Source organism: Klebsiella sp. ME-303 (genome assembly GCF_007910085.1).
In the GTDB taxonomy this organism is placed as follows: Bacteria; Pseudomonadota; Gammaproteobacteria; order Enterobacterales; family Enterobacteriaceae; genus Klebsiella; species Klebsiella michiganensis.
Window position 1 is genome coordinate 1 of record NZ_VOJB01000080.1, and the last position, 112,221, is coordinate 112,221.

Genomic DNA, 112,221 nt, shown 5'->3' on the forward strand with positions numbered 1-112,221 from the left:
TAAACCGGACTCACGAAACGCTTGGTTGATGTCTGAATGGTGTTCCCCGCGCCAGCAGGGATAAACCGCCCGGAGGAAACGTGGCAACAGTTCAATACACGTGTTCCCCGCGCCGCCATCCTTATTATCCTGTACTTTATTTTTTCCAGCATTCTTTAGTGTGGCAAAGTCCGCTTCCAGGTAATACTTGCCAAATTTTGGGCTCATGGGAACAGTGCGCCGTTTTTAACATAGCGCTTATACCGATGTTTTACCGATGCTGGGTTCCGAGCCCAAATCCAACCCGTCCTGCCAGACGCGCTGCCAGATATAAACCTGGCTGTCGGCGATGGATCGCGTGCTGGCAGCCAGTAGCAACAATGGTATTAAAAAATGAAAACGCATCATGGCGACAGTCCTTGTTGCCTGATTTTATCGTTAGTCTATTTTGAGGCGGGTCTCTTCTCCGCCTTCGCCAGCTCTTTCACCAGCGGCAGCATCACTTTCATTACATCGCGTCCGCGATGCTCAATACGCCCCGGCAGCGCTTTATCAATATACTGCAGGTTATCCAGCTGTACGTCATGCCAGCTCGTGCCCTGTGGGAAGCTGCGTGATTTGCTCCGCTGCTGATAACCGTCTTTCTTACCCAATGACCAGTTGGTCGCTTCCACCGACAGTACCGGGATCCCGGCGCTATCAAAAACGCTGGCGTCGTTGCAGCAGCCGGTGCCTTTCGGGAAGTCCCGGTTCATCCCAGGATTGGTGAAGGCCGCGATGCCGTGGCTACGGGCGATAGCCAGCGCCCGGTCGCGGGTGAGCTTGCGCACCGATGCTGGCGTGCTGCGGCCGCTATTAAAGTACAGCTTATCGCCCACGACCAGGTTATCGAGATTAATCACCAGCAGGGTGTTTTTCTTTTCCGCGTCGCTCATGCGCTTAAGCAGATTCTGCGCACCCAGCCGGCCTTCTTCTTCGCCGCTGGTGGCAACGAAGCGAATACCGTAACGGGTAGGAACGTTCTTTAACTGTTCAGCAAGTTCCAGCATGACGCCGAGACCCATCGCGTTGTCGTCTATCCCTTGCAGGGTCAGGCCGCCGAGGTTGTTTTCAACATCTTTATTGCTCTGCGGCGCGTAGGTATCCAGGTGCGCCATGATAATAATCTGCTGGCGAGATTGGCCTTCATGAGCGGCGATCACCGTACTGCCGGTGGCGTTATGCCAGTTTTTACGCTGATTGCTATCGGTATAGACGTAGCGGGTATTGAAGCTGCGCACATCGCTCTGGTAGCCCATCTGGGCGAACTGCTGGCGGAGATAATCGGCCGACAGCATCTCGGCCGGCGTGCCGGTCATTCTTCCGGGATAAAAGGTGGCGATATGACGAGCCTGGGCATTGGCGGTTTCGCCCGGGGCGCTGAATGCCGGGGCGGCGGAGAAGACAAAACCTGCGCCCAACGCCAGGGGGAGCAGGCGACGGCACAATGCGGAAAACATAGGGGGTCCTTTAGCACTTAAAACAATTTCACCCGCGTAGTATGAAACTGTGACCGGGGTTAAACAATTTCAATCGCTCTTAAATGGTGGAAAAACCGCGTGTTAAGCACTTTTTGATATTTGCTTTCCCAGGTCGTTATTCTTTTGAGTAACAACTCATTCCATTTCGTAATTTCATTTGCTCTAAACCGCACCCTATAGTCGCTCTATTGCTGATTGTAAGAGAGTTGTTGCGCAGTGGAATACTTGCCGATATTTGCCGAAGTGAAAGACAGACCCGTGCTGGTGATCGGCGGCGGCGAGATAGCCGCGCGTAAGATTACGTTTTTGCTGCGCGCTGAAGCGAAGGTGCAAATTGTCGCCGAAACGCTGATGCCGGAACTTGCCGAAAAGGTCGAGCGCGAGGAAATTCAGTGGCGGGCAACCGTATTCGAAGAGCAGCAGCTTGACGACGTATTCCTGGTGATTGCCGCCACGGAAGATGACGAGCTGAACCAACGCGTTTATGTCGCGGCTAACGCGCGCTATCGGCTGGTCAACGTCGTGGATAATCAGGCGCTGTGCTCGTTTGTCTTTCCATCCATTGTCGATCGCTCTCCGCTGCTGGTGGCTATCTCTTCCAGCGGAAAAGCGCCGGTGCTGTCGCGGATTTTGCGCGAAAAAATCGAAGCGCTGCTGCCCACCAACCTTGGGCGGCTGGCTGAAACGGCGAGCTACTGGCGTCACCATATTAAAACCCATCTGAAAACCACCGCCGAACGCCGCCGCTTTTGGGAGCGCGTGTTTACAGGTCGCTTTGCCAGCCTGATGCTGGCGGGCAATAAAGATGAAGCGGAAAAAGCGCTGGAAGATGAACTTCGGCAGCCGGAAAAACGCCCTGGTGAAATTATTCTCGTCGGGGCAGGGCCAGGCGATGCCGGATTGCTGACCCTGCGCGGCCTGCAGGCCCTTCAGCAGGCGGACGTGGTGTTTTACGACAACCTGGTCACCCCGGAAGTACGTGAACTGGTGCGCCGGGACGCGGAGACAATCTGCGTCGGCAAAAGCGCCGCCGGCGTATCTGTACCGCAGCAGGAGATCAACCGCCTGCTGCTGGAAGCGGCGAAAGCGGGCAAGACGGTGATTCGCCTGAAGGGCGGCGACCCGTTTATTTTTGGCCGCGGCGGTGAAGAGCTGCAGGCCGCAGCCGAAGAGGGCATTCCATTTCAGGTCGTTCCGGGCGTCACGGCGGCGGCGGGCGCAACGGCCTATGCCGGTATTCCGCTGACGCATCGTGATTATGCCCAGAGCGTAACCTTCATTACCGGGCACTTTGGCGCTGAAAATTCACCGCTCGACTGGGCGCGGCTGGCGCAAAGCGGCCAGACCCTGGCGATTTATATGGGCAGTCTGAAAGCGGCGGAAATCAGCGCTCAGCTGATCGCCAACGGTCGCGGAGGCGATACCCCGGTGGCGGTAATCTCGCGCGGCACCCGCGCCGATCAGCAAACGAAGACCGGCACATTACAACAGCTTGAAAACCTGGCGAAAGACGCCCCGATGCCCGCGCTGCTGGTGGTGGGTGAAGTGGTGCAATTACATCAACAGCTCGCCTGGTTTCAACACACCTCATCCTCAGACGCCTTCAAGGCTTCTGTAGTAAATCTGGCTTAAGGAACGGTTATGGACCAAAAACGACTTACTCACCTGCGGCAACTGGAGGCGGAAAGCATCCATATCATTCGTGAGGTGGCCGCCGAATTCTCTAACCCGGTGATGATGTACTCCATCGGCAAAGACTCCAGCGTGATGCTGCATCTGGCGCGTAAAGCGTTTTATCCAGGCACCCTGCCGTTCCCGCTGCTGCACGTCGATACCGGCTGGAAATTCCGCGAAATGTACGAGTTCCGTGACCGTACCGCTAAAGCCTACGGCTGTGAGCTGCTGGTGCACAAAAACCCGGAAGGGGTGGCGATGGGGATTAACCCGTTCGTGCACGGCAGCGCCAAGCATACTGATATCATGAAAACCGAAGGCCTCAAGCAGGCGCTGAACAAATACGGCTTCGATGCCGCGTTCGGCGGCGCCCGTCGCGATGAAGAGAAATCCCGCGCTAAAGAGCGTATTTACTCCTTCCGCGACCGCTTCCACCGCTGGGATCCGAAAAACCAGCGCCCGGAGCTGTGGCACAACTATAACGGCCAGATTAACAAGGGCGAAAGTATCCGCGTATTCCCGCTCTCCAACTGGACCGAGCTGGACATCTGGCAGTACATCTATCTGGAAAATATTGAAATTGTTCCGCTGTACCTGGCGGCGGAGCGTCCGGTGCTGGAGCGCGACGGGATGCTGATGATGATCGATGACGATCGCATCAATTTACAGCCCGGCGAGATGATCAAAAAACAGATGGTACGCTTCCGCACCCTCGGCTGCTGGCCGCTGACCGGCGCGGTGGAGTCCAATGCGCAAACGCTGCCGGAGATCATCGAAGAGATGCTGGTCTCGACCACCAGCGAACGACAGGGGCGCGTGATTGACCGCGACCAGGCAGGCTCCATGGAGCTGAAGAAACGTCAGGGTTATTTCTAAGGAGCCGCCATGAATACGACTATTGCACAACAAATTGCCAACGAAGGCGGCGTTGAAGCCTACCTGCATGCCCAGCAGCACAAAAGCCTGCTGCGCTTTTTGACCTGCGGCAGCGTCGACGACGGCAAAAGTACGCTGATTGGCCGCCTGCTGCACGATACCCGTCAGATTTACGAAGATCAGCTCTCTTCGCTGCATAACGACAGCAAACGTCACGGTACCCAGGGCGAAAAACTCGATCTGGCGCTGCTGGTGGACGGTCTGCAGGCCGAGCGTGAGCAGGGCATCACCATCGACGTCGCCTATCGTTACTTCTCTACCGAGAAGCGCAAATTTATTATCGCCGACACCCCGGGACACGAACAGTATACCCGCAACATGGCGACCGGCGCGTCAACCTGCGACCTGGCGATCCTGCTGATCGACGCCCGCAAAGGCGTACTCGATCAAACCCGTCGTCACAGCTTTATCTCCACGCTGCTGGGGATCAAACACCTGGTGGTGGCGGTGAACAAAATGGACCTCGTCGATTTTAGCGAAGAGACCTTTAACACCATCCGTGAAGCGTATCTGACCTTTGCTGAACAGCTGCCAGGCGATCTCGACATTCGCTTTGTCCCGCTTTCCGCGCTTGAAGGGGACAACGTCGCCAGCCAGAGCGATAAAATGCCGTGGTACAGCGGCCCGACGCTGCTGGAAGTGCTGGAAACCGTTGAGATTCAGCGCGTGGTGGAAAGCCAGCCGCTGCGCTTCCCGGTGCAGTACGTCAACCGCCCGAACCTCGACTTCCGCGGGTTCTCCGGTACGGTTGCCGCCGGCAGCGTGAGCGTAGGACAGCGCCTGAAAGTGCTGCCGTCGGGGGTGGAATCCACCGTGGCGCGCATCGTCACCTTTGACGGCGATCTGCCGGAAGCGGCGGCCGGGGAAGCGATCACTCTCGTGCTGAAGGATGAAATTGATATCAGCCGCGGTGACCTGCTGGTGGACGCGACTGTCTCTCTGCCTGCGGTACAAAGCGCCAGCGTTGATGTGGTATGGATGGCGGAGCAGGCCCTAACGCCTGGCCAGAGCTATGACATTAAAATCGCCGGTAAGAAAACCCGCGCCCGCGTGGATGGCGTACGCTACCAGGTCGATATTAACAACCTGACCCAGCGTGAAGTGGAATCGCTGCCGCTCAACGGCATTGGGCTGGTGGATCTGACTTTCGACGAGCCGCTGGTACTCGATAAATACCAGGATAACCCGGTCACCGGGGGCCTGATTTTTATCGATCGTTTGACTAACGTGACCGTTGGCGCAGGGATGGTACGCGAACCGAACGAGCAGGCTCAGGCAGGCGCTTCGCAATACAGCGCGTTTGAGCTTGAGCTGAACCAGCTTATTCGCAAGCACTTCCCGCACTGGGACGCCCGCGACCTGCTGGGAGGCAAGTAATGGCCCGGCATGACGAAAACGTCGTCTGGCACGCGCATCCTGTCACGCAGGCGCAGCGCGAGCAGCATCATGGCCATCGCGGCGTGGTGCTGTGGTTCACCGGGCTTTCGGGCTCGGGGAAATCCACCGTTGCCGGCGCGCTGGAAGAGGCGCTGCATCGGCTCGGCGTGAGCACCTATTTACTGGATGGCGATAACGTGCGTCACGGCCTGTGCAGCGATCTTGGCTTCAGCGACGACGACCGCAAAGAAAACATTCGCCGGGTGGGTGAAGTGGCGAAGCTGATGGTGGATGCCGGGCTGGTAGTATTGACTGCGTTTATATCACCGCATCGCGCAGAGCGGCAGATGGTGCGCGAACGTTTGGGCGAAGGGCGCTTTATTGAAGTCTTTGTCGATACACCGCTGGCGATCTGCGAAGCGCGGGATCCGAAAGGGCTGTACAAGAAGGCACGGGCCGGGGAGCTGCGCAACTTTACCGGAATTGATTCAGTGTATGAATCCCCGGAGCGCGCCGAAATTCACCTCGACGGTGAACAATTGGTAACAAATTTGGTGCACCAATTATTAGACCTGCTACGACAGAGCGATATTATCAGATCCTGAAACGGCAGCGGCATCATCACAGGATGCCGATCGCCAGGTCAACAGGATTCGATATGCGCAATACCCAGAACATCAGTATTATTCGTTCAGAACCGCCGCCGGCAGTCAGCGACGAGACCACCTGGTCTCTGTCGGGCGCTGCCGTTGGCTTTATTTCATGGCTGCTGGCGCTGGGTATTCCCTTCCTGATCTATGGCAGTAACACGCTATTTGTCCTCCTCTACACCTGGCCGTTCTTCCTGGCATTAATGCCGGTTGCCGTCGTGGTTGGCATCGCGCTGCATTCGCTGATGGACGGCAAACTTCAGTACAGCGTCTGCGCGACGATTTTAACCGTCGGACTGATGTTCGGTCTGCTGTTCCTCTGGCTACTGGGGTAGTCCTTTCTACGAATGAATCTAGCCTGGGTATCAACGGTAAAAATGTGGTACAGTCCCCGCGTTACGCGGCGTCGTCCGCGCGCCAGAGTAGAGAACTCGGGCGAGTTATGGGATGATGATGCCGTTTTTCAGGGGGCAGGATGGGTAAACTAACGCTGCTGTTATTGGCTTTGCTGGTCTGGCTGCAGTACTCGCTATGGTTCGGCAAAAATGGTCTGCACGACTATAGCCGGGTTAACGACGATGTCTCCGCGCAGCAGGCAACGAACGCTAAATTAAAAGCACGCAACGATCAGCTGTTCGCCGAAATTGACGACCTCAACGGCGGTCAGGAAGCTATCGAAGAGCGCGCGCGCAATGAACTCAGTATGACCCGCCCGGGCGAAACGTTTTATCGTCTGGTGCCGGATGCGTCAAAACGCAACCAGGCCGCGGGGCAACAGCAGAATAATCGATAAACAGGCCCAGGATTACAACATGGCAGCCACTTTTCCGGGCGTTTGCGCCGTGGTGCCGGCAGCCGGTTTTGGCCGCCGCATGCAAACGGAATGCCCTAAACAATATCTCTCAATCGGTAACAAAACGATTCTCGAGCACGCGGTCGCCGCGCTGCTGGCAAACCCCCTTATACAGCGGGTAGTGATTGCCGTCAGCCCGGGCGACGTTCGCTTCAGCCAACTGCCGTTGGCGAACCACTCCCAAATCACCGTCGTTGATGGCGGCACGGAACGCGCGGACTCCGTTCTCGCTGGCCTGAAGGTTCTTGGCGAAGCCGACTGGGTGCTGGTGCACGATGCCGCGCGCCCCTGCCTGCACCAGGACGATCTCAGCCGCCTGCTTCAGCTATGCCAAACCAGCCGTACGGGCGGCATTCTGGCCGCTCCGGTTCGCGACACGATGAAGCGCGCGGAGCCGGGCAGGGCAGCCATCGCCCATACCGTTGAACGTAACGATTTATGGCACGCGCTGACGCCGCAATTTTTCCCTCGCGAACTGCTTGTTGATTGCCTGACGCGGGCGCTTAATGAAGGGGCGACCATCACCGACGAAGCCTCGGCGCTGGAGTACTGCGGCTTTCATCCTGAACTGGTCGCCGGACGAGCTGATAATATTAAAGTGACGCGCCCGGAAGACCTGGCGCTGGCCGAATTTTACCTTACCCGTTCCCGACACCAGGAGAAGGCTTAATGCGAATTGGACACGGTTTTGACGTACACGCTTTTGGCGGTGAAGGCCCAATCATCATCGGCGGCGTGCGCGTACCCTACGAGAAAGGGCTGCTGGCCCACTCCGACGGCGACGTCGCGCTGCACGCGCTGACCGATGCGCTGCTCGGCGCGGCGGCGCTGGGCGACATCGGCAAGCTGTTCCCGGATACCGACCCGGCCTTTAAGGGCGCCGACAGCCGCGAACTGCTGCGCGAAGCGTGGCGGCGGATTCAGGCGAAAGGCTATACCCTTGGCAACGTTGACGTCACCATTATCGCCCAGGCGCCAAAAATGCTGCCGCATATTCCCCAGATGCGCATCTTTATTGCCGAAGATCTCGGTTGCCATATGGACGATGTTAACGTCAAAGCCACCACCACGGAAAAGCTGGGCTTTACCGGTCGCGGCGAAGGCATTGCCTGTGAAGCGGTGGCGCTGCTGCGTAAGGCGGAGAAATGATCGCTTTTGACGAACTCACTTATCTGCATGGAAAACCGCTGAGCCAGGGGCTGCTAAAAGCCAACCCGGAGGACTTCGTGGTGGTTGAGGATCTGGGCTTTGCGCCTGACGGCGAAGGCGAGCATGTGCTGGTGCGTATTCTGAAAAACGGCTGCAATACCCGTTTTGTTGCTGACGCGCTGGCAAAATTCCTTAAAATTCATGCGCGTGAAGTGAGCTTTGCCGGGCAGAAGGACAAACACGCGGTCACTGAACAGTGGCTGTGCGCCCGAGTGCCGGGCAAAGAGATGCCCGACCTGAGCAAATTTCAGCTTGAAGGCTGTCAGGTACTGGAGTACGCGCGCCATAAGCGCAAGCTGCGCCTCGGGGCGCTGAAGGGGAACCAGTTTACGCTGGTGCTGCGCGAAATCAGCGATCGCGACGATGTCGAAACGCGTTTACAGGCGATTGCTGAGCATGGCGTACCTAACTATTTTGGCGCCCAGCGCTTCGGTATCGGCGGCAGTAACCTGCTGGGGGCGCTGCGCTGGGCCGAGAGCGGCGCGCCGGTGCGCGATCGCAATAAACGCAGTTTTTGGTTGTCGGCGGCCCGCAGCGCATTGTTTAATCAACAGGTTGGTATTAGATTAAAAAAACCGGAATTTAATCAGGTTGTTGATGGCGATGCGCTACAATTAGCGGGGCGCGGAAGCTGGTTCGTTGCGGCCTCTGAAGAACTGACGGAACTCCAGGCGCGGGTAGATAACCGCGAGCTGATGATTACCGCTGCGCTTGTGGGCAGCGGCGATTGGGGAAGCCAACGGGATGCGCTGGCCGCCGAGCAGGCGGCAGTGGTCGAAGAGACGCAGCTACAGGCGCTGCTGGTGCGTGAAAAAGTAGAGGCCGCCCGCCGGGCGATGCTGCTTTATCCCCAGCAGATGAGCTGGAACTGGTGGGATGACGTTACCGTTGAACTGCGTTTCTGGCTGCCCGCGGGCAGCTTCGCCACCAGCGTAGTAAGGGAGCTTATCAATACAACGGGTGACTATGCGAATATTGCTGAGTAACGATGATGGGATTCATGCGCCGGGCATTCAGACCCTGGCAAAGGCCTTACGGGAATTCGCTGAGGTTCAGATAGTTGCACCCGATCGTAACCGCAGCGGAGCGTCGAACTCCCTGACGCTGGAATCTTCGCTTCGCACTTTCACTTTTGATAACGGCGATATCGCCGTACAGATGGGCACGCCGACGGACTGTGTTTATCTCGGGGTCAACGCCCTGATGCGGCCGCGTCCGGATATCGTGGTTTCAGGCATTAACGCCGGACCCAACCTCGGTGACGACGTCATCTATTCCGGCACCGTTGCCGCCGCGATGGAAGGCCGTCATCTGGGCTTTCCGGCGCTGGCCGTCTCGCTAAACGGCTATCAGCATTACGATACCGCCGCTGCGGTCACCTGCTCTATTCTGCGCGCTTTAAGCCGCGAGCCGCTGCGCACCGGGCGCATTCTCAATATCAACGTGCCGGATCTGCCTCTTGAGCAGATCAAAGGTATCCGCGTGACCCGCTGCGGCAGTCGCCATCCTTCCGACCAGGTGATCCCGCAAAAAGATCCGCGCGGCAATACGCTGTACTGGATCGGACCGCCGGGCGAAAAGTACGACGCCGGGCCGGATACCGACTTTGCCGCCGTGGATGAAGGCTATGTGTCGGTCACGCCGCTACACGTCGATTTAACCGCCCACGGCGCGCATGAGGTGGTTAGCGGTTGGCTGGATCGCGTTGGAGTTGATACGCAATGGTAAGTAAACGTGTTGAAAGTCTTCTCAATCAGCTCCGCACGCAGGGCATTATTGACGAGCGCGTGCTGAACGCGATCGCCATGGTGCCGCGAGAAAAGTTTGTTGATGAAGCCTTTGAACATAAGGCGTGGGAAAACACGGCGCTGCCGATTGGTCAGGGGCAAACCATCTCGCAACCCTACATGGTGGCGCGGATGACCGAGCTTCTGACGCTAACGCCGGAGTCCCGGGTGCTGGAAATCGGCACCGGCTCTGGCTATCAGACGGCGATTCTGGCGCATCTGGTGCATCACGTTTGCTCGGTTGAGCGAATTAAGAGTTTGCAGTGGCACGCGCGCCGTCGTCTTAAACAACTTGATTTACATAATGTTTCAACCCGTCACGGCGATGGATGGCAGGGTTGGCAGGCGCGTGCGCCGTTCGACGCGATTATCGTTACCGCCGCGCCGCCGGAAATTCCGGCCGCTCTGCTGGCGCAGCTGGACGATGGCGGCGTACTGGTGCTGCCGGTTGGCGAAGAGCATCAGTTCCTGAAGCGGATCCGTCGGCGCGGCAACGAGTTTGTCATTGATACTGTCGAAGCCGTGCGCTTTGTTCCCCTCGTGAAGGGGGAGTTAGCCTGAACCCGGATTATTCCAGGTTTTTTTGCCTGCATTTAGGCATAGGGTGGACACATTTTTCGTGTCCTGGCCGGGCGCCGTCCGGTGAGCAAGATATTGGTAGTTAACATATTCCTGGGGGATAAATGAGCGCGGGAAGCCCAAATTTTACCTTAAGCCGCATTGCGGCTTTATCACTGGTGTCACTGTGGCTGGCAGGCTGCAGCAGCTCCAACAATCCGCCTGCGCCGGTCAGCTCGGCTGGCGGGACTTCGTCTTCCAGCACGAATTCCGGAATGCTGATCACGCCTCCATCCAATAACGTTCCGCAGGCGCGCCCGGTACAAACGCAGCCGGTGCAGACGCAGCCCGCTCAGGTCCAGCCGATGGCTCAGGAGCCGGTACAAACGGTGAACGGCAAAATTGTCTACAATCGTAAGTATGGGGATATTCCGAAAGGTAGCTATACCGGCGGCAGTACCTATACTGTTAAACGCGGCGACACGCTATTCTATATTGCGTGGGTCACCGGGAACGACTTCCGCGACCTGGCGCAGCGTAATAATATCCCGGCGCCGTACGGACTGAACGTGGGTCAGACGCTGCAGGTTGGCAACGCATCCGGTCAGCCAATCACCGGAGATAACCCTGTCGCCCAGGCCAGCGTGAAGGCCAGCAGCGGCGGGATGTTAACCGCAAATTCTGCACAAAAATCCACCGCGGTGGTTGCGTCCCAACCAACTATTACGTATTCTGAATCTTCAGGTGAACAGAGTGCTAATAAGATGTTGCCGAATAACAAGCCTGCGACGACAACAACCGTCGCGCCTGTTACGGCCCCGGCTGTCAGCACAACCCAATCGACTGCAAGCAGTACGTCAACCAGTTCGCCGATCTCTTCATGGCGCTGGCCGACTGATGGCAAGGTTATCGAGAACTTTAGTGGTGCCGAAGGTGGCAATAAAGGTATTGATATTGCAGGCAGTAAAGGACAGGCTATTGTCGCGACCGCAGATGGGCGCGTCGTCTATGCCGGTAACGCACTGCGCGGTTACGGTAATCTTATTATCATCAAACACAACGATGATTACCTGAGCGCCTACGCACATAACGATACGATGCTGGTAAAAGAGCAACAAGATATCAAGGCGGGGCAGAAAATCGCTACCATGGGTAGCACAGGTACAAGTTCTACACGTTTGCATTTTGAAATTCGTTACAAGGGGAAATCCGTCAACCCGCTGCAGTATTTACCGCAGCGATAATTTGGCAAAGTACGGATAAGCTCAGTATCGCTAAAAGAGGCGCCAGGGCGGCCAGAATGCCTGCTTTACCGGGGCAGAAAAGGTTCTCGTCCGGGCGTCTTTTAAGTGATGTTTAGCGGAAGGTGCTTTGCTCAGGGATCACGGGTAGGAGCCATCTTTATGAGTCAGAATACGCTGAAAGTTCATGATTTAAATGAAGACGCGGAATTTGATGAGAACGGAGTCGAGGTTTTTGATGAGAAAGCCTTAGTTGAAGAGGAACCCAGTGATAGCGATCTGGCTGAGGAAGAGCTTCTTTCGCAGGGAGCAACCCAACGGGTGCTCGATGCGACGCAGCTTTATCTTGGAGAGATTGGTTATTCCCCACTGCTGACGGCCGAAGAAGAGGTTTATTTTGCGCGTCGCGCGCTGCGTGGTGACGTTGCGTCACGCCGCCGGATGATCGAAAGTAACCTGCGTCTGGTCGTCAAGATAGCCCGCCGTTACGGCAATCGCGGTCTGGCTCTGCTGGATCTGATTGAAGAAGGTAACCTGGGGCTGATTCGCGCAGTTGAGAAGTTTGACCCGGAACGTGGGTTCCGTTTTTCGACTTACGCGACCTGGTGGATTCGCCAAACGATTGAACGGGCGATCATGAACCAAACCCGTACCATTCGTTTACCTATCCATATCGTCAAAGAGCTGAACGTTTATCTGCGTACCGCACGCGAGTTGTCCCATAAGCTGGACCACGAGCCAAGCGCGGAAGAGATAGCCGAACAGCTGGATAAGCCAGTTGATGACGTGAGCCGCATGCTGCGTCTGAACGAGCGCATTACCTCGGTGGATACACCGCTGGGCGGCGACTCGGAAAAAGCGCTGCTGGATATTCTGGCCGATGAAAAAGACAACGGCCCGGAAGACACCACGCAGGACGATGACATGAAACAAAGCATCGTCAAATGGCTGTTCGAACTGAACGCCAAGCAGCGTGAAGTGCTGGCTCGTCGCTTTGGTCTGCTCGGCTATGAAGCCGCGACGCTTGAGGATGTGGGCCGCGAAATTGGCCTGACCCGCGAACGCGTGCGTCAGATCCAGGTAGAAGGTCTCCGCCGTCTGCGGGAGATCCTGCAAAGCCAGGGGCTGAACATCGAAGCGCTGTTCCGCGAGTAAGACACCTTTCTTAAAAAAGGCTCAATCGTTTGATTGGGCCTTTTTCTTTTTTGGGCCTCCGTCGCTTACGCGATCGCCGTCTCGTGGAGGTGCCACCAGATGATTTTCTCTTCCTGCAGACGGAAAAGAACCGTCGACCAGCGCGCGGTTTCCGCTTTGCCGGGGAGCGCGTGTATTTCCCGGTAGCTCACCGCTGCGCCATCGCACCATTCGGCAAGTATGACGGCACTATCGACGACAATCTTTAAGCCCGGACGGCTGGCGCGAGCCCCGTGAAAAAAGGCGCTGACCGCCTGATGATCCATGCGCATACCGTTTATCGGGATCATGGTAAAGTCCGGGCTAAAGCGACGCATCAGCGCGTCGGCGCTCCCTTCACCCTGATTCAGCCAGTTTTCTATAGCCACGTGGGCCGCAATAACTTCCGCAATATAGCGATTCATTTGTTCTCCATTTTACCGTGCAGGCGCATGATTATCGCCCGGTTATCGAAGGTAAGGCAGCCCAGCAGCGGCGCCAGGGTCAACGCGGCGGCGGCGATAAATACGCCACGCCACGCCTGCGGCGTTGGCCAGTAAAGCAAAAAGGCGCTCAGTAAGGCTGCCAGTAGCGCAGATCCCATCAGGAAACTGAGCTGGCGGTTAAGATTCCACAGCGCGCTGGCGTCCGGCATATCGCCGTTCGCCACATTCAGAAACGCGCTGCTCTGGGCCGTACTGCTGCACAGGCTGCCGCCTGCGCCCATGAATATAAATGCCGCGATTAACATACTGCTGGCGGTATGGGCATTGACGCCAGCCAGGGTGACGATCCCGACTGCCTGGAGAAGGCAGCCTACCGCGATAAGCGGGCGAGGGCCGAGACGATTGAAATAGCGGCCGGTCGTCGCGATCGCCACAAACGAGGCCAGCGACCACGGAAGCATCAGGGCGCCGATGGCGGAGGGCGACATTCCCGTCACGCTTTGTAAATAAAACATCCCGACGACATTGATGCCAATAAAAGTCCCCGGCACGCAGAGATAGACCAGCATTGAAAAGCGCAGCAGCGGATCGCGCAGTAGCGAGAGACGCAGGAGTCCCCCCGGCCGCGCGACGCGTCTCTCATCCTTAATCCACAGCGCTGCCAGTCCGAACGTCAGCAGCGCGATCGGCAGGCTGGCAAAGAAAACCCAGCGCCAACTGAGCGATTGCACCAGCACCCCGCCGATCGCCGGCGAGCACGCCGGCGCCAGCAGCCCGACCAGCATCACCGCGGCGGAAAGTTTCGCCCGCTCGTGAGGCCTGAACTGTTGCCAGGTTAGCGACTGGCCTGGCGGAATCAATAGTCCGCCGCCCATCCCCTGCAGGGCGCGCCACATGACAAGGCTGGTCAACGAGTCGGCCATTCCTGCGGCCAGAGCCCCAAAGCTAAATATGCTGAGCGAAAGCAGGAATACCCGCCGGGTACCAAACTGCTGGCTGAGCCAGGCGCTAAACGGCAGTACCAGCGTGAGCCCGGCAATATAGCCATTGCTGACCCACGCCAGTTCGCCCACCGACGCGTGCAGCGTCCGGCCCATCGCCGGAAAGGCGACGCTGGCGATGAACATATTGATTAAGTCGAGAAAGAAACCCAGCAGAAAAACGGTTGCGACCTTGCTGCGATACGTCATTGATTAAACCCCCCGTGAAGGCCGCTACTGTAAACCTCAGCATCAGGGCGAATAAACACGACATTCGGAGATATACTGTCTGAAATTTTTTGACAATTGGCGGCGCGATGCTGAACCTGCAGCGGATGAACATATTTGTAGCGGTGGTCGATAGCGGAAGTTTTACCGCGGCGGCGACGGCGCTGGGGCAGACCAAGGCGGTGGTGAGTTTCAACATTCGCCAGCTGGAGAGCGAGCTGGGGGTTACGCTGCTGTTGCGATCGACCCGTCGACTGACGCTGACGGAAGCCGGTTCGCTCTTCTATCATCGCGGGGTCGCGCTGCTGAAAGCGGCGGAAAACCTGCAGGACGACGTCCGGGGTAGCCACGTGGGGTTGAGCGGTGAACTGCGGATCACAACGACGCCAGAATATGGCGCGCAGGTGATTATCCCGGCGCTGGCGGAGTTCAGCCAGCGGCATCCAGCGCTCCGCGTGCGCCATGTTTCTTCTTCTCACCACGCGGATTTAATCTCCGAACGGTTTGACGTGGCGATTCGCCTCGGGACGCTGGCGGATTCGCGCTACCGCGCGGCGCTGATATCGCGTTTTGCCATCGTCCCGGTTGCTGCCCCATCATGGCTGGCGCAGCATCCTGTAAAGACGCTTGAGGAGCTGGCCCACGCGGCGTGGATTATTCATGAACGTCTGACCGCGCCGCTCCGCTGGCCGCTTACCGGGCCCGATGAGGAGAGCATCGCCTTCGAGATTAAACAGGCGCCGCGGCTGTCGGCAGATAGCGCCAGCGCGCTGATGGCCTTTGCGCTAGCGGGCAGCGGCATCGCGCTGCTGCCCGAATGGCTGGTGGCCGCTGCGCTGGCAGACAGCGCGCTGGTGAAGGTGATGCCGGCGTTTAGCTTTCCGCGCCAGGGGGTGTACGCGGTTTACCCGGACGCGCAGCACGTTCCCGTCAGGGTCCGGGCGTTTATTGATTTTCTCCGCGAGCGCCTGGGTTAATTGGGTTCTCGCGCTATCAGCTTGTGGATGATTTGCGAAAACTGCTGGCGCTCTTCATCGTTCAGCCGACCTAAAAATTCTTCATCAACGGCGTTACCCAGCGGCATTGAGCTTGCCAGTAGCGCTTCGCCTTCTGCGGTTAAATAGACAAACCGACGGCGTTTGTCCGCCGGATCGTGTTCGCGACGAACCAGACCGCGGCTCTCCATTCGGCTCAGCATCTCCGCCAGCGTCGCTTTCGTGCTGACCGCCGCTTCCGTTAGCGTCACCTGTTCAATGCCGGGATGTTCGGCAATGGAACGCATCACCGCATACTGCGGTTTGGTGAGGTCCGGCAGTTCAAGCTGCCAGCGGGCGGTGTGCTGCTGAAAAAGCTGGCGTAGCAGGTGAAACGCCTCGTTTTTTAACTCCATGACAACTCCGTAATCAAACCGTCGGTTCTATGATAGCCGTTCGGGAGGCGTTTTAGCATTTTTCCTGTTTTGATGAAAAATGCGGCCGTGTACGAACGCACTTGCACGAAAAGCTCATCAAGCGTAGTTTTAATAAAAATGTTCGTATACGAACAATTATGAGGCGATGATGAAGCTAATTGTAGGGATGACCGGAGCGACGGGTGCTCCGCTGGGCGTGGCGCTGCTCAAAGCGCTTCGAGAGATGCCGGAAGTGGAAACGCATCTGGTGATGTCAAAGTGGGCCAAAACCACCATTGAGCTGGAAACGCCTTACAGCGCCCGTGAAGTGGCTGCGCTGGCCGATTTCTCGCACAGTCCGGCGGACCAGGCCGCCGTCATCTCATCGGGTTCGTTTCGTACCGACGGCATGATCGTTATCCCCTGCAGTATGAAAACGCTGGCGGGTATCCGTGCCGGTTATGCCGAGGGGCTGGTGGGGCGGGCCGCGGACGTGGTGCTGAAAGAGGGGCGTAAGCTGGTGCTGGTGCCGCGTGAAATGCCGTTGAGCACGATCCATCTGGAAAACATGCTGGCCCTGTCACGCATGGGGGTGGCGATGGTGCCGCCCATGCCCGCTTATTACAACCATCCCAAAACCATTGAGGACGTCACTGACCACGTTGTCACGCGGGTGCTGGATCAGTTCGGTCTGGAGTATCACAAAGCGCGCCGCTGGAGCGGGTTGCGGGCGGTAGAGAATGTATCACAGGAGAATGAATAATGGCTTTTGATGATTTGCGCAGCTTTTTGCAGGCGCTGGACGACCAGGGGCAACTGCTGAAAATTAGCGAAGAAGTGAACGCGGAGCCGGATCTGGCCGCGGCGGCAAACGCGACCGGGCGCATCGGCGATGGCGCTCCCGCGCTGTGGTTTGACAATATTCGCGGTTTTACCGATGCGCGCGTGGCAATGAACACCATCGGTTCCTGGCAGAACCACGCTATCTCGCTGGGGCTGCCGCCGAATACGCCGGTGAAAAATCAGATCGACGAATTTATTCGTCGTTGGGATAAATTTCCGGTGACGCCGGAGCGGCGGGCAAACCCGGCGTGGGCGGAAAATACCGTCGACGGCGAGGCGATTAATCTGTTCGATATTCTGCCCCTGTTCCGTCTCAATGACGGCGACGGCGGCTTTTATCTCGACAAAGCCTGCGTGGTTTCTCGCGATCCTCTCGACCCGGACAATTTTGGTAAGCAAAACGTCGGCATTTACCGTATGGAGGTGAAGGGCAAACGTAAACTCGGCCTGCAGCCGGTACCTATGCACGATATCGCTCTGCATCTGCACAAAGCGGAAGAGCGCGGTGAAGACCTGCCGATCGCCATTACCCTGGGTAACGATCCGATTATCACCCTGATGGGCGCCACGCCGCTGAAATACGATCAGTCGGAATATGAGATGGCCGGCGCGCTGCGTGAAAGCCCGTACCCAATCGCCACCGCGCCGCTGACCGGCTTCGACGTACCGTGGGGGTCAGAGGTGATCCTCGAAGGGGTGATTGAAAGCCGCAAGCGCGAAATTGAAGGCCCGTTCGGCGAATTTACCGGCCACTACTCGGGCGGCCGTAATATGACGGTGGTGCGTATCGATAAGGTTTCCTACCGCAGCAAGCCGATTTTCGAGTCCCTCTATCTCGGTATGCCGTGGACCGAGATCGACTACCTGATGGGCCCGGCCACCTGCGTACCGCTGTATCAGCAGCTGAAGGCCGAGTTCCCGGAGGTGCAGGCCGTCAACGCGATGTACACCCACGGCCTGCTGGCGATTATCTCCACCAAAAAACGCTACGGCGGCTTTGCACGCGCGGTGGGTCTGCGGGCGATGACCACGCCGCACGGCCTGGGCTACGTGAAGATGGTGATCATGGTTGATGAAGACGTCGACCCGTTCAACCTGCCGCAGGTGATGTGGGCGCTGTCGTCGAAGGTCAACCCGGCGGGTGACCTGGTGCAGCTGCCGAATATGTCGGTCCTGGAGCTTGATCCAGGCTCCAGCCCGGCGGGGATCACCGACAAACTGATTATCGACGCCACCACGCCGGTTGCGCCCGATCTGCGCGGCCACTACAGCCAGCCGGTACAGGATCTTCCTGAAACCAAAGCCTGGGCTGAAAAACTGACCGCCATGCTGGCCAACCGTAAATAAGGAGAAGAAGATGATTTGTCCACGCTGCGCCGATGAACATATTGAAGTGCTGGCAACATCGCCGGTAAAAGATGTCTGGACGGTATTTCAGTGCCAGCACTGTTTCTACACCTGGCGGAATACTGAACCGCTACGCCGCACCAGCCGGGAACATTATCCGGAAGCGTTCCGCATGACCCAAAAGGATATCGATGACGCGCCAATGGTGCCGCATATTCCGCCGCTGCTGGCGGAAGATAAACGCTAAAATCAACGGGGTCCGCTTAGTCGGGCCTTTTTATATTTAGTTAATCAATGCAAAATATTTATTAATTAAATTTTCAAATTGCATAAAAGGTTAATAGAGCAGATACGTTTGCGAGCCATCTTCCAGTTTATAATAAAATCAACGGGTTTGATAAATTACCGATAAGCTTCGCGGCCGGGAAAATATAGAATAGCGGCGGGTGCTTGAGGCTATCTGGCTTTGAGCATTGACAAGGATTCAGATAGACGAAAGCCCCAGGAGATATTTCTATCAACTGAGGCTGACGAATGAACCTGAACAATTCAGATGTTAGTCTCTTCTTTGCAGGGAGGCAAGACATGCTAACAAAATATGCCCTTGTGGCAATCGTCGTACTGTGTATTACGGTACTGGGATTTACGCTTTTGGTGCGCAGCTCGCTGTGCGAACTCAGTACTAAAGAGCGTAGTATGGAGTTTAAAGCTGTTCTCGCTTACGAATCGAAGAAATAGCATCAGCGCGGGGGCAACCCCGCGTATTGGTTGTCAGGATGCATCCTCTCGCACCCAGTTTGCATTTGTTAAAACGGCAGCACCGCAGGGCGCTGCCGTTTTTTCACGTTAAACGAGAACTACATCAGGCTCTTCAGGCGATAGATCCACTCCAGCGCCTGGCGCGGAGTCAGCGAATCCGGGTCAAGATTCTCCAGCGCTTCAACCGCGGGCGAGGTCTCTTCCGGAGCGGAAAGCAGCGACATCTGGGTACCGTCCACCTGCGTGGCGGCAGCGCTCGGCGCAATGCTTTCCAGCTCGCGCAGCTTCTGCCGCGCGCGTTTAATCACCTCTTTCGGCACACCGGCCAGCGCGGCTACCGCCAGACCGTAGCTCTTACTGGCCGCGCCATCCTGCACGCTGTGCATGAAGGCGATGGTGTCGCCGTGCTCCAGAGCATCAAGATGGACGTTGGCCACGCCTGCCATTTTCTCCGGCAGCTGGGTCAGCTCGAAGTAGTGGGTGGCAAACAGGGTCAGGGCCTTAATCTTGTTCGCCAGATTTTCCGCGCAGGCCCACGCCAGCGACAGGCCATCGTAGGTCGAGGTGCCACGACCGATTTCATCCATCAGCACCAGGCTATGCTCGGTGGCGTTATGCAGAATATTGGCGGTTTCGGTCATCTCTACCATAAAGGTTGAGCGGCCGCTGGCCAGGTCATCCGCCGCGCCGACGCGGGTGAAAATACGATCGATGGGGCCGATGTCGACTTTTTCCGCCGGAACGTAGCTGCCGATATACGCCAGCAGGGCGATCAGCGCGGTCTGACGCATATAGGTACTTTTACCGCCCATATTCGGACCGGTGATAATCAGCATTCTCCGCTGCGGGGCGAGGTGCAGCGGGTTAGCGATGAACGGCTCTTTCAGAACCTGCTCAACCACCGGATGGCGGCCTTCGCTGATACGAATACCCGGCTTATCGCTAAAGGTCGGGCAGCAGTAGTTGAGGGTCTCCGCGCGCTCGGCGAGGTTCACCAGCACATCGAGCTCCGCCAGCGCGCTGGCGCTCTGCTGCAGGTCGCCAAGATGCGGCAGCAGCATATCGAAAAGTTCATCGTACAGCTGCTTTTCCAGCGCCAGCGCCTTCCCTTTGGAGGTCAGCACTTTGTCTTCATACTCCTTCAGCTCAGGAATAATATAGCGCTCGGCGTTCTTGAGGGTCTGGCGACGGACGTAGTGGATCGGCGCATGCTGGCTCTGACCGCGGCTAATCTGGATGTAGTAGCCGTGGACGGCATTGTAGCCTACCTTCAGCGTGTCCAGCCCCAGGCGCTCGCGCTCGCGAACTTCCAGTCTGTCGAGGTAATCGGTCGCGCCATCGGCCAGGCCGCGCCACTCATCGAGTTCCGCGTTATAGCCGGGGGCGATAACGCCGCCGTCGCGAACCAGTACCGGCGGCGCATCGATAATCGCCCGTTCCAGCAGTTCGCGCAGCTCGCTAAATTCCCCCATCTTTTCCCGGAGCCGCTGTACTGGCGCACAGTCGACGTCCCCCAGCATCGCGCGCAGTGCCGGCAGCTGCTGGAAAGCGTGACGCATACGCGCTAAATCGCGAGGACGGGCGGTGCGAAGCGCCAGGCGCGCCAGAATACGTTCGAGGTCGCCGACCTGGCGCAGTACCGGCTGCAGCTCGGTGTAATGTTCCTGCAGCGCGCCGATGGTCTGCTGGCGCTCTACCAGCACGGCGGTGTCGCGCGCCGGCATATGCAGCCAGCGCTTAAGCATACGGCTGCCCATGGGGGTCACGGTGCAGTCGAGCACCGAGGCCAGCGTATTATCAAAGCAGCCGGCCAGGTTCTGGGTGATCTCCAGATTGCGGCGGGTGGCCGCATCCATAATGATGCTGTCCTGCTGGCGCTCCATCGTGATGGAGCGGATATGCGGCAATGACGTGCGCTGGGTGTCTTTGACGTACTGCAGCAGGCAGCCGGCGGCGCACAGGCCGCGCGGGGCGTTTTCAACGCCGAAACCAACCAGATCGCGCGTACCGAACTGGAGATTGAGCTGCTGGCGCGCGGTGTCGATTTCAAATTCCCACAGCGGACGGCGGCGCAGGCCGCGGCGGCCCTCAATCAGCGACGACTCGGCAAAATCCTCCGCGTACAGCAGCTCGGCGGGGTTGGTGCGCTGGAGCTCCGCCGCCATCGTTTCGCGGTCAGCGGGTTCGCTCAGGCGAAAACGTCCGGAGCTGATATCGAGGGTGGCGTAGCCAAAACCTTTACTATCCTGCCAGATGGCGGCCAGCAGATTGTCCTGGCGTTCCTGCAGCAGCGCTTCATCGCTGATGGTACCCGGGGTCACAATGCGGACGACTTTGCGTTCAACCGGCCCTTTGGTCGTTGCCGGATCGCCAATCTGTTCGCAAATGGCCACCGACTCGCCCTGATTAACCAGCTTAGCCAGATAGTTCTCAACCGCGTGATGGGGGATCCCGGCCATCGGAATCGGTTCGCCCGCGGAAGCGCCGCGCTTCGTCAGCGAGATATCCAGCAGCTGCGATGCGCGTTTTGCATCGTCATAGAACAGTTCGTAAAAATCACCCATCCGGTAAAACAGCAGAATCTCCGGGTGCTGGGCTTTCAGCTTGAGATACTGCTGCATCATCGGGGTGTGGGCGTCAAGATTCTCTAGTGTACTCATCAGTTTTTGCTGTCCATTTTCTGAAGTTTTAATGAGTTAGCGGAGTTTATTGTTTTCATGACGTCGCGCTATCGCTCATCGGTTCCCGTGAAACTGTGCATTTCTGTTTATTGACTCATGAGCCGCATGATAACGGAGTCTTCAGGTCAGGAAAACAAGAAGCAGCGGCGGTATGCCGGAGGAGGAGGTCGCAGCGGAAAAAGGCTATACTGGCGAATGCAGGTCGATGGTATAGACGGGGAGACATCCGTTTTCACCGGCGTCGTACGCCTCGCGTTATTTCCCTTATTCCGTCTACTTTTCACCGTTGCGTGTAGCAGAAAAGGGGCTTTGTTAATAAAATGTGATCTGTGTTACAATTCTCTTACCATCAACATCTTTCGTTTATCCTCTATTAATTACCTTTCGTAATTTGTTTTTAGGATATATCTCAGCATTCTGCGAGTTAATTTCCTATGGTGGCATTGTTCGCGAGGTTAAATCTTTTTTTAATTCCTTTGTAAATGTATCTCTTTTTACCTAAAAAATGATTTGTTAGTATTTTTGTCGACCAGGGGATCTGGCTTTAATTAAATTATTAATATTAATTAATAGTCTAATTATTGAAACGGATTTTTCGGTGATGCGGAGGGCTGCAAATTGTTATGAGAGTATAACTCAGCAATTTTATAGCTCCTTACTCTTTAGGATAAAAATTTATAACGCAGGAATTTTCTATGAAACTGAATAAAGTTGCTATGGCTGTGGCATTAACTGCTGCTCTCGGCTCAATGTCTGCACTGGCTGATACCACTAATGGTCAGATTGAGCTTCAGGGTGAGCTGGTGAATACCGCGTGTGGTTTAGCGCCGTCGTCCAGCCCGGTAACCGTTGATTTTGGTCAGGTTCCAGTTTCCCTGCTGCAAGGCGGTGGTCAGGCAACTGAAACCAAAAACATCGAGCTGCAGTATTGCGATACCACCATCGCCAGCAGCGCCGTTGTTTCCTATACCCCGACTTCGGTTAACCCGAACGATCCTACTCTGGCTGCCTTTACTTCTGGTACCGCATCTGGTGCAGGTATCGGCCTGAAAGATAGCGCTAGCCAGACTGTGACCTGGGGCGCGCAGACCACGCCGGTCACCCTGGTCGATGGTACTAACACCATTCCTTTCGTGGCCTTCCTGAAAGCGGAAGCGGCAGCGAGCGGTTCTACCACTACCGTAACCGCGGGTGCATTCCAGTCAACGATCAATTTCACTATCGATTATCAATAATCGATTTTGAGTTATCGCTCGCGGGGAGGTTTCTCCCCGCGATATTGGATGGTGTACCCGATAATATGGAATTCTGAGTATGGTTAAGGATACAGAGAAAAAGAGACTGATGGCGCTATTCGTATCGGTATTACTCTTTTCCGGACATGCTTCGAGTACTAATTTTACGCCCGGACAGCTGGCGCTTTCGGGGGAGCTGGTTGCTGCCGCCTGCGATATTGATCCCAGCTCGCGGGAGCTATGGGTGGATTTCGGCAACATATCCGCTCGCGATATTAATATGGATCAAGAAGGTAAGCTCGTCCGGCCTTTTCTGGTGCGCTTAGTGGGCTGCGCGTCTTACGGCAGTGAAAATCAATCAACGCCCGGTGCTTATGCCACGATTACTTTTACCGGCAATGCGTCATCGCAGGACCCGACCGTATTAATTCCGGATGGGGAAGGAAAGGGGTTTGGTATACAGATTCGCGATCGCCGTGGGGAAGTTTTAACTTTTGGAGAACCCTCTTCGGGATATCTGCTAAGTGATGAGAATAATACGCTGAAATTCACCGCTTCGCTGGTTCCGGTTCAGCAACATATTAAGGCTGGGGATTTTTACGCCGTCACTCGTTTTTATATGGATTACAACTAGACGCAAGCCAGCTATTGCTGTTGTAGCTTGTTTACCGCGCACGATATTTTACTGAATGATTCGGGATGAATAGTCATGTCAGCAGAACTAAAAATAAAAATAATCCTCTCTCAGATGCTTTTTTTCTGCTGTGCTTCTATGGCTTGTGCCTCAACCGACGTGGAATTCAATACCGACGTACTGGATGCCGCCGATCGCGACAATATCGATTTAACCCGTTTCGCCACCGACAACTATGTCCCGCCGGGCGAGTACTTATTAGATATTAAAATAAATGGCCAGGCGGTGGGGCAGCAAAAGGTTCGCTATCTGGCTTCTAAGGACCAGAAGCATACCCAGGCCTGCATTAACGGCGAAATTCTTGCCAGATTGGCGTTGAAAGAAGAAGCGCAGAAAAAGGTCGCACAGCCGTTTGCCGATTGCTATGACCTGCTGAGCCTTCCTGGCGCTACGCTCAGCAACTACGCCGGGGTGCTGGACATCACGGTCCCGCAGGCGTGGATGAAATACAACGATCCGAACTGGACGCCGCCGGAGCGCTGGGACCAGGGCATAGGTGGGTTTTTGCTCGACTACAGTCTGACCGGGCAATATACCCGCCAGCTTGATATGCATGAAGATTACACCACCCTGAGCGGATACGGCCAGACCGGGTTTAACCTCGGCGGCTGGCGTTTGCGCGGCGAATATCAGACCAGCTATTACAGCGCGACGCATCAATTTGATTTCGACATGAATCAGATCTACGCCTACCGTCCGCTGCCGATGATGGCGGCAAAGCTGACGGCGGGGGAGATCTACCTTGATTCTCAGGTCTTCGACACCGTGCGCTTTACCGGGCTTAATCTCGCCAGCGATGAGCGTCAGCTGCCGCCAAACCTGCAGGGCTACGCGCCGGAAATTCGCGGCCTGGCCAAGACCAACGCCAAAGTGACGGTGAAGCAGAGCGGGCGCATTATTTATGAAACGACGGTTCCCGCCGGGCCGTTTAACATTCAGGATTTACGCAGTTCGGTGCGCGGTACGCTGGATGTTCAGGTGGAGGAGCAGGACGGTTCCATTTCGACGTTCCAGGTTAACACCGCCAACATTCCTTACCTTACGCGTCCCGGCTACGTGCGTTACAACGTGGCTGTCGGCGCGCCGTCCCGCTATAACCATAAAATTCAGGGGCCAGGTTTCGCTTCCGGTGATTTCTCCTGGGGGATAACCAACGCCTGGTCGCTGTACGGTGGTTTACAAAGCGCAGGGGCGGAATATACCGCGGTCTCCGCCGGTATTGGCCGCGATCTCAGCGTACTGGGCGCGCTCTCGCTGGACGCCACCGAATCCTACAGCCAGCAGTCAAACCAGAAGCGGCTTAAAGGCACCTCGTTTAAGCTGAGCTATGCGAAAACGTTCGACGAATATAACAGTTCAATTACCTTCGCCGGCTATCGCTTCTCTCAGGAAGATTTCCGCTCTTTCTCGCAATATCTCAACGAGCGTTACGAGGGTTACGACAGCCTTGGCCGTGAAAAAGAAGTCTATACCATCACCGGGAATAAAACGTTCTGGGCCGATGAGCCAGGCAAAGCGACCACCGTCTTTCTGACCTATACCCACCAGAATTACTGGAATCGAAGCAGCCAGGATCGCTACGGCATCTCGTTAGGGCGCTCGTTTAACGTCGGTAATATTCGCGGGATCACCACCAATATTTCGGCCTACCGTTCCGATTACGAAGGGCGTAAAGACGACTCTATTGCTTTCTCGCTTTCCATTCCCGTTGGCGATAGCAAATGGAGCGGTCTCGACGTACAGACCAATAACGGCAAAACCAGCCCGATGCTCTCGTACACCGACAGCAGCGACTACAACAACCTGTGGCGACTGCGTGCCGGGGCGAGCCAGAGCGGCTATGCCAACGTCGACGGCTACTATCAGCGCCGCTCGCAGTATGCCGAAATCAACAGCAACGCCAGCTATCAGCAGGATCACTACGTTTCCCTGAGCAGCACCCTGCGCGGCGGCTTTACCGCTACCCGGCACGGGGCGGCGATCCACAACAGCGGCGCGACGCTTAACACGGCGCGCGTGATGGTGAATACCAACGGTATCGGCGACGTTCCGCTCAATGACGGTAAATCAAGAACCAACAATTTCGGTATTGCCGTTATTCCGGACATCGTGAGCTACAACAGCTTTGATACCCGCGTTGATGTCGATGCGATGTCGGAATCCATCGAACCGGCAAAGGCCATCAGCACTGCCACGCTGACCGAAGGCGCCATTGGCTATCAGACCTTTGGCATGGCGAAGGGCGAAAAAATGATGGGGATTATTCGCCTGGCTGACGGTACCTATCCACCGTTCGGCGCGGAGGTTATCAACGGCGATGGCGTGAGCGTCTCCATGATTATGGAAGGTGGCCAGGGATGGCTGGCGGGGGTTAATCCTCAGGAGCTGCTAAGCGTAGTGTGGAGCGGGAAAAAGCAGTGCCAGATTGCCATCCCGCCGACCATCGTGCGTCGTTCGACAGCCGCGCTATTGCCGTGTAAATGACAGTGACAGTAATAAAAGGCCAAAAATGAGCATAACAAGCAACAAATTCTGCTGGATGGGCGTTGTGATGCTGGCGGCGGTAAGCGGTACCGCTCAGGCAGGGGTTTCGCTGGATCGCACGCGTCTTATCATAACCGGTAAAGACAGCTCGGCGAGCGCGAATTTAACCAACACCAGCCCGGATATTCCTTTCCTCGCGCAATCGTGGGTTGAGGACAGCAAGGGCAACAAGATTACCTCTCCGCTGGTGGTGCTGCCGCCTTTACAGCGGATTAACGGCGGGCAAAAAGGGGTGGCGCGGGTCACCAAAACTGATGGTATTAACCAGCTGCCGCAGGATCGGGAAAGCCTGTTTTATTTAAGCGTGCGCGAAATCCCGCCCAAGCCGGATAAAGCGAATGTCCTGCAGTTAGCCATGCAGTCGCGGATTAAATTATTTTACCGCCCGACGGCCATTATTCCCAAAAGCAAAAGCGAGATTTGGCAGGACCAGGTCGTCTTTCAAAAGAGCGGCAATAAGATGACCGCGCAAAACCCGACGCCCTATTACATCACCATTATTAGCTTGTCCCGCGTTAAGGGTGAAAAAATCACTAAGTTTCCGGGGATTATGATTGCGCCGAAGTCCAGCATGGAGTTCAGCGTAACCGACGGCGGCGTGCGAGATTTCGCCATGATGTATGTGAACGATTATGGCGGTCATCCGGAGCTGAAATATCGCTGTGAAGGAAATACCTGTAAAGCGCTGCCGCCATAGCAGCAAGGGTAATTAAAGAGGAACCTGATGATGAAAACGCGTCTATCGCTATTAGCACTGTTTGTATTCGGTATCAGTATGCCAGCGCTGGCCGACGCTGATATTCCGCTACAGCCACAGCACTATAACCGGGATCATCAGGGGGAAGATGGCGGTAACGTGATATTCAATGGCTCCGTTTATGCCTCGCCTTGCGTGCTGGCGCCGCAGAGCCGCCTGCAGATTATTGAGATGGGTGAAATCAGCGCCCGCCGTTTTCATCAGGCCGGCGACCGGAGCCAGCCGGTGCTGGTTCGCGTCGAACTCAGAGATTGCCTGAAAGGCGCCTCGCAGGCGCGCGACAGCATCGCCTCACGGACGACGGGCAGCAGCAAGCATCTCTACACCACCGGCGAGCAGGCGGTTCAGCTCACTTTTATCGGCGAATCGGATGAACATAATCGCCAGCTGCTGCGCCTGACCGGCAGCATCTCAGGAGCCGGTATTCGCCTGCTGGATGTCAAAGAGCGGGCGCTGGATATTAATCAAACGCAGCCGCCGTTTATTGTGAAAACCGGCGATAGCAGCCTGACGTTTATTGCAGTGCTGGAGTCAACCGGACGAAACGTGACCGCGGGCAACTTTAGCGGACTGCTACGTTTAAAAATGGAGTATCTCTGATGACGACGATGGTTATCGGGCGAAAATCTTACGTCACGCTTTTACTCTGCGGCGGCTTATTATCCCTTGACGCCAGCGCGGCGATTGAAGGGGAAATTACGCCGGTCGGCGGACCTAAAATGTATAATATTGACGTGGTCAATCAGGATATTACCAATAACAGCATTGGGGCAACGATTCCTTATGAATTTTCATTGGGTGGGCAATATTCTGGTATAGCCAGCTGTACCATTCCTATGGAAAATCAGGCGATTTATTACTCTGCGACCGCCTCGCTGATGCAGCAGGGAAGCGCGCCGGGCTATTTAAAGCTCAATGATTATATGGATGTAAAAATTGAAATTTATATCCGTGGTAAGCGCATGGATTATTTTGCGGTGCCTTTTTATAATGAATCGAATAACGCTTTTCAGAATAAATGCGTTCCGCCAACCACCCAATTTAATAACTTTGAGTCCGGCGCCAAGGGGCGGGTAACGTTTATGATTACTAAGCCTATTGTCAACGGCGTTAACCTGTTGGGTACAGAAATCGCCAAGCTTTACGGCCGCCTGGGGAACTATAGCTCAGGAATGGGCAGCACTCCAATGTCGATTGTCTCGATTAATTCCGGGGTCATTACCGTTCCGGATAAATGTATTGTTAACTCAGGCTCACCGATCGTCGTTGATTTTGATACCATCCCCAGTTCGGGTTCGCTGCTAAATGGCAATAATTACAGCCGGTCCGTGCCTATTCAGGTGAAATGCGAAGGGGGAAGTTTCGCGAACGGTAATTTAAATATTCGCCTGGGTATTCAGCAGGCCAATACTGCCAGTTTTAATAGCGATTATTTAGGGACCACCGGCGCCGTCGATCGATCCAATCTTGGCATTATTCTGAAAGATTCAGGCGGCAGTTTAGTGGCCGCGAATAGATTTTATGACGTGCCGGGTTTTAATAATAATCAGGGAACCTGGAATCTCACCGCCGCGCCGATTGCCAATGCCGGGACCAACGTTCTCGAAGGGGATTTCCAGGCATCGGCCACCGTGGTCGCTGAGTTTCAGTAAGGGGGCAGCATGCGTCAATTTATCGCATCTATGGTACTTCTGGGCTTACTGTCGGCGGCCACGCCGGCGTACGCCAGTGGGGAACTGATCGGCGGCGACTTAACCTTCAAAGGCACCGTCGCGGCCCATGGCTGCAGTATCGTTCCTTCATCCAAAAATATCGCCGTGGATTTTGGCCAGATTTCAACCCGTACGCTCTATGCGGAGAGCAAATCACAGCCCAAAGCGTTTGTGATTGAGCTTAAGGATTGCAGTACCGATGTTTTTAATTCCGTTACCGTAACCTTTAGCGGGACGGAAAATGCCAATATGAGCGACCGTCTGGCGATTACGCCGGTAGCGCCAAATTCCGCCAGCGGTATTGGCATTGGTTTTGAAGAGAGTAACGGCACGGCGATTTCACTCAATACGCCAACAACCGCGGTCGCCATTTCCGATGCCACCATGCAGTTAAATTTTAAAGCTTTTGTTGAAGGGGAACCGGACGCCTTGAGTAACAAAACCTTGCAGACCGGTGCCTTCCAGGCAACAGCGTATTACACCCTTAATTACCAGTAGAATAGATCAAGGATGATGATAAATGAGCCGCCGTTTCTTTCTCTACGATAAAAATATCTTTTTCTCAGAAGGCGTACGTTCTTTGGTTGACGATCTTGCCGCGCATGACGGCGACTGCGCTTTCTCAAGGCTCGACCAGTTCTCTCAGCTGATTAATACGCTGCGTCTGCCGAAGCAGAAAGAGGAGCTGCGCTGGGTGCTCTGCGATGTCGACAGTTTGCCGGACGAACGCTTTAATGCGCTATACACCATTAAAGAGTACTACTGCCGGGAAAATCAGCAGCTGGTGATTTTATTAGGAGAAAATAATATTTCTCTGTTTTTTGCGCTGCATTCGCTGCTCCCGGAGGCGAGCTGGTTATTAAAAAATGAGTCGCTGGAGAACTTTTTTAAATTCATTGAAGGCGCTGATTCGATGGTGGCAAAAAAAATATTTTATAGCCGCTCGCTGATTAATTATACCCGACAGAAGTGGTTAGCCCGGGATTTTAATAACAGTATCTCCAGCGATGACTGGTGGTTAATGGAAGAAATATTCAAAGGGAAGTCATTGTCGCAAATTTCCTCTGAGCAAAAAATTGATGTTCGTCGACTGAGCCGCTGCAAACGGGGCCTGATGAAAAAGTTAAACGCTAAAAATAACGTAGAGCTGTTTAATATTTTCAAATGTATCGTCGCCACCCCCTGCGTATAACAGCATACAAAGTCTAACATCGACAGAATTACTGGCAGATAGCTAAGCCAGTAGGTAAGTGTAAGAAAAATACATTTCAATATAAATAGTTAAGGATCTAACAAATGCAAAAATTAAGTATGATTGAAGCGTCAACTATTATTGGCGGCTGCTGCAAGGAAACTTGCACAAGCTCTTACGAGACAGTGGTCGTTGGCGGTGTTTCTACCTGTAAACAAGTGACCACCTGTACGGATAAGCACGGTTCAACCGTTAGCATGAAAGATGCGCCGGACAGCATGTGCGTCGTGCCAAATAGCGCCCGTTATTAATCACTGATGTGATACATGGAGGGGGAACCCTCCATGTATTTCTCCGCTATTTTCGCGAGCCTGGTATCAAATGAAGATAAAACCTATTACCGCCGTTGGCTATACGTTTCTGGTGGCGTTAATTTCGTCGCTAATTACCGTGCTGTGCTATCACATATTTGTGTTTAATACATTTTCACTGGATAGCAGTCAGCCTTCCGCCCTGCGGGAAATTGACAGCGCAACCGTTGCCAGTAGCCCAATAAAACATGAGAAAAGCATTATTGAAGTGATGTCCTATGGCTGTCACTACTGCGCATCGAACGAGGAAGAGATCGAAAAATTCGCCGCCACGCTACCCGCGGATAGCACCTTTGAAGTTATCCATATTACTGGCGAGAATAACGGCCTGGCGGTCTTTGCGCCGGTTTTTGCGACCCTTGAAGTCATGGGTATTGAGCGCCAGACGCGCGACCAGGCATTTAACGCGGTAATGACCCGCGGGATTAATTTAGCCGATGAGGAAGCGCTTAATGGCTGGCTGAAAAAGAATAGTATTGATGTCGATAAATACCATCAGCTACGCCAAAGTCAGGCCGTCGCCGAGCGTCTGGAATATATGGCGAAAATCACCGAACTTTATGACATTAACGCGACGCCGCTGTTTATTGTCAATAAAAAATACGTAGTGGCGAAGGATCGTCAGTTTCCTGAATTTGCCGACTATTTGCGCCAGCTGTTAACCCAGGATAAGGAGTAAGCGTGGCGCGCTTTCTCATCGTCTGGAGCGTCTTCAGCGTAAGAAAATGGTCCGCGCAGCTGAGCTGGCGCTACCGGCCTCTTACCGGCTACGGCCAAAAAGCGGTGCGTAGAGTCATGCGTTTTACCCCGATGCCGCTGCTGCTGCTGGCGGTTCGCGCGCTGTGTCGGCTGCGGCTGCTGGGCAGACAGTACCGTGGCCGCAGCGCCGTGGCGACGCAAAACTACCGCTGCCTGACGGGCGTCGAGGGCCGAATTGATGCCGGATGGATAGCCATGCGTCGCCAGCTGCTGGAGACAGGGGCGACCTGGGGACAGCACCCGGCCATCCTGGCCCAGATGCAGGCATGCACGCGAGAGCTTGACGCCGTTGTCGCTCCCCTGGCGGCGCAAAAGACGCCGGTCGTCCTTGCGCCGCTGCACTGCGTTTCCGATATCTTAGCGGCGATGGTCGGGGCTGGCGTGACGCCGGGCAAAGCCAGCGTAGTGGTCTCTTCCAGCGCGGAAAGCTACACCGTCGCCAGCCGAAAAATGGGCGGCGTCGCGCTCTCTTATTGCTCAATCCACCAGGATAATACATCGCTGGCTAGCGAGCTTATGGCGTTAATGACCAATGTATCGGCAGGGCGGGAAAATATGATTATTTTCCCCGACATTCCTGCCGATTACACCGTGCAGACCCCGGAAGCGCAGTCCGGGAAAATAAGCTGCCGGATATTTGGCCGCCCGGCAAAATTACATAGCGGGGTACAGCGGTTTTCTCGCATCGTATCGGCGCAGGTGGTTTTTTATCACCTCTATTATCAGCACGGGATAAAAATAAAGATCTATTCTCCGCTGAGGCCAAAAGAGGTCGCGGCAAAGCTACCGACGATGATTGAAAACACCCTGCGTGACTATCCGCAGGATTGGCTTTTGTGGCACAGCCATTCGCTCTATTTTATTAATCACTGATGCATCATCATGAAAAAGATTATTCCTGATATGGTTTTCCAGGAAGAGACCAATGAATGCGGCCTCTCCTGTATTGCGATGCTGGCGCAAACCCAGAATATTCCGTGCTCGCTGCCGGCTTTGCGGGAAATTTTCCCGGCATCCGATCATGGGACATCGTTGAGCGATTTATCCGTTATTCTGCAGCAGCTCGGCATTGCCACCGCGCCGGTATTGTTCGATCACGCTGAGCTTCATGCGCTGCCGTTCCCGTCCATTTTGCACTACGGCGCCAGCCACTATGTTCTGCTGGCCTGGCGAAAAGGGGATTACGTCTGCGTCATGAATCCGGCGATTGGCCAGCAGTGGCTGCCTTTCTCGGCATTAAAAAAAGAGATTAGCGGCTATGCGCTGATCCTTGAAGAGTCGCCCGGCGCGATTGCCGGCCCGGACCCGGTTATTGCCGGCGCGCAGCAGGAGATGCCGCGGACGATGAGCCTGAAGGAGACCGCGGCGGTTCCGGGCATTTATAAGCTGATGCTCTTGACCTTCCTGGTGTCGCTCACCCTGTTTTTAATGCCGACGATGGTCAGCCGGGCGATCAACCAGGCCTTCTCTGACGTTCAGAATACGCAGTTTCCTTATTTATGGTTCATCCTCGCCTTTGTTGTATCCACGCTGCTGGCGCTGGGCGTCAGGGTGATTAGCGAGCGATTTATTCGCCGCTTTGTCCTGCTTAAAAGCGATATCGGTTTTTCCCGCCTGCTGAATAATCCGCTGCGTTTTTTTGAAAAACGCGCGCCGGGGGACGTTTTCAGCCGTTTTATCGCCTGGCAGGGCGGGATGCTGCAAAAAATCGAACTGGATAACGGGCTCCGCTCGGACTGGATCATCTGCGTTATCGCGATCGGCATTATGTTCTGGATCTCCCCGGTGCTGGCGCTGATTTCCGCCGTGGGTATTGTGGCGATGGGGCTGATTAGCGTCTGGGCCATTTTTCGCGACCGCTGGTATACGCAGCAGCTGCAGCTGAAAAGCGCGACGCTGAATGACTTTTTTATGGAAACGCTTCAGGGCGTGTTAACCATCAAGACCGCCGGGCTGGAAACGCAGCGTAAAGCGCAGTTTGCCCGTCTGTCTCATGACCTTTTCACCTGCCTCCAGCGGCAGAAAGTTTATCAGCAGGTCAAAGAGGGACTGTACCAGCTGACCGGCAGCCTTGAGATGGTGGTTTTTATGCTGGTGGTGCTGCCGCTGGTGCACGCAAAGCTTATCTCGCTGGGCGACTTTTTTGCCTACAGCTTTTTACGACAGATTTTTACCTCCTACGTCACGCGGATATTTTATGCCGTGATCCGTAAATCACAGCTGCACGTGATCGATACCCGCGCGCAGGGCCTGTTCACCCGCCATGAGCCTGCTGCGCCCCAGTTTGCTCCGCTCAGCGGTGAAGCGGTTCCGCGGCTGACGTTCGAGCAGGTGAGCTTTCATTACAACCCGCAGCGTCCGGTACTCAATGCCGTTGATCTCATCCTGGAGCCCGGCGATCGGCTGGCGATCGTGGGTGATTCCGGCGCCGGAAAAAGCACCCTGCTGCGGCTGATGGCAGGGCTTTTTTCCGCGCAGCATGGGCGAATTTTGCTGAACAACGACGAGGTGAGCGCGCAGCAGCTGGCGTCGCAGGTATGGCTACAGAGTCAGGAAGACATCCTGTTCAACGCCTCGGTGCTGCAAAACATCACCCTGTTTGACCCGTGGTACAGCGACAGCGATCGCGGGCGAGTGGAGGCGCTGGTCGAAAAAATGGCGCTGGGGCCGGTGGTTCAGGCGCTGCCGGGAGGAATGGAAGCGCTGATCCGCGAGAGCCACTCGGCGCTCTCTTTAGGCCAGCGTCAGCGGCTGATGCTGGCGCGGGCGCTCTACAGCACCCGGCCCATACTGCTGTTCGACGAACCGACCGCCAATCTTGATGATGAAACCGCGGAAACGGCGATCCTCGCGCTGTGCCAGTACTGCCGCGAACAGGGCAAGACGCTGATCGTCGTGACCCACAGCGAGCAGATCCTGCATCACTTCACGCGGGTTTATCGCCTGAAGGAAGGCAAGCTGCGCGATATCACACAGGGAGAGGTGGAGCAATGAGAAGAGCATTTTTACGCCGCCGTAAAACGTGGCTGTTTGCGCTGGTCGCTATGCTGGCCATTGTTGCCGCCGTCTATTATCAGCGCTCATTTCCGGCACAGGCCGAGTCGATTGATACCGTTACGCTCGATCGCGGGGATATCGAAAAGGTCGTGCTGGCGAGCGGGATTATCAAACCTGCCGTCCAGGTGAGCGTCGGCGCGCAGGTCAGCGGCCAGCTGCGTAAGCTGTACGTGCGCCAGGGCGAGCGGGTGCGCAAAGGGCAGCTGTTAGCCGAAATCGACCCGACGCTGCAGCTTTCCGACTTACGCAACGCTACCGCGCAGCTGGCCAGCGCCAGAGCGCAAAAGCAGGCCTCTGAGGCCACGCTGGTGCAGTACCGTAAAGCGCTGGCGCGCGAGCAGGCCATGAGCCGCGACGGCTCCGGCGTGAGCAGCGACCTCGAACAGGCGCAGGCGCAGTATGCCGCGCAGGTTCAGCAGATAGCGGTGAATGAGGCGCAGATTGTGCAGGCGGAAATGAGCGTGCAGACCGCCAACGCCAACCTCGGCTATACCCGCATTCTCGCGCCTATGGATGGCGAAGTGCTGGGCATCGTGACCCGTGAAGGGCAAACCATCGTCTCCTCGCAAATTGCGCCTACGATTCTGGTGCTCGCCGATCTCGATAAAGTCCAGGTCCAAACCCGTATTTCCGAAGCCGATATCCAGAAAATCCATCCGGGACAGCCGCTATGGTTTTACGTCATTGCCGACCCGCAAACCCGTTATGAAGGGGAGCTTGGCTATGTCCAGCCCGCGCCGCAGGAGGCGCTGGAGGAACAAAACGCCGGCGCGTCTGCCGGTAACCAGCAGAGCAGCGCCATTTACTATAACGGCACCTTCGAGGTGGATAATCGCCAGCGATTGCTGAAAACCTCGATGACCGCCCAGGTGTTTATCCGCATCGCGCAGGTGAAAGATGCGCTGCGCGTGCCGGTTGCCGCGCTGGGGCGTTCGCTCGGGGATGAGCGCTACCTGGTCGTGGTGCAAAAGGAGAACGGCAGCGAGGAGCGCACCATCCGCATCGGGATTAACGACCGCCAGTATGCGCAGGTTCTTGAAGGATTACAGCCCGGTGAGCGGGTGGTGATCCCGCAGGATGCGGGGTCCGTCTGATGGCTGAGCCGTTAATCTTGCTGAACAACGTCACGCGTCATTTTGTTGCCGGGACGCAACTGATTCCGGTGCTGAAATCCATCTCTCTGACCATTATGCCCGGCGAGATGGTGGCGATTATGGGCGCTTCCGGCTCGGGTAAATCGACGCTGATGAATATTATCGGTTGTCTGGATAAACCCAGCAGCGGTGAAGTGTATATCAACGGCATCGCCACCCATCAGGCCGACAGCGCGGCGCTGGCGGAGCTGCGCAGCCGCTGGCTGGGATTTATTTTTCAGCGCTATCACCTGATGCCTTATTTGACGGCGGAAGAGAATATTGCCATCCCTGCGCTCTATACCGCGATGCCCGCCGCTGAGCGCCAGGCGCGCATTGCGCTGCTGGCGGAAAAGCTGGGCATTGACGCGCGCCTGGCGCATAAACCCGCGCAGCTTTCCGGCGGCCAGCAGCAGCGGGTCAGCGTCTGTCGGGCGCTGATCAACGGCGCGCAGATTATTCTCGCCGATGAACCCACCGGGGCGCTGGATAGCGTCAGCGGCCGGGCGCTGATGGATGTTCTGCACCAGCTGAACGCTGACGGGCATACGGTGATTATCGTGACCCACGATCGCGAGGTAGCGCAGCAGGCCCAGAGGATCGTCGAGATCAGCGATGGGCAGGTGGTCGCCGACAGCACCCACGGCGCGCGTGATAATCGCGGCATTCCGCGGCTGCCCGCGGTACAGGATAACGGCCGGGCCTCGCTGTCGCGCAGTATCGGAGAGTCGGTACGGATGGCATGGCGGTCGCTGCTGGGGCATCGTATGCGCGCCTTTTTGTCGATGCTGGGGATTATCATCGGCATTTCGTCCGTGGTTTCCTCCATGGCGGTGGGAGAAGGCGCCCGGCAGAGCATCATGAACGAGATTGGCAAGCTGGGTAATACCACGCTCGAAATCCGCCCCGGCACCGGCTGGGGCAGCAAGCGTCCGGATATGGAGCGGGCGCTGTCGCTGGATGATATCGCCAGCCTCGGCAAACAGTCGTGGGTGCTTGGGGTGTCGCCGATCGTCTCCAGCATGACGACCGCGGTGCGCCAGGGGTTTGATTCCTCGATTATTCTTTCCGGGGTTTCCGCCGACTATTTCTCGCTGCAGGGCATTCGTTTTCTTCACGGCAACGGTTTTACCCACCGCGATGTCGACGATCGTGAACCGGTGCTGGTGCTGGATGAAACCAGCAAAGAGACGCTGTTTCCCGGTAATGAAGATCCGCTGGGTAAAATTGTGCAAATCGCCGGCGCGCCGTGGCGGGTGATCGGCATCGCCAGCAAGCCGGGACCGAAGGTGGTCAGCGGGTTTATGTCGGCCTGGATCCCCTATACCTCTTTGTTGCAGCGGATTTCCGGGGACAAACCGCTGGAGGCGCTCACGCTGCGCTTTCAGGAAACGCTGTCGCCGCAGGACGCGGCGCGGCGGGCGGAAAGGCATCTTATCCGCGAGCACGGCAAAAAAGATTTCTTTGTCCAGACCGACGAACAGCTCGCCAACGCGCTGCAAAAAACCTCTGACTCCATGTCGCTGCTGATCACCGCGATTGCCGCCATCTCGCTTCTGGTTGGCGGCGTTGGCGTCATGAACATCATGCTGGTTTCCGTTACCGAACGCACCCATGAGATTGGCATCCGGCTTTCGGTCGGCGCTCGCCCCAGCGACATCATGCATCAATTCTTAATTGAGGCGGTGATGATCTGCGCGCTCGGCGGGCTGACGGGGGTATTGGGCTCCTGGGCCGCCGGTAACCTGTTTGCCCTGCTGACGCAGGAGTTTTCCATGGTCTTCACCTGGCTGCCGGTAGCGATGGCCTGCGGTTTTTCCGCCCTGATTGGCCTGACGTTTGGCTATTTTCCAGCGCGCCGCGCGGCGCGACTGAACCCGACGGAGGCGCTGGCCCGCGAATGAGACCGCTGACTTTATTACCGTTAATTGTATTGCTGACGGGCTGCGGGAATTTAACCCGCAGCGATTATCAGCGCCCGCTGCTGTCGGTGCCGGAGAACTGGCAGCGGACGGAGGGAGACAGCATCGCGCGCTCGCAGGAGAAAACGCAGCGCTGGTGGGACCGTTTCGGCGACGAACGTCTGTCGCGGGTGGTGGGGCAGGTGCTGGAAAGCAATAACGATCTTGCCGCTGCCGCCTTAACCCTTAAGCAGGCGCGTATTTCCGCTGGGCTCACCCGGACCAATATCAGCCCCGACGCGAGCCTCAACGGCTCCGGCAGTAACTCAAAACCGCTCAACAGCGGCGGTTCGCAGGAGAGCTACAGCGCCTCACTGTCCCTGAGCTATGAACTGGATCTGTGGGGCAAGCTGGCGCGGATCCGGGAGCAGAGCGAATGGGAGGCGATAGCCAGCGAGCAGGACTACCGGGCGACGATCCTGTCGACGATTGACACCACCGCGCAGCTGTACTGGAACATCGCTCTGCTGAACCAGCAAATGACGTATCAGGCGGCGAGTCTGGATATCGCCAGGCAGACGCTGGCGCAGATTGAGTCCTGGCAGCGAGCGGGGAAAGTGGGACTGCTTGATGTGCTGCAGGCGCGACAGACGGTCATCAGCCGGCAGAATCAGCTGCTGAGCCTGAAGCAGCAACGGGCGATTTCCCGTAACGCGCTGGCGCTGCTGCTCAACAGACCGCCGGCCCAGCACACCGATGAGTCCTCCGCGCTGGATGTGCGTCAGCATATCGCCATTGCCAACGCCACGCCGCTGGCCGCGCTCGCCAGCCGGCCGGACCTGCAGGCGGCGGAATCCCGCCTGCGGGCGGCGCTGGCGGGCTCAGACGCCGCGCGGCTGAGTTTCTATCCCACGCTCTCGCTGCAGGGAACGCTAAGCGCCGGAAGCCAGCTCTTTCACCAGTGGTTTAACGACCCGCTGCGCACCGTGGGCAGCAGCGTTTCCGCGCCCTTTATCCAGTGGAACACGGTACAGCTCACCGTGGAGCAGGCCAGCGTGAAGGTACAGCAGGAGGCGGTGAACTTTCGCCGCACCGCCTATACCGCGCTGTCGGAGGTGGACAACGCGATGGAGAAGCGGCTTAACGCCGACGAGCAGCGCGATCGTCTGCTGCAAACGCTGCAGCTGGGCGAGCAGCGTCTGGCGCTCACCGGGAGCCGCTACCGCTCAGGAGCTGTGGATTATCAGACTCTGCTGAACGCCCAGGACGCGCTGCTTGATGTGCAGAACAGCCTGGCGCAGAACCAGTACGACTATCTTTATGCCACTTTGCAGCTTTGGCTGGCGCAGGGAGGCATTAACCCGCAACAGAGGACTTCCCAGAATGAGTCACAGTAACTCCCCTTATCGCGTGGTGATAACCGGCTATGGCGCGGTGACTCCCCTCGGCGATAGCGCCGCCGAAAGCTGGCAGGCCATCATGGATTATCGACGCGGCTACCGCTATGTGGATCTCTCCGCGAACGGTATTCACACGCATTTTATCGGTCAGGTGGCGAATGAACCCAGCCTTAAGGGGGTTCCCGCCGCGATTCGTCGGCGTCTGCCACGTCACGCGCGCCTGGCGCTGGCCGCCGCGCGGGAAGCGGTGGCGATGGCCTTTGCGGGTGAAGCTCCCACGGCGTTTTATGACCCGCTAATGTGCGGCGCCATCATCGGCTCCGGCTGGGCAGGGCTGGATGAAAGCTATCTGGCGGTACCCGAGTTTGAGAAAACCGGCGTCTCCTCGCCCTTTAGCTGCTTTTTTTCCATGCCCAACGTGAGCACCGCCGCCTGTAGCCAGCTGTGGAATTTGCGCGGCTATCAAAATACCCCGGTCGCGGCCTGCGCCACCGGCACTATTGCTGTCGGCGAGGCCTATGATGCGATTCGCTTTGGCCGCGCCAGCATGCTGCTCGCCGGCGCCGGGGAATCGCTAAACAGCGTTTGCGCGATCTGGAATATCGATGTGCTCGGCGCGCTGAGCCGGGAAACGGAGTCGCCGGAGCGGGCCAGCTGTCCGTTCAGCCTGCAGCGCAGCGGGTTCGTGCTTTCGGAAGGCGGGGCGGTGCTGTGCCTGGAGGAGCGCGAGAGCGCCCTCGCGCGCGGGGCGACGATCCTGGCGGAGGTCACCGGCTATGCTAATTTCTCCGACGCGGTGGATTTTACCTCCCCGGCGGAGGACTGCGTAGCCCGCGAGCAGACCATCCGTTGGGCGCTGCGCGGCGCAGATCTCCAGCCTGCCGACCTCGATTACATCAACGCCCACGGCACCTCCACGCCGCTCAACGATCTCAACGAAACGCAGTCGCTGAAAAAGGCGCTGGGCGACGAGGCGTACCGCATCCCGATTTCCAGCACCAAAGCCTACTCCGGGCATCTGATTGCCGCCGCAGGGAGCTTCGAGACCATTGTTTGCCTGCAGGCGATGGCGGCGGGGATCCTGCCCGCGACGGCCCATTTAACCCAGCCTGACCCGCAGTGCGATCTTGACTATATCGCCGAAGGGCACCGTCAGGGGGAGATACATCGGGCGCTGAATCTGAGCTTTGGTTTCGGCGGCGCGAACGCCGCGCTGGTGCTGGAGAAACACGCGTGACGCTGCTGCACTACACCCTTGCCGACGCGCGGCAGTGGGCGGCGTTTTCCGGCGACGAAAACCCGATTCACTTCGACCTCGCGGCAGCGCGCGAGATGGGCGCGGGACAGCTGAGCGTCCACGGAATGCGCGCGCTGCTCGACGTGAAGCGCGATGCCCACTCCCGGCTGTACCGCCCTGAGCGTTACGTAAAATGCCAGGTTCGCCTGCGCAGGCCAATATGGTGCGATACCGACTGGCTGTTAACGCCCGGGGTAGCCAAAAATCGCCTTTTGTCCGCCACTTCGGTCAGCAATCCGCACAATGGCGAACTCTGCCTCTCCTGCCAGATGAGCACGGCGGCCGGGCCGGAATCGCTGGTGGGTAAACAGCCCTGCACGATTGCGCCAAAGACGCTGCGCGAGCTGCAGTCGTGCTTCCATGCCGCCTGGCCCGACCTGGCGCAGTGGCAGTTTCTTGACGCCTTGCTGTTCCGCCAGCTGATTGGCGATCCCGCGCTGCTGCGCCAGGAGAACATCGCCTCCCTGCTCGGGCCGGGGGAAACCTCGTTGCAGCAAATATTTACCCGCTATCCGGTGCTGCAAACCCACCAGGAGGTGGTGTTTGATGCTCGTCTCGCGGGCAAAGCGACGCCGATTTGGCCCGAATCTCTGGCGCTCTGGCTGCTGCCCTCGCTGGTGGTGGGCCAGGTCGAACAGGGGGCGCTGGTGCGCATCGCCGCGGCGGCGCAGCTGGATAACCTGATAATAACCAACGTGGTCACGCTAAAAGTTGGCCCCGTGCCTAATTGATAATTAAGGATAATTTATGACTGCCTATGATGAAGTTCTGCAAAAAGTATGTGAAATGATTTGCGATGCGAAAGACCTGGAACCGGATGAGATTGATGAGAATACGCCGCTGGTTCGACTGAAATTAGATAGCCTGGACTACGTCGAGCTCATGGTGCTGGCAAAACGTGAATTCAATATCACCCTGGAGGCGGACTGGTTTATTCACAATCCGGGGATCACCCTGGGCGAACTGTGTCAGCACATCAGCAAAGAGTCAGGTAACTGATATGACGCAACAATGGATATTAGTGACCGGCGGCAGCCGCGGTATCGGCCGGGCGCTGGTCACCGGCCTGGCGCAAAGCCGGAACGTGGTCTTTACCGGCCGCGATGAGGCTGCGATTAACGCCACCCGGGCGGCGAGCGAAAACTCCGCCCACCGGGTGCAGGGATACGTCTGCGACGGCAACGACGCGTCGCGGGTTGAACGGCTTGCGCAGGCGCTACTGGCCGAGCGGGGGGCACCGGAAGCGATTATTCACAATGCCGGGATAGCTCGCGATGGCCTGCATATTCATCAGGACGCCGCGCTCTGGCGCGAAGTGTTGGACACCAATGTGATCGCGATGATGAACTGGAACCGGGTGCTGCTGCCGGCGATGCTTACGCAGCGGCGGGGCTCCATCGTGATGATGTCGTCGGTCAGCGCGTTAAAGGGCAACGTGGGGCAGACGGCGTACGCCGCGAGTAAAGCGGCGATGAGCGGTATTGCGCGCTCGCTGGCGCTGGAGGTCGGGCGTTTCGGCATTCGGGTTAACTGCCTGGCGCCGGGCCTGATCCGTACGGAGATGCTGGAAGAGATACCCGCGCAAAAATTAAAAGAGATGCGCCAGGCGATACCGCTACGCCGATTGGGCGAAACGGATGATGTGCTGCAGGCGGTGGCGTTTTTAATCGGTGAGGGGAGCCAGTATATGACCGGGCAAACCCTGGTTCTGGACGGCGGATTGAGCGCCTGAGTCTGTGATTAGGCCGGGTTAGCCTCTAAAGGGAATGTGTGAGTTGCGCAATGCGATTCATTAACGCCTGTATTTCGCCAGCGGTTGCACGATAGACCTGGATAATTTGTGGGGAATATTGGGCAATCAGGGATAACATAAACGGGGGAATTTCCTCTCCCGGGTTATTTTTTATTAACTGCGCCAGCGACTTCTCTTCCGCTTTCGGTCTATTTAGCGCATGGACCACCCGTCGGCTCACCGCGATAAGCACGGCTTCTGGCGTAAGGATTTCCTCGGGTAATTGAAGCGGCGCGGGGCCATTTTGCATGGCCATCCACTCAGAAATATCATCAATACCTTCAATAGGATAAAGCGTGTGCCGGGCGTTGTCTGACGCACCAACGCGTTTTGACGGCGGGCTATGATCCAGACAGGAAATATTATGCAGTAACCCGCCAATTTCTACTTTCAGCGCTTGCGTCGCGCTCATTTCTATTTTTGTCGCCAGATAACCGGCAATGTGCCCGACGGCGGCGGAGTGCCAGGGCGTCTGCTGACTGAATTGATCGATAATAAAAGAGACCAGCTCAGCAATATCGCGGAGGTTGTGTAAAGAGAGGGTGTCGTTATGAACGCCGGAGATCGCGTTAATGTAATCGCGATAGTCGGTGGATGCCATGACAGACCAGAAATGGTCATCGGCGGAGAGCGTTCTGAAGGCCTGAATATACTCCTGTTTATAAAAAATATTAGCTCCGGCAGCAACGATGTCGACCAGCTTGTTGCTTAAAAAGGCGCTATGGTCGGTACGGTGCTCGCAATAAAGTACATCCAGCCGGTCAGCGAAGAAGAGCAGATGGCTCTCTTCGGGTACCCGCTCACCTTCAATATAACGCCCCAGACCGTTGCGCCAGCGGGTGTGATGATAGCGAACGATTCTGTTGAGCGGGCGAAACAGCGGAATTCGGCTAAGCAACTCGCTGCCGATTAGCGCGTGATTATTATGTTCATTATCGATGTAGTTGAGCGGCTCAAGGCGCGACTTTTCATTTAATCCGCCGACATCATGAATAAGAGCGGCGAGAATGGTTTTACGCCGCTGGGCCGCAGAAAAATTGACTAAATTTGCCAGATGCGATGCGATAAACGCCGTTCTGACATGGTGCAGATTTAGCCGTGGGTTAATCATATCAATGATATTAGCGATGCTGGCTAACGTCGGTAGTAAATGTATCGTCATGATATCTTTGTAATTAAAATTAATGAGATGAATCTCAATCAATGATTGTTTTTTTGACGCTGGCAACCATATTGTGGGAACGTTTGGTTACCGAATAAAATAGTATCATCATTAACGCGATTGATATAGATGATTCTATCATTAGTTTGGTTGTCAAAGAGGATTTTTTGCGCGATGTTATCAGGCGTATTATCACCGTTGTGGCGAGTGGTTTGCGAATCAGCAATATAAAAAAGATGCTCTGCAGCGGCGCTTTTTTTTAATGTGATGGAGAGGGTGCGCGAGACAATGTATTTATCTCCCGCGCTGGTGAGCAATCCCTCAAGGTTGATTATAAGATGATGGTTGGAAAACTCAGCGGATAGCAAGCCCTGGGAGCGGAGAACATTCTCATTTATTTCCTCTGTAAGATCGTATTGTGATTTACAGGAGAAAGCGTCATGGCTGTTGAAACAAATGTACAGGATGGAAGCTAATGCCAGCGTTAGCGTACAGGCCAGCGCGATAAAAGCGTATTTACGCATTTTTTATTTCCTTATAGTAGTAACTGTGGCACTGCTGGTACTTCATATCGCATTTGAGTATGAATATATCCATATAAATACCTAAGTCCTGTTCCTGATTTAATTGTCGGTTGAAAAGATAAATTTTCTTGGGTGTAGAACAATCGAGCCCCGAGGGGAACAGCTTTTTATTTCTTAGTATTTCCCCCGCGCGTAGCGCTCCTGCGCCATAAAAAATACATTTATCCTGAGTAAAAATCGCTGTAGGGGACTGTTTTTGATGGGTAAAAAACTGTGAAAGCAGCATCAAAGCTATCACCAACGGGATAAATAAAATGGCGACTTTGCGGTGTTGCCACAGCAAACTACGTCTGGGAAGTTCTGGGGCCAGCGTCGGGAGAGTGAAAGAGGAGGAGTAATCATTGTCGCTGGTGATAATGACTTCCTCAGAAATTTTAAAGCCAATTCGCGGTACCGTAATAATCACATTTTTCTCAACGCCCAGATCCGCAAGGCTGCGACGCAGCGTTGAGATGTATTGATTCAGGTTGCTATTAGAAGGTCTGGCGCCATATTTTTCAAACACCGACTGAAAAATGTCAACGCGAGAGATAATATCCCCACGGTATTGTAACAGATTGGTCAGGAGGCGAGTGGAAGTAGCAGAGAGTTCAATACAATCACCAGTCAACAGATTGACCAGGGATGCTTCCTCAGTATCAAATGTAATAAATCCCTCTATATCGAACCGCATTTTTATCTCCGCACGGAATTAAAAATTCACTCTTTATATCAGGGTTTTTATCATAAAAAAAAGTGAATTTCAGATAAATGTACTGTTTAAGTTGAAATTTAAAGCTAATGTTGCCGTTTTCGTAGGGTCAATCCATACTGCCGTGTACTTAATGACAGAAGGAGCTGACTCATGAAGATTTCATTTTCGTCCTGTACACCGCATTCGCATCAAAATTCTGTAACCGCAGTTGAGAATTTACGAGTGTTGATGAATTCAATGGGCATCAATAAATTCGCCGGGGTAATCGTACCAGAGCAGGAGTATATTCTTTATGTATTAAAAGAACATGAACCTGAAGGGTTACTTACTCGTGAGTTAGCGGACAAGTGCGAAATGTCAATTTATAAAGTCAGACATTTACTGCTGCCGTTGGAGAAGTATGGTCAGGTGATTAGAATAAAAATTAATAAGCATCATAAATGGTATTTTTATAATAAATAATATATGTCAAGGGCCATATTAACAAGAGGTAATGTTGTTTGCAATAAAGATAGAGATCTTGACTGTTTTTTTTATGTTTTTAGATTTTTAACAATTAATATCTCGCAAATGATAGAGAATATTCTTAATAATGAGAGCTCGCGACTCTTAAGAAAAAGATGTTTTGCTATCGACAGGCCGATAAGCAATTATGAATAATGACAGATAATTCTTATTAGAGGTTTTTAATCGATAGCCAACGGCCTGGGATGGCCGCTTTGTTGAGGAAATGATGCTTTTGTTTCTAAAGTGTTAAGTCGACGATATGACCATCTGATGCACTTGATGTTGGCGGGCGGCGAGATAAGGAGACGGATAAGAAAGAGGTATAGAGAATAATCGAAGGCAGTTTCTAACGTGCGCCGGCTTAAGCGTCATGAGTCCCTCCTGTTTCTGTTGTGCTTCTGCAGAGATACCTTTTTGGCTATACGAATGCGTATCGGCAGTAAAAGATAAAATAATGTGATCCAGTTCAATAATATCCATCATGAGATAATATCTTTCTCAGGTCTATACCCTAAATAATTCGAGTTGCTTAAAGGCGGCAAGGGAGTGAGTCCCCAGGAGCATAGATAACTATGTGACTGGGGGGAATGAGCGTAGCCAGCACATAAGCAACTTGAAGTATGACGGGTATATATTACTGTTGGTGTCCCTGGGCGTCATTAAAGTTGATGCTCGCTGATGTCCAGTATGCTGGACAGATCTCATGACTAATGTGCGATGGGTTAATTAACTGCAACAGCGTGCCGGGCAATTAGGGTGTTAATTGATATGAATTAATAAAATGGCTGCGCCAGTCACGTTACTGTAGGGCTAAATATTATGGTTATCAAACACTCGAATTGAGGGAGCACAAATGGCTTACAGAATGATTTTAAACGAAACCTCGTATTTTGGCCCAGGTTCGATTCGCTGTATCGTTGATGAAGTTAAAAAACGCGGCTTCAAAAAAGCGCTGGTGGTCACGGATAAGGATCTGATTCGTTTTAACGTCGCCACAAAAGTTTTTGCTATTCTCGACGAAGCCGGGCTGCCTTACAGCATTTTTGATGAAGTGGTCCCGAACCCCACGATTGAGGTTGTGCAGCAGGGCGTAGAGACGTTTAAACAGTCGGGCGCCGACTACCTGATCGCTATCGGCGGCGGCTCACCGCAGGATACCTGTAAGGCGATAGGCATCATCATTAATAACCCGGAGTTCGCCGACGTCCGCAGTCTTGAAGGCGGGGCGGAGACGAAAAACGCCGCCGTGCCGATGATTGCCATCCCAACCACCGCCGGTACGGCAGCCGAAGTCACCATCAACTACGTGATTACCGACGTACAGAATCGGCGCAAATTTGTTTGCTACGACCCGCACGATATCCCGGTAGTGGCGATCATCGATGCCGACATGATGAGCAGCATGCCGGCCAGCCTGAAGGCGGCGACCGGCGTCGACGCGCTAACCCATGCGATTGAAGGCTACATCACCAAAGGCGCATGGGAACTCACCGACATGCTGCATCTGAAGGCTATCGAGGTGATTGGCCGGTCGCTGCGTGCTTCCGTTCAGGGCGAGGCGCAGGGCGCGGAAGGGATGGCGCTGGGGCAGTATATTGCCGGAATGGGCTTCTCAAACGTTGGTCTGGGGCTGGTCCACGGTATGGCCCACCCGCTGGGCGCATTCTACGGTACGCCGCACGGCGTGGCTAACGCGGTGCTGCTGCCGCATATCATGGCCTACAACGCCGAATATACTGGCGAAAAATATCGCGACATCGCGGTGGCCCTCGGCAACAAGCAGGCGTCAACCCTGCCGATTGCCGAAGCGCGTCAGGCAGCCATTGAGGCGGTGGCGCAGCTGAATCGCGACGTCAATATCCCGGCGCGCCTGCGCGATGTCGGTATGAAAGAAGAGGATATTGATGCCCTTGCGGCGGCGGCTCTGGCGGATGTGTGCACCGGCGGCAACCCGCGTGACACTAATCTGGAAGAGATTAAAGCGCTGTATCGGGCAATTTTCTAACGCACTATAAAACCGCCGTTGTCGGTAGCGATACCGGCAACGGAAAGTTGTAATAAGAGGGGAGGGCGATTAATCAATTGTTGCTGCTGGTTGAAGACTTAATTTTATCAATGGCGGTAACGTTCTCCGACATGGCTTCGTTAAGTACTTTCACTGCTGTACTGGCATCGCGATTTTTTATCGACATGTAGACTTTGATATGGGCTTCTACGCTCTCAAGGGTGATACCGAGCGCGCGATTCAGCTCCTCAAGATAATAGTAATAAATATCTTTTATTGAATTCATTACGTTATAAAAGACGCTGTTGTGTGAGGCCCTGACGATAGCCAGATGGAAAGCGTAGTCTGCCTCCGAATACTTTTTGTAGTCGCCTTTGTTAATCAGCATATTGTTGAGCGCCTGTTCGAGCTCAAGAATGTCCTCTTCCGTGGCATGAGTAACGGCCAGCTCCACGCATTTGAACTCCACGGTCTGGCGGAAGATCATCATATCGTGAAACTCTTCGCGGCTAAGATGCATGATGGGACGAGGATCGTTGCTCAGCATCTGCGGCGTAAAGTGATCGCTTACGTAGCTACCGCTCCCCTGACGAGTGACGACGATGCCGAGATCGCGAAAGCGCTGGACAGCGCTGCGCACGCTGACCCTGCTAACGTTAAAGGAAGCGGTCAGCTCCGCTTCAGACGGAAGGCGGCTACCCGGCGGCCAGCTCCCATCCAGCAGCTTTGCGCTGATCTGATCATAAATTTCATTTACAACGTTCTGTTTTTGAATGGATTTTATGCTCAAGATCGCTGTCCGGTAGAGTGCTGAGAATTGCAGCATTGTATAACATTCACTTTTAAGAACAAAGCGCCCGACCGGGCGCTTGTCGCGGTTATTCAAAGCGAATGAGGACCTTAGCTGAGATATTTTTGTCCGCCGCGGTTATCAATGCCTGTTCAATGCTGGCAGGGGAGAATTCGGCGCTAATTAGCGGGCGCGGATTAATGCGGCCATCTTCAAGCCAGCGCACTGCGATAGTAAATTCGTCAATAAACCGGAACGAGCCTACCAGATTAATTTCTTTGACCAGCATGGCAGAGACCGGCCAGGTTATCGGGCTTACGCCCATACCCACTTGTACAATCGTTCCGGTTGGGCGGGTGAAATCCACCGTTGATGCTATCGCCGCAGGTGCGCCGGAGGCTTCGAAGACTATGTCGAAGTAGCCTCTGTTTTGCTGATAATACGCGCTGCGCTTTTCATCCCGAGGATCCATCACTGCAGTGGCGCCCATCTGTTGCGCCAGTTCCAGACACCGCGGGCTTAAATCGCAGGCCACCACATCAGAGGCGCCTGCGCTTTTGGCCGCTGCCAGAATCAGGCAGCCGATAGGGCCTGCCCCAATCACCAGTACACGTTTTCCAATTAACTGGCCTGCCATTTTCACCGCGTGAATGGCAACGGCCAGAGGTTCGGAAAAAGCCATGACGTTGGCCGGCACCCGACTATCGTATGCAATACATTGTTCCGGCTTAACCGCTACGTATTCAGAAAAGCCGCCATTCACGTGCGGGTTAAACTGCGCGCTTCCCATAAAGCGCATTGAGCTACACATGTTTTGTTTGCCCGAAAGACACATCTCACATTGGTTACACGGGCAAGAGGGGTTGATAGCAACGGTTTGACCAACCTTTAAACCGCTCTCTGCCGGACATTTTTCCACCACGCCAACAAATTCATGGCCGATGACCATGGGGTGTTTCAAAATCGACATACCCGCGCGACCATGTTGATAATAGTGAATGTCTGAACCGCAGATCCCGCCGTAGGCCACTTTAACCAACACATCATGCTTGCCGTATTCAATATCGCGTGTTGCAAACCGCACGTCTTTTTCAGCATGTGCCAGACAGGCGTTACAGGTTATTTTCTCAGTGTTCATAATTACCTCAGGATTTATTATTTGTTGCCGGGTGCAATGCGTTATTATCGCGGCTATCTGGATTAGCCTCTCCGGGTAAAATAACTTCTATTTTACCTACCAGAAAGATATAGGCCAGCAGACCCAGTCCGGCGACGGCGGCGATATACCACATGGCATATTGGAAATTTTGAGTGCGCTCAAGAATGATCCCGATAACAATCGGGCTGACGATCCCGGAAAGATTTCCGCATATATTTAAAAAACCGCCCATGGTTCCGAGGAAATTTCGCGGAATGACATCGCTCCACACTACCCAGCCTAAATTTGAAAAGGCATTGGCGAAAAAAGCAATGGAAAGTATCACAATAGCAATAATCGGCTGGTCTTCAAAAAAGTTAACTAAAGCAATAATCATTGTAACTAATAAACCAGCCATTACTGGTAATTTACGGGCAAAAGTTCTGGATTTTCCTTTTTTCAGCAGTAAATCACTGAGTGTGCCACCGCATAGCACTCCAAACATTGCCATAATATAAGGTAGCATGGCACCAACCCCTGCTTTTGATATGGAAAGGTGCAGCCCTTTTTCCAGATAAACAATAAACCAGGTGAGAAAAAAATAGAGCGTTGAGGAACAGGCAAACTGCGTAATGAACAGGCCCCAGACGGTCTTCCGGCAGAGGAAGAATTTAATATCCTGCCAGCCAATTTTTGTACTGACGGCGGATTGGTTCTCTGAGCCATAGCCGCCTCCAGCCTTGATGTAATCAAGCTCTGCCTGATTCACCGTAGTGCTGTGCTGCGGGTCGCGATAATATATCAGCCAGTATATGCCAAACAGTATTCCCGCGCCGCCGGATAAATAGAATGACATTTCCCAACCATAATTGGCGACGATAAAAGACAACGCTGGAGTCAGTAGAGCCAGACCAATATATTGTGCGCTGGAGTATATGGCGGTAGCTCTTGCTCGTTCATGATCCGGAAACCAGGTAGCAATAATTTTTGTATTAGAGGGGAATGACGGTGCTTCGGCGACACCAATTAACGCCCGGCAAGCTAATAGCATGACGAAGGATGCCGTCGCTGTCGAGAAAAGATGGTGGGACGAAAAGCCCATCATAAAAGTAAATACGCTCCATAAAATAATAGCGCCACCGTACAGAATGCGGGAGCCTATTCTGTCAAGAATATAGCCTACGGGGATCTGGCTAGCTGCATATGCCCAGGTGAACATAGAAAAAAGTAAACCGAGCTGCGTCGGTGTTAAACTAAAGTCATCCTGGATATTTGAGCCTGCGACTGCAAGATTGGCGCGATCCATATAGTTAATAGCGGTGACAATAAATAACAATGTGAGAATAAAGAGTCGTGATCTTGAAGCCTTCATAATTATACCTGTGTGATATCGGCAGACCCGTATAGTAAATATTCAGGCACGCCGAAAATTTTAAAGGCAAAAATGCTGAATGCACCGCGATATTACAGAACCGCCAACCAGCCGCCGTCGACGTAAATAATCTGTCCGTTGATATAATCTGAGGCTTTCGAGGACAAGAAAACCGCAGTACCAATCAATTCTTCCGGGCGGCCCCAGCGCTGCGATGGGTTGCTGTTTTTCACCCAGCTATCAAACTGCTTATCTTCGATAAGGGCGGTATTCATATCGGTCAAAATATACCCTGGACCAATGGCGTTGCTCTGTATATTGAACTGTGCCCACTCCGCCGCCATGGAGCAGGTGAGCATTTTGATCCCCCCTTTTGCCGCCGTGTAGGGAGCGACGGTAGGCCGTGCAGCCTGGCTGGTTAGCGAACCAATATTGACAATTTTACCGCCGGACCGGCGGGCGATCATTCGTTTTGCCGCGGCGCGCGAGACCAGAAATGCGCTGGTCAGGTTGGTATCAATCACTTTTTGCCAGTTTTCCAGCTCCAGCTCTACCATCGGCTTGCGGTATTGAATCCCAGCGTTGTTTATCAAAATATCCACGTGAATGCCCTGTGCATCCAGTTTGCTAAAGGCTTTCTCAATCGCATCTTCGCTGGTGACGTCGAACGCCGCGCCGTGCGCGCTGTAGCCTTTACTTGCCAACACATCGACCGACTCTGCCAGCAGCGTTTCGCGAATATCGTTCAGTATCACTCTGGCGCCTGCCACGGCGAGGCCTTCCGCATAGGCAAACCCCAGACCGCGCGCCGAACCGGTGACCAGAGCCGTTTTTCCCGTTAAATCGAATAATGCGCTCATTTTTATTTCCTCGCTTAATTTTACTTGTATGACGACTGTCTTATTTAAGCTTGATTTTTTGGTGAGGCAAAAGCAATAAGCTAAAAATAAATTTGCAATATAGATCACAAACACAACTCCTGTTTAAATGAAGTGTTTTATATAACTTATTGTATATATTGTTTTTTTTAATCTTTTTTGTTTGCTGGCATGATCGCGATCACAGAAATAAAGATTGAGGTTACGAGCCGCTAATCGTCGTGTTATAACAACGCAAAGTTGTAGGACAACTTACAAATGTGGCGATGATATTCGCTTACAGCATGGCAGGCAGTTAATTCTGTGAACTGAGGAGTTAAAGTGAGTAACCTGAAAATCACCAACGTGAAAACGATTCTGACGGCGCCCGGCGGCATTGATCTGGCGGTTGTGAAGGTCGAAACCAACGAGCCAGGCCTGTATGGCTTGGGCTGTGCGACGTTTACCCAGCGAATCTTCGCCGTGAAAAGCGCTATAGATGAATACATGGCGCCTTTTCTCATTGGCAAAGATCCCACGCGAATTGAAGATATCTGGCAGTCTGGCGCGGTCAGCGGCTACTGGCGCAGCGGACCGATTATGAACAACGCGCTATCCGGTGTGGATATGGCGCTGTGGGATATTAAAGGTAAGCTGGCGGGCATGCCGGTGTATGATTTGTTAGGCGGTAAATGCCGCGACGGCATTCCGCTGTATTGCCATACCGATGGCGGGGACGAAGTTGAAGTCGAGGACAATATCCGCGCCAGAATGGAAGAGGGATACCAGTACGTACGCTGTCAGATGGGGATGTACGGCGGCGCGGGTACCGACGATCTTAAGCTCATTGCGACCCAACTGGCGCGGGCGAAAAATATCCAACCGAAGCGTTCCCCGCGCAGCAAAACGCCGGGAATCTATTTTGACCCGGACGCTTATGCTAAAAGCGTTCCTCGCCTGTTTGACCATCTGCGCAACAAGCTGGGATTCGGTGTTGAGTTCATTCATGACGTGCATGAGCGCGTGACGCCGGTAACCGCAATTCATCTCGCCAAAACGCTTGAACAATATCAGCTCTTCTACCTTGAAGATCCTGTCGCCCCGGAAAATATCGACTGGCTTAAAATGCTCCGCCAGCAGGCCTCCACGCCGATCTCTATGGGGGAGCTGTTTGTGAATGTGAATGAGTGGAAACCCTTAATCGACAATAAGCTGATCGATTATATCCGCTGCCACGTCAGCACTATCGGCGGGATTACGCCAGCTAAGAAACTGGCGGTGTATAGCGAGTTTAACGGTGTGCGCACCGCATGGCATGGGCCTGGTGATATCTCACCGGTTGGGGTTTGCGCGAACATGCACCTTGATCTTAGCTCGCCCAACTTCGGTATTCAGGAGTACACGCCGATGAATGATGCCTTGCGCGATGTCTTCCCGGGATGCCCGGAGATAGACCACGGTTATGCCTACCTAAATAATAAACCGGGTCTGGGAATTGACCTTGATGAGGCCAAAGCGGCGAAGTATCCGTGCGAAGGTGGCATTCCGTCATGGACGATGGCGCGGACGCCGGATGGCACGGCTTCAAGACCGTAACCGGCTAATCACGAACGGAACGGACGTCAATGCCTTACTGACAACGTGCGCCCTTATGGAGTCCTCCGGGCGCGGCTGACGCCTTCGCCGGGCTACATACCGCACGAATTATAGCCCGACTAAGCGCAGCGCGAGCCGGGAAAGGATTATTGGCTGGCAGCGGGCTATTCTGGCGCAACACTGCTATCAGTTCACGGCGCCAGATAGACCTGCGGAACGGCCGCATCGGGATGTTCCCCCATGCTGACCTCCGCGCCGTACCAGCGGCTGATAATCGGCTGCTGGATCACCTCCTGCGGCGTGCCCTCGGCTACCAGCTTCCCCTGATACAGCAGCAGAATCCGGTCGGCCCACAGCGCCGCGAGGTTCAGGTCGTGCAGCACTATACAGACGTGCAGCCGGCTGCTGCGGGTCAGGCGTTTGAGCAGGCGCAGCAGGTGCTGCTGGTAATAGAGATCCAGCGCCGAAGTGGGCTCATCGAGAAACAGCCAGCCCTCGGGGGCGCCATCGCGCCACAGCTGTGCCAGACAGCGGGCCAGCTGCACCCGCTGCTGTTCGCCGCCGGAGAGGGAAGGGTAGCGTCTCCCGGCCAGATGATCGCAGCCGGTCTCTTCCATCACCCGGCGGATCATCTCCTCATTTGCTACGCCGCCCCACGGCGAACGGCCCATGGCGATAACCGTCTCAACCGGCCAGTCGGCGTGAAGCTGGGTACGCTGCAGCATCACCGCCCGCCGGCGGGAAAGCGTTTCTGCCGACCAGCTCTCCAGCGGACGGCCTTCCACCACCCGTTCGCCACCGTCGGGCGTTAAATAACCGGTTAACAGGCGCAGCAGGGTTGATTTACCGGCGCCGTTGGGGCCAATCAATGCCGTCGTCCCACCGCCGCAGAGCTGGAGCGAAACATCATGAATAATCTGCCGGTTACCCAGACGCAGCGACAGCGAACGCGCGCTATAGCGGTTATCCATGGGTCCCTTTCTCCCGACGAAAAATCAGCCACAGAAACCACGGCGCGCCGAGTACGCTGGTCAACAGCCCGACCGGCATCTCGGCGGGGGCGGCAACGGTACGCGCCAGCGTGTCGGCCAGCAGCAGTAACATCGCGCCGCACAGCAGCGAACCGGGGACCAGGCCGCGATGGTCCGGCCCCAGCCACATCCGCATCAAATGCGGCACGACCAGACCGATAAAGCCGATAATGCCGCTGATAGCCACCGCCGACGCCACCAGCAATGCGCTGCACAGCAGCAGTAGCCGCTGCAGGGCGCGAACGTTGACGCCGAGGTAGTGCGCCTCTTCATCGCCCAGCTGCAGCAGGTTAAGCCGTGAAGCCATCGCCCACACCACGAGAGAGGCCGGGATCATCAGCGTGGCCGCCACCAGCAGCGTCGACCATTCCGCCTGCCCGAGGCTACCCATCCCCCAAAGCGAAAGCTGGCGCAGCTGGGTATCGTTGCTGATCCACGCCAGTACCCCGACCAGCGCGCCGCACAGGGCGTTAATGGCGATGCCGACCAGCAGCAGGCGCGAAAGCGAGGCGTCTCCCGCCCGGCTGAGGATAAAAATCACCACCATCACCGCCATGCTGCCGATAAACGCCGCCAGCATCGGGGCGTACAGCGCCACGAGCAGCGGCACCGACAGAGGCAGCACCAGCCAGCAGGCGACCGCCAGCGCCGCGCCGCCGCTGATCCCTAACAGCCCCGGATCGGCGAGGGGGTTGCGAAACAGCCCCTGCATCACGCAGCCGGAGAGCGCCAGCGCGGCGCCGACCAGCAGCGCCAGCAGCACTCGCGGCAAACGAATGGTCAGCCAGATGTTTCTCAGAATCTCATCGCCGGAGGGCAGCAGGCTGGCCAACGGCAGACGCATGGCGCCCAGGGTCGTGGCTAACAGCGTCAGGACAATCAGCAGCAGCGTCATTAACCACAGATGACGGGCAGGGTGGGAGCGCATCAGGGCAGCTGCTCCGCTTTTTGCCGCAGCGCGAGCACCGCCTGCGGGGTGCGCGGACCAAAGCCGAGCAGGGCCATATCATCTATCACCAGTACCTGCTTATGGCGTCCCGCAGGCGTCTGCGCCAGCCCCGGTAGCTTCCAGAGCCCGGCTTCGCCGCCCATGCCTTTCAGCCCATCGGCGGAGATCACCACCAGGTCCGGCGTACTGGCGATAACGCCCTCCTGCGACATGCTGCGATAATGGTCGAAGCTCTGCATGGCATTTTGCAGCCCGGCCGCCCTGATTGCGCCATCCGCCGCGGTTTGTTTCCCGGCCACCATGGTATTCATGCCGCCGTGGCTGAGAATAAACAGCACCCGCTTGTTCACGGGCTGCGACGGAATTTGCGCGATCTGCTGATGAACCTTCTGGCGCAGGGCGTTACCTTCGCTCTGCTTACCAAGGGCGTCGGCAATCACGCCAATTTTTGCCTCGATTGCCGGCAGGTCGTAGCCGCCCGGGACGTTGATCACCTTAACCTTATTCTCTTCAACCTTTTTCAGCACCAGCGAGGGCTGCGCCTGGGCGCTGGCCAGCACCAGCGTCGGCCGCAGGGAGAGGATCCCCTCGGCGTTCAGCTGGCGGATATAGCCCACATCCGGCAGGCTCTGCGCGGCGGCAGGCCAGGTGCTGGTACTGTCTTTTGCCACCAGCTGCCGCTGGGCGTCGAGGGCGTAAACTACCTCCGTGACGTCGCCGCCGAGTGACACAATCCGCTCGGCGGCGGCGCTGGCCAACAGCGGAAACGCCGCAAGTAATATCAGCCAGCGCTTCATGCGAGTAGACCTTCGGTGGTCAAACGATCGACCTGCGCACGCCACTGCGCCTGCTCCGGGTGGCCTTCGCTGCGTTGACCGAACAGCTGTGCGATCTGCGTGCCGTCTTTGGCAAACAGCTCGACGCTGGTGACGTGGCCGTCAGAGGTCGGTTTGCGGGTCACCCAGATCTCATCCACGCTCTCCTCGCGCAGATGCAGGGTAAACGCGGGGTTGAAGATATTCAGCCAGCCGCGCATCGGGGCGACCTTCTCCAGCGCGCCGGTGAAGATCTGCACGCAGCCGCGGTTGCCGACAAAAATCATGATCTCGTTGCCATCCTGGCGGATGGTTTCCAGCAGGCCCGGCAGCGTCTGGGTGTCAATCCGGCAGGCGAGGTCGTCGCTGACCAGACGGAAAGCCTGCTGGCGCGACAGGCTATATTTTCTCAGCAGGCCGAAGAACTGGTGAACGTCGGTCATGGCCCGCCATTCATTTTCCAGCGCCGCCGCGTCGGCGGAGTCGGCATATTTCAGCGGTTCGGCCGGGCGAATCGCCAGCGGGGCAGGCGATTGCTGCGTATGCCCGGCAATCAGCGCATCCCAGGCCGCCATGTCGGTATTGCCGGTGGTGTAAACCTTGAGCAACGCGTCGCCGTGCGGATCGAAGAACTGGATGCTCTGGCGGCCGTTGTCGTTCAGGCGAAAAGCGCTGGCCCACTGGCTGAGAAACAGGCGCAGATCGAGGGCGCGCGGATTAAGCACCAGCCCGGCGTGGCCGCTCAGATGCTGATGGGTAAATTCGCCGACCTGCTCATGCACCGCGTATTCGTTGCGGCAGATGCATTTGGTTTCCCCCACGGTTTCCAGCGCCGTCAGAATGGCGCGGGCGTCGTCCTGCAGACGTACGGCATCGTAGCCCAGGCGGGCTTCGGTCAGCTCGGCTTCGCTAATCCCCATTTCGGCGGCGATATCGCGGGCGTATTTCGCGGAGGATTGCGCTTTCGTGGTCAGATAGCGCTGCCACAGCGGGGTATGTTGCGGTTGGGTGTTTTGCATAATTCACATCCTTCTCTACGATGAGTTTCCCCGGCGCGCGGCCGGGGAGCAGGTTTCTTATTATTGGCCGGTCAGAAATCGACGTTCACGCCCAGCTGCCAGGTGCGGCCAGGCATCACCGCCAGCGCTCTGTCGTTGGCGTCCTGGTTCGTCGCCGTTTCGATATTGCGGCTGCTCAGATAATCCCAGTATTTACGATCGGTAATGTTGTATACGCCGCCGTTCACGCGCACGTTCTTCGCGACCTGCCAGTACGCGGTCCAGTCCAGCATGCCGTAGCCCGGAACGCGCATATATTCGCTGGTCGAATCGGTAATCGCGGAGCCGGAGTTGGTATAGCTTTCGCGGTTGGTGGCGGTGGCGCGCTTGCCCTTAACAAAGGTGGCGGTCAGCGCGGTGCCGTACACTTTTGCCGGATCGTCCCACGCCACGCCGACGATGGCCTTCATTGGCGCGACGCTATCGAGGTCGACGTACTTATCGCCGCTGTAGCTGGATTTCGATTGCCCTTCACTATAGCCGTAAGCGAGGGTGGCGCTCAGGCCGTTAACCTCTTCAAACCAGGTGCCAAAGTTGAATTTAGCGCTGATTTCGCCGCCGTAGATGTACGCTTTATCGCGGTTTTCCGCCTGGTAAATGGTGTAGATGTTCGACGGTACGTTAGTGAACTGCGTCGGATTATTGGCGCGGGTGTAGCGGGTATAGGCGATAAAGTTCTTATAGGTGTTGTAGAACAGCGCGGTGCGCATGGTGATGCCTTCCGCCACTTCGCCCTTCATCCCCCACTCAACGTTATCGCTGGTTTCGGTTTTCAGATCGGTGTTGCCGATCAGCGCATACTGGGCGCGTCCGGCGTAGCTGGAGCCGAGGTTCCACGAACCGTACAGCTGGCTGGCGTTCGGGAACTGCGCGCCGCGCTGATACTGCAGATAAGTCATCAGGCGCGGGGAGATATCGTACTGCAAGACCAGCGACGGCAGCGCCTGGGTATCAGCGTTCTTACCGTACAGATTTGACACGTCGGAACCGGTCAGCACGCTGCTGTTGTTGGCCAAATCGGAGACGTTTTCCGGTTTGGTCGACTGATGCATCACGCGAATGCCCGGGATAACCGCAAAGTTATGGCCGTCGAGGTCGAAGTTAATTTTGTCCTGCAGGAAGCCGGCGACGATATAGCCGCGGCTGTCGGCGTCCGGCTGCATAATCTGGCTATAGGCGCTCGGGGTTGGCGACTGGGTTAACGGCCGCTGGGTTTTCGTCGTGCTGGCGTTAAAACCGGCGCTCAGATCGTGGCGGCCTATCGATTTCGCCAGCGCGCTCTGAATCCCCCAGGTGTCGGTATCGTAGTCGGAGCTCACCGTTTGCATCGCGCGGGTGACGCTGTCCGGCATATATGTCCAGTCATGGGCCTCGGTATGCTGGTAGTAGACTTTGGTCGATACGCTGTCGATATAGTCGTTCATCGGCGTCCAGTCGTCTTTCAGGCTCAGGCCCCAGCGGCGGGTCTGGCTGGTCTGGTTTGACGTACCGATAACGCTGTTGCCGCTGGAGTCCCAGGCGTCGTAATGCGTGTGGTTCGTTTTATGGTAATAATCGAAGGTGCTGGTGAACTTATGTTCGTCATTCGGCTGCCAGATCCCGGAGGCCATAAAGGCGTCCGAGTGCCAGTTTGCCGGATAGGAATCAACGGTCCCGCTGTTATTTTCCGTCTCCTGACCGTCGCGACGGCTGTAGACGAAGATCCCGCGCAGGGTCTCGTCGCCGCCGGCAATGGTGACGCCGTTGTGCCAGCTGCGATCGGACGAGTCGTAGCCGCTGCGGTAGCCGAAGGCGCTGGTTTTGCCCGGATGCAGATAGTCATCCGCGGATTTCGGGCGGAAAGAGACGTTGCCGCCGATGGCGCTGTTAGCGGTTTCCGTTGATGTCGCCCCGGACTGAATATCGATGCTGCCGTACATATAGGGGTCAATATAGTCGCGGCCCATACCGAAGGTATTAAGGCCCGCGCGGCTGGCGTAGCTGCGCCCGGTGGCGTTCGGCTGGGCGATGCCGTCGACATCGATCCCGACGCGGTTGCTCTCCATGCCGCGTATGTTGTAGCCGGTATAGCCGCCGCGGTCGAAGCCGCTTTTGCCGTTGCCGGAACCGCCGCTGGCGCCGGTGGCGCTAATGAGCGGCTCGTAGCGCATGATCGAGCCAAAGTCGTTGGCCCCTTTATCCTGCAGCTCCTGAGCGCCGATCGAATGTTCGCTGCCCGCTTTCAGCAACGGCGCCGGCGCGGTAACGGTCATCCGTTCCGAGCTGTCATCAGTCGATGCGCTGCTGGTGGTTTTCGCGGTGGTATCAGCCGCCCCGGCGGAAGTCTGATAAAGTGCTGTAAGCAAAGAAGTCACCAGCAGGCTTTTCTTGAACCATGCTGTTGATTGAGTGGAGTTATACATAGTAGCCACGCCTTAATCATTATTAGTATTGGCTCACGCGTTACTTCCAGAGTGCAGGTGTGTCCCGTTATTCCGTTACTGGACGTTTTTTCTCCATGCTTGTTGATTGCGAATGGTAATGATAGGTATTATCGTTTGCAACAAAATAATCATGTATTCTTCAATTAATCTGCAAGTTGTTTACAATTTGCCCTTTTACCGACAGCGAGAAGACGATGAGCCATAAAGCCGCGATTACCATCACCTACTGTTCGCAGTGCAACTGGATGCTGCGCGCCAGCTGGATGGCACAGGAACTGCTGCACAGCTTTAGCACCGATATCGCTTCGGTCACGCTGGTTCCGGGAACCGGCGGGATCTTCGTGGTGGCCGTTGATGATGTGCAAATCTGGGAGCGCAAGCAGGATGGCGGTTTCCCCGACGCGGCGGAGCTCAAGCGCCGGGTGCGCGATGTGTGCTTCCCGGAAAAACCGCTGGGGCACGTGGATAAACCGGCATAATCCTCAGGGAGTATGGGGCTGCATCGTCCTCTCTGAATGTGTATTATGAATGCATCTTTATCGGGGGGAACAGGTGATGGCGGGCAAACGTATTGCGCGGGAAAAAAAGACCATTAGCAGCATGATTGCGCTCTACCAGCGCCGCTGCCCGGATGCCCGCGACGACGCCGAACACTATCAGGCGCTCAACGGCTATGCCGACAAGCGGCTGGATAAGTGCGTATTTGGCGAAGAAAAGCCCGCCTGCAAGCAGTGCCCGGTGCATTGCTATCAGCCCGCGAAACGCGAAGAGATGAAGCAGATTATGCGCTGGGCGGGGCCGCGGATGCTCTGGCGGCACCCGATCCTGACGATTCGCCACCTGATCGATGACAAACGCCCGGTTCCGGAGTTACCGGAAAAGTATCGGCCCAAAAAGCCGCAATAAACTCCCCGGCTCGCGCGGCGCTTAGCCGGGCTACAATTCGTGCGGTCTGTAGCCCGGGTAAGGCGTCAGCCGCGACCCGGGGCTTCGCCGGAACGGGCCGTGGTTTGACTATCGCGAACCGACGTCCAGACAAACGCTATAACGAACAGGACGGTAAACAGCACCACAATGGTCGGCGCCGGGGCGCTGTCGAGATAAAACGACAGCCACACGCCGCCCAGCGAACAGCTTAACGCTATCGCCACCGCCAGCAGCAGGGCGCTGACAAAACGCCGCGTCAGCAGCAGAGCGATCGCCCCCGGCGCTATCAGCAGCGAAATCGACAAAATGATCCCCACCGCTTTCAGCGTCGCCACGATGGTCAGTGCAATCATGCACAGCAGCCCATAATGCAGCAGCCCGCAGCGCAATCCGCTGGCCTTCGCCTGCTGCGGATCAAAGGCGTGCAGCAGAAAATCACGCCACTTAAGCCCGATTATCAGCGCAATCGCCAGCGCGATCAGCGACGTTTGCGCAATATCGCTGGCGGAAATACCCAGCATGTCGCCAAACAGAATATGATCGAGATGGACCTCCGACTGAATCGACACGTACAGCACCAGGCCCGCGCCAAACATCCCGGAAAAGACGATGCCCATGATCGTATCGCGCTTAATGCGGCTGTTATCGTCGAGATAACCGGTGGCGATGGCGCAGAACAACCCGGCGATAAACGCGCCGATGGCGAAGGGGATACCGAGGATATACGCCACCACCACGCCCGGAAAAACCGCGTGGCTCATGGCATCGCCCATCAGCGCCCAGCCCTTGAGCACCAAAAACACCGACAGCAGCGCGCAGGGGACGGCAACGATCGCCGCCACCAGTATGGCGTTGACCATAAAGGAGAACTGGAAAGGTTCAATCAGCGCGCTCAGCATGAGGCCTCCCTGGCGCGGCGACGGCTGGCGAGCAGGCCGTGCTTCGGCGCGAAAACAAAAGCGGCTAAAAACAGCAGCGTCTGGGCGACGACGATAATCCCCCCGGTCGCCCCGTCCAGATAGTAGCTCAGCCACGCGCCGAAAAAGCTGGTCAGGCTGCCAATCGCGACGGCAATCGCCAGCAGGCGCGGGAAGCGGTCGGTCAACAGCCAGGCGGTGGCCCCGGGCGTCACCACCAGGCAAATCACCAGAAACGCGCCGACGGTCTGCAGCGCCGCCACGGTACAGGCCGCCAGCAGGGTAAAGAACAGCAGCTTCAGCGCGGTGGTATTCAGGCCAATGGAACGAGCGTGGTTCTCATCGAAAAAGGTCACCATCAGGTCTTTCCACTTCAGCAGCAGAATCGCCATCGAAATAGAGCCAATCGCCGCCAGCTGGATAATATCCTCCGGGGCGATGGCCAGAATATTGCCGAGAATAATGGTCTGGATATTCACCGAAGTGGGGTTCAGCGACACCATAAACAGGCCAATACCGAAAAAAGAGGAGAAGATCAGGCCGATAATCGCGTCTTCCTTCAGCTTCGAACGCTGGTTAAGAAACAGCATGCTGCCCGCCGCCAGGCCGCCGGAAAGAAACGCCCCCAGCGCGAAGGGCAGACCGAGCATATAAGCGCCCGCCACGCCGGGCACGATGGAGTGGGAGAGGGCGTCGCCAATCAGCGACCAGCCTTTAAGCATCAGGTAGCAGGAGAGAAACGCGCACACCCCGCCCACCAGCGCCGAGACCCACATCGCGTTCAGCATATAGTGATAACCAAACGGCTCCAGTAGCCAGCTCATCTTTCGCCTCCCGCCGCCCGACGGCTGATAAACGGCCGCTCATCGTCGGTGATAATCCGCTCTTCCGCGCCGCTCAGCACCACGTGGCGCAGCACGCCGCTAAACGCCAGTTCGAGGTTTTCGGCGGTAAAGGTGCTTTCCGTCGGGCCGCTGGCCAGCACGGTGCCTTTGACCATCACCGTGTAGTCGCAGAACTCGCTTACCGAGCCGAGGTTGTGAGTGGAAACCAGCATGGTGCAGCCTTCGTCGCGCAGTTCCCGCAGCAGCTCGATGATGCGCGCTTCGGTCTGCACGTCGACGCCGGTAAAGGGTTCATCCAGCAGAATGACTTTTCCCTGCTGAGCGATAGCGCGGGCCAGAAACACGCGCTTTTTCTGCCCGCCGGAGAGTTCGCCGATCTGGCGGTGGCGGTACTCGCTCATACCGACCCGCGCCAGGGCGGCGTCGACAATCTCATGGTCGCGCGGTTTGGCCCGCCGTAGCCAGCCCATATGGCCATAGCGCCCCATCATCACCACATCTTCCACCAGCACCGGGAAGGACCAGTCCACCTCTTCCGCCTGCGGAACGTAGGCGACGAGGTTCTGCCGCAGGGCGCGATTAACCGGCTGACCGAGAATCGCAATATCGCCTTTTCCGACGCGCACAAAGCCCATCAGCGCTTTAAACAGCGTCGATTTTCCCGAGCCGTTCACCCCGACCAGCGCCGCGATGGCGCTGCGTGGGACGCTAAACGAAGCATCGCGCAGCGCGGTATGACCGTTGCGGTAGGTGACGCTGACGTTGTTGACCGCGAGGCCCGGCAGCTCGTGACTCATGCCTGTTTCCTTAGTCCGTCGTTGATGCCCTGGACGATGGTTTGAGTGGTGACGCGCAGCAGGTCGAGATAGGTCGGCACCGGGCCATCGGCGGCGCTCAGAGAGTCGACGTACAGGACGCCGCCGTAGTGGGCGCCGGCCTCCCGGGCCACCTGACGCGCCGGTTTATCAGAGATGGTGCTTTCGCTAAAGATAGTCGGGATCCGCTCTTTCTTCATGGTGTCGATGGTTTTGCGCACCTGCTGCGGGGTGCCCTGCTGGTCGGCGTTTATCGGCCACAGATAGCGCTCCTGGAGGCCGTTATCGCGGGCCAGATAGGAGAACGCGCCCTCGCTGGTCACCAGCCAGCGCTTATCCTGCGGCAGCTTCGCCAGTTCCGCCTTCAGCGGCGCCATGGTCTGGCGGATCTTCTCTTTGTAGGCTTCGGCGTTGTGGCGATAGGCATCGGCGTTCGCAGGATCGTATTTCACCAGCGCGTCGCGAATATTATCGACGTAGATCAGCGCATTGTCCGCCGACATCCACGCGTGCGGGTTAGGTTTGCCGTTATACGGCCCTTCGCTGATGCCCATCGGCTGAATGCCGTTGCTGACCACCACTTCCGGTACGCCGTTTAAGTGCTGATAAAAGCGGGCGAACCACAGTTCAAGGTTCAGGCCGTTGGCGAGGATCAGCTGCGCGCCCTGCGCGCGTTTGATATCCCCGGGGGTCGGCTGATATTCATGGATCTCGGCCCCCGGTTTGGTGATGGAGCTGACGTCGGCGGCGTCGCCCGCGACGTTTTGCGCCATATCGGCGATCACCGTGAAGGTGGTAATCACTTTAAATTTCTCTTTTGCCTGGACGGGGGCGACGGCCAGCAGCGCCAGCGTGGCGGCAAACATCAGATGCTTCAGGGGTGGCAGGTGCAGCATAAGGTCCCTCACAACGTTGCGGTTAATTAATCATCATTTATAGCCATTGCTATGTTATATAGCACAAGCTATTTATAAATGAAAATAATTCTTATTTAGATGTGAGGCGAATGATTAGCGTGCGAACCCGCGGCGGGAGAGGAAAAGGCCCGGCCACGCGGAAGGCCGGACGCTGAAATCAGGAGAGATCGGCCACCGACTGGCGGGGGATCAGGCGGCCCGCCAGCGTGCGCCCTTCAGGAGAGAAGGTGGGGCGCTCGTCTATCAGGTTGCGGATACGCTGCAGGCAGTTTTCCATCAGCTGCTCCAGCGGCCAGGAGATACAGGTCAGCGGCGGATTGAGCAGCGAGGCGAGGGGAGAATCTTCCAGGCTCAGCAGCGAGACCTCCTGCGGTACGGCAACGTTGAACTCGCGCAGCAGGCGCATCGCTTCGGCGGCGTAGCGGTCCCGTTTCACGATAATCACCGAGTATTTGCTGAAGCTGTTAATCAGCGTCAGCAGCGCCTGTTCAACGTTATCGTTGGCCGCCAGCATCAGCTGCCGGTTAAAAGGGATGGAGTAGTTTTGCAGGACGTTGCGATAGCCTTCGAGCATCTGGCGGCTGGCGTCATCGCTGTCGTTATCAACGAGCAGCGCGATATTGCGATGGCCCTTGCCGATCACGTAGCGGCAGGCGCTTTCGGTGGCAAAAGCGTAGTCGTAGCCCTGATTATTGACCCCGGCAATGCTGAAGCGGTCAAAGGAGATCACGTTGCGCGGCGCATCCGCCGGGACGGCGCCGAGCACCACCACCGCCACGCACTGGCGCTGTAAATCGTCGACGACCGCCGCCTGTTCCGCCGCATCCGTGACGTACTGAACAATCAGGTTTTTATTCAGCCCCTTCAGCGCTAGCGAGAGCATCGGCAGCAGGCGCGCGCCGCTGCTATCATCGTTCGCCGGGATCACCAGCCCCACGTGATTGGATGTCTGACTGGCGAGGTTTTGCGCGGCAAAGCTCGGGCGGTAGTTAAGTTCCTCTACCGCGCGCAGCACCGCTTCCCGGCTCTCTTCGCGCACGCCCCTGGTGCCGGTCAGCACGCGGGATACCGTCGCTCGGGAGACATTCGCTAATCTTGAAACATCATCAATGGTTGGCATGGCATTTTCTGTCTGAATATTTTCGCCTAGCTTAGCATACCTGCTGAAAAAAGTGTCTACCGCCGACCGGCTTCAGCGTCGGCCAGAACCGGCAGCCAGGCCGCGCCGCGCACGCCGCTGGCGTCGCCGAAGCGGGCCTGTTTGATCTGCGTTCGGCAGCTATCGGAGAAGATATACGGGACGATCGCCGACGGCAGCTGCTCATAGATTTGCCCGACGTTGGAGAGCCCGCCGCCCAGTACAATCACCTGCGGATCGAGGATATTGATTACCGACGCCAGGCTACGGCCGAAAGCGTCAATAAAATGCCGCCAGTGGGCCTGCGCCTGCGGTTCGCCGTTTTGCGCGGCGGCGATAATCGCTTCCGCTGGCGCCTGCTCGCCGTAGCGGCGGGCAAAGCCGGTACCGGAGATAAAGCTTTCGATGCAGTTCTCTTTGCCGCAGTAGCAGGGCTGCGCCGGGCCGTCGCGCTCGGGGCAATAGCCCGGCAGAGGATTGTGTCCCCATTCGCCAGCGATGGCGTTAGGCCCGCTGAGCAGCCGTTGGTTCACCGCGACGCCGCCGCCGCAGCCGGTACCGATGATAACGCCGAATACGGTCGTTGCCCCCGCGCCCGCGCCGTCTACCGCCTCAGAGAGGGTGAAGCAGTCGGCATCGTTCGCCATCCATACCGGTTGACCAAGTTCCCGCATCAGGTCATGACGCAGGTCGTGGCCGTTGAGCACCAGACAGTTACAGTTTTTAATCAGGCCGCTTTGCGGGTCGATAGCCCCCGGCAGGCCGATGCCGAGAGTAAACGGCCGTTCGCTCCAGTCGCGGACGGTCGCAATCAGCCCGAGCAGCTGCTGCATAAACGCCTGATAGCTCTCTTTATGCGTCGGACGGCGCTGGCGATAGACGCACTCGCCCGCCGCGTTGAGCAGGACGGCTTCCATTTTGGTGCCGCCAATGTCTAAACCCAGATGTAGCATGGTTGTCCTTAATTGTGGTCGACGGTTTCCCGGGCCGCTACGCGTGTAGTTCAGGTAGCCCGGCTAAGCGCAACGCGAGCCGGGAAGCCAGCCAGGTGACATGAGCATTTACCGTTTTCCCGGGTTGCGGCGTCAACGCCTTACCCGGGCTACGTCATCTCCTCTCCCCCGGAGAGGGGGAACCCTACGCGTGCAGCGGTCGCGAGCGGTAAATGGCGATCAGTTCGCCGATCAGCTCTTTCGCCAGAATCGAGGTCATCAGATGATCCTGAGCGTGAACCATCACCAGGGTCATTTTGGTTTTACCCTCGCCTTCGTCGGCCTCAATCAGCTGGGTCTGTACCAAATGCGCCTCGCGGGCAAAATGCGCCGCTTCTTTCATTTTTTCGTCGGCGGCGGCGAAATCACCCGCTTTAGCGCAGCTCAGCGCTTCGTAGCACAGGCTACGCGACTGGCCGGCGTTGATGATGATACCCATTACCTGTTCTTCTAATTCCATGACAAACCTCTGAATAGTATGAATTATGCGGACTGCGGCGCGCTTTCGGCCTGGGCCGCCGCGTTAGCGTGCTCCTGCTCCAGCAGCTGTTTTTCGTAGGCTTTGAGGAACGGCAGATACATCACCATCGCCGTCGCCATGCAAATCAGGCACATGATCACCGGGCTAAAGCTCCAGTTCGCCGCCCACGAGGCGCCGATAGGGGCCGGCGTCGTCCACGGCGTCATCGACACCACGCGGCTCACCAGGTCCAGCTTCAGCGCAAAGTAGGCCAGGGTTGCGTTGATCATCGGCACCAGCACGAACGGCAGGAAGAACAGCGGATTCATAATGATCGGCGCGCCGAACAGAATCGGTTCGTTGATGTTAAATACGCCCGGCACTACGCCCATCCGGCCAATCGTCCGCAGATGCACCGCCTTACTGCGCAGCAGCATCAAAGCCAGCGGCAGGGTGGAGCCGACGCCGCCGATCAGCAGATAGTGATCCCAGAAGCCCTGGACATAGATATGCGGGATCGCGGTGCCTGCGGCCATCGCCGCCTGGTTGATCGACAGGTTCGCCATCCAGAACGGATTCATAATCCCGGTGACGATCAGCGCCCCGTGAATGCCGGCGAACCACAGCACCTGGCACACCAGCACCGACAGCAGAATCGCCGGTAGGGTATCGGACGCCGCCACCAGCGGTTTCACCAGCGACATGATCGCTTCCGGGATGATCATGCCCAGCTGCGCTTCGATAAACAGATTCAGCGGATGCAGCGTCAGCACGATCGCCAGCACCGGGATCAGGATCTCAAACGAGCGCGCCACGCCCGCCGGCACTTCAGGCGGCAGACGGATCGTAATATTGTGGCGCTTGAGGAAGGCGTACAGCTCGGTAGAGTAAATCGCCACCAGAATTGCGGTGAAGATCCCCTGGCCGGAGAAGTAGGCGGTGGAGATCTGGCCATCTTTCAGCGGCGCGGCCACCAGCAGGAACGACATCAGCGACAGCATCCCGGCGGTCAGCGAGTCCAGGTTATGGTGTTTTGCCAGGCTGGCGGCGATCCCGACGGCGATAAACAGCGTCATCACCCCCATGCTGAAGTTAAACGGCAGCATCAGCGCATCGCGATGATCGAGCGAAAATTGCAGCCAGGCGCGGGCAAAGCCCCACGTCGTATCCGGGGAAAACGGCGGGAAGATAAAGACCAGCAAAAACGAGCCGACGATCATAAAGGGCAGGGCGGTAATAAAACCGTCGCGGATGGAGGTGACGTATTTTTGTTGGCCGATCGCCCCCGCCATAGGCGTGATCTTCTGTTCAATCACGGCGATCAGCTTCGCGTACAGAGAGCTCATGATCTTTCCTTAGTTTTTGTTATCGATAAGGGAAAGCGCGAAATCCAGTACGGCGCCGCCTTTCTGCATGCCGTAATCCATCATATTGATGGGTTCCACGCGGATACCGTATTTATCAGCCTGCTTTTGCAGATCTTTCTGCATGTATTTCACCTGCGGCCCCAGCAGGACCACCTGGTAATGGCCGACCTGTTGATCGAATTCCGCGACGCCAAAGGCGTTGATCTCCACCGGCAGACCGCGCTGCTCGGCTTCGGCGATCATTTTTTTCACCAGCAGGCTGGTGGACATGCCCGCGGAACAGCACAACATTATCTTTTTCATATATCGCTCCTGATGAGATGGATGCGCCGACTATAGTCATAACGGATATAAAACGGAAAGCGCTTTCCGTTTGTGGATTTATTTATTGTGACCACGATCACCTATGGCGGGCTTTTACTTTACCCGGGAGTGCGCGATCATCCTGGCGACACCTCTATTCTTAAAGGCAGGATTATGAACATTCAGTTGATGAATGTTGCCGTCGATATCATCGAGCAGCGGCTGGCGCCGCTGGCCAACGTTCTGACGCGCAATAACCACATTACGGCGATGCGCGACAGCTTTGCGCTGGCGATGCCGTTTGTGATTGTGGGAAGTTTGCTGGTGCCGATTTTGTTTCCGCCCGTTTCCATTAACGGCGCATCGGCTTTCGGCCAGTTCTATTTCCAGCTGCGGCCCATTCTGCTGCCAACCTTTGAATTGACTATCGGGCTGGTGGCGCTGATTGTGGCCTTCGGCGCCAGCGCCAGCCTTGCCAAGCAGTACCGGCTGCCGGAGCGGCTCTGCGGGCTGACCGGCTGCCTGGCGTTTTTGCTGTTTATCGGCTTTCGCGACAACGGCGCGACCAATATTTTCCTCGGCGGAATGGGGATTTTTACCGCGCTGATTTCAAGCACTTACTCTATTGAAATCGTGCGCTTTTTCTATAAGAAAGGCTGGTGCATCCGCCTGCCGGAAGAGGTGCCGGTGATGACCCGCAACGGCTTTCAGCTGCTGATCCCGCTGCTGGTGGTGCTGCTCTCTATTAGCGTCATCAACGCGCTGCTGCTGCAGAGCACCGGGCGCATTTTACCGGAGCTGATTAGCGAAGCGGTGCGGCCGCTGGTGGTGGCGTCCGATACCCTAACTGCGGTATTAATTTCTTTATTTATCTGCAACCTGCTTTGGTTTGTCGGCATTCACGGCGCGCTGATTATCACCGGGATTATGAACCCGTTCTGGATGACCTATCTGTTTGAAAACCAGCAGGTGCTGGCCGCCGGTTCCGCTACGCTGCCGCATATCTACCTGCAGGGATTCTGGGATTTCTACCTGCTGATCGGCGGTATCGGCTCGACGCTGCCGCTGGTGTTTATGGCGATGCGCAGCCGTTCGCGGCAGCTGAAAAGCGTGGGGAAAATTGGCCTGCTGCCCTCGCTGTTTAACATCAATGAGCCGATATTGTTCGGCTTTCCGATTATCATGAACCCGGTTTTCCTGCTGCCGTTTCTTTTTGTGCCGCTGATAAATGCCTGTATCGCCTGGTATTTAACCCATCTTGGGGTTCTCGATCGGGCGGTGGCGATGCTGCCGTGGTCGATGCCGGCGCCGCTCGGCGCGGCGTGGTCAGCCAACGGCAGCTGGAAAAACCTCTGCATGTGCCTGTTCGCCATTTTTAATGCCTGGATGCTCTATCGTCCGTTCTTCAAGGTCTATGAACGGCAGCTCGCCGATGCCGAACGCTAAGCTTTTCGCCTGCCTGCCACAGCCCGCCGCGCGCGGGCTTTTTTATTTCCGCTTAAAGACGTGATCTAAATCACGAATATTTGCCCGCTATCGTTAAATTTGTGAACTCATCCGGCAATTACGGAAAGCGTTTTCCATTAACGGATGTACATTTCCAGTTTTGATCCGTAAATTTCCTCCCGTTCTCAGGCAGTGTTAATAAAAAAATAACCAAGGATAAAAAATGATCAGGCTAAATCATTCAATACCTCTGTCTTTACTCGCCCTCGCGGTGATGAGCGACTGCGCCATCGCCGATCCGAAGTACGATTTTATGCTCCACGGCTATATCCGTTCGGGGATCCTCGCCAACGCCGACGGTAACCGCGCCGACTCCGTTGGCCTGATGCCGGACGGCAAGTGGCGTCTGGGCAACGAAGAGGACACCAAGATCGAACTGATCCCGACGGTGACGTTAACCTCGGACAGCGGCGTGGTGGCTAAAGTCCAGGCCAACATTACCCATCAGTCGAAATGCACCTCAGACTGGAACTGTCAGGATGACGACGGGCATGATGTGCAGTTCCGTGAGGGTTTTGCCGAACTGTCAAACCTCGACTTCGCCCCGGAAATGACCTTCTGGGCCGGTAAGCGCTACAGCAGCTCCAACACCTCCAGCCACCAGTTCGACTGGGAGTACATTCAGTACAACGGTACCGGCGGCGGCTTCGACAACATGGATCTCGGCTTCGCGCGCTTCGATGCCGGGGTTTACGCCTTCTCGCCGACGGATGAAACCAAAGCCTACCCGGTCGATAAAGGCGATCAGGGCTATCCGGATGACTACTCGCTCAACCTGTGGCTGAAAAAGATCGGCGGCACCGGCTTCGATCTTGAGCTGATTGGCCACCACATGAACCGCAACGAGAAGCACCCGACCTCGGCGGAGAAGGGCTACGGCGTGACCGGCGTTTACAACTTTGACGGCTTTTACGGCCTGACCGGCGGCTACTCTCGCGTGGTCTTCCAGTACGGGCGCGGCCTGGCGGCGGGAGACTCGCTGGGTAAAAACGGCTGGGGCTGGGCAAACCTCGACGATACCCAGTCCTGGCGCGTGGTGCTGGATAACATGGCCTCGCTCGGCGACTGGGAAATCTCCACGTTCGCCTACTATCAGAAAGACAAAAACTACCGCTGGTGGACGGAAGACGCCGAAGGCTGGGGGCGCACCAGCTGGGTGGCGGGGATTCGCCCGTACCAGCAGATCACCAAAAACTTCGCCATGCAGTACGAGCTGGGCTACGAATATCTCGACGATAAAAACTACAAAGGCGTGGACGGCAAAGGCAAAGGCGGCCTGACTAAAGTGACCATCGCGCCGACCCTGACCTTTGATTCCGGCTTCTGGACTCGCCCGCAGCTGCGCTTCTTCGTGACTTACGCGAAGTGGGATAAAGGGGTGTCCGACGCGCTGGACGGCAACTACGACTGGAGCACCAATACCCTTTCCGCCGGTAGCTACTCGCGCAGCGGCGACACCGATACGCTGAATTTCGGCGTGCAGGCCGAAGTCTGGTTCTAAGGAGAGATAACGATGATTAAGCCGGTGAAAAAACTGATGCTCGTCGCGCTGCTTTCGGCGCTGGGAAGCGCAGGCGCGATGGCCGCGGAGCAGTCGCACTTTGAACACTTTATTACCCGCGACGGCGCAACGTTAAAAGATGGCGACAAGGTGTTCCGCTTTGCGGGCATTCATGCGCCGGAACTGCACCGTATCGAGGACGATGCGCGCGGTATCTGCAAGGCCGACTCGCGCGGCTGGGGGCAATACTTCCGCTGGCCGACGGCGGAGGAACAGGAAAACTGGATTAAAGCGCTCGTGCAAACCGGCGCCAGGGCGCAGCGGGTATACGTGCTCTCGGTGCAGCAGACGTTTGACGAGGCCTGCGGTCGCGAAACCCATATTCTGGCCCCGGAAACCGCCGACGGCATGCCGCGCCTGAACGAAAAGGCGATGCGGGTGTACGACAACATGATCGCCGAGGCGGACAAACAGGGGCTGCGCCTGATTCTGCCGTTTATCGATCACTGGTGGTGGTGGGGCGGTCGCGAGCAGCTGGCGGCGTTCTACCACGAAAAGCCGGAGGATTTTTACCGTACCGACAGTAAAACCTTCAAGGCCTATCTGGACGTGATTCGTCAGGTTATCACCCGTACCAACAGCGTGACCGGGCGCCCCTATTACGACGAAAAAGCGATTATGGCCTGGGAGACCGGCAACGAGCTGGAGGACACCAACGCGGCGTTCCTTCAGCAGACCGCCGCGTGGATCAAAAAGTGGGCGCCGCACCAGCTGGTGGTGGATGGCACCTACAAGAAAATTAATGCGTTTGCGCTTAACGATCCCCATGTCGATATCGTCAGCAACCATTACTACACCAATGCCGATAACAACCATCCCGAACAGGTGAAAAAAGACCTGACGGCGGCAGCGGGTAAGAAAGTCTACATGGTGGGCGAATTTGGCCTGCTGGACGCGCAGCAGCTTAACGCCATTATGCAGTCGATCGTCCATAGCGAAGTCAACGGCGCGCAGGCGGCGGGCGGTTTAATCTGGGGCTTCCGCGGTCATCGTCACGACGGCGGCTTCTACTGGCACAAAGAGTCCACCGGCCACTACAGCTACCATCTGCCGGGCTTCCCGGTCGAAGGTAAGGCCAACCAGGAGATGGAGGTGGTCGACCTGGTGCGCACCGCCGCCGCGCAGATGAACGGGCAGGAGAAAGCGCCGCCGCTGCCGAAACCTGACGCGCCGACGCTGCGGCCAACGGATTCACCGTTTGCGATCAACTGGCTGGGGGCGGCGGTAGGGCGCGCCTATGATGTTGAGCGCGCCGATTCGGCATCCGGACCGTGGAAGGTCGTGGGGCGCGACATTTCCGACGGCGTTAACGAGTGGAACCCGCAGACGATGGATCTGTTCCGCGATGACTATCGCAGTCTGCGGCTGGGGAATACGTACTATTACCGCGTCATCGCTAAAAACGAGAGCGGCAGTTCATCGCCTTCGAACGTGATTAGCGTGAAGCATTCTCAGGCGAATCAGGCGCCAGTAGTGGCGCTGGCGGAGACGCTCACCACCAGCCAGGACCAGGGCGTGCAGCTCAGCGCGAGCTGGCGCGATGACGCCCTCCCGGACCGCAACGTGACGGTGAGCTGGAGCAACGGCGGCAGCGCGCAGGCCCACTTCTGCGCGACGGATAAAGCCGAAACCCGCGCCTGGTTCAGCGCTCCCGGTGAATACGCGCTGACTTTTAGCGCCGATGACGGCCTGCTCAAAAGCAGCAAAACCGTTAAGGTCACGGTGACGGAAGCCGTCGGTAAAGTCGCCGCCGACTACTGCCGTTTTGGCGGCGGGGTATTGAACGTGACCGATGGCAAGATTGCGGCGGCGAAAAGCGAAAAAGACGCGCTGGCGATTGGCGACGACGGCTTCCTCGGACCGTTCGCCAACGACGGGGATAAGGTCAGCTGGCAGGTTTCCGCGCCGTGGGCCGGCAAGTATCAGCTGCGGGTGACGTTCAGCGGCAAATGGGGCAGCAAGAAAAACTCGTTTATCGTCAACGACGGCGCGCCAATCGCGGTTGAATTCCCGCAGACCGATGAGCAGGGCCAGCAGCTGCTGGTGCCGGTTGAGCTGAAGGCCGGCGATAACCGCATCGACTTCGGTAAATTCGCCGGCGACTGGGGCTACATGTTTATCAAATCGATTGAAGTGGTTGCAGAGTAGTGCTTATTGGCTGCGCCCGTTGGGTGCGGCCTTTTTTAACTTACAGGAGGCGTTATGACCCGGTATCAGTTTCCGGAAGGCTTTTTATGGGGCGCGGCGGCATCCGGTCCGCAAACGGAAGGGATAAGCAACAAGCCGCACCGTTCTATTTGGGATAGCTGGTTTGCCGAACAGCCGGAACGTTTTTATCAGCAGATTGGGCCGCAAACCGTTTGCGACACCTATCATCAGTATCCCCAGGACGTGGCGTTGATGAAGCGGACCGGGTTCAACTCCTTCCGCACGTCGATTCAGTGGTCGCGGCTGATTGACGACTTCGAAACCGGCGCGCCCAATGCGGACGCGGTGCGTTTCTATCATGCCTACCTTGATGAGATGATTGAAAACGGCATCGAGCCGATGATCAACCTCTATCATTTTGACATGCCGGAAGCGCTGCAAAAGCAGTACGGCGGCTTTGAGTCGGCGCACGTGACCGATCTTTTCGCGCGTTTTGCCCGTACCGCTTTTGAGCTATTCGGTCACAAGGTGAAATACTGGATTACCTTCAACGAGCCGATTGTGCCGGTTGAGGGCGGCTACCTGTACGACTTCCACTATCCCTGCAAGAAAGACGGCAGGCTGGCGGCGCAGGTGGCGTTTAACATTATGCTGGCCCACGCCAAAGCGGTGCGCGAGTTTCGCGCGCTGGCGCTGGAAAGCGAGATTGGCGTGGTGCTGAATCTGACGCCGTCCTATACCCGCAACGACAGCGCGGAAGACCAAAAAGCGGCGTGGTATGCGGATCTGTTCTTCAACCGCAGCTTCCTCGATCCGCTGGTGAAGCATCAGTTCCCGAAAGCGCTGTGCGAAATTCTGGCCGCGCACGACTGCCTGCCGGAGGTGACAAAAGCCGACGTGGAGCTGATTACCGGATCGCGCGTCGATTTTCTCGGCGTTAACTATTACGTTCCGCGCCGGGTGAAGGCGCGCGAAAGCGACTATACGCTGGACTATTTCACCCCGGAGTTCTATTTCGAAAACTACGTGAATCCGCAAGGACGCTTTAATCCTTATCGCGATAATAATGAGATTCTGCCGCAGGCGATTTATGACATTGCCGCCAATATTCGCGATAACTACGGCAATATAAAGTGGTTCCTCGCGGAAATTGGTATTGCGATGGATATTGAGTCGGAAGGCGAACCCGGCGCAGACGGGGTGATTGACGATTCGTTCCGCATCGGCCTGATGGAAGAGCATCTGGTGCAGCTGCATCGCGCGATAGCCGACGGCGCGAACTGCTTTGGCGTGCATCAGTGGACCTTTATCGATAACTGGTCGTGGATTAACTCGTTCAAGCGCCGCTACGGTTTCTGGCGGCTCAACCTGCAAACCGGAGAGCGGCAGATAAAGCGCAACGCGCTGTGGTTTGCCGAACTGGCGACCAGCAACGGCTTCAGTTCTGATAAATAGCTCGGCAAAATCCCCCGGAGGCGGCGCTTGACGCGCCTGTCCGGGCTACTAAACCGCACGAACTTGTAGCCCGGACAGATGCGCAGCATCGCCTCCGGGAAACCGTACCTACCGGGGCTTCGAGGTCCCCGCCGTCTGCGGACAGGTAGCCCGGCTAAGGCGTCAGCCGCGAGCCGGGGATTACCGGCGCTATTTTTTCATTTCCGCCAGCGAGGCTATCCAGTTCATCGCCAGCTGCGGCCACTCGGCGGCGGGCAGGCCCCGGGTCCCGCGAATGCCAAATCCGTGTTTCCCCTCGGCGAACAGATGCAGCTCGGTCGGCACCTGCTGCGCGCGCAGGGCGTTAAACATCACCAGCGCGTTATCCACCGGCACGGAAGGATCGTCCACCGCGTGGAAAATAAAGGTCGGCGGCGTTTGCGGCGTGACGTTCTGCTCCGGTGAATAGCGGTGCTGCCGCTCTGCCGTCGCCGTTTCGCCAATCAATGCCTTGCGCGATCCGGGATGGGCAATCGCCGGATCCATGGAAATAACCGGATAGCCGAGCACCGCGAAGTCCGGCCGCGCGCTCTGCTGGTCAACCGCGTCCACGGCGGCGTAAGCCGGTTCGCTATAGCGGGTCTCCAGGCTTGCCGCCACGTGTCCCCCGGCGGAAAAGCCCATAATGCCGATTTTTTGCGGGTCGATATGCCACTCGGCGGCCCGCGCCCGCAGGGTACGCAGCGCGCGCTGCGCATCGGCCAACGGCGCCTCGCTGCCTTCCGCGTGACCGTCCGCCGGCATCCGGTAGGTCATCACAAACAGGGTATAGCCCCGGGCGTTAAATACCGGGGTGAGATCGCTGCCCTCTTTATCCAATACCACTCGCTGGTAAGAGCCGCCCGGCGTCACCAGCAGCGCGATACCGTTGGGCTTCTCCGGCGCGTAAACGGTAATTGTCGGAGCGCGAACGCCGGTGACCGCGCGATCGGGCAGCGAGGGATCTTTGCTGCGCTCCACCAGCGATTCGCTCGCCGGGCTGTTTTTCGCGCCGGGCGCTTCACCGCCGGGCCAGACGGAAAAGGTGGGAAGAGAGGAAAATGCAGCCTGAGAAGCCAAAAGCAAAGCGATGGCGGCGGCCAGAGGTAAACGCGTCATAAGCATCTCCATTAAGGAAAAGGCTTATTTATCATTCATCAGGAACGGGTAAAGCGAGTTGTCTCACAGAACGCTGTTTCATTAAAATCAAAATGAAACAGCGTTCTGAAGATGTGCCTACTGCAGCTGGTCTTTATTAATACCCAACCGTTTCATGCGCGAAAGCAGCGTCGTGCGCTTTAATCCCAGACGCTGGGCCGCGCCCTTCGGTCCGGCGACCACGCCGTTGCTCTCTTTCAGCACCCGGACAATCAGCTGGTATTCGTCTTCCCCTTCCTCCGGCAGCACTTCCGCCGCCAGCGGCTCCGTCTCGATACTCATTTCCGGTAAGGAGAGCTGCAGCACGCTGCCGCGGGTCAGCAGCACCGCGCGCTCAATGACGTTCTCCAGTTCGCGCACGTTACCCGGCCACTCCATGCGGCTGAGCAGGCGCAGCGTTTCCGCCGGAATGCTGTCAATGTTGCGCCCGAGACGGCGGGCAATTTTAAAGGTGAAGGCCTTCACCAGCAGGGGAATATCCTCCGGCCGCTCGCGCAGGGGAGGCAGGTGGATCGGGAAGACGTTCAGCCGATAGTAGAGATCGCTGCGAAACTCGCGATCGGCGACCATTTGCTTAAGATCGCGGTTGGTGGCGGCGATCAGGCGCACGTCGGTGTGAATCAGCTTATTGCTGCCGAGACGCTCGAACTCCTGCTCCTGCAATACGCGCAGCAGTTTCGGCTGTAGTTCAATCGGCATGTCGCCCACTTCATCGAGAAACAGCGAGCTTTTGTCCGCCAGTTCGAAACGGCCGATACGCTGGGCGCTGGCGCCGGTGAAGGCGCCGCGCTCGTGGCCAAACAGGTCGCTTTCCAGCAGCCCGGCGGGCATCGCCGCGCAGTTCATTTTGACCATCCGGCGGCTATTGCGGCCGCTCAGATTATGAATAGCGCGGGCAATCAGCTCCTTACCGGTGCCGGTTTCGCCGAGGATTAGCACCGTGCTGTCGCTCTGCGCCACCATCTCCACCTGCTTGAGCACGCTGTTCATGGCCTCGCTGCGGCCGATGATTTCGCCAAACTCGCTCTCGACGTTGTTAAGCTGTTCGGTCAGGGCGAGGTTCTCATCGACCAGCCGCTCTTTCAGCCGCTGAATCTCGCGGTAGGCGAGGGCGTTGTCGATGGCGATCGAGACGCGCTCTGCGATTTGCCGCAGCAGCTTGAGGTTGGTGGTGGTGAAGACTTTCTCATCGCACTGCGCCAGCTTCAGCACCCCAAGCAGGGTATTGCCGGACATCAACGGCAGCAGGCACAGGGTCTGAATTTTGTTATCCCACATCTCGAAAAGCATTTTTTCGTACGGCGCCAGCGGGTCGTGCTGATGCAGGTTGAGCAGCAGCATCTCTTTGCTTTTGAATACCCGTTCGGTCAGGGTACCGGCTTCGTCCACTTCGCTCTGGTCGTGCACCGGGTGGCTGGCGTCGAGGTAGTGGGTGGAGTAAATATTGAGCTTGCCTTTGCGGTTGCTGCGCAGTACCACGCTGATGGCGTCGATGCGGAAGTAGCGGTGGATCTCTTTGGCCACTTCGCTGACCAGTTCGTCGATATCCAGCCGCGAGAGTACCGCGTTGGTGATCGCCACCAGGATGCGGAAGTTGTCGCGTTCCCGGCACAGCAGGTCGTAATCAACGTTGTTGCTGACCCGGCTTTGGATCTGTTCGGTGACCACGGCAACGATTTGCGTAAAGGTGTGCAGCCGCTGGTACTCTTTTTCGGTCCACGGCCGGTTGTCGTCGCGAATAAATTCGCAGCCGCCGAAAATACGCCCTTCCGCCGCCAGCGGCAGCAGGCAGTAATAGCCAAAGGTGGGGTAGAGTCCGCTTACGGCGAGCTGCGGCCAGGTTTCGGCAAAGGTGGCGCTATCGCAATGCAGCGCATCCGGGCGCGAGAGCAGGCGTCGAACCGGGCCGTTGGCGAGGACGGTTTCATCCTCGTAGCTCACCGGCTGCCCCGCGTCGTCGCAGGCGTGCCGGACCGCGCGATGGTTGCCGGAATGCCACAGAATAATCGCCGCCCGGTCGGCGAGCGCGGACTGCTGCACCAGGCCGGTCAGCGTCTCGCTCAGCGCGGCCAGATCCGGCTGCTGTAATAAAATGCGGGTGATATCAAACAGACCCTGCTGCCCAAGATCGCCCATCGGTGTATACGACATTGCTTAAGTCCAAAAGCGCCGCAAAGCGGCGCAGAAGAAAGTGATGACACAAATAATAGTCTGTTAATAAAGCGGTTGTGACCGCCATTAACCCATCCGTGGGTGCCCGCTGGTTTGGGCTGGATAATCATGCTGGCTTTTCCCGGCTCGCGCTGCGCTTAGCCGGACTACAGGTGCGCGCAGTTTTGTAGCCCGGATAAGGCTTTAGCCGCAATCCGGGGTCCCGCACCGTTAACAAATTCTCGGCAGCGGCTCGGCGTGAGGAAGATCCAGCGTGCGCTTCACGCCGTACAGACCAACAGAGCGCACGCCCGCGCGCGGCACAACCTCGCCGATTATCGCCGCATCGCGGCCTAATGGATGAGACCGTAAATGCGCAAGTACGCTTTCCGCCGCCTCGCGGGCAACGGCGATCAGCAGCTTGCCCTCGTTGGCGAAATTAAGCGCGTCCAGCCCCAGCAGCTCGCACACGCCGCGCACGGTATCGTTCACCGGCAGCTTATTCTCGTGCAGTTCAATCCCGCAGCCGCTGGCGGCGGCAAACTCATGGGCCACCGCGTTAACGCCGCCGCGGGTGGCATCGCGCAGGGCTTTCACGCCAGCAACGTCGCGCAGCGTCTGAATCAAGGGCGTCAGCACCGCGCAGTCGCTGGACAGCGCGCCGTCAAGCCCCATCTGTTCGCGCAGGTTGAGGATCGTTGCCCCGTGATCGCCAAGCGTGCCGCTGACCAGCAGCACGTCTCCCGCGCTAATCTGCTGCGCCCCCCAGCGAATACCGGTAGGGATGACGCCGATCCCGGCGGTATTGATAAACAGCTTATCCGCCGCCCCGCGCGGCACCACTTTGGTATCGCCGGTGACAATGGCGATGCCGGCCTCCCGCGCGGTCTGCGCCATGCTGTTCACCACCGCTTCGAGGGTGGCCATCTCCAGCCCCTCTTCGAGAATAAACCCGCAGGAGAGATAGCGCGGCAGCGCGCCGCTCACCGCCACATCGTTGGCCGTGCCGCAGACCGCCAGCTTGCCGATGTTGCCGCCTGGGAAAAACAGCGGATCGATGACGTAGCTGTCGGTGGAGAAGGCGAGCCTGTCGCCCTGCGCGCTAAGCTGGGCGAGATCGAGACGCGCCTGATCTTCCTGCTCCGCCAGCCAGGGGTTGGCGAAAGCCTGCATAAACAGGTCGCCGATCAGCTGCTGCATTGCCAGACCGCCGCTACCGTGGGCTAACTGAACGCTTTTCATGCTTCGATTTCCTGACTGCGATATTGATACCAGGCGGCACAGGCGCCCTCCGATGAGACCATCAGCGCGCCGAACGCGCTCTGCGGGTTGCAGGTATTGCCGAATAGCGGGCACTGGTGCGGTTTGCAGCGGCCGGTCAGCACCTCGCCGCAGCGGGCGCGCGGGTCGTCGCTGACCCGCTGCGGCGCCGGGCGGAAATGCGCTTCGGCGTCGAAACGCTGATACGCGGCCGTCAGATGCACGCCGGAGTCGTTAATCACCCCCAGACCGCGCCACTCGCTATCGCCGCTAAGGCAAAACACCTCGGCGATGGCCGACTGCGCCAGCGGGTTGCCCGCATCGGGCACCACCCGGCGATACTGGTTCTCCACGTCGCTGTGCCGCGCTATTGTCTGCTCAACCAGCATCACCGCGCCTTGCAGTAGATCAAGCGGTTCGAATCCTGCCACCACTAAAGGACGATGATAGTCGCTGGCGATAAATCCGTAGGCGTCGGTGCCAATCACCATGCTGACGTGACCGGGGGCGAGAAACGCGTCGATACCGTTATCCGGCTGGTCGAGCAGGCTGCGCAGGGTCGGCAGCAGGGTGATGTGCTGGCAGAAAAAATAGAAGTTGGCGACGCCGCGCTCGCGGGCCTGGCGCAGGGTCAGGGCGGTGGCGGGCATCGTCGTTTCAAAACCAAGGCCGAAGAACACCACTTCACGCTCGGGGTGCTGCTGCGCCAGCTTCAGGGCGTCCATCGGCGAATAGACGATGCGGACGTCGGCGCCGCGCGATTTAGCCTGCAGCAGCGAGCCGTTTTTTCCCGGCACGCGCATGGCGTCGCCAAAGGTGCAGAAAATCACCCCCGGACGGCTGGCGATATCGATACAGGCGTCGATGCGCCCCATCGGCAGCACGCACACCGGGCAGCCGGGGCCGTGAATAAACTCGATATTTTCCGGCAGCAGCTGGTCGAGACCAAATTTAAAAATGGCGTGGGTATGACCGCCGCACACTTCCATAATGCGCAGCGGACGTTCGGCGGTATGCGGCAGCAGGCGCGCGCGCTGCCGGAGGTGTTCCACCAGCTGCATCACCTGTTCCGGGGCGCGGTATTCATCGACATAGCGCATTTACCGCTCCTCGCCGTACAGCAGCGCGCCGACGTCCGGCTCGACTTCAAACATATTTTGCAGCGCCTCGAGGGTATCGCGGGCTTCGGCTTCGTTAATCACGCTCATGGCGAAACCCACGTGGACCAGCACCCACTGGCCGAGACGCGGCTGGCCGCGATCGTCAACCGCGCCCACCAGGGTCAGGTCGACTTCGCGCTGAATGCCGCACACTTCGACCTTCGCCAGATTGCCGTCAATGGCGCAGATTTGTCCGGGAATGCCTATGCACATTGTTGCGTCTCCAGCCAGCTAAGCCACTGGTCCATGCCTTCGCCGCTGGTGGCGGAAAGCAGGATGATGTCAATATCCGGGTTCACCTCGCGGGCGCAGGCCAGACACTTCTCCACGTCAAAGTTGAGATACGGCAGCAGGTCGACCTTGTTAAGCAGCATCAGGCTGGCGGCGGCGAACATATGCGGATACTTCAGCGGCTTGTCTTCGCCTTCGGTTACCGACAGCACCGCCACTTTATGACGTTCGCCGAGGTCAAAGCTCGCCGGACACACCAGGTTACCGACGTTTTCGATAAACAGGATCCCGTGGTCATCCAGCGGCAGGCGCGGCGCGGCGTCGGCGATCATCTGCGCGTCGAGATGGCAGCCTTTGCCGGTGTTGACCTGAATCGCCGGGGTGCCGGTGGCGCGGATGCGCGCGGCGTCGTTCACCGTTTGCTGATCGCCTTCAATCACCGCGCAGGCGGTTTTCTCTTTCAGCCGCAGCAGGGTTTCCGTCAGCAGGGTGGTTTTGCCGGAGCCGGGGCTGGAGACCAGGTTCAGCACCAGCTGGTTTTTAGCGGCGAAGCGCGCGCGGTTGCGGGCGGCCAGACGGTTGTTTTTATCCAGCACGTCGATTTCCACTTCCAGCATCCGCCGCTGGCTCTGGCCCGGCGCATGGGTACCCGCCTCGCCGTGACCGTAGTGCAGGTCGCCAGCCTCCGAGCGGGTGGGGGAAAAGTTATCGGTTTTCACGCCGGTAATGTTCATCATCTGGCGCGGGGCGGGCGCGAAGGGGGCGCTGCGAAACGCCGAATGCGGGTTATGCTCGTCGCCTTCTATATAAAGGTTGCCTTCACCGCAGCCGCAGGTTGTACACATAATCTTATTACTCCACTTCTAGTCGCTGAATCTGTAAGCCGTCATCCGCCACGATTTGCAGCCGGTCGCTCTGACACTGCGGGCAGCGGCGCACGTGCTGGGAGATGAGATGCACGTACTGCTGGCAGGATTCACACCAGCATTCAGCCTGTTGTTCGGCGATATGCAGCTCGCAGCCCTCCGCCAGCGTGCCGCGGCACACCAGCTCAAAGCAGAAGGTCAGCGCGCTGGCCTCCACGCAGGAAAACGCCCCGACCTTTAGCCACACGCCGGTCACCCGACGCGCGCCGGCCTGCAGCGCCTGCTGTTCGATAATTTCCAGCGCCCGCTGGCTAAGAGTGATTTCGTGCATGGTGCCTCCGTATCGCGATGGCCCTTCAATGCAATAACGATGCCAGGTCATAGGTAATGTCACGAAAATGTCGATGACACGCTGCAGACGTCGTCATCGACATGTCTTTCTACCTCCCGAAATTTTATAAATATGTTTAAAATCAATTAATTAAATTTTGGCATGAAAAGTGCTTAACCGGTGCATCTCATACAACGGGGGATCCGGGATGACTATTTGGGAATTAAGTGAAAAGGCGGACTACATCGCCGATCGTCACCGCCAGCATCAGGAGCAGTGGCACACCTATTGCAACTCGCTGGTACAGGGAATAACCCTGTCGAAAGCGCGTCTGCATCACGCCATGAGCTGCGCGCCGGATAAAGAGCTGTGCTTCGTACTTTTTGGCCACTTTCAGGTCTACGTGGCGCTGGCGGAGGGCTTTAACAGCCACACCATCGAGTACTACGTCGAAACCAAAAACGGCGACGACAGACGCCTGATTGCCCAGGCCACGCTGGGTTCAGACGGCACCATTGATGGCCGGATCAGCAACCGCGATCGCGAGCAGGTTCTGGAGCACTATCTGGCGACTATCGCCAGCGTTTACGACCGTCTCTACGAGGCTATCGAACAAGACCAGCCGGTGGATTTAAGCCACCTGACGCTGGCCCGTTAATCGTCAGGTGTCGACAAGTGTCGAAGCTGACACCTGCGCAACCTGTTTTCGTCAAAAATGACTTTCACCTGAGGATGACCCGGTGAACCGTTTTGTAATTGCTGACTCCACCGTCTGTATCGGCTGTCGCACCTGCGAAGCCGCCTGCGCTGAGACTCACCGCCAGCAGGGCCTGCAGGCCATGCCCCGGCTGCATTTAATGCGCAATGAAAAAGAATCCGCGCCGCAGATGTGCCACCACTGTGAAGATGCGCCCTGCGCCGCCGTCTGCCCGGTTAACGCCATTAATCGCGTCGATGGCGCGGTGCAGCTCAATGAGAACCTGTGCGTAAGCTGCAAGCTGTGCGGCATCGCCTGTCCGTTCGGCGCCATTGAGTTTTCCGGCAGCCGTCCGCTGGATATGCCGGCTAACGCCAATACGCCCCTGGCCCCCGCCGCGCCGCCGGCGCCGGCCCGCGTCAGCTCGCTGCTCGACTGGGTGCCGGGCGTGCGCGCCATCGCCGTCAAATGCGACCTGTGCCACTTCGATGAGCAGGGCCCGGCGTGCGTACGCACCTGTCCGACCAAAGCGCTGCTGCTGGTGGATATCCGCGATATCGCCCAGGCCAGCAAGCGTAAGCGGCAGCTGACTTTTAATACCGATCTCGGCGATCTGTCGCTGTTCCAGGCGCAACAAGGGGACGTGAAATGAGTGTGATTTCCTTAGTGAATCAGGCGGTGGCCTGGTACGCCGCCAGCGCGGTGCTGGCGTTTCTGTTCGCCCTGCGCAAACCGCTGAGCGGGGCGATCTCCGGGATTGGCGGCGCGGTCGCCAGCGCGATGCTGGTGCTGGCGGGCGGAACGGCGCTGCTGATGCCGGAGCGCGTTAGCGGCGGCATGCTGCAGATGCTGCATTTGACCCTGCGCGTGGGCGGCGTCAACGCGCTGTGGCTGCTGGCGATCGGCCTGTCGGCGCTGCCGATTTCGCTGTTCAATATCGCCTGGCATCGTCATCCGCAGGTGAAAGCCAACGGCCTGCTGGTGAATCTGCTGCTGGCCGCCGCCGTCTGCGCCGTTGTGGTGACGAACTTCGGCGCGCTGGTGGTGATGGCGGAGATTATGGCCCTTTGCGCCGCGTTTCTTACCGGCTGCGCGCAGTCCGGCAAGCTGTGGTTTGCGCTGGGTCGCCTCGGTACGCTGCTGATGGCGTGGAGCTGCTGGCTGGTCTGGTCGTCCTACGGCACCCTTGAGCTGGCGCAGATTACCCAGCTGGCGATGGCGGCGCCGCAGAACGCGCTGCTGTGGCTGCCGGGCCTGGTCGGCTTTGCGCTGCTGGCCGGAGTTATTCCGCTGCACGGCTGGGCGCCGCAGGCCCACGCCGGCGCCAGCGCGCCGGCCGCCGCGCTGTTTTCCACGGTGGTGATGAAGGTCGGTCTCTACGGCATCCTGACGGTCTCGCTGGCCGGCAGCGTACCGCCGCTGTGGTGGGGCGTGATGCTGCTGGTGCTGGGGATGATCACCGCCTTCGTCGGCGGGCTGTACGCCCTGATGGAGCACAATATTCAGCGCCTGCTGGCGTACCACACCCTGGAAAACATCGGCATTATCCTGCTCGGCCTCGGGGCGTTCGTCACCGGCGTGGCGACCCATAACCCGACCCTGATGGTGCTGGGCTTTATTGGCGGCATGTATCACCTGATCAACCATAGCCTGTTTAAAACCACCCTGTTCCTCGGCGCGGGGGCGGTGTGGTTCCGCACCGGCCATCGCGATATCGAAAAGCTCGGCGGGATCGGCAAGAAAATGCCGCTGATTTCCCTTTCGATGCTGGTGGGTCTGATGGCGATGGCCGCGCTGCCGCCGCTGAACGGCTTTGCCGGGGAGTGGGTTATCTATCAGTCCTTCTTTAAGCTGAGCACCGGCGACGCGTTTGTTGGCCGCCTGCTCGGGCCGCTGCTGGCGGTGGGCCTGGCGATTACCGGCGCGCTGGCGGTGATGTGTATGGCGAAAGTCTACGGCGTCACCTTCCTCGGCGCGCCGCGAAGCAAAGAGGCGGAAAACGCCACCTGCGCGCCGGGGCTGATGACCTTTAGCGTGGTGCTGGCCGCCGTCTGCTGCGTGATTGGCGGGGTTGCCGCGCCGTGGCTGCTGCCGCTGGTGAGCGGGGCGTTTCCGGTGCAGGCGGAGGTCTCCAGCGCGGTGTCCCAGCCGATGATCGCCATTCTGCTGATTGCCTGCCCGCTGCTGCCGCTGCTGCTGATGATCTTCTTCAAGGGCGATCGCCTGCCGGCGCGCTCCCGCGGGGCGGCCTGGGTCTGCGGCTACGACCATGAAAAATCCATGGTGGTGACCGCCCACGGTTTCGCCATGCCGGTGAAAGAAGCCTTTGCGCCGATTCTGAAACTGCGCCACTGGCTGAACCCGGTGCGCCTGGTGCCCGGCTGGCAGAACGCTTCCGCGCCCGCGCTGTTTCGCGGCGTGGCGCTGGTGGAGCTGGCGGTACTGGTGGTGATTGTTATTTCCCGAGGAGCCTGAGAATGAGCGTATTAATTGCATTGTTGCAGGCGCTGGTGCTGTTCGCCGTCGCGCCGCTGTTGTCCGGGGTGACCCGCGTCGCCCGCGCGCGTCTGCATAATCGCCGCGGTCCGGGCGTGCTGCAGGAGTATCGGGACATTCTGAAACTGCTGGGGCGCCAGAGCGTTGGCCCGGATGCCTCCGGCTGGGTCTTCCGCCTGACGCCGTACGTGATGGTCGGCGTGATGCTAACCATCGCCACCGCGCTGCCGGTGGTGACCGTTGATTCGCCGATGGCGGGGCTGGGCGACCTGATCACCCTGATCTACCTGTTCGCTATCGCCCGCTTCTTCTTTGCTATTTCCGGCCTTGATACCGGCAGCCCGTTTACCGCTATTGGGGCCAGCCGCGAAGCGATGCTCGGCGTGCTGGTGGAGCCCATCCTGCTGCTCGGCCTGTGGGTCGCGGCGCAGGTCGCGGGGTCCACCCATATCAGCAGCATCACCGACACCATTTATCACTGGCCTGTCGCCCGCACTCTTCCGCTGATTCTGGCGCTGTGCGCCTGCGCCTTCGCCACCTTTATCGAAATGGGCAAGCTGCCGTTCGACCTGGCGGAAGCGGAGCAGGAGCTTCAGGAAGGCCCGCTCTCGGAATACAGCGGCAGCGGCTTCGGCGTGCTGAAGTGGGGCATCAGCCTCAAGCAGCTGGTGGTCCTGCAGATGTTCGTCGGCGTATTTATCCCGTGGGGACAGATGACCAGCTTTAGCGTCGGCGGTCTGCTGCTGGCGCTGGTGGTTGCCGTCGTCAAGCTGGTGCTCGGCGTGCTGGTGATTGCGCTGTTCGAAAACAGCATGGCGCGTCTGCGCTTTTGCGCCACCTCCCGCGTCACCTGGGCCGGGTTTGGTTTTGCCTTTTTAGCCTTCGTCTCCTTGCTGGTGGCGTGATTTAAGAGAGTTTGAGCATGTCTGAAGAAAAAATCGGTCAACACTATCTCGCCGCGCTGCATCAGGCCTTTCCGGGCGTGGTGCTGGATGAAGCCTGGCAGACCAAAGACCAGTTGACGGTCACGGTGAAGGTCAACTATCTGCCGGAAGTGGTCGAGTTTCTGTACTACAAGCAGGGCGGCTGGCTGTCGGTGCTGTTCGGCAACGATGAACGCAAGCTGAACGGCCACTACGCCGTCTACTACGTGCTGTCGATGGAGCAGGGCACGAAGTGCTGGATCACCGTGCGCGTGGAAGTGGATGCCAATAAACCCGAGTATCCGTCGGTGACGCCGCGGGTGCCGGCGGCGGTATGGGGCGAGCGCGAAGTGCGCGACATGTACGGCCTGGTGCCGGTGGGGCTGCCGGACGAGCGCCGGCTGGTGCTGCCGGACGACTGGCCGGATGAACTCTATCCGCTGCGTAAAGACAGCATGGACTACCGCCAGCGTCCGGCGCCGACCACCGACGCCGAAACCTACGAGTTTATCAACGAGCTGGGCAGCAAGAAAAACAACGTGGTGCCGATTGGCCCGCTGCACGTCACCTCCGACGAACCGGGCCACTTCCGCCTGTTCGTTGACGGCGAGAATATTATCGACGCCGACTACCGCCTGTTCTACGTCCATCGCGGGATGGAAAAGCTGGCGGAAACCCGCATGGGCTACAACGAAGTCACCTTCCTGTCGGACCGCGTGTGCGGTATCTGCGGTTTCGCCCACAGCACCGCCTACACCACTTCGGTGGAGAACGCGATGGGCATCGTGGTGCCGGAGCGCGCGCAGATGATCCGCGCCATTCTGCTGGAGGTGGAGCGCCTGCACTCGCACCTGCTGAACCTCGGCCTCGCCTGCCACTTTACCGGCTTCGACTCCGGGTTTATGCAGTTCTTCCGCGTGCGCGAAACCTCGATGAAGATGGCGGAAATTCTTACCGGGGCGCGTAAAACCTACGGTCTGAACCTGATTGGCGGCATTCGTCGCGATCTGCTGAAAGAGGACATGATCCAGACCCGCCAGCTGGCGCAGCAGATGCGCCGCGACGTGCAGGAGCTGGTAGATATGCTGCTCAGCACGCCGAATATGGAGCAGCGTACCGTGGGTATTGGCCGTCTCGACCCGCAAATCGCCCGCGACTTCAGCAACGTTGGCCCGATGGTGCGCGCCAGCGGCCACGCCCGCGATACCCGCGCCGATCACCCGTTTGTCGGCTACGGCCTGCTGCCGATGGAAGTGCACAGCGAGCAGGGCTGCGACGTCATCTCGCGCCTGAAGGTGCGCATCAACGAGGTCTACACCGCGCTGAACATGATCGACTTCGGCCTCGATAACCTGCCGGGCGGCCCGCTGATGGTCGAAGGGTTCACCTATATTCCGCACCGCTTCGCGCTGGGCTTCTCGGAAGCGCCGCGCGGAGATGATATCCACTGGAGCATGACCGGCGACAACCAGAAGCTGTACCGCTGGCGCTGCCGGGCGGCGACCTACGCCAACTGGCCGACCCTGCGCTATATGCTGCGCGGCAATACCGTCTCCGACGCGCCGCTGATTATCGGCAGCCTCGACCCGTGCTACTCCTGCACCGACCGCATGACCGTAGTCGACGTGCGCAAGAAGAAAAGCAAAGTGGTGCCGTACAAAGAGCTGGAGCGCTACAGCATCGAGCGTAAGAACTCGCCGCTGAAATAAGGAATCGCCATGTTTACCTTTATTAAAAAAGTCATCAAAACCGGCACCGCGACGCACTCATACCCGCTGGAGCCGATGCCGGTGGATAAAAACTTCCGCGGCAAACCGGAGCATAACCCGCAGCAGTGCATCGGCTGCGCCGCCTGCGTTAACGCCTGTCCGTCAAACGCCCTGACGGTGGAGACCGATCTGGCCACCAACCAGCTGGCGTGGCAGTTCAACCTCGGACGCTGCATTTTCTGCGGACGCTGCGAAGAGGTTTGCCCGACGGCGGCGATTAGGCTCTCTCAGGAGTACGAGCTGGCGGTGTGGAAAAAAGAGGATTTCCTCCAGCAGTCGCGTTTTGCCATCTGCCACTGTCGGGTATGCGAACGGCCGTTCGCCGTACAGAAAGAGATCGACTACGCCATCGCGCTGCTCAAACACAACGGCGACAGCCGCGCCGAGCTGCATCGCGAAAGCTTTGAGACCTGCCCGGAGTGTAAACGCCAGAAGTGCCTGGTGCCGTCCGACCGTATTGAACTGACTCGCCATATGAGAGAGGCCAGCTGATGAGCAACTTATTAGGCCCGCGCGATGAAAACGGCATTCCGGTGCCGATGACGGTGGATGAGTCCATCGCCAGCATGAAGGCATCGCTGCTGAAGAAAATTAAGCGTTCCGCCTACGTCTACCGGGTGGACTGCGGCGGCTGCAACGGCTGCGAGATCGAGATTTTCGCTACCCTTTCGCCGCTGTTCGACGCCGAGCGTTTTGGGATCAAAGTGGTGCCGTCGCCGCGTCACGCCGATATTCTGCTGTTTACCGGGGCGGTAACCCGGGCGATGCGTTCTCCCGCGCTGCGCGCGTGGCAGTCCGCGCCGGACCCGAAAATCTGTATCTCCTACGGTGCCTGCGGCAACAGCGGCGGCATCTTCCACGACCTCTACTGCGTATGGGGCGGCACCGATAAAATCGTGCCGGTGGATGTCTATATTCCCGGCTGCCCGCCGACCCCCGCCGCGACGCTGTACGGCTTCGCGATGGCGCTGGGCCTGCTGGAACAGAAAATCCACGCCCGCGTGCCGGGCGAACAGGACGAACGGCCGACCGAGCTTCTGCACCCGGATATGGTACAGCCGCTGCGGGTGCGCATCGACCGCGAAGCGCGCCGGCTGGCGGGCTATCGCTACGGTCGCCAGATAGCCGACGACTATATGCGCCTGCTGGGGCAGGGCGATAGCCAGGTGGTGCGCTGGCTGGAGGCGGAAAAAGATCCGCGCCTGACCGAGATCGTCACCCATCTGAACCAGGTGGTCGAGGGAGCGCGTATCCGATGAGCGAGACGGTGGTGTTCAGTCAGCTGAGCCGTAAATTTATTGATGAGAACGATGCGACGCCCGACCAGGCGCAGCAGGTGGTCTATTACAGCCTGGCGATTGGCCACCACCTCGGCGTCATCGACTGCCTTGAGGCGGCGCTGAGCTGCCCGTGGCAGGCGTATCTGGCGTGGATTGCGACCCTCGAAGAGGGCAGCACCGCGCGGCGAAAAATGGAAGGCGTGCCGAAGTACGGCGAGATTGTTATTGACAGCAATCATGTGACGATGCTGGCCAACGCTTTTGATAAAGCGCAGGCCCGTCAGACCCCCGAGCAGCAGGCGTGGAGCAAAACGCTGCTCAGCATGCTGCATGATATTCACCAGGAAAGCGCCATCTACCTGATGGTGAGGAGACTCCGTGACTGACGTTTTACTCTGTGTCGGCAATAGTATGATGGGCGACGACGGCGCAGGTCCGCTGCTGGCGGAGATGTGCGCGGCTAATCCCGTCGGCGAATGGGTGGTGATTGACGGCGGCAGCGCGCCGGAAAACGATATCGTCGCCATTCGCGAGCTGCGCCCCGAGCGCCTGCTGATAGTCGATGCCACCGATATGGGCCTGAACCCCGGCGAGATCCGCATCGTCGATCCGGACGATATCGCCGAGATGTTTATGATGACCACCCACAATATGCCGCTCAACTATCTGATCGATCAGCTAAAAGAGGATATCGGCGAGGTGATTTTCTTAGGCATTCAGCCGGATATCGTCGGCTTTTATTATCCAATGACCCAGCCGATTAAGGACGCGGTCGAGGTGGTGTACGCGCGGCTTGATGGCTGGCAGGGGAATGGCGGTTTTGCGGCACTTGAAGCCGCAGAGGAGCCGGCGTTCCCCGGCTAAGCGCAGCGCGAGCCTGGAGTTCGGCCTGGGGGAGCAAGCGTACTTTTTTCCCGGGTCGCGGCGTAAACGCCTTACCCGGGCTACCGGTCCGCGGGCGTTGATGAACCTGTAGCCGGAAGTTAGGTCAGGGGGAGCAAGTGGACTTTTTCCCGGGTCGCGGCGTAAACGCCTTACCCGGGCTACCGGTCCGCGAGCGTTGATGAACCTGTAGCCGGAAGTTAGGTCAGGGGGAGCAAGTGGACTTTTTTCCCGGGTCGCGGCGTAAACGCCTTACCCGGGCTACCGGTCCGCGAGCGTTGATGAACCTGTAGCCCGGCTAAGCGTAGCGCAAGCCGGGGAAAATTTCCGTGTTGCAGGTGTTTGCTAAGCTGAGGCACCCTCCGTCTGCGGGGCGCACTACGCTAAATCTTCCCCGTTGCTGGCAATCACCTTCTTATACCACCAGAACGACTTTTTGCGTTTTCGCGCCAGCGTGCCGTGTCCGGCATCGTCGCGGTCGACGTAGATAAAGCCGTAGCGCTTGCTCATCTCGCCGGTAGAGGCGGACACCAGATCGATACAGCCCCAGCTGGTATAGCCCATCACCGGAATGCCGTCCTCGATGGCGTCACCCATCGCTTTAATATGCTCGCGCAGATAGCTGATGCGGTAGTCGTCATTAATCTCGCCGTTAGCGTCAATCTCATCCCGCGCGCCGAGACCGTTTTCCACGAGGAACAGCGGTTTCTGGTAGCGGTCATACATCATATTCATGGTGATGCGCAGGCCGAGCGGGTCGATGCCCCAGCCCCATTCGCTGGCCTGAATATGCGGGTTCTTCAGCGATTTAACGATATTGGCGGCGCTGGTGTTGCCGGCGTTCATCTCCGCCGACGCGCAGCGTGAAGCGTAGTAGCTGAAGGAGACGAAATCGACGGTATGGCGCAGGATTTCATCATCGCCCGCTTCTTTGGCGATAGTCACGCCTTTCTCGCGAAATACCCGCGCCGCCCAGACCGGATACGCGCCGCGCGCCTGGACATCGATAAAGAACAGGTTCTCGCGATCTTTCTCCAGCGCCATCCACACGTCTTCCGGCTTACAGGAGTAAGGGTAGAAGTTGCCGCCCGCCAGCATACAGCCGACCTGATTTTGCGGATTCACCTCGTGGGCGATTTTGGTCGCTAAGGCGCTGGCGACCAGTTCGTGATGGGCGGCCTGGTATTTCACCTGCTCCTGATTTTCCCCCTCTTCAAACACCAGACCGGCGCCGGAGAACGGGCTGTGCAGCATGATGTTGATTTCATTGAAGGTAAGCCAGTATTTCACCAAGCCATCAAAGGCTTCAAAGCAGGTGCGGGCGTAGCGGGTGAAGAACTCCACCATTTTTCGATTGCGCCAGGAGCCGTACTCGTTGACCAGGTGCATCGGCACGTCGAAATGGCACAGCGTCACCAGCGGCTCGATGCGGTGCTTTTTGCACTCCTCGAACAGCGAGCGATAAAAGGCGATCCCTTCCGGGTTCGGTTCCAGCTCATCGCCCTCAGGAAACAGACGGCTCCAGGCGATAGAGGTGCGGAAGACGCTAAAGCCCATCTCCGCCATCAGGGCGATATCTTCTTTATAACGATGATAAAAATCGATCGCCTCGTGGCTCGGGTAGAACTCATCGTCGCGCAGCGCGAAGCGTTTCTCCTGCCCCAGCTTGACCGCCAGGCGGTGCGCGCCGTGGGGAATCATATCGACGGTGGTCAGCCCTTTGCCGCCCTCCAGATATGCCCCTTCGGACTGGTTGGCGGCCAGTGCGCCGCCCCATAAAAATCCCTGTGGAAAAGTCGCCATGCGTTACCTCGTTAACAAAATGGTGTTCAGGCGTGAGAAGCCTGGGTGCCGGCCTGGCGCTGTCTGGCGTCGGCGGCGGCTTCTTCTTGCGGAATATCTTCAAAGCCAAGCATTAGCGTCAGGACAAACGACAGCACTACCGCCAGCGCCATGACGCCGAAGACCCAGACGATGGTCATCGGATTGGCCGGGTCGAAAAACTGGACGCTGGTAAACAACCCCGGCGCCGCCATCGAGTGGCTGGCGAGCCCGGCAATGCCGGCCACCGCGCCGCAGATAAAGCCGCTAATCAGGCTGGCGATCAGCGGTCGCTTCAGCCGCACCGCCACGCCGTACAGCGCCGGTTCGGAAATCCCCGCCAGAATCGCGGAAGCCGCGGCCGCCAGCGCCGTCTGGCGCAGCTCCGGGTTTTTGGTTTTCCACGCCACCGCCAGCGACGAACCGCCCAGCGACAGATTAGCGCCGATTTCCGACGGCATTACCATGCCCTCTTTGCCGGTTTCGGCGATGGTCTGAATGATAGTCGGGGTAAAGACCCGGTGCATCCCGGTCATCACCAGCAGCGGCCACAGGGCCCCCATAATCGCCACCGACAGCCAGCCGAGATAGCTGTGGATCGTATAGACCAGCGCGGAAATGGCGCTACCGATCCAGATGCCGAGCGGGCCAATCAGCAGAATCGACAGCGGAGCGGCGATCAGCACGATCAGCATCGGTTTAAGGAAGTTTTTTGTCACCGCCGGGGTGATACGGTCGACCCAGCGTTCGATATAGGAGAGGCACCAGGTCATCACCAGCGCCGGGATCACGGTATAGGTGTATTTCACCGCCGTCACCGGAATAAAGGCGAACTCCACGTGCTCGCCCTGGGCGGCTTTGGCCATCAGCTCGATAAAGCTCGGGTGTACCAGCACCCCGGCAATCGCAATCGCCAGCGACATATTGGTTTTGAACTTCACCGCCGCGGAGGCCGCGACCATCAGCGGCAGGAAGAAGAACGCGCCGTCGCCGATAACCGTCAGAATAGTCAGCGTTGACGCGCCTTTGGGCAGCGCGCCGGTCATCTCGAGGATCATTGCCAGCAGCTTAACCATCGATCCGCCGATAATCGCCGGGATCAGCGGCGACATGGTGCCGATCAGCGCGTCGAGGATCCCGGCGCCGATGCGTTTCAGGGTAATGGGTGGTTTCCCCTGCGGTTCAGCGGGGCGTAGATCCCCCGGCAGCAGCGCGACCACTTCGCGATACGCCTGGGAGACGGTATTGCCCACGATCACCTGGCACTGGTTATCGCTACGCACGACGCCGAGCACGCCTTTCAGCCCTTTGAGGGTGGCGCTGTCGACCCGCTCGTTGTCTTTGACCACGAAACGCAGGCGGGTCATGCAGTGGGTGACGGCGGCAACGTTATCTGCGCCGCCAATTGCCGCGATAATCTGCTGCGCCAGAGCTGCATAATTTTTAGACATCGGATTTTATCCTGTTTATCAATGGGGTACTGGCTTGTCGCCGCGCCGGAAAGCGGAGCGGCATCATGCATACATAGGAAACCGGTTCCACAAAATAATGATTAGTTTCATGAATGCATACAAGAAATAAAAAAATAAGATCTCGATTTTGTGATTTTGATCGCTGTGTGCGCATCAGCGCGGGCGACGCGCAAATGCTGAAAAAGCGCTGCGCGTGCAGTACACTGCGGGCAACATTGGCAACAGGAATAACCACATGGCAACGATGCTGGAGGTAGCGAAGCGCGCGGGGGTGTCAAAGGCCACCGTTTCGCGGGTGCTGTCGGGGAACGGCTATGTCAGCCAGGAGACCAAAGATCGCGTCTTCCAGGCGGTGGCCGAAAGCGGTTACCGGCCGAATCTGCTGGCGCGCAACCTGGCGACGAAAAAGACCCAGACCCTCGGGCTGGTGGTGACCAACACCCTTTATCACGGCGTCTATTTCAGCGAACTGCTTTACCACGTGGCGCGGATGACCGAAGACAAAGGGCGGCAGCTGATCCTCGCCGACGGCAAGCACAGCGCCGAGGAGGAGCGCGAGGCGATTCAGTATCTGCTCGATCTGCGCTGCGATGCGATTATTATCTATCCGCGCTTTCTCAGCGTTGATGAGATGGATGAGATTATCGAAAATCATGAGCGGCCGATCATGGTGCTCAACCGCCGCCTGCGCCGCAACGCCAGCCACTGCGTCTGGTCCGATCAAAAGGCCTCGGCGATGATGGCGGTGGAAAAGCTTATCGCGCTGGGCCATCGGGAAATCGCGTTTATTACCGGTTCGCTGGATTCGCCAACCGGCGTAGAGCGCCTCTCGGGCTATAAAGACGCGCTGGCCCGCGGCGGCATTGCCCTGAATAACGATCTGGTCGTCGAAGGCCGCTGGACGCCGGAAACCGGCGCGGCGGGAGTCGAGACGCTGCGCCAGCGCCGCGTCGGCTACAGCGCACTGGTGGCGAGCAACGACGATATGGCGGTTGGCGCGATGAAGCAGCTGCACCAGCTCGGCGTCAAGGTCCCGGAGCAGGTTTCGGTGGTGGGCTTTGACGATATCGCGCTGGCGCCGTTTATGGTGCCGGCGCTCTCCAGCGTCAAAGTCCCGGTGACGGAGATGATCAAAGAGAGCATCAACCGGCTGATCTTTATGCTCGACGGCGGCGATTTTAAATTTCAGCAAATCTTCCCCGGCGAGCTGATTGAACGCGACTCGATGGTTCCCGGCCCGCACGCCTGACGTCGTCAGCTGTCATCGTCACAACTGACGATGACAGTATCTCCCGTATTTATCTTCTTTAATATCAGTAATATAAAAGTTGGAACGCATTATGCATACTCCGGCGCGTAACCTTCTTACAGCTGGAGAAATGGATGAACCGTTTCATTATCGCCGACGCGAGCAAATGCATCGGCTGCCGCACCTGTGAAGTGGCCTGCGTGGTCTCTCATCAGGAAAATCAGGACTGCGCCGCGCTGACGCCAAAAAGCTTTTTACCGCGTATTCACGTGATCAAAGGCGTCAACGTGTCGACGGCCACCGCCTGCCGTCAGTGCGAGGACGCCCCGTGCGCCAACGTCTGTCCGAACGGCGCGATCAGCCGCGATCGGGGCTTCGTCCACGTGATGCAGGAGCGCTGCATCGGCTGCAAAACCTGCGTGGTGGCCTGTCCCTACGGCGCCATGGAAGTGGTGGTGCGCCCGGTTATCCGCCACAGCGGCGCGGGGCTGAACGTGATGGCGGAAAAAGCCGAAGCCAACAAATGCGACCTTTGCCACCACCGTGAGGAAGGCCCGGCCTGTATGGATGCCTGTCCGACCCACGCGCTGATTTGCGTCGACCGCAACAAGCTCGAACAGATGAATATCGAAAAACGCCGCCGCACCGCGCTGGCCTGGTAAGCCGGTCGCGCAATGAACGGGGTGCAAATCCGCATTCGCGGTAAAGTGCAGGGGGTGGGATTCCGCCCCTTCGTCTGGCAGCTGGCGCAGCAGCTGGAGCTGCGCGGCGACGTGTGCAACGACGGCGACGGCGTGCTGGTGCGCCTTGTCGGCGATGATGCGCCATTTCTCGCCGCGTTAACCCGGCGCTGCCCGCCGCTGGCGCGTATCGACAGCGCGGCAGCGGCGCCTTTTGTCTGGGCCGCGCCGCCGCCGGGCTTTACCATCCGCCAAAGCGGGGCCGGAAGCATGCGCACGCAGATTGTGCCCGATGCCGCTACCTGCCCGGCATGCCTGGCGGAGATGAACAACCCGCGGGAGCGCCGCTACCGCTATCCGTTTATCAACTGCACCCACTGCGGGCCGCGCTTTACCATTATTCGCGCTATGCCATACGACCGCCCGCTGACCTCTATGTCGCCGTTTCCTCTTTGCCCCGCCTGCGCGACGGAATATGGCGATCCCGCCGATCGCCGCTTTCACGCGCAGCCGGTAGCCTGCGCCGAGTGCGGCCCGCAGCTGGAGTGGCGCGGCCCGCAGGAGCATTTATTTGGCGAGGCCGCCTTAGATGCGACGATTGCTCGCCTGCTGGCGGGCGATATTGTGGCGGTGAAGGGGCTGGGCGGTTTCCATCTGCTGTGCGACGCCGGAAACCGCGAGGCCGTGGCGAAGCTGCGGGCGCGTAAGCATCGCCCGGCGAAACCGCTGGCGGTGATGCTGGCGACAACGGCGGGGCTCGATGAACCGGCGCTGACGCTGCTGACCTCTCCCGCCGCGCCGATCGTGCTGCTGGAGAAAACGCAGGTGGCCGGCCTGTGCGACCAGATTGCGCCAGGGCTTGCGGAAGTAGGGGGGATGCTGCCGTCTAATCCACTGCAGCATTTACTTTCGCAGGCGCTGGCGCGCCCATTAGTGATGACCTCCGGCAACCTTAGCGGTCGCCCGCCGGCGTTAACCAACGCCGAGGCGCTGGCGGATTTAGCCGGAATTGCCGACGGATTTCTGCTGCATAATCGCGAGATTGTGCAGCGGATGGATGATTCCGTGGTGCGGCAAAGCGGCGAGATGCTGCGCCGTGCCCGCGGCTACGTGCCGGACGCGCTGGCGCTGCCGCCGGGTTTCCACGACGTACCGCCGCTGCTGGCTCTCGGCGCGGATATGAAAAATACGTTCTGCCTGCTGCGCGGCGATGAAGCGGTGCTCAGCCAGCATTTTGGCGATCTCGATGAGGAGGGCGTCGAGGCGCAGTGGCGGCAGGCGCTGCGTCTGATGCAGGAGATTTACGCTTTTACCCCGCAGCGGGTGGTTGCCGACGCCCATCCCGGCTACCGCGCTTCGCGGTGGGCGGCGTCGCTTATGCTGCCGGTGGACCGCGTGTTGCATCATCATGCCCACGCCGCCGCCTGCCTGGCCGAGCACCGCTGGCCGCGGGAGGGCGGCGACGTGATTGCCCTGATCCTCGACGGTATCGGGATGGGGGAAAACGGCGCGCTGTGGGGCGGCGAGTGCCTGCGGGTCAACTATCGCGAGTGCGAGCATCTCGGCGGTCTGCCGGCGGTGGCGCTGCCCGGCGGCGACCTCGCGGCGCGTCAGCCGTGGCGCAATCTGCTCGCCCACTGCCTGGCCTTCGTCCCCGAGTGGCAGAATTATGCCGACACCGCCGCGCTGCGCCAGCAAAGCTGGCCGCTGCTGGCGCGGGCAATCGAGCGCGGTATTAATGCGCCGCAGGCATCGTCGTGCGGCCGTCTGTTTGACGCCGTCGCCTGCGCGCTGGAGTGCGCGCCGCTAACTCTGAGCTATGAGGGGGAAGCGGCGTGCCGTCTGGAGGCGCTGGCGGCGACCTGCGAAGGAGTTGATCATCCGGTGACCCTGCCGTGGCGCGATGGAAAACTGGATCTGGCGACGTTCTGGCAGCAGTGGCTGAGCTGGCAGGCGAGCCCGGCGCAAAAAGCGTGGGCCTTTCATGATGCGCTGGCCCGCGGGCTGGCGGCGATGATGCGCGATTGCGCGAACGCGCGGAATATTCACACGCTGGCCTTCGGCGGCGGGGTACTGCACAACCGCCTGCTGACGGCGCGATTGACCTTTTATCTGGCCGATTTTACTCTGCTCTTTCCGCAGCAGCTGCCCGCAGGCGATGGCGCGATTGCCCTCGGCCAGGCGGTTATCGCTGCGGCCCGCCTGCAGGCTTAAAGGACACCGATATGATAGTGACGATTTTGCGTCAGCAGCCGCGCGCAGCGGCGCTGGTGCTGGCATTGATTGCCGCCAATTTGCTGACCTGGGGCTGGGCGTTTACGGCGTTCGGCGGCAGCGGCGCGCTGATGGCCGCCAGCCTGCTGGCCTGGGGTTATGGTCTGCGCCACGCGGTGGACGCCGACCATATCGCGGCCATCGACAACGTGACCCGCAAAATGATGCAGCAGGGGAAGCGGCCTTTTGCCGTTGGCGCGTGGTTCTCGCTGGGGCATTCGTCGATTGTGGTGCTGGCTTCGGCGGCGATTGCCGCGACCGCCACCGCGTTTGGCCAGCAGATGAGCTGGTTTCACGAGACCGGCAGCGTTATCGGCACCGCCGTGTCGGCGCTGTTTCTGCTGGTGATGGCCTTTATCAACCTGGTCATTTTGCGCAGCGTCTGGCGCAGCTTTCGGGCGTGGAAGCAGGGCGAAAAGGTAAGCGATGAGGTCATGACCGGCGGCGGCATGATGAGCTGGTTGTTCGGTAAAACCTTCCGCCTGATTAGCCGCAGCTGGCAGATGTATCTGGTGGGCTTTCTGTTTGGCCTCGGCTTTGATACGGCGACGGAAATCGGCGTGCTGGGGATCTCCGCCGCCAGCGCGTCGAGCGGGGTGTCGATTTGGTCGATTATGGTTTTTCCGGCGCTGTTCGCCAGCGGGATGGCGCTGGTGGATACGCTCGATAACGTGCTGATGGTCGGCGCCTACGGCTGGGCGTTCAGCAAGCCGCAGCGCAAGCTCTATTACAATATGACCATTACCGGTACCTCGGTGGTGGTGGCGCTGTTTATCGGCGGTCTGGAAGCGCTGGGGCTGTTGATGGATAAGTTCTCTCTGAGCGGCGGCCTCTGGCGCTGGGTTGGCGCATTGAACGACCATCTCGGCGACGCCGGTTTTGTGGTGGTCGGGCTGTTCGTGGCCTGCTGGGTGCTGTCGGTGCTCAACTACCGCTGGCGCGGGTACGATAATCTGGCGCGGTAGGTTGGGCATTTCCCCGGCTCGCGCTGCGCTTAGCCGGGCTACAGGTTAATGGCCGTCTGCTGGCCGGTAGCCTGGACAGATGCGCAAGCATCGCCTCCGGGAAATTATGCCACTCTGCGCGCTGCTCCCGGGGGCGGCGCAAGGCGCCTGCCCGGGCTACTGCCGTCTGAGATCCGGTAGCCCGGGTAAGGCGTTTACGCCGCGACCCGGGAATAACCTCATTTCATCGAGGTTAACTCACCAGCTGCTTGAGCAGAGCAAAAGCATCTTTCATGCGATCCTCGCTGACCACAAAAGCGCGCAGCTGGTTCTCGGCGTCAACGCCTTTCGCGACCAGGCCGTCTTTGGCGGCAACGATATTCCACGTCAGATCCTCGCGCCGGGTATCGCCCGCCAGGTGCAGCGGTAAATCCGGCGTTTTGACCTTCACCAGCATCGGCGGCAGCTTCAGTTCTCCCTGCTGGGCCAGCAGATTTTTACTCAGGCACATGGCGCTTAGCAGAATCGGCTGCAGAAAAGGCAGGACCATGCCGTTGATTTCCGCGCAGTCGCCGAGGGCGTAAATCGCCGGATGGCTGGTTTGCAGCTGGCTGTTCACCACCACGCCGCGGTGAGTTTTCAACCCCGCATGCCGCGCCAGCGCCGTTTCCGGGCGTAAACCGGCGGCGGCCACCACCGCATCCACCGTCATCGTACGCTGGCGGTCAAGGGTGACGCGAATCCCGTCGGCGCTCTGCGTCAGGCTTTCCAGCTGGGACTTCAGCATCAGATCCACGCCCATGTCGGTCAGACGATGCTGCAGTCGGCTGCTGGCCTCGGGCGGCATCAGGGCCGACAGTACGCTGGCGGAGTTATCCACCACCGTCACCGCTTTGCCGGCGCGGCAGAAATCCATCGCCAGCTCGCAGCCAATCAGCCCGCCGCCGACGATCAGCACCCTTTTTGCATCGCGCAGCTGGCTTTGCGCCGCACCGTATTCCCGCTGGCTGTTCAGGGTCAGCATCAGCTCGCGGCCCGGCACCGGTGGGATAAACGGCGTCGCGCCGGTGGCAAGCACCAGTTTGTCATAGCGCCACTCGCGGTCCTGGCTCTTCACCAGGTGCTGCTCGGCGTCGATATCGCTGACCCAGGTATGCGGAAACAGGCGCAGATTGTACTGCTCGGCAAACTCGCCCGCCGTTTGCAGGGTCAGGTCGTCGGCGTTCTGCCCGCGGCTGACCACATGGCTGAGATCCGGTTTGTTGTACTCATCCATGCTGTCGGCGGCGATCAGGGTCAGCGGGATATTCGGGTCCTGCTTGCGAATATTTTTCACCAGCTGACGGGCCGCGAAGCCCGAGCCGATGATGACGATGCCATCACTCATTTTGCCTCCGATGCCAGAACGTCAAACACATCTTTACCCAGCGAACACTCAGGGCAGAGGAAGTTATCCGGGACTTCGCTCCACGGCGTACCCGGCTGGACGTCCTGGTTCGGTTCGCCCTGTTCGGGGTCGTAAATCCACTGGCAAACGCTACACTGCATTTTCGGGCCGAGATCGGCTGCCGCTGGCGCTGCGCAGGGCGTTGCCTCAGGCGCGGCGTGCTTGGCATGGCTCGCCGGCAGCGGGGAGAGGGCCCACTGGCGGGCGATTTCTCGGCCGTGCTCGCGGCACACTTCCAGCGCGTCGAGATCCGGGCGCCATTTGGCCTTCAGGCTCAGGGACATTTCAAAGCCCGCATCCTGTAAACGCGTGGACAGGCGGTCAACCGCGCCGCCGCTCCAGCCGTGGGAGCCGAAGGCGCTGGCGCGCTTGTTACGGAAACGCAGGCCGGTCATCTCCTCCACCAGCCCGGCGATTTTCGGCATCATCACGTTATTCATGGTTGAGGTGCCGACCAGCACGCCCTTCGAGCGGAACACGTTGGTCAGGATTTCATTTTTATCGCTGCGGGCGACGTTGAAAATTTTCACCGCCACGCGCGGATCCACGTCGGTAATGCCCTGGGCTATCGCGTCGGCCATCATGCGGGTGTTGTTGGACATGGTGTCGTAGAAAATCGTGATGCGGTCTTCCTGATAATCCGCCGCCCACTCAAGATATTTTTCGACGATCTGCGTCGGGTTATCGCGCCAGACCACGCCGTGGGAGGTGGCAATCATATCCACCGGCAGGTTAAAGCCGAGGATTTCGGTAATTTTCGGCGTCACCAGGCGGCTGAACGGGGTCAGAATATTGGCATAGTAGCGCTGGCACTGCTCATAAAGCTCAACCTGGTCAACTTCATCATTAAACAGATGTTCATCGCAGTAGTGCTGGCCGAAGGCGTCGTTGCTGAACAGCACCGCGTCGCCGGTCATATAGGTCATCATGCTATCCGGCCAGTGCAGCATCGGGGTTTCGACAAAAATCAGCTGCTTGCCGTTGCCGATATCCAGGCTGTCGCCGGTTTTCACCACCTTAAAATTCCACTCCGGGTGATGATGGTGTCCGGTGATGGAGTCGATGGCGTTGGCGGTACAGTAAATCGGCGTGTCCGGGATCTGGGTCATCAGCTCGGTCAGCGCGCCGGCATGGTCTTCCTCAGCATGGTTGATAATGATGTAATCAATATCGGCGAGGTCGATTTCACCGCGCAGGTTCTGCACGAATTCACGGCTGAATTTATGATCGACGGTATCGATCAGCACATTTTTTTCTTCCCGGATGAGATAGCTGTTGTAGCTGCTGCCGCGCAGCGTTTTGTATTCAGTCCCGTGGAAATCACGCACTTCCCAGTCGCGTTGGCCAACCCAATGAATGTTATTTTTAACCAGAATAGACATAGCAACCTCAATTAATTCAGCAGTGTTCAAATAAGATGTTTTGCTTATATCAAGTTGCGTGCCAACTTTTTAATTAATTGAATTTTAAGTGTTTTATGTTTTTTATTAAATCTGTTGATGTCAAAATGACAATAGTTAAAATAGTCGATATGACTACGTTTGGTGTCAAAATGACTATGAGGCGACAATGAGTTTCTCCGTCGAGGCCCTGGCGAAAATCGCCATTGATTTACAAAGCGATCTCGGCCATGCCGACCGTTTTTCGCGTTTGATTACCACCCTGCGGCAGATACTCGGCTGCGATGCTTCGGCGCTGCTGCGCTACGAGGCGCACCAGTTTGTGCCGCTGGCGATTGATGGCCTGGCCCAGGACGTGCTTGGCCGACGCTTTGCCCTTGAAGGCCACCCGCGGCTGGAGGCGATTGCCCGGGCGGGGGACGTGGTGCGCTTCCCGGCGGATAGCGATCTGCCGGACCCTTACGATGGCCTGATCCCCGGGCAGGAGAGCCTGAAGGTGCACGCCTGCGTCGGCCTGCCGCTGTTTGCCGGGCAAACCCTGATCGGCGCGCTCACCCTCGACGGTATGGATGCGGACCGTTTTGACAGCTTCAGCGACGAGGAGCTGCGCCTGATTGCCGCCCTGGTGGCCGGGGCGCTCAATAACGCGCTGCTGATCGCCCGGCTGGAGAATCAAAACGTGCTGCCGGAGCAGGCTATCGTGTATCCGGCAGCCGAACGTCAGGAGATGATTGGCCTGTCGGCGCCGATGCTGCAGCTGAAAAAAGAGATCGATATCGTCGCGGCTTCTGACTTAAACGTGCTGATTAGCGGCGAGACCGGCACCGGCAAAGAGCTGGTGGCGAAAGCGGTGCATCAGGGGTCGCCGCGGGCGGCCAATCCGCTGGTCTATCTCAACTGCGCGGCCCTGCCGGAGAGCGTGGCGGAGAGCGAGCTGTTTGGCCACGTCAAAGGGGCGTTTACCGGGGCGATCAGCAACCGCAGCGGTAAATTTGAAATGGCGGACAACGGGACGCTGTTCCTCGATGAAATTGGCGAGCTTTCGCTGGCGCTCCAGGCCAAGCTGCTGCGGGTGCTGCAGTATGGCGATATTCAGCGCGTCGGCGACGATCGCAGCCTGCGGGTTGATGTGCGGGTGCTGGCGGCCACCAACCGCGACCTGCGTCAGGAGGTGGTGGAGGGGCGCTTTCGCGCCGACCTGTATCATCGCCTGAGCGTGTTTCCTCTGTCGGTTCCGGCGCTGCGCGAGCGGGAAAGTGATGTGGTGCTGCTGGCCGGCTATTTTTGCGAACAGTGCCGTTTGCGCATGGGGCTGGCGCAGGTGATTTTAAGCGAAGCGACTCGGGCCAGGCTGCTCGCCTGGTCATGGCCGGGCAACGTACGCGAACTGGAGCACGCGATTCATCGGGCGGTGGTGCTGGCGCGGGCGACGCAGGCGGGTAATGATATCGTGCTGGAGCCGCAGCATTTTCAGCTGGCCGGGGAAGCGCCGGCCTTGCCGACCGTCAGCCCGCAGCCGGCGGCGGAAGCGGTGAGCCTGCGCGAGGCGACGGAGGCGTTCCAGCGCGAAGCGATCGCCAGCGCGCTGGCTGCTAATGGCCGCAGCTGGGCCGCCGCCGCCCGCGCGCTGGGGCTCGACGTCGCCAACCTGCACCGGCTGGCGAAGCGTCTGGGGCTTAAAGGATCCCGGCCTGATAAAAGTTCTGCAGGTTAATCGCGCCGACCAGCTGGCCGCTTTCATCCACCACCGGAGCGGCGCTGATTTTATGCTTCATCAGGCGCTCTTTGGCTTCTATCGCGCGGCTTTCCGCTTGCAGAGTGACGCCGTTGCGGGTCATCGCCTGGCTGACGATATCCTGTAAGCTGCCGCCGCCCACCAGCCAGCGGCGCAGGTCGCCGTCGGTAAAGACGCCCTGCACGTGGTTGCGCTCATCGCAGACCGCCACCAGCCCCAGGCCGGTGCGGCTGAGTTCGAGCATCGCGTCCATGACGCTGGTGTCGTTGGCGACGCGCGGCACGTCGCCGTCGCGGCGCATCAGATGGTGAACTTTGTTCAGCAGCCGCGCGCCCAGCGCGCCGGCCGGGTGCGAACGGGCGAAATCTTCTTCGTTAAAGCCGCGGGCCTGCATGACCGCCATGGCCAGCGCGTCGCCGAGCATCAGGGTATTGACGGTGCTGGAGGTGGGCGCGAGGTGCATCGGGCAGGCTTCACGCTCTACGGCAATATCAAGCACCGCTTTGGCCGCCAGCGCCAGCGGTGAAGTGGATTTACCGGTCATCGCCAGCAGCGGAATAGATTTTTCCTCCAGGCGCGGAACGATAAGATCCAGCTCTTTAGCGCTGCCGGAGTAGGAGATAAACAGCATCACGTCGCGGCTGTCGAGCATGCCGAGGTCGCCGTGCAGCGCTTCCGCCGGGTGAACAAAAAATGCCGGGGTGCCGGTGCTGGCGAAGGTGGCGGCCAGCTTTTTACCAATATGACCCGATTTACCGATACCGGAGACGACCAGTTTGCCCTCGCAGTGGATAATGGTTTCCGCCGCGCGGATGAAGTCGTCGCCCAGGCGTTCAGGCAGGCGGCTCGCCTCCTGAAGCTCCAGCATCAGGGTCTGGCGTCCGGCTTCTAACAGAAAGTTACTCATGATGTTCTCCAGTAATAATGACTTCGATGCCTTTGTCTTCCAGCGCCCGCTTAAATTCCGGGCTGATATCGGCATCGGTAATCAGTTTGTCTACGCTCTCCAGGCCGCAGACGATATTGGGACTTTTGCGGCCAAACTTCGACGAGTCGGCCATCAGGATAACTTCGCGGGCGGCATTGCACATCGCTTTGCTGACCGTATAAACCTCATTAAAGGTGGTGACGCCGGCGATTAAATCAATGCCGTCGGTGCCCATAAACAGTCGATCGAAGCTGAAGTGTTCGAAGGCGTTTTCCGCCAGCTGGCCGTGAAAGGAGGCCGATTTTTTGCGGAACGTGCCGCCCGGCATCAGAATGGTTTGTTCGTTATCCAGTTCGGAGAGGGCGTTGACGATATGCAGGCTGTTGGTCATCACGGTAATGTTATTGAAGCGGCTGAGCATCGGCACCATTTGCAGCACCGTGCTGCCGGCGTCAAGAATGATCGAGTCGCCATCGTGAATGAAGCTGACCGCGGCTTCGGCAATCCGCTCTTTTTTATGGGTGTTGATCAGCGTTTTGTGGTCGATGGGCGGATCGGCCTCGTCTTTATTTAACACCACGCCGCCGTAAGTGCGGATAACGGTACCGGCATTCTCAAGGATCACCAGATCCTTACGGATGGTGGTGCCGGTGGTGTCGAAGTGTTGCGCCAGCTCTTCGACCGAGCATTTGCCCTGCGATTGCAGGTGCTCGAGAATGGCTGCCTGGCGCTGACGTGGTTTCATAGGCGTTGTATCCTGCGTTTAAAGTTTCGAAATGATAATTTCGCAAGATATTAACGTTCACAACGAAATTATCCATGTTTCGGATTAAGCGCTAATGATAGTGCATTCTGACAGAGCGGATCATTGGGAAAGATCACATCAGGCTGCAATTCCTTAAGATGCTTACCGGTGAGGGCGGGAATTTTTTGCGGCCTGGCGAAGACGGTGAGGCCTTTCATTAACAGCGTATCGCGAATGCGGTCGTTTTCGTCGACGGCGATGGCGACGACGGCGCGCGGCTTGAACCGCCCCGAGGAGCGGCCGACGCCGACGCGTCCCTGCTGGCACAGCCGATCGAATGCGCGATTGAACTGCCTGATTTGCCAGCCGCCAAAGGCGAGCTGGGTTATCCAGGCGATGGCGGCGACGGTGATAAGTGCGGTAACCATAAAAGTCTCCTTAAGGTGTGTGCGATATTTCCCCGGAGGGCGACGAGTTGCGCCTTACCCGGGCTACGGATCGGCGCGGGGTGCCGGTTTTGTAGCCCGGATAAGCGCAGCGCAATCCGGGACCTCTGGTTTAAAACATCACCTGCCCGCCGGTGACGTTGATGGACTGCCCGGTGCAGTATGAAGCCTGCGGACTGGCGTAAAACATCAGCACGTTAAGTACGTCCTGGTAATCGCAGCCGCGCTTCAGCGGGACTTTGTCGATGTAATACTGCTCGACCTGCTCCTCCGGGATCCCCAGCTTGGTGGCGTACTGCGGCAGCAGAGACTGGAACATCGGCGACTTCAGCAGGTTGCCGAGCATCAGGGAGTGCACGGTAATCCCGTACTCCGCGAGGTCCAGCGCCAGCGACTGCGTCAGCCCCACGCCGCCAAACTTCGCCGCGCTATAGCCGGAGTTATGCTTGCTGCCCACTTTGCCGGATTTAGAGTTGATCTGAATGATGCGTCCTTTAATGCCGTCGCGGATCATCAGGCGGGAAAACTCGCGGGCGCAGAGGAAGTAGCCCACCAGATTCACCTGCAGCGAACGGTCGAAATCCCCCAGCGCGAAGTCGCTGATAAACGCCGCTTTAGCGATCCCGGCGCTATAGACCAGCAGGTCGACGCGGGAAAATATTTCGTCTACCCCGCGGGCGAGGGCGACCACGCTGGCTTCGCTGGTGGCGTCCGCGCCGAAGCCCCACGCCGTGCCTTCGCCATGTTCTGCATTGATGGCCTGCGCGACGCGGGTCGCTTTATCGCTCTGAATATCGACCACCGCCACGCGATAGCCTTCTGCGGCAAGCCCGCGACACAGAAACTCCCCTAAGGTTTGTCCCCCACCGATGACAACAGCAACCTGATTCATAATTTTCTCCTTACAACTTAAGCAACAAATTTCAGTACGCAGCCGGCGGCGATGCCTTCCGGCACCGGCCCCGCCACGTGTACGGTTCCGGGGAATTCCGCTTCGCGGTGGCCGTCAAAGCGCAGCGTGATATGGCCCAGCTCGCGCAGGTTCTGCTCGGCGACGTCGCCGACGGCGGTGACCGGGTAGCGCAGCTCGCCGAGCTGCAGCTCAGCGCCCGGCACCAGCGCGCCGGAGAGCTCGCCGTGGTTGTGAATAAAGCAGTACTCTTCGATATCGGCCGGGGCGCCTTCGCGGAAGGTGATCAGCATCTGCTCGTCCAGCGCCATCGCCGCGCTGGCGCCGATATGCGTAATGGTGGTCTGGTAAATCACGGTCATCTTCAGGCACCTCTTATTGGTAAATAAATCCGGAAACGAACCAGGCGATCAGCACCGTTGGCGCGCCGGTCAGGAAGCGGCTCACCAGTACCGACGGTACGCCGACGCGCACGGTGTCCTGGCGCGCTTCCGCCAGCGACAGGCCAACCGGGATAAAGTCGCAGGCGGCCTGGGCGTTAATGGCGAACAGCGCGGGCAGGGCGAGATGCGGCGGAATATTGCCAAGGCCAATCTGCACGCCAATCAGCACGCCGATAACCTGGGCGATGACCGCGCCGGGGCCGAGAAACGGCGACAGCAGCGGGAAAGAGCAGATCAGCGCCAGGGTGACGAGGCCCAGCGGATGGCTGGCGAGCGGCGCCAGGCCGTGGGCAATCCAGTCGCCGATGCCGGAGGCCATGATGATGCCGATCAGCGCCGCGACGAAGGCCATAAACGGCAGAATGGTTTTCAGCACCGTATCGATGGTGTCGCGCCCGGCCTGGAACAGCACCGCCACGACCGAGCCCATCCCCATACCAACTTTGGCCAGCAGGCCGTCGCTCTGCTCGGTTATTTTCTTGCTGGTGTCATAGTCGCGGGCCGCCGGCTGGGCAGGCGCGGCCTGCGGGGCCGGGGAGGGACCCTCTTCCAGCGCGAAAATGTTCTCTTCTTTGACGCCGGAAACGTAAATGTCTTCGACGATGTACTGCGCCAGCGGACCCGATTTGCCGGTCGCGTGGATATTAATGGTCGGGATGCGGCGCTTCGGGTAGATACCGCAGCGCAGGGTGCCGCCGCAGTCGATAATCGCCACGCCGATTTCCGCTTCCGGCGGTTCGCCCTCTTTGAAGCCATCGACCGCCTGCCAGCCGGTGAGGCGGGCGATTTTATCGACGATCGCCGGGCGGGTGCCCGCGGTGATATAGACAATCTTTTTACCGGCAACGGCGTCCAGTTCGAGCGGGCCGCCCCAGCCGCCGGCGCCTTTTTCAATGCGAATACGGGTCATGATGTCGCTCCTGACAGATGCACTTTCTGCTCAAGCTGGATGGCCATTTTTTTCTCAAAAATCGACGTGGTCAGGTCGGTCACCCAGCCGCGGAAGAAGTTCGTCACCAGGCCCACCAGCAGATAGCTCACCGCCAGCGGCCCTAACGGCAGACCGAGGGTGGTTAGCCCGTTGGCGATCCCCAGATAGACGAACAGTTCGCCGGGGTTGATGTGCGGAAACAGGCCGTTCATTGAGTGGCAGCTGTAGGAGGCCGCCGCGTAGTAGCTCGGTTTGTATTTCTCGGGCATAAAGCGCCCAAGGCTCAGGGTCATCGGGTTACAGAAAACGAAGGTGCCGATGCAGGGCAGCAGCAGGTAGCGGGAGATCGGATTACCGGCGCAGCGCTGCGCCAGCTTTTCGATCCGCTGCTGACCAATAAAGTTGATCAGCGCGTTCATGATCACCAGCAGACTGATCAGCAAAGGCAGGATCCCGGTGACCATACCGGTGAACACCTCGCCTCCCTTCTGAAACAGGCCGATAAACCATTCGGCGCCGTGGGTAACGACTTCAATCATTGTTCTCTCCTTCAGCGTGTTATTTTTCTTGCTAACTGGCAGCTAATTTTAATCATTTTAAAAGGTTTGAAATTGTTATATTGATCGCAAAATGAAAGATAAATATTTTATTTTGAAAGATTGTGGCTGGAGTGAACGAAGGATCCGGCGGGGCGAGAGGAAAAAGGGCGATAAAAAAGAATTTACATTGCCGCCGCTTCCTTGTGAGCGGGCGCATGCTTTACCATAATTACCCCTTGCCGATTTGTTAAATGGATGTCCCATGTTGAAGCGTCGTTCCCTGGCTTTACTCCCCCTGTGCGTTCTCCTCGCTGCCTGCAGCAGCAAACCTCAAACTCCTGCGGAAAAGGAAATGGCGGGCGGCACGGGCGGTTTTTTACTCGAGCCGCAGCATAACGTGATGGAGATGAGCGGCGATTTCGCCAATAACCCGGCGGCGGAACAGTTCATTGATAAAATGGTGAGCAAGCACGGCTTCGACCGACAGCAGCTGCATCAAATTCTCTCGCAGGCCAAACGCCTGGACTATGTGCTGCGTCTGATGGACCGCCAGGCGCCCACCGGGCTGCCGCCGTCAGGGCCAAACGGCGCCTGGCTGCGCTACAAAAAACAGTTTATTACCCCGGATAACGTGCAGAACGGCGTGGCATTCTGGAACCAGTATCAGGATGCGCTCAACCGCGCGTACCAGGTTTACGGCGTGCCGCCGGAAATTATCGTCGGGATTATTGGCGTCGAGACCCGCTGGGGCCGGGTGATGGGGAAAACCCGCATCCTTGATGCGCTGGCGACGCTGTCATTTAACTATCCGCGCCGCGCAGAATACTTCTCCAGCGAGCTGGAAACGTTCCTGCTGATGGCGCGCAGCGAACAGGATGACCCGCTCGATCTGAAAGGCTCCTTCGCCGGCGCGATGGGCTACGGTCAGTTTATGCCCTCTTCTTACAGGCAGTACGCGGTGGACTTTAACGGCGACGGGCATATCAACCTGTGGGATCCGGTCGATGCGATCGGCAGCGTAGCGAACTACTTCAAGCAGCACGGCTGGGTGAGCGGCGATCTGGTTGCGGTACAGGCGCTGGGCCAGGCGCCTGGGCTGAACAATGGGTTCAAAACCAAATACAGCGTCTCGCAGCTGGCGGCGGCGGGACTTACCCCGACTCAGCCGCTGGGTAACCACCAGCAGGCGAGCCTGCTGCGTCTGGATATCGGCACAGGCTACCAGTACTGGTACGGTCTGCCGAACTTCTACACTATTACCCGCTATAACCACAGCACCCATTACGCGATGGCCGTCTGGCAGCTCGGTCTGGCGGTTTCTCAGGCCCGGATGCAGTAATCCCGTCTTCTGTGCTCCTCTCCGTCCGGAGAGGAGTCTGTAACATTTTGCAGCATTTCCTTTTGTTGACGCCAATTTACATTCCGCGCTTCTTTTAATATTGTTATGTTATAACGTTTTATTGAGGCGTAAACATTGACTTCCTTATTGATGACTTCAGGCATCGCCCGGCTGGCGATGGCCGGCGTGCTGCTGGCCGCCCTGTGGCTGGCAACCTGGTGGGCGGTATCGCTGCCATGATAGAGCTCGATCATCTGGTGGCTGGCTATGAAGGGCTGGCGATCGCGCCGTCCCTTAGCGGCACGATTGCAACGGGGAGTATGACGGCTATCGTCGGCCTGAACGGCTGCGGGAAATCGACGCTGTTAAAGACGCTGGCCGGATTTATCCCGCCGGTCAGCGGCCGCCTGAACTGGCGCGACGGACGGCCGGTTATCGGCTGGCTGGCGCAGCGGCATGCGCTGGAGTCGCAGTTTCCGCTCACGGTGCAGGATGTCGTCAGCCAGGGGGCCTGGCCGCAGGTATCGTTGCTGCGCGGGCTCGGGGGGGAGGTGCGCCAGCGTATCGTCGCGGCCATAGCGCGGGTGGGGCTGCTAGCGATGGCGAAAACGCCGATTGAGGCGCTCTCCGGCGGCCAGTTTCAGCGCATGCTCTTCGCGAGGGTGATGGTGCAGCGCGCGCCGCTGGTGATGCTCGACGAACCGTTTACCGGCATCGACGAAGCCACCTGCCGTGAGCTGATGGCGCTGATCCTGGAAATGCATCAGCAGGGGCAGACGATTCTGGCGGTGCTGCACGATAACCAGCGGGTCGCCGACTATTTCCCGGAAACGATGCTGCTGACGCCGCAGCGCGCCCGCTGGGGCAGTACGCCTGATGTGCTGCCCGCCTTTCACTCCGCGAGGCTGGCATGATCTGGCACACCTTCATTCAGCCCTTTATCGAGTTTGGCTTTATGCGCCGCGCGCTGGTGGTGTGCCTGGCGCTCTCCCTGAGCACGACCATGCTCGGCGTCTTCTTACTTTTACGCCGCATGAGCCTGATGGGCGATGCGCTCTCGCATGCGATTTTGCCCGGCGTGGCGGTGGGCTACCTGCTTAACGGGATGTCGCTGCTGGCGATGACCGTCGGGGGTTTTATTGCCGGCATTGCGGTGGCGCTGGTGGCGGGGTGGGTCAGCCGACGCACGCTTTTAAAAGAGGATGCCAGCTTTGCCGGATTTTATCTCGGCTCCCTGGCGCTGGGCGTCACGCTGGTCTCGCTGCGCGGCTCTAACGTCGACCTGCTGCATCTGCTGTTCGGCTCGATTCTGGCGGTAGACCGCGATTCGGCGCTGTTTGTGACCGGCGTTGCCAGCCTGACGCTGATTTGCATCGCCCTGTTTTATCGCGGCCTGGTCAGCGAAGCCTTCGACAGCGTCTGGCTTCAGGTGAATGCGCGAAGAGTGCCTGCGCTGCTGCACGGCCTGTTCCTCGCCCTGCTGGTGCTCAATCTGGTGGCCGGGTTTCAGGTGCTCGGCACGCTGATGGCGGTGGGGGTCATGATGCTGCCCGCGGTCGCGGCGCGCTGCTGGGCGCGGACGCTGCCGGGCATTCTGCTGCTGGCGGCGCTGATGGGCGGTTTTTGCGCGTGGATGGGGCTGAGCCTGTCGTGGGCGGCGAATTTGCCTGCCGGACCCGCCATTGTGCTGACCGCCAGCGGCCTCTTTTTTGTATCGGTGTTTTTTGGCTCGCGCAGCCGGCTGGTTGTCGGCTGGCGTAAATTAATGGGGTAAGGACAATGATGAAACGTACCGGGATATGGCTGGCGCTGGCGCTGGGTCTGGCATCGCACGGGGTGATGGCGAAAACGCTAAACGTGGTGAGCAGTTTTTCCGTGTTGGGCGATATGGTGCAGCAGATTGGCGGCGAACATGTGCATGTGGATACGCTAGTGGGGCCGGACGGCGATCCGCATACCTTCGAGCCCTCGCCGAAAGACAGCGCGCTGCTGAACAACGCCGATGTGGTGGTGGTCAACGGCCTGGGGCTGGAGGGCTGGCTGGACCGGCTGATTAAAGCATCCGGGTTCAAAGGCGAGCTGGTGGTGGCTTCCCGCGGAGTCAAAACCCACACGCTTGAAGAAGATGGCGCAACGGTAACCGATCCGCATGCGTGGAACAGCGCCGCGAACGGTGCGCTGTACGCGCAGAATATCCTCAACGGCCTGGTGAAAGCCGACCCGGAAGATAAGTTGGCGTTGGAGGCCTCCGGCAAGCGCTATATCAGCCAGCTTAACGAGATCGATCGCTGGGCTAAAAGCCAGTTCACCGCCATTCCACAGGCAAAGCGTAAGGTTCTGACCAGCCATGATGCTTTCGGCTATTTTGGCCGCGCCTATGGCGTGACTTTCCTCGCGCCGCAGGGGCTATCTTCGGAAAGTGAGGCCAGCGCGGCGCAGGTGGCGGCATTAATTCGACAAATTAAAGCCGACGAGGTGCATACCTGGTTTATGGAAAATCAGCTTGATCCAAGACTGGTTAAACAGATTGCCAGCGCGACGGGCGCGCAGCCGGGAGGAGAGCTCTACCCTGAAGCCCTCTCTCAACCGGGCGGCGTGGCGGACAGCTACGTGAAAATGCTGCGTCACAACGTGGAGCTGATCGCGGCGAGTATGAAATAAATAAAAACCGGCCCGCAATGGGCCGGTTATCCGCCGCTATGGTTCTGCGAGTATCTGCTTGATTTTTTTGTTCAATGTGAATCCACTGGCAATACAGCCCACGCCCAGCAGGATCTGTACGCCTTCGAACAGCGGGTTGAATGAGCGGGTGAAAATATGCAGTAGCGCGGTTAGCAGTGAAACTGTGCCGCATACAAACAGGTACAGGCGCACCTGGCGAATTTTTTTCACGTTCTGCTCTGAGGTAAGCGTTGCTTTGGCCATTCCTGGTAACCTCTCATTTAACTCTTCCTTATATGTGCGGTGAATTGTGACACCGGCGCCCCCGGGCGGCTATCCGAAAATGCGGCGTTGGCCATAGCCGATGTTTTTCGCCAGCCGACTCGTAAATTCGTTACCTCGTCCCCATATCTCCGTTGAAAGTGCTATCTTTGATGGCCTCTTTGTACAGCTTAAGTGGGGCGACGAATGACAGATTCGGAATTAATGCAGCTGAGCGAGCAGGTGGGGATGGCGCTGAAAGCGCGCGGTGCGACGGTGACCACGGCGGAGTCCTGCACCGGCGGCTGGGTCGCCAAAACCCTTACCGATATCGCCGGCAGTTCGGCATGGTTTGAGCGCGGTTTCGTCACTTACAGCAATGAAGCGAAATCGCAGATGATTGGCGTCAGCGAAGCGACGCTGCTTAGCCATGGCGCGGTGAGTGAACCGGTGGTGGTGGAGATGGCCATCGGCGCGCTGCGTGCGGCTCGCGCGGACTATGCCATTTCGGTCAGCGGCATCGCCGGGCCGGACGGTGGCAGCGCGGAAAAGCCGGTGGGAACCGTCTGGTTTGGCGTGGCCAGCGCCAGCGGACAGGGCGTAACCCGGCGCGAATGCTTTGCCGGAGACCGCGAGTCGGTACGCCGCCAGGCCACGGCCTACGCGCTAAATCTCCTCTGGCAACAATTTCTACAAAATACTTGATACTGTATGACTATACAGTATAATTGCTTCAACAGAACAGAATTCACTACCCGGTTACACCCGGCATGAGAGGAGTAATAATGGCTATCGACGAAAACAAACAGAAAGCGTTGGCGGCAGCACTGGGCCAGATCGAAAAACAATTCGGTAAAGGCTCCATCATGCGCCTGGGTGAAGACCGTTCCATGGATGTGGAAACTATCTCCACCGGCTCGCTTTCCCTTGATATCGCCCTGGGCGCAGGCGGCCTGCCGATGGGCCG

The 112,221-nt window shown here is 57.9% G+C and carries 115 protein-coding genes (1 of these 115 only partly in view); 67 read left to right on the forward strand and 48 right to left on the reverse strand.

Features of this window, described 5'->3' with window-relative positions:
- The 3 genes from FQK12_RS27465 to FQK12_RS15815 form a co-directional block, all read right to left on the reverse strand.
- On the reverse strand, positions 1-207 hold a 207-nt coding region (locus tag FQK12_RS27465; protein WP_222435541.1), incomplete at its 3' end, for a hypothetical protein.
- 30 nt (positions 208-237) lie between these two features.
- Complete coding sequence (locus FQK12_RS27315) at positions 238-387, reverse strand: hypothetical protein (protein WP_014226590.1); 150 nt, start codon at positions 385-387, stop codon at positions 238-240.
- 35 nt (positions 388-422) lie between these two features.
- On the reverse strand, positions 423-1,478 hold the full coding sequence (locus FQK12_RS15815; RefSeq protein ID WP_014226589.1) for an aminopeptidase: 1,056 nt from the start codon (positions 1,476-1,478) through the stop codon (positions 423-425).
- Positions 1,479-1,724: 246 nt separating this feature from the next.
- Between FQK12_RS15815 and cysG the strand changes: the two genes are divergently transcribed.
- The 13 genes from cysG to rpoS all read left to right on the forward strand — a co-directional run bounded on the left by cysG (position 1,725) and on the right by rpoS (position 12,939).
- Positions 1,725-3,131, forward strand: a complete 1,407-nt coding sequence (cysG, locus tag FQK12_RS15820) for a siroheme synthase CysG (RefSeq protein WP_162097155.1) — start codon at positions 1,725-1,727, stop codon at positions 3,129-3,131.
- 9 nt (positions 3,132-3,140) lie between these two features.
- Positions 3,141-4,049 carry a sulfate adenylyltransferase subunit CysD gene (gene cysD / locus FQK12_RS15825; protein WP_004104981.1) on the forward strand — a complete coding sequence of 303 codons (909 nt, stop codon included), beginning with the start codon at positions 3,141-3,143 and terminating at the stop codon, positions 4,047-4,049.
- 9 nt (positions 4,050-4,058) lie between these two features.
- On the forward strand, positions 4,059-5,486 hold the full coding sequence (gene cysN, locus FQK12_RS15830) for a sulfate adenylyltransferase subunit CysN (protein WP_014226587.1): 1,428 nt from the start codon (positions 4,059-4,061) through the stop codon (positions 5,484-5,486).
- A complete protein-coding gene (cysC, locus tag FQK12_RS15835) occupies positions 5,486-6,091 on the forward strand; it encodes an adenylyl-sulfate kinase (protein WP_004853621.1) in 606 nt (201 codons plus the stop codon). Before cysN ends, cysC begins: the two co-directional genes overlap by 1 nt.
- Positions 6,092-6,144: 53 nt before the next feature.
- Positions 6,145-6,471: a DUF3561 family protein gene (locus FQK12_RS15840; RefSeq protein ID WP_004124286.1), complete on the forward strand. Its 327-nt coding sequence runs from the start codon at positions 6,145-6,147 to the stop codon at positions 6,469-6,471.
- A gap of 140 nt (positions 6,472-6,611) precedes the next feature.
- Positions 6,612-6,929 (forward strand): cell division protein FtsB, encoded by a 318-nt coding sequence (ftsB, locus tag FQK12_RS15845; RefSeq protein ID WP_004104977.1) that lies wholly within the window; start codon positions 6,612-6,614, stop codon positions 6,927-6,929.
- 19 nt (positions 6,930-6,948) lie between these two features.
- Positions 6,949-7,659: a 2-C-methyl-D-erythritol 4-phosphate cytidylyltransferase gene (gene ispD, locus FQK12_RS15850; protein ID WP_004853617.1), complete on the forward strand. Its 711-nt coding sequence runs from the start codon at positions 6,949-6,951 to the stop codon at positions 7,657-7,659.
- Entirely contained in the window at positions 7,659-8,138 is a 480-nt protein-coding gene (gene ispF, locus FQK12_RS15855) for a 2-C-methyl-D-erythritol 2,4-cyclodiphosphate synthase (protein WP_004853615.1), read from the forward strand. The genes ispD and ispF overlap by 1 nt, the downstream gene beginning before the upstream one ends.
- Positions 8,135-9,184, forward strand: coding sequence for a tRNA pseudouridine(13) synthase TruD (gene truD / locus FQK12_RS15860; protein WP_014226586.1), 1,050 nt, complete (start codon positions 8,135-8,137; stop codon positions 9,182-9,184). Before ispF ends, truD begins: the two co-directional genes overlap by 4 nt.
- A complete protein-coding gene (surE, locus tag FQK12_RS15865; protein WP_004124266.1) occupies positions 9,165-9,926 on the forward strand; it encodes a 5'/3'-nucleotidase SurE in 762 nt (253 codons plus the stop codon). The genes truD and surE overlap by 20 nt, the downstream gene beginning before the upstream one ends.
- Entirely contained in the window at positions 9,920-10,546 is a 627-nt protein-coding gene (locus FQK12_RS15870; RefSeq protein WP_009651549.1) for a protein-L-isoaspartate(D-aspartate) O-methyltransferase, read from the forward strand. The genes surE and FQK12_RS15870 overlap by 7 nt, the downstream gene beginning before the upstream one ends.
- A gap of 182 nt (positions 10,547-10,728) precedes the next feature.
- Complete coding sequence (nlpD, locus tag FQK12_RS15875) at positions 10,729-11,787, forward strand: murein hydrolase activator NlpD (protein ID WP_223226746.1); 1,059 nt, start codon at positions 10,729-10,731, stop codon at positions 11,785-11,787.
- A 159-nt stretch (positions 11,788-11,946) separates the two neighbouring features.
- A complete protein-coding gene (gene rpoS, locus FQK12_RS15880) occupies positions 11,947-12,939 on the forward strand; it encodes an RNA polymerase sigma factor RpoS (RefSeq protein ID WP_004104962.1) in 993 nt (330 codons plus the stop codon).
- Between the two features lie 65 nt (positions 12,940-13,004).
- On the opposite strand, the gene FQK12_RS15885 is transcribed toward rpoS, so the two are convergent.
- Positions 13,005-13,382 carry a hypothetical protein gene (locus FQK12_RS15885; protein ID WP_014226584.1) on the reverse strand — a complete coding sequence of 126 codons (378 nt, stop codon included), beginning with the start codon at positions 13,380-13,382 and terminating at the stop codon, positions 13,005-13,007.
- Complete coding sequence (locus FQK12_RS15890; RefSeq protein WP_014226583.1) at positions 13,379-14,593, reverse strand: MFS transporter; 1,215 nt, start codon at positions 14,591-14,593, stop codon at positions 13,379-13,381. Before FQK12_RS15890 ends, FQK12_RS15885 begins: the two co-directional genes overlap by 4 nt.
- 107 nt (positions 14,594-14,700) lie before the next feature.
- Here FQK12_RS15890 and FQK12_RS15895 point away from each other — a divergent pair, with 107 nt between their 5' ends.
- Positions 14,701-15,588: a LysR family transcriptional regulator gene (locus FQK12_RS15895; RefSeq protein WP_032720481.1), complete on the forward strand. Its 888-nt coding sequence runs from the start codon at positions 14,701-14,703 to the stop codon at positions 15,586-15,588.
- On the opposite strand, the gene FQK12_RS15900 is transcribed toward FQK12_RS15895, so the two are convergent.
- On the reverse strand, positions 15,585-16,001 hold the full coding sequence (locus tag FQK12_RS15900) for a MarR family winged helix-turn-helix transcriptional regulator (RefSeq protein ID WP_004853601.1): 417 nt from the start codon (positions 15,999-16,001) through the stop codon (positions 15,585-15,587). The two genes, FQK12_RS15895 and FQK12_RS15900, sit on opposite strands and share 4 nt — an antisense overlap.
- Before the next feature lie 169 nt (positions 16,002-16,170).
- Between FQK12_RS15900 and FQK12_RS15905 the strand changes: the two genes are divergently transcribed.
- From FQK12_RS15905 to FQK12_RS15925, 4 genes are all read left to right on the forward strand, one after another.
- The gene (locus FQK12_RS15905) at positions 16,171-16,764 is read left to right on the forward strand and encodes a non-oxidative hydroxyarylic acid decarboxylases subunit B (RefSeq protein ID WP_004104955.1); all 594 of its coding nucleotides are present in this window, start codon (positions 16,171-16,173) and stop codon (positions 16,762-16,764) included.
- The gene (locus tag FQK12_RS15910; RefSeq protein WP_004853598.1) at positions 16,764-18,191 is read left to right on the forward strand and encodes a non-oxidative hydroxyarylic acid decarboxylases subunit C; all 1,428 of its coding nucleotides are present in this window, start codon (positions 16,764-16,766) and stop codon (positions 18,189-18,191) included. The genes FQK12_RS15905 and FQK12_RS15910 overlap by 1 nt, the downstream gene beginning before the upstream one ends.
- Positions 18,192-18,201: 10 nt before the next feature.
- Positions 18,202-18,438: a non-oxidative hydroxyarylic acid decarboxylases subunit D gene (locus tag FQK12_RS15915; protein ID WP_004853596.1), complete on the forward strand. Its 237-nt coding sequence runs from the start codon at positions 18,202-18,204 to the stop codon at positions 18,436-18,438.
- 338 nt (positions 18,439-18,776) lie between these two features.
- Positions 18,777-18,929: a Hok/Gef family protein gene (locus tag FQK12_RS15925; RefSeq protein WP_014226581.1), complete on the forward strand. Its 153-nt coding sequence runs from the start codon at positions 18,777-18,779 to the stop codon at positions 18,927-18,929.
- 119 nt (positions 18,930-19,048) lie between these two features.
- Here FQK12_RS15925 and mutS read toward each other — a convergent pair whose 3' ends face one another.
- On the reverse strand, positions 19,049-21,610 hold the full coding sequence (mutS, locus tag FQK12_RS15930; RefSeq protein WP_014226580.1) for a DNA mismatch repair protein MutS: 2,562 nt from the start codon (positions 21,608-21,610) through the stop codon (positions 19,049-19,051).
- Positions 21,611-22,326: 716 nt separating this feature from the next.
- Between mutS and FQK12_RS15935 the strand changes: the two genes are divergently transcribed.
- The 19 genes from FQK12_RS15935 (at position 22,327) to FQK12_RS16025 (ending at position 41,415) form a co-directional block, all read left to right on the forward strand.
- Positions 22,327-22,866, forward strand: a complete 540-nt coding sequence (locus FQK12_RS15935) for a fimbrial protein (protein WP_004124241.1) — start codon at positions 22,327-22,329, stop codon at positions 22,864-22,866.
- A gap of 79 nt (positions 22,867-22,945) precedes the next feature.
- Positions 22,946-23,500 (forward strand): fimbrial protein, encoded by a 555-nt coding sequence (locus FQK12_RS15940; RefSeq protein ID WP_014226579.1) that lies wholly within the window; start codon positions 22,946-22,948, stop codon positions 23,498-23,500.
- 75 nt (positions 23,501-23,575) lie between these two features.
- Entirely contained in the window at positions 23,576-26,044 is a 2,469-nt protein-coding gene (locus FQK12_RS15945; RefSeq protein ID WP_014839357.1) for a fimbria/pilus outer membrane usher protein, read from the forward strand.
- A gap of 25 nt (positions 26,045-26,069) precedes the next feature.
- A complete protein-coding gene (locus FQK12_RS15950; RefSeq protein WP_041165254.1) occupies positions 26,070-26,801 on the forward strand; it encodes a molecular chaperone in 732 nt (243 codons plus the stop codon).
- A gap of 30 nt (positions 26,802-26,831) precedes the next feature.
- The gene (locus FQK12_RS15955; protein WP_004137363.1) at positions 26,832-27,461 is read left to right on the forward strand and encodes a fimbrial protein; all 630 of its coding nucleotides are present in this window, start codon (positions 26,832-26,834) and stop codon (positions 27,459-27,461) included.
- Positions 27,461-28,513, forward strand: a complete 1,053-nt coding sequence (locus tag FQK12_RS15960) for a fimbrial protein (protein WP_014226576.1) — start codon at positions 27,461-27,463, stop codon at positions 28,511-28,513. The genes FQK12_RS15955 and FQK12_RS15960 overlap by 1 nt, the downstream gene beginning before the upstream one ends.
- A 9-nt stretch (positions 28,514-28,522) precedes the next feature.
- Complete coding sequence (locus tag FQK12_RS15965) at positions 28,523-29,071, forward strand: fimbrial protein (RefSeq protein WP_014226575.1); 549 nt, start codon at positions 28,523-28,525, stop codon at positions 29,069-29,071.
- 22 nt (positions 29,072-29,093) lie between these two features.
- Positions 29,094-29,765, forward strand: a complete 672-nt coding sequence (locus FQK12_RS15970) for a transcriptional regulator (protein WP_014226574.1) — start codon at positions 29,094-29,096, stop codon at positions 29,763-29,765.
- Positions 29,766-29,869: 104 nt separating this feature from the next.
- Positions 29,870-30,076 (forward strand): DUF4762 family protein, encoded by a 207-nt coding sequence (locus tag FQK12_RS15975; RefSeq protein ID WP_014226573.1) that lies wholly within the window; start codon positions 29,870-29,872, stop codon positions 30,074-30,076.
- Positions 30,077-30,146: 70 nt separating this feature from the next.
- Complete coding sequence (locus FQK12_RS15980; RefSeq protein ID WP_014226572.1) at positions 30,147-30,815, forward strand: DsbA family protein; 669 nt, start codon at positions 30,147-30,149, stop codon at positions 30,813-30,815.
- Between the two features lie 2 nt (positions 30,816-30,817).
- Positions 30,818-31,768 (forward strand): ABC transporter, encoded by a 951-nt coding sequence (locus FQK12_RS15985; protein WP_014226571.1) that lies wholly within the window; start codon positions 30,818-30,820, stop codon positions 31,766-31,768.
- Positions 31,769-31,777: 9 nt separating this feature from the next.
- On the forward strand, positions 31,778-33,889 hold the full coding sequence (locus FQK12_RS15990) for a peptidase domain-containing ABC transporter (protein ID WP_014226570.1): 2,112 nt from the start codon (positions 31,778-31,780) through the stop codon (positions 33,887-33,889).
- The gene (locus FQK12_RS15995; protein ID WP_014226569.1) at positions 33,886-35,046 is read left to right on the forward strand and encodes an efflux RND transporter periplasmic adaptor subunit; all 1,161 of its coding nucleotides are present in this window, start codon (positions 33,886-33,888) and stop codon (positions 35,044-35,046) included. The genes FQK12_RS15990 and FQK12_RS15995 overlap by 4 nt, the downstream gene beginning before the upstream one ends.
- On the forward strand, positions 35,046-36,989 hold the full coding sequence (locus FQK12_RS16000; RefSeq protein ID WP_014226568.1) for an ABC transporter permease: 1,944 nt from the start codon (positions 35,046-35,048) through the stop codon (positions 36,987-36,989). The genes FQK12_RS15995 and FQK12_RS16000 overlap by 1 nt, the downstream gene beginning before the upstream one ends.
- Positions 36,986-38,383 (forward strand): TolC family protein, encoded by a 1,398-nt coding sequence (locus FQK12_RS16005; RefSeq protein ID WP_014226567.1) that lies wholly within the window; start codon positions 36,986-36,988, stop codon positions 38,381-38,383. The genes FQK12_RS16000 and FQK12_RS16005 overlap by 4 nt, the downstream gene beginning before the upstream one ends.
- Complete coding sequence (locus FQK12_RS16010; RefSeq protein ID WP_014226566.1) at positions 38,370-39,623, forward strand: beta-ketoacyl-[acyl-carrier-protein] synthase family protein; 1,254 nt, start codon at positions 38,370-38,372, stop codon at positions 39,621-39,623. The genes FQK12_RS16005 and FQK12_RS16010 overlap by 14 nt, the downstream gene beginning before the upstream one ends.
- On the forward strand, positions 39,620-40,414 hold the full coding sequence (locus tag FQK12_RS16015) for a MaoC/PaaZ C-terminal domain-containing protein (protein WP_014226565.1): 795 nt from the start codon (positions 39,620-39,622) through the stop codon (positions 40,412-40,414). The genes FQK12_RS16010 and FQK12_RS16015 overlap by 4 nt, the downstream gene beginning before the upstream one ends.
- Before the next feature lie 16 nt (positions 40,415-40,430).
- Positions 40,431-40,682 (forward strand): acyl carrier protein, encoded by a 252-nt coding sequence (locus FQK12_RS16020; RefSeq protein WP_004853570.1) that lies wholly within the window; start codon positions 40,431-40,433, stop codon positions 40,680-40,682.
- A gap of 1 nt (position 40,683) precedes the next feature.
- Positions 40,684-41,415, forward strand: coding sequence for an SDR family NAD(P)-dependent oxidoreductase (locus FQK12_RS16025; RefSeq protein ID WP_014226564.1), 732 nt, complete (start codon positions 40,684-40,686; stop codon positions 41,413-41,415).
- 25 nt (positions 41,416-41,440) lie between these two features.
- Here FQK12_RS16025 and FQK12_RS16030 read toward each other — a convergent pair whose 3' ends face one another.
- From FQK12_RS16030 to FQK12_RS16040, 3 genes are read right to left on the reverse strand one after another with little or no spacing between them, the layout of a single operon-like run.
- A complete protein-coding gene (locus FQK12_RS16030; protein WP_223239320.1) occupies positions 41,441-42,637 on the reverse strand; it encodes an HD domain-containing protein in 1,197 nt (398 codons plus the stop codon).
- Positions 42,638-42,675: 38 nt separating this feature from the next.
- Positions 42,676-43,161: a hypothetical protein gene (locus FQK12_RS16035; RefSeq protein WP_032694643.1), complete on the reverse strand. Its 486-nt coding sequence runs from the start codon at positions 43,159-43,161 to the stop codon at positions 42,676-42,678.
- Complete coding sequence (locus FQK12_RS16040; protein ID WP_014226561.1) at positions 43,154-43,894, reverse strand: transcriptional regulator; 741 nt, start codon at positions 43,892-43,894, stop codon at positions 43,154-43,156. The genes FQK12_RS16035 and FQK12_RS16040 overlap by 8 nt, the downstream gene beginning before the upstream one ends.
- Positions 43,895-44,065: 171 nt before the next feature.
- Between FQK12_RS16040 and FQK12_RS16045 the strand changes: the two genes are divergently transcribed.
- On the forward strand, positions 44,066-44,377 hold the full coding sequence (locus FQK12_RS16045; RefSeq protein WP_014226560.1) for a FaeA/PapI family transcriptional regulator: 312 nt from the start codon (positions 44,066-44,068) through the stop codon (positions 44,375-44,377).
- 291 nt (positions 44,378-44,668) lie between these two features.
- Here FQK12_RS16045 and FQK12_RS27320 read toward each other — a convergent pair whose 3' ends face one another.
- Positions 44,669-44,905 (reverse strand): hypothetical protein, encoded by a 237-nt coding sequence (locus FQK12_RS27320; protein ID WP_125908604.1) that lies wholly within the window; start codon positions 44,903-44,905, stop codon positions 44,669-44,671.
- Between the two features lie 370 nt (positions 44,906-45,275).
- Here FQK12_RS27320 and fucO point away from each other — a divergent pair, with 370 nt between their 5' ends.
- A complete protein-coding gene (fucO, locus tag FQK12_RS16050; RefSeq protein ID WP_014226559.1) occupies positions 45,276-46,427 on the forward strand; it encodes a lactaldehyde reductase in 1,152 nt (383 codons plus the stop codon).
- A gap of 73 nt (positions 46,428-46,500) precedes the next feature.
- On the opposite strand, the gene FQK12_RS16055 is transcribed toward fucO, so the two are convergent.
- The 4 genes from FQK12_RS16055 to FQK12_RS16070 form a co-directional block, all read right to left on the reverse strand.
- Positions 46,501-47,217, reverse strand: coding sequence for a FadR/GntR family transcriptional regulator (locus tag FQK12_RS16055; protein ID WP_014226558.1), 717 nt, complete (start codon positions 47,215-47,217; stop codon positions 46,501-46,503).
- 88 nt (positions 47,218-47,305) lie between these two features.
- The gene (gene idnD, locus FQK12_RS16060) at positions 47,306-48,355 is read right to left on the reverse strand and encodes an L-idonate 5-dehydrogenase (RefSeq protein WP_014226557.1); all 1,050 of its coding nucleotides are present in this window, start codon (positions 48,353-48,355) and stop codon (positions 47,306-47,308) included.
- A 7-nt stretch (positions 48,356-48,362) separates the two neighbouring features.
- A complete protein-coding gene (locus FQK12_RS16065; protein WP_041165253.1) occupies positions 48,363-49,727 on the reverse strand; it encodes an MFS transporter in 1,365 nt (454 codons plus the stop codon).
- 92 nt (positions 49,728-49,819) lie between these two features.
- Positions 49,820-50,587 (reverse strand): SDR family oxidoreductase, encoded by a 768-nt coding sequence (locus FQK12_RS16070; RefSeq protein WP_014226555.1) that lies wholly within the window; start codon positions 50,585-50,587, stop codon positions 49,820-49,822.
- A gap of 339 nt (positions 50,588-50,926) precedes the next feature.
- Here FQK12_RS16070 and FQK12_RS16075 point away from each other — a divergent pair, with 339 nt between their 5' ends.
- Complete coding sequence (locus tag FQK12_RS16075; RefSeq protein WP_014226554.1) at positions 50,927-52,180, forward strand: enolase C-terminal domain-like protein; 1,254 nt, start codon at positions 50,927-50,929, stop codon at positions 52,178-52,180.
- A 191-nt stretch (positions 52,181-52,371) separates the two neighbouring features.
- Here FQK12_RS16075 and FQK12_RS16080 read toward each other — a convergent pair whose 3' ends face one another.
- The 5 genes from FQK12_RS16080 to FQK12_RS16100 form a co-directional block, all read right to left on the reverse strand.
- Positions 52,372-53,151 carry a heme ABC transporter ATP-binding protein gene (locus FQK12_RS16080; RefSeq protein ID WP_014226553.1) on the reverse strand — a complete coding sequence of 260 codons (780 nt, stop codon included), beginning with the start codon at positions 53,149-53,151 and terminating at the stop codon, positions 52,372-52,374.
- Positions 53,144-54,139 (reverse strand): FecCD family ABC transporter permease, encoded by a 996-nt coding sequence (locus FQK12_RS16085; protein ID WP_014226552.1) that lies wholly within the window; start codon positions 54,137-54,139, stop codon positions 53,144-53,146. Before FQK12_RS16085 ends, FQK12_RS16080 begins: the two co-directional genes overlap by 8 nt.
- The gene (locus FQK12_RS16090; RefSeq protein WP_014226551.1) at positions 54,139-54,957 is read right to left on the reverse strand and encodes a hemin ABC transporter substrate-binding protein; all 819 of its coding nucleotides are present in this window, start codon (positions 54,955-54,957) and stop codon (positions 54,139-54,141) included. Before FQK12_RS16090 ends, FQK12_RS16085 begins: the two co-directional genes overlap by 1 nt.
- On the reverse strand, positions 54,954-55,994 hold the full coding sequence (locus FQK12_RS16095; RefSeq protein ID WP_014226550.1) for a hemin-degrading factor: 1,041 nt from the start codon (positions 55,992-55,994) through the stop codon (positions 54,954-54,956). The genes FQK12_RS16090 and FQK12_RS16095 overlap by 4 nt, the downstream gene beginning before the upstream one ends.
- A 71-nt stretch (positions 55,995-56,065) precedes the next feature.
- A complete protein-coding gene (locus FQK12_RS16100; protein WP_014226549.1) occupies positions 56,066-58,435 on the reverse strand; it encodes a TonB-dependent receptor domain-containing protein in 2,370 nt (789 codons plus the stop codon).
- 215 nt (positions 58,436-58,650) lie between these two features.
- Between FQK12_RS16100 and FQK12_RS16105 the strand changes: the two genes are divergently transcribed.
- Together FQK12_RS16105 and FQK12_RS16110 are read left to right on the forward strand one after the other, a co-directional pair.
- Positions 58,651-58,935 carry a SelT/SelW/SelH family protein gene (locus FQK12_RS16105; protein WP_004853555.1) on the forward strand — a complete coding sequence of 95 codons (285 nt, stop codon included), beginning with the start codon at positions 58,651-58,653 and terminating at the stop codon, positions 58,933-58,935.
- Between the two features lie 76 nt (positions 58,936-59,011).
- Entirely contained in the window at positions 59,012-59,362 is a 351-nt protein-coding gene (locus tag FQK12_RS16110) for a nitrous oxide-stimulated promoter family protein (RefSeq protein WP_014226548.1), read from the forward strand.
- 65 nt (positions 59,363-59,427) lie between these two features.
- Here the strand turns inward: FQK12_RS16110 and sitD are convergent, their stop codons facing one another.
- The 9 genes from sitD to FQK12_RS16155 form a co-directional block, all read right to left on the reverse strand.
- Positions 59,428-60,282, reverse strand: coding sequence for an iron/manganese ABC transporter permease subunit SitD (sitD, locus tag FQK12_RS16115; RefSeq protein ID WP_014226547.1), 855 nt, complete (start codon positions 60,280-60,282; stop codon positions 59,428-59,430).
- A complete protein-coding gene (gene sitC / locus FQK12_RS16120) occupies positions 60,276-61,124 on the reverse strand; it encodes an iron/manganese ABC transporter permease subunit SitC (protein WP_014226546.1) in 849 nt (282 codons plus the stop codon). The genes sitD and sitC overlap by 7 nt, the downstream gene beginning before the upstream one ends.
- Positions 61,121-61,942 (reverse strand): manganese/iron ABC transporter ATP-binding protein, encoded by an 822-nt coding sequence (locus FQK12_RS16125; protein WP_014226545.1) that lies wholly within the window; start codon positions 61,940-61,942, stop codon positions 61,121-61,123. The genes sitC and FQK12_RS16125 overlap by 4 nt, the downstream gene beginning before the upstream one ends.
- Complete coding sequence (locus FQK12_RS16130; protein ID WP_014226544.1) at positions 61,939-62,856, reverse strand: metal ABC transporter substrate-binding protein; 918 nt, start codon at positions 62,854-62,856, stop codon at positions 61,939-61,941. The genes FQK12_RS16125 and FQK12_RS16130 overlap by 4 nt, the downstream gene beginning before the upstream one ends.
- A 178-nt stretch (positions 62,857-63,034) precedes the next feature.
- Positions 63,035-63,997, reverse strand: a complete 963-nt coding sequence (locus FQK12_RS16135) for a LacI family DNA-binding transcriptional regulator (RefSeq protein ID WP_004124158.1) — start codon at positions 63,995-63,997, stop codon at positions 63,035-63,037.
- A 56-nt stretch (positions 63,998-64,053) separates the two neighbouring features.
- Positions 64,054-64,968 carry an ROK family protein gene (locus tag FQK12_RS16140; protein WP_014226543.1) on the reverse strand — a complete coding sequence of 305 codons (915 nt, stop codon included), beginning with the start codon at positions 64,966-64,968 and terminating at the stop codon, positions 64,054-64,056.
- A gap of 184 nt (positions 64,969-65,152) precedes the next feature.
- The gene (locus FQK12_RS16145) at positions 65,153-65,467 is read right to left on the reverse strand and encodes a PTS lactose/cellobiose transporter subunit IIA (RefSeq protein WP_014226542.1); all 315 of its coding nucleotides are present in this window, start codon (positions 65,465-65,467) and stop codon (positions 65,153-65,155) included.
- Positions 65,468-65,490: 23 nt separating this feature from the next.
- Entirely contained in the window at positions 65,491-66,813 is a 1,323-nt protein-coding gene (locus FQK12_RS16150; RefSeq protein ID WP_004134311.1) for a PTS cellobiose transporter subunit IIC, read from the reverse strand.
- A 9-nt stretch (positions 66,814-66,822) separates the two neighbouring features.
- Positions 66,823-67,137 carry a PTS sugar transporter subunit IIB gene (locus tag FQK12_RS16155; protein ID WP_004104871.1) on the reverse strand — a complete coding sequence of 105 codons (315 nt, stop codon included), beginning with the start codon at positions 67,135-67,137 and terminating at the stop codon, positions 66,823-66,825.
- 174 nt (positions 67,138-67,311) lie between these two features.
- Here FQK12_RS16155 and FQK12_RS16160 point away from each other — a divergent pair, with 174 nt between their 5' ends.
- From FQK12_RS16160 to FQK12_RS16175, 4 genes are all read left to right on the forward strand, one after another.
- Entirely contained in the window at positions 67,312-68,583 is a 1,272-nt protein-coding gene (locus FQK12_RS16160; RefSeq protein WP_041165293.1) for a PTS sugar transporter subunit IIC, read from the forward strand.
- Between the two features lie 223 nt (positions 68,584-68,806).
- Positions 68,807-70,144 (forward strand): maltoporin, encoded by a 1,338-nt coding sequence (locus tag FQK12_RS16165; protein WP_004853540.1) that lies wholly within the window; start codon positions 68,807-68,809, stop codon positions 70,142-70,144.
- A 15-nt stretch (positions 70,145-70,159) separates the two neighbouring features.
- A complete protein-coding gene (locus tag FQK12_RS16170) occupies positions 70,160-72,352 on the forward strand; it encodes a CBM35 domain-containing protein (RefSeq protein ID WP_162097179.1) in 2,193 nt (730 codons plus the stop codon).
- Positions 72,353-72,406: 54 nt separating this feature from the next.
- Entirely contained in the window at positions 72,407-73,807 is a 1,401-nt protein-coding gene (locus FQK12_RS16175) for a glycoside hydrolase family 1 protein (RefSeq protein WP_014226539.1), read from the forward strand.
- Positions 73,808-73,996: 189 nt separating this feature from the next.
- Here the strand turns inward: FQK12_RS16175 and FQK12_RS16180 are convergent, their stop codons facing one another.
- The 7 genes from FQK12_RS16180 to hypA form a co-directional block, all read right to left on the reverse strand.
- The gene (locus FQK12_RS16180) at positions 73,997-74,944 is read right to left on the reverse strand and encodes an alpha/beta hydrolase (RefSeq protein WP_014226538.1); all 948 of its coding nucleotides are present in this window, start codon (positions 74,942-74,944) and stop codon (positions 73,997-73,999) included.
- A gap of 117 nt (positions 74,945-75,061) precedes the next feature.
- Positions 75,062-77,134, reverse strand: a complete 2,073-nt coding sequence (flhA, locus tag FQK12_RS16185) for a formate hydrogenlyase transcriptional activator FlhA (protein ID WP_014226537.1) — start codon at positions 77,132-77,134, stop codon at positions 75,062-75,064.
- A 231-nt stretch (positions 77,135-77,365) separates the two neighbouring features.
- Positions 77,366-78,376 (reverse strand): hydrogenase expression/formation protein HypE, encoded by a 1,011-nt coding sequence (gene hypE, locus FQK12_RS16190; protein WP_014226536.1) that lies wholly within the window; start codon positions 78,374-78,376, stop codon positions 77,366-77,368.
- Positions 78,373-79,494 (reverse strand): hydrogenase formation protein HypD, encoded by a 1,122-nt coding sequence (gene hypD / locus FQK12_RS16195; protein ID WP_014226535.1) that lies wholly within the window; start codon positions 79,492-79,494, stop codon positions 78,373-78,375. The genes hypE and hypD overlap by 4 nt, the downstream gene beginning before the upstream one ends.
- Positions 79,495-79,767: a HypC/HybG/HupF family hydrogenase formation chaperone gene (locus FQK12_RS16200; protein WP_004104861.1), complete on the reverse strand. Its 273-nt coding sequence runs from the start codon at positions 79,765-79,767 to the stop codon at positions 79,495-79,497. It abuts the gene before it with no gap.
- Positions 79,758-80,630: a hydrogenase nickel incorporation protein HypB gene (gene hypB / locus FQK12_RS16205; RefSeq protein WP_014226534.1), complete on the reverse strand. Its 873-nt coding sequence runs from the start codon at positions 80,628-80,630 to the stop codon at positions 79,758-79,760. The genes FQK12_RS16200 and hypB overlap by 10 nt, the downstream gene beginning before the upstream one ends.
- A 7-nt stretch (positions 80,631-80,637) precedes the next feature.
- Complete coding sequence (gene hypA / locus FQK12_RS16210; RefSeq protein WP_004114752.1) at positions 80,638-80,982, reverse strand: hydrogenase maturation nickel metallochaperone HypA; 345 nt, start codon at positions 80,980-80,982, stop codon at positions 80,638-80,640.
- Between the two features lie 208 nt (positions 80,983-81,190).
- Between hypA and hycA the strand changes: the two genes are divergently transcribed.
- The 9 genes from hycA to hycI all read left to right on the forward strand — a co-directional run bounded on the left by hycA (position 81,191) and on the right by hycI (position 89,011).
- Positions 81,191-81,640, forward strand: coding sequence for a formate hydrogenlyase regulator HycA (gene hycA / locus FQK12_RS16215; protein WP_004134329.1), 450 nt, complete (start codon positions 81,191-81,193; stop codon positions 81,638-81,640).
- Positions 81,641-81,722: 82 nt separating this feature from the next.
- Positions 81,723-82,331 carry a 4Fe-4S dicluster domain-containing protein gene (locus FQK12_RS16220; RefSeq protein ID WP_014226533.1) on the forward strand — a complete coding sequence of 203 codons (609 nt, stop codon included), beginning with the start codon at positions 81,723-81,725 and terminating at the stop codon, positions 82,329-82,331.
- On the forward strand, positions 82,328-84,154 hold the full coding sequence (gene hycC / locus FQK12_RS16225) for a formate hydrogenlyase subunit 3 (RefSeq protein ID WP_014226532.1): 1,827 nt from the start codon (positions 82,328-82,330) through the stop codon (positions 84,152-84,154). Before FQK12_RS16220 ends, hycC begins: the two co-directional genes overlap by 4 nt.
- A gap of 2 nt (positions 84,155-84,156) precedes the next feature.
- Positions 84,157-85,080, forward strand: a complete 924-nt coding sequence (locus FQK12_RS16230; protein WP_004104852.1) for a respiratory chain complex I subunit 1 family protein — start codon at positions 84,157-84,159, stop codon at positions 85,078-85,080.
- A 17-nt stretch (positions 85,081-85,097) separates the two neighbouring features.
- Entirely contained in the window at positions 85,098-86,807 is a 1,710-nt protein-coding gene (hycE, locus tag FQK12_RS16235) for a formate hydrogenlyase subunit HycE (RefSeq protein ID WP_014839316.1), read from the forward strand.
- 9 nt (positions 86,808-86,816) lie between these two features.
- A complete protein-coding gene (locus FQK12_RS16240) occupies positions 86,817-87,359 on the forward strand; it encodes a formate hydrogenlyase complex iron-sulfur subunit (RefSeq protein WP_009651597.1) in 543 nt (180 codons plus the stop codon).
- Entirely contained in the window at positions 87,359-88,126 is a 768-nt protein-coding gene (locus tag FQK12_RS16245; protein WP_014226531.1) for an NADH-quinone oxidoreductase subunit B family protein, read from the forward strand. The genes FQK12_RS16240 and FQK12_RS16245 overlap by 1 nt, the downstream gene beginning before the upstream one ends.
- Complete coding sequence (locus tag FQK12_RS16250) at positions 88,123-88,533, forward strand: formate hydrogenlyase maturation HycH family protein (protein WP_014226530.1); 411 nt, start codon at positions 88,123-88,125, stop codon at positions 88,531-88,533. The genes FQK12_RS16245 and FQK12_RS16250 overlap by 4 nt, the downstream gene beginning before the upstream one ends.
- Positions 88,526-89,011: a hydrogenase maturation peptidase HycI gene (gene hycI, locus FQK12_RS16255; protein ID WP_032694626.1), complete on the forward strand. Its 486-nt coding sequence runs from the start codon at positions 88,526-88,528 to the stop codon at positions 89,009-89,011. Before FQK12_RS16250 ends, hycI begins: the two co-directional genes overlap by 8 nt.
- 396 nt (positions 89,012-89,407) lie before the next feature.
- Here hycI and FQK12_RS16260 read toward each other — a convergent pair whose 3' ends face one another.
- Together FQK12_RS16260 and ascF are read right to left on the reverse strand one after the other, a co-directional pair.
- Positions 89,408-90,832, reverse strand: coding sequence for a 6-phospho-beta-glucosidase (locus FQK12_RS16260; protein ID WP_014226528.1), 1,425 nt, complete (start codon positions 90,830-90,832; stop codon positions 89,408-89,410).
- Positions 90,833-90,858: 26 nt separating this feature from the next.
- Positions 90,859-92,301 (reverse strand): PTS cellobiose/arbutin/salicin transporter subunit IIBC, encoded by a 1,443-nt coding sequence (gene ascF, locus FQK12_RS16265; protein ID WP_014226527.1) that lies wholly within the window; start codon positions 92,299-92,301, stop codon positions 90,859-90,861.
- 256 nt (positions 92,302-92,557) lie between these two features.
- Here ascF and FQK12_RS16275 point away from each other — a divergent pair, with 256 nt between their 5' ends.
- The 4 genes from FQK12_RS16275 to FQK12_RS16290 all read left to right on the forward strand — a co-directional run bounded on the left by FQK12_RS16275 (position 92,558) and on the right by FQK12_RS16290 (position 97,490).
- A complete protein-coding gene (locus tag FQK12_RS16275; RefSeq protein WP_014226526.1) occupies positions 92,558-93,571 on the forward strand; it encodes a LacI family DNA-binding transcriptional regulator in 1,014 nt (337 codons plus the stop codon).
- Between the two features lie 134 nt (positions 93,572-93,705).
- Complete coding sequence (gene hydN / locus FQK12_RS16280; protein ID WP_014226525.1) at positions 93,706-94,233, forward strand: electron transport protein HydN; 528 nt, start codon at positions 93,706-93,708, stop codon at positions 94,231-94,233.
- 12 nt (positions 94,234-94,245) lie between these two features.
- Positions 94,246-96,465 carry a carbamoyltransferase HypF gene (hypF, locus tag FQK12_RS16285; RefSeq protein ID WP_014226524.1) on the forward strand — a complete coding sequence of 740 codons (2,220 nt, stop codon included), beginning with the start codon at positions 94,246-94,248 and terminating at the stop codon, positions 96,463-96,465.
- An 11-nt stretch (positions 96,466-96,476) separates the two neighbouring features.
- On the forward strand, positions 96,477-97,490 hold the full coding sequence (locus tag FQK12_RS16290) for a HoxN/HupN/NixA family nickel/cobalt transporter (RefSeq protein WP_014226523.1): 1,014 nt from the start codon (positions 96,477-96,479) through the stop codon (positions 97,488-97,490).
- A 232-nt stretch (positions 97,491-97,722) separates the two neighbouring features.
- On the opposite strand, the gene norW is transcribed toward FQK12_RS16290, so the two are convergent.
- On the reverse strand, positions 97,723-98,856 hold the full coding sequence (norW, locus tag FQK12_RS16295) for an NADH:flavorubredoxin reductase NorW (protein WP_014226522.1): 1,134 nt from the start codon (positions 98,854-98,856) through the stop codon (positions 97,723-97,725).
- On the reverse strand, positions 98,853-100,298 hold the full coding sequence (gene norV / locus FQK12_RS16300) for an anaerobic nitric oxide reductase flavorubredoxin (RefSeq protein WP_014226521.1): 1,446 nt from the start codon (positions 100,296-100,298) through the stop codon (positions 98,853-98,855). The genes norW and norV overlap by 4 nt, the downstream gene beginning before the upstream one ends.
- Before the next feature lie 187 nt (positions 100,299-100,485).
- Between norV and norR the strand changes: the two genes are divergently transcribed.
- Positions 100,486-102,030, forward strand: a complete 1,545-nt coding sequence (gene norR / locus FQK12_RS16310) for a nitric oxide reductase transcriptional regulator NorR (protein ID WP_014226520.1) — start codon at positions 100,486-100,488, stop codon at positions 102,028-102,030.
- Here the strand turns inward: norR and gutQ are convergent.
- The 7 genes from gutQ to srlA form a co-directional block, all read right to left on the reverse strand.
- Complete coding sequence (gene gutQ / locus FQK12_RS16315; RefSeq protein WP_014226519.1) at positions 101,993-102,958, reverse strand: arabinose-5-phosphate isomerase GutQ; 966 nt, start codon at positions 102,956-102,958, stop codon at positions 101,993-101,995. The two genes, norR and gutQ, sit on opposite strands and share 38 nt — an antisense overlap.
- A complete protein-coding gene (locus FQK12_RS16320; RefSeq protein ID WP_004104826.1) occupies positions 102,951-103,724 on the reverse strand; it encodes a DNA-binding transcriptional repressor in 774 nt (257 codons plus the stop codon). Before FQK12_RS16320 ends, gutQ begins: the two co-directional genes overlap by 8 nt.
- A 68-nt stretch (positions 103,725-103,792) precedes the next feature.
- Complete coding sequence (gene gutM / locus FQK12_RS16325; protein ID WP_004853488.1) at positions 103,793-104,152, reverse strand: transcriptional regulator GutM; 360 nt, start codon at positions 104,150-104,152, stop codon at positions 103,793-103,795.
- Between the two features lie 130 nt (positions 104,153-104,282).
- A complete protein-coding gene (gene srlD / locus FQK12_RS16330; RefSeq protein WP_014226518.1) occupies positions 104,283-105,062 on the reverse strand; it encodes a sorbitol-6-phosphate dehydrogenase in 780 nt (259 codons plus the stop codon).
- Between the two features lie 17 nt (positions 105,063-105,079).
- A complete protein-coding gene (srlB, locus tag FQK12_RS16335; protein WP_004132227.1) occupies positions 105,080-105,442 on the reverse strand; it encodes a PTS glucitol/sorbitol transporter subunit IIA in 363 nt (120 codons plus the stop codon).
- Positions 105,443-105,455: 13 nt separating this feature from the next.
- Positions 105,456-106,433 carry a PTS glucitol/sorbitol transporter subunit IIB gene (locus FQK12_RS16340; RefSeq protein WP_014226517.1) on the reverse strand — a complete coding sequence of 326 codons (978 nt, stop codon included), beginning with the start codon at positions 106,431-106,433 and terminating at the stop codon, positions 105,456-105,458.
- Complete coding sequence (gene srlA, locus FQK12_RS16345) at positions 106,430-106,993, reverse strand: PTS glucitol/sorbitol transporter subunit IIC (RefSeq protein WP_004104818.1); 564 nt, start codon at positions 106,991-106,993, stop codon at positions 106,430-106,432. The genes FQK12_RS16340 and srlA overlap by 4 nt, the downstream gene beginning before the upstream one ends.
- Before the next feature lie 91 nt (positions 106,994-107,084).
- Between srlA and FQK12_RS27325 the strand changes: the two genes are divergently transcribed.
- The 5 genes from FQK12_RS27325 (at position 107,085) to FQK12_RS16365 (ending at position 110,993) form a co-directional block, all read left to right on the forward strand.
- The gene (locus FQK12_RS27325) at positions 107,085-107,222 is read left to right on the forward strand and encodes a hypothetical protein (RefSeq protein ID WP_157870111.1); all 138 of its coding nucleotides are present in this window, start codon (positions 107,085-107,087) and stop codon (positions 107,220-107,222) included.
- A 33-nt stretch (positions 107,223-107,255) separates the two neighbouring features.
- Positions 107,256-108,332, forward strand: coding sequence for a lytic murein transglycosylase B (gene mltB / locus FQK12_RS16350; protein WP_009651581.1), 1,077 nt, complete (start codon positions 107,256-107,258; stop codon positions 108,330-108,332).
- A 203-nt stretch (positions 108,333-108,535) separates the two neighbouring features.
- On the forward strand, positions 108,536-109,246 hold the full coding sequence (locus tag FQK12_RS16355; RefSeq protein WP_161506263.1) for a metal ABC transporter ATP-binding protein: 711 nt from the start codon (positions 108,536-108,538) through the stop codon (positions 109,244-109,246).
- Positions 109,243-110,106 carry a metal ABC transporter permease gene (locus FQK12_RS16360; protein ID WP_014226515.1) on the forward strand — a complete coding sequence of 288 codons (864 nt, stop codon included), beginning with the start codon at positions 109,243-109,245 and terminating at the stop codon, positions 110,104-110,106. Before FQK12_RS16355 ends, FQK12_RS16360 begins: the two co-directional genes overlap by 4 nt.
- Positions 110,107-110,114: 8 nt before the next feature.
- Complete coding sequence (locus tag FQK12_RS16365) at positions 110,115-110,993, forward strand: metal ABC transporter substrate-binding protein (protein ID WP_014226514.1); 879 nt, start codon at positions 110,115-110,117, stop codon at positions 110,991-110,993.
- 36 nt (positions 110,994-111,029) lie between these two features.
- Here FQK12_RS16365 and FQK12_RS16370 read toward each other — a convergent pair whose 3' ends face one another.
- Positions 111,030-111,257, reverse strand: a complete 228-nt coding sequence (locus tag FQK12_RS16370) for a hypothetical protein (RefSeq protein ID WP_014226513.1) — start codon at positions 111,255-111,257, stop codon at positions 111,030-111,032.
- A gap of 204 nt (positions 111,258-111,461) precedes the next feature.
- On the opposite strand from FQK12_RS16370, the gene pncC reads away from it, so the two are divergent.
- Together pncC and recA are read left to right on the forward strand one after the other, a co-directional pair.
- Positions 111,462-111,959 carry a nicotinamide-nucleotide amidase gene (pncC, locus tag FQK12_RS16375; RefSeq protein WP_014226512.1) on the forward strand — a complete coding sequence of 166 codons (498 nt, stop codon included), beginning with the start codon at positions 111,462-111,464 and terminating at the stop codon, positions 111,957-111,959.
- 80 nt (positions 111,960-112,039) lie between these two features.
- Positions 112,040-112,221, forward strand: the beginning of a protein-coding gene (gene recA / locus FQK12_RS16380) for a recombinase RecA (protein ID WP_014226511.1). It continues 877 nt past the right edge of the window; the window shows 182 of its 1,059 coding nt (coding positions 1-182); its start codon is at positions 112,040-112,042; the stop codon falls past the right edge of the window.

Excerpts from the sequence above, each read along its gene's own strand:
- FQK12_RS16040 (WP_014226561.1), bottom strand. The coding sequence starts at position 43,894 with ATGCGGTTCGATATAGAGGGATTTATTACATTTGATACTGAGGAAGCA.
- truD (WP_014226586.1), top strand. The coding sequence starts at position 8,135 with ATGATCGCTTTTGACGAACTCACTTATCTGCATGGAAAACCGCTGAGC.
- FQK12_RS16100 (WP_014226549.1), bottom strand. The coding sequence starts at position 58,435 with ATGTATAACTCCACTCAATCAACAGCATGGTTCAAGAAAAGCCTGCTG.
- FQK12_RS16005 (WP_014226567.1), top strand. The coding sequence starts at position 36,986 with ATGAGACCGCTGACTTTATTACCGTTAATTGTATTGCTGACGGGCTGC.
- FQK12_RS15925 (WP_014226581.1), top strand. The coding sequence starts at position 18,777 with ATGCTAACAAAATATGCCCTTGTGGCAATCGTCGTACTGTGTATTACG.
- FQK12_RS16260 (WP_014226528.1), bottom strand. The coding sequence starts at position 90,832 with ATGGCGACTTTTCCACAGGGATTTTTATGGGGCGGCGCACTGGCCGCC.
- FQK12_RS16245 (WP_014226531.1), top strand. The coding sequence starts at position 87,359 with ATGAGCAACTTATTAGGCCCGCGCGATGAAAACGGCATTCCGGTGCCG.
- FQK12_RS16000 (WP_014226568.1), top strand. The coding sequence starts at position 35,046 with ATGGCTGAGCCGTTAATCTTGCTGAACAACGTCACGCGTCATTTTGTT.
- fucO (WP_014226559.1), top strand. The coding sequence starts at position 45,276 with ATGGCTTACAGAATGATTTTAAACGAAACCTCGTATTTTGGCCCAGGT.
- gutQ (WP_014226519.1), bottom strand. The coding sequence starts at position 102,958 with ATGAGTAACTTTCTGTTAGAAGCCGGACGCCAGACCCTGATGCTGGAG.
- ispF (WP_004853615.1), top strand. The coding sequence starts at position 7,659 with ATGCGAATTGGACACGGTTTTGACGTACACGCTTTTGGCGGTGAAGGC.
- hypF (WP_014226524.1), top strand. The coding sequence starts at position 94,246 with ATGAACGGGGTGCAAATCCGCATTCGCGGTAAAGTGCAGGGGGTGGGA.
- FQK12_RS16275 (WP_014226526.1), top strand. The coding sequence starts at position 92,558 with ATGGCAACGATGCTGGAGGTAGCGAAGCGCGCGGGGGTGTCAAAGGCC.
- FQK12_RS16070 (WP_014226555.1), bottom strand. The coding sequence starts at position 50,587 with ATGAGCGCATTATTCGATTTAACGGGAAAAACGGCTCTGGTCACCGGT.
- hydN (WP_014226525.1), top strand. The coding sequence starts at position 93,706 with ATGAACCGTTTCATTATCGCCGACGCGAGCAAATGCATCGGCTGCCGC.
- FQK12_RS16145 (WP_014226542.1), bottom strand. The coding sequence starts at position 65,467 with ATGGAATTAGAAGAACAGGTAATGGGTATCATCATCAACGCCGGCCAG.
- FQK12_RS15990 (WP_014226570.1), top strand. The coding sequence starts at position 31,778 with ATGAAAAAGATTATTCCTGATATGGTTTTCCAGGAAGAGACCAATGAA.
- FQK12_RS15870 (WP_009651549.1), top strand. The coding sequence starts at position 9,920 with ATGGTAAGTAAACGTGTTGAAAGTCTTCTCAATCAGCTCCGCACGCAG.
- FQK12_RS15945 (WP_014839357.1), top strand. The coding sequence starts at position 23,576 with ATGTCAGCAGAACTAAAAATAAAAATAATCCTCTCTCAGATGCTTTTT.
- FQK12_RS16035 (WP_032694643.1), bottom strand. The coding sequence starts at position 43,161 with ATGCGTAAATACGCTTTTATCGCGCTGGCCTGTACGCTAACGCTGGCA.
- FQK12_RS16340 (WP_014226517.1), bottom strand. The coding sequence starts at position 106,433 with ATGACCCGTATTCGCATTGAAAAAGGCGCCGGCGGCTGGGGCGGCCCG.
- FQK12_RS16290 (WP_014226523.1), top strand. The coding sequence starts at position 96,477 with ATGATAGTGACGATTTTGCGTCAGCAGCCGCGCGCAGCGGCGCTGGTG.
- norW (WP_014226522.1), bottom strand. The coding sequence starts at position 98,856 with ATGAGTGATGGCATCGTCATCATCGGCTCGGGCTTCGCGGCCCGTCAG.
- FQK12_RS16360 (WP_014226515.1), top strand. The coding sequence starts at position 109,243 with ATGATCTGGCACACCTTCATTCAGCCCTTTATCGAGTTTGGCTTTATG.
- FQK12_RS15895 (WP_032720481.1), top strand. The coding sequence starts at position 14,701 with ATGCTGAACCTGCAGCGGATGAACATATTTGTAGCGGTGGTCGATAGC.
- hypA (WP_004114752.1), bottom strand. The coding sequence starts at position 80,982 with ATGCACGAAATCACTCTTAGCCAGCGGGCGCTGGAAATTATCGAACAG.
- FQK12_RS15900 (WP_004853601.1), bottom strand. The coding sequence starts at position 16,001 with ATGGAGTTAAAAAACGAGGCGTTTCACCTGCTACGCCAGCTTTTTCAG.
- FQK12_RS15970 (WP_014226574.1), top strand. The coding sequence starts at position 29,094 with ATGAGCCGCCGTTTCTTTCTCTACGATAAAAATATCTTTTTCTCAGAA.
- idnD (WP_014226557.1), bottom strand. The coding sequence starts at position 48,355 with ATGAACACTGAGAAAATAACCTGTAACGCCTGTCTGGCACATGCTGAA.
- FQK12_RS16030 (WP_223239320.1), bottom strand. The coding sequence starts at position 42,637 with ATGACGATACATTTACTACCGACGTTAGCCAGCATCGCTAATATCATT.
- FQK12_RS15935 (WP_004124241.1), top strand. The coding sequence starts at position 22,327 with ATGAAACTGAATAAAGTTGCTATGGCTGTGGCATTAACTGCTGCTCTC.
- srlA (WP_004104818.1), bottom strand. The coding sequence starts at position 106,993 with ATGATTGAAGTCGTTACCCACGGCGCCGAATGGTTTATCGGCCTGTTT.
- srlB (WP_004132227.1), bottom strand. The coding sequence starts at position 105,442 with ATGACCGTGATTTACCAGACCACCATTACGCATATCGGCGCCAGCGCG.
- FQK12_RS15965 (WP_014226575.1), top strand. The coding sequence starts at position 28,523 with ATGCGTCAATTTATCGCATCTATGGTACTTCTGGGCTTACTGTCGGCG.
- FQK12_RS16160 (WP_041165293.1), top strand. The coding sequence starts at position 67,312 with ATGAACATTCAGTTGATGAATGTTGCCGTCGATATCATCGAGCAGCGG.
- FQK12_RS16365 (WP_014226514.1), top strand. The coding sequence starts at position 110,115 with ATGAAACGTACCGGGATATGGCTGGCGCTGGCGCTGGGTCTGGCATCG.
- FQK12_RS15910 (WP_004853598.1), top strand. The coding sequence starts at position 16,764 with ATGGCTTTTGATGATTTGCGCAGCTTTTTGCAGGCGCTGGACGACCAG.
- gutM (WP_004853488.1), bottom strand. The coding sequence starts at position 104,152 with ATGGTTACCGCACTTATCACCGTCGCCGCCATCGCCTGGATAACCCAG.
- FQK12_RS16240 (WP_009651597.1), top strand. The coding sequence starts at position 86,817 with ATGTTTACCTTTATTAAAAAAGTCATCAAAACCGGCACCGCGACGCAC.
- FQK12_RS16045 (WP_014226560.1), top strand. The coding sequence starts at position 44,066 with ATGAAGATTTCATTTTCGTCCTGTACACCGCATTCGCATCAAAATTCT.
- FQK12_RS15905 (WP_004104955.1), top strand. The coding sequence starts at position 16,171 with ATGAAGCTAATTGTAGGGATGACCGGAGCGACGGGTGCTCCGCTGGGC.
- FQK12_RS27320 (WP_125908604.1), bottom strand. The coding sequence starts at position 44,905 with ATGATGGATATTATTGAACTGGATCACATTATTTTATCTTTTACTGCC.
- cysD (WP_004104981.1), top strand. The coding sequence starts at position 3,141 with ATGGACCAAAAACGACTTACTCACCTGCGGCAACTGGAGGCGGAAAGC.
- cysC (WP_004853621.1), top strand. The coding sequence starts at position 5,486 with ATGGCCCGGCATGACGAAAACGTCGTCTGGCACGCGCATCCTGTCACG.
- rpoS (WP_004104962.1), top strand. The coding sequence starts at position 11,947 with ATGAGTCAGAATACGCTGAAAGTTCATGATTTAAATGAAGACGCGGAA.
- FQK12_RS15960 (WP_014226576.1), top strand. The coding sequence starts at position 27,461 with ATGACGACGATGGTTATCGGGCGAAAATCTTACGTCACGCTTTTACTC.
- norR (WP_014226520.1), top strand. The coding sequence starts at position 100,486 with ATGAGTTTCTCCGTCGAGGCCCTGGCGAAAATCGCCATTGATTTACAA.
- FQK12_RS16370 (WP_014226513.1), bottom strand. The coding sequence starts at position 111,257 with ATGGCCAAAGCAACGCTTACCTCAGAGCAGAACGTGAAAAAAATTCGC.
- FQK12_RS16230 (WP_004104852.1), top strand. The coding sequence starts at position 84,157 with ATGAGCGTATTAATTGCATTGTTGCAGGCGCTGGTGCTGTTCGCCGTC.
- flhA (WP_014226537.1), bottom strand. The coding sequence starts at position 77,134 with ATGTCGTATACACCGATGGGCGATCTTGGGCAGCAGGGTCTGTTTGAT.
- FQK12_RS15995 (WP_014226569.1), top strand. The coding sequence starts at position 33,886 with ATGAGAAGAGCATTTTTACGCCGCCGTAAAACGTGGCTGTTTGCGCTG.
- FQK12_RS15915 (WP_004853596.1), top strand. The coding sequence starts at position 18,202 with ATGATTTGTCCACGCTGCGCCGATGAACATATTGAAGTGCTGGCAACA.
- FQK12_RS16095 (WP_014226550.1), bottom strand. The coding sequence starts at position 55,994 with ATGCAAAACACCCAACCGCAACATACCCCGCTGTGGCAGCGCTATCTG.
- hycC (WP_014226532.1), top strand. The coding sequence starts at position 82,328 with ATGAGTGTGATTTCCTTAGTGAATCAGGCGGTGGCCTGGTACGCCGCC.
- surE (WP_004124266.1), top strand. The coding sequence starts at position 9,165 with ATGCGAATATTGCTGAGTAACGATGATGGGATTCATGCGCCGGGCATT.
- FQK12_RS16140 (WP_014226543.1), bottom strand. The coding sequence starts at position 64,968 with ATGCTACATCTGGGTTTAGACATTGGCGGCACCAAAATGGAAGCCGTC.
- FQK12_RS15940 (WP_014226579.1), top strand. The coding sequence starts at position 22,946 with ATGGTTAAGGATACAGAGAAAAAGAGACTGATGGCGCTATTCGTATCG.
- cysN (WP_014226587.1), top strand. The coding sequence starts at position 4,059 with ATGAATACGACTATTGCACAACAAATTGCCAACGAAGGCGGCGTTGAA.
- FQK12_RS15980 (WP_014226572.1), top strand. The coding sequence starts at position 30,147 with ATGAAGATAAAACCTATTACCGCCGTTGGCTATACGTTTCTGGTGGCG.
- FQK12_RS16065 (WP_041165253.1), bottom strand. The coding sequence starts at position 49,727 with ATGAAGGCTTCAAGATCACGACTCTTTATTCTCACATTGTTATTTATT.
- mltB (WP_009651581.1), top strand. The coding sequence starts at position 107,256 with ATGTTGAAGCGTCGTTCCCTGGCTTTACTCCCCCTGTGCGTTCTCCTC.
- FQK12_RS16180 (WP_014226538.1), bottom strand. The coding sequence starts at position 74,944 with ATGACGCGTTTACCTCTGGCCGCCGCCATCGCTTTGCTTTTGGCTTCT.
- FQK12_RS16135 (WP_004124158.1), bottom strand. The coding sequence starts at position 63,997 with ATGCCAACCATTGATGATGTTTCAAGATTAGCGAATGTCTCCCGAGCG.
- ftsB (WP_004104977.1), top strand. The coding sequence starts at position 6,612 with ATGGGTAAACTAACGCTGCTGTTATTGGCTTTGCTGGTCTGGCTGCAG.
- hycA (WP_004134329.1), top strand. The coding sequence starts at position 81,191 with ATGACTATTTGGGAATTAAGTGAAAAGGCGGACTACATCGCCGATCGT.
- FQK12_RS16125 (WP_014226545.1), bottom strand. The coding sequence starts at position 61,942 with ATGAGTCACGAGCTGCCGGGCCTCGCGGTCAACAACGTCAGCGTCACC.
- FQK12_RS16200 (WP_004104861.1), bottom strand. The coding sequence starts at position 79,767 with ATGTGCATAGGCATTCCCGGACAAATCTGCGCCATTGACGGCAATCTG.
- FQK12_RS15975 (WP_014226573.1), top strand. The coding sequence starts at position 29,870 with ATGCAAAAATTAAGTATGATTGAAGCGTCAACTATTATTGGCGGCTGC.
- FQK12_RS27325 (WP_157870111.1), top strand. The coding sequence starts at position 107,085 with ATGAAAGATAAATATTTTATTTTGAAAGATTGTGGCTGGAGTGAACGA.
- FQK12_RS15950 (WP_041165254.1), top strand. The coding sequence starts at position 26,070 with ATGAGCATAACAAGCAACAAATTCTGCTGGATGGGCGTTGTGATGCTG.
- sitD (WP_014226547.1), bottom strand. The coding sequence starts at position 60,282 with ATGCTGAGCGCGCTGATTGAACCTTTCCAGTTCTCCTTTATGGTCAAC.
- ispD (WP_004853617.1), top strand. The coding sequence starts at position 6,949 with ATGGCAGCCACTTTTCCGGGCGTTTGCGCCGTGGTGCCGGCAGCCGGT.
- hycE (WP_014839316.1), top strand. The coding sequence starts at position 85,098 with ATGTCTGAAGAAAAAATCGGTCAACACTATCTCGCCGCGCTGCATCAG.
- FQK12_RS16110 (WP_014226548.1), top strand. The coding sequence starts at position 59,012 with ATGGCGGGCAAACGTATTGCGCGGGAAAAAAAGACCATTAGCAGCATG.
- FQK12_RS16250 (WP_014226530.1), top strand. The coding sequence starts at position 88,123 with ATGAGCGAGACGGTGGTGTTCAGTCAGCTGAGCCGTAAATTTATTGAT.
- mutS (WP_014226580.1), bottom strand. The coding sequence starts at position 21,610 with ATGAGTACACTAGAGAATCTTGACGCCCACACCCCGATGATGCAGCAG.
- FQK12_RS16130 (WP_014226544.1), bottom strand. The coding sequence starts at position 62,856 with ATGCTGCACCTGCCACCCCTGAAGCATCTGATGTTTGCCGCCACGCTG.
- norV (WP_014226521.1), bottom strand. The coding sequence starts at position 100,298 with ATGTCTATTCTGGTTAAAAATAACATTCATTGGGTTGGCCAACGCGAC.
- FQK12_RS16085 (WP_014226552.1), bottom strand. The coding sequence starts at position 54,139 with ATGCGCTCCCACCCTGCCCGTCATCTGTGGTTAATGACGCTGCTGCTG.
- srlD (WP_014226518.1), bottom strand. The coding sequence starts at position 105,062 with ATGAATCAGGTTGCTGTTGTCATCGGTGGGGGACAAACCTTAGGGGAG.
- FQK12_RS16090 (WP_014226551.1), bottom strand. The coding sequence starts at position 54,957 with ATGAAGCGCTGGCTGATATTACTTGCGGCGTTTCCGCTGTTGGCCAGC.
- FQK12_RS15890 (WP_014226583.1), bottom strand. The coding sequence starts at position 14,593 with ATGACGTATCGCAGCAAGGTCGCAACCGTTTTTCTGCTGGGTTTCTTT.
- FQK12_RS16105 (WP_004853555.1), top strand. The coding sequence starts at position 58,651 with ATGAGCCATAAAGCCGCGATTACCATCACCTACTGTTCGCAGTGCAAC.
- FQK12_RS16020 (WP_004853570.1), top strand. The coding sequence starts at position 40,431 with ATGACTGCCTATGATGAAGTTCTGCAAAAAGTATGTGAAATGATTTGC.
- FQK12_RS27315 (WP_014226590.1), bottom strand. The coding sequence starts at position 387 with ATGATGCGTTTTCATTTTTTAATACCATTGTTGCTACTGGCTGCCAGC.
- FQK12_RS15815 (WP_014226589.1), bottom strand. The coding sequence starts at position 1,478 with ATGTTTTCCGCATTGTGCCGTCGCCTGCTCCCCCTGGCGTTGGGCGCA.
- pncC (WP_014226512.1), top strand. The coding sequence starts at position 111,462 with ATGACAGATTCGGAATTAATGCAGCTGAGCGAGCAGGTGGGGATGGCG.
- FQK12_RS16165 (WP_004853540.1), top strand. The coding sequence starts at position 68,807 with ATGATCAGGCTAAATCATTCAATACCTCTGTCTTTACTCGCCCTCGCG.
- FQK12_RS16320 (WP_004104826.1), bottom strand. The coding sequence starts at position 103,724 with ATGAAACCACGTCAGCGCCAGGCAGCCATTCTCGAGCACCTGCAATCG.
- FQK12_RS15955 (WP_004137363.1), top strand. The coding sequence starts at position 26,832 with ATGAAAACGCGTCTATCGCTATTAGCACTGTTTGTATTCGGTATCAGT.
- FQK12_RS16150 (WP_004134311.1), bottom strand. The coding sequence starts at position 66,813 with ATGAGCTCTCTGTACGCGAAGCTGATCGCCGTGATTGAACAGAAGATC.
- FQK12_RS15840 (WP_004124286.1), top strand. The coding sequence starts at position 6,145 with ATGCGCAATACCCAGAACATCAGTATTATTCGTTCAGAACCGCCGCCG.
- FQK12_RS16080 (WP_014226553.1), bottom strand. The coding sequence starts at position 53,151 with ATGGATAACCGCTATAGCGCGCGTTCGCTGTCGCTGCGTCTGGGTAAC.
- FQK12_RS15885 (WP_014226584.1), bottom strand. The coding sequence starts at position 13,382 with ATGAATCGCTATATTGCGGAAGTTATTGCGGCCCACGTGGCTATAGAA.
- FQK12_RS16175 (WP_014226539.1), top strand. The coding sequence starts at position 72,407 with ATGACCCGGTATCAGTTTCCGGAAGGCTTTTTATGGGGCGCGGCGGCA.
- FQK12_RS16010 (WP_014226566.1), top strand. The coding sequence starts at position 38,370 with ATGAGTCACAGTAACTCCCCTTATCGCGTGGTGATAACCGGCTATGGC.
- sitC (WP_014226546.1), bottom strand. The coding sequence starts at position 61,124 with ATGAGCTGGCTACTGGAGCCGTTTGGTTATCACTATATGCTGAACGCG.
- ascF (WP_014226527.1), bottom strand. The coding sequence starts at position 92,301 with ATGTCTAAAAATTATGCAGCTCTGGCGCAGCAGATTATCGCGGCAATT.
- FQK12_RS16025 (WP_014226564.1), top strand. The coding sequence starts at position 40,684 with ATGACGCAACAATGGATATTAGTGACCGGCGGCAGCCGCGGTATCGGC.
- hypB (WP_014226534.1), bottom strand. The coding sequence starts at position 80,630 with ATGTGTACAACCTGCGGCTGCGGTGAAGGCAACCTTTATATAGAAGGC.
- hypE (WP_014226536.1), bottom strand. The coding sequence starts at position 78,376 with ATGAAAAGCGTTCAGTTAGCCCACGGTAGCGGCGGTCTGGCAATGCAG.
- hypD (WP_014226535.1), bottom strand. The coding sequence starts at position 79,494 with ATGCGCTATGTCGATGAATACCGCGCCCCGGAACAGGTGATGCAGCTG.
- FQK12_RS16155 (WP_004104871.1), bottom strand. The coding sequence starts at position 67,137 with ATGAAAAAGATAATGTTGTGCTGTTCCGCGGGCATGTCCACCAGCCTG.